This window comes from Paraburkholderia dipogonis (assembly GCF_042680985.1).
GTDB classification, from domain to species: domain Bacteria; phylum Pseudomonadota; class Gammaproteobacteria; order Burkholderiales; family Burkholderiaceae; genus Paraburkholderia; species Paraburkholderia phytofirmans.
Window position 1 is genome coordinate 1 of the sequence record NZ_JBHUFR010000008.1, and the last position, 112795, is coordinate 112795.

Sequence of the window (112795 nt, forward strand, 5' to 3'; positions counted from 1 at the left end):
CGAGATCGCCATCAGGCAAAGTCCAATCGCCATGACCCAGCGGTGGTCGACCTGCCGCAGATTGAGCAGCGCGGCGGTCGCCGGGAGCGAAATCAGCAGGGGAATGGCCACCAGCAGAAACAGCGGCGTGGTTTGCAGCGGCCTGTAGCTGTGAATCTGCGCGAGATACTGGCCGGGTATGGCGGCGACACCGACCAGCAGCGTCACCGCGCCCACCAGGGTCAGCAGCCCATGCGCGAAGTTCCTGCGGGCAAGCAGCTGAAGTTTGAAAAACGGCAGCGGATGAAACCATTCGTTGATCAGGAACGCCACGAGCAGCAGTGTGCCGCCGCAAAACATGGTGGCGATAAACGTGGAGTTCAGCCAGTCGAGGCGATCACCCTGCAGCAGGCCGATCACGAGCATGGCGATGGCCGGATAACCGAGGAGAAATCCGGTCCAGTTGAATGAACGCAGCCGTTCGAGTCGGGTGGGATCCGCCGGCAGTCCTTTGTAGATTGCCACGCAGCTGATGAGTCCGAGCGGCACGATCTGCCAGAATGCCATTTGCCAGCCGACGTATTCCGTCCATAACGCGGCGAGCGGCGTGCCGAGCGCGGGTCCGAAGGTGGCGGTCAGTGCATAGCCCGCGAGCCCGTATAACTTGACCTTCGGGGGCAGGTAACGCAGCGCCACGATGATCAGCATCGGCGGCAGACATCCGCCGGCGACGCCCTGCAGCGCGCGCAATACATAGAGCGCCGGCAGGTTCGGTGCAAACGGGCAGAGCAATCCAAACACCATCACGGCGAGCACGGCGCCGATCGTGAAGCGCTTGAGCGTGAACGTCACGCCGAACCACGGCGCGAACACCATCGTGGCCACGTTCGTCGCCTCGAAGAGGGTGGTCAGCCATGTCCCGTCGTCACGTCCGATCGAGAACGCGCCGCGGATATCGGCGAGTGCGACCGCGGTGACCTGTTCATTCAATATGGCGAGCAGTGATGCCAGCAACATGCCGAGCAGGCCGATTGCCAGACGCAGCGGCAGTGTCGCTTCGCTCGGCGTTTGCTGTACTGGGGGCGCTGAAACCGGCGCCGACGATGGCGCGAACTTCACTTCTCCTGTTCCAGTTATCGGTGCGTTGACGGTGTTCATAAAAGTCCGGCTACCCGTGTTTAATGCGGCATTTCGTGGGGAAATCTCCGTGTCGCGCCCGGCGCTTGCAAAGCATTGCTGCCGCGCATTCGGTTGATGAAATTCTAGGAGTAGGCCCGGCTTTCTGAAAGCCGACACAGGTCGCGTATCAGGCCATTTCGTGCGCAAATCCGGCCAACGTCACTATCGTTATGAAGACAAGGACAACGCGCTCACCCCAGGCAATGAATCTGCTCTTTAGGCAGAACAGCTTTTCATCCGCCTGGGGCGGCGCGATCAATCGCCTTATTACGGGGATACCGATATCGCGTTACGGCCGGCTCACGCCTTGGGCTGCACCGCTGCAAAGTATTGAGGCGCCTCGCGGCGATCGAACATTCCGTACTCCCGGACAATGCGGATGTGCCGCAGGCGCACAGACTTGGGCAGGGTCGTATTGCGCTCGAAGGCTTCAGCGGCCGCGAGGTCGTCCCACGTCGCTACCGCGATCACGTCGCCGGGTGTCATCAACGCGTCGAATGTGTCCCAGGCGACGAGGCCGGGTGCCTTCGTATCGAGTCCAAGCGCCTCTGCAACCGCTTGCGCACCCGCCTGCCTGACCCAGTCCGGCGCGTGTTGCGCGTCGAGTAGCGTGACCGCCTTGCCAAGTCCCGTTTCGGTTGCATCGAGGCGTTGCTCGACCAGCGTCTGCCCGGCCGGTACGCGCGTATCGGCGACCGTCTGGCCAATGCGCAGGCGATAGTCGGCAAACACGCGGTCGCGCGCCGCCTGCTGCACCTTGTGATGGTTCGTCGTCACTCGCCAGCGTATTAGCGACTTCTCATCACGCCAGCTCGATAGCGAGAGCAGCCATCCCTGGCGTGTCAAACTCGCGTAACGGGTGTTGTCGACGAAACCGTCGATCGCTTCGAGTTCCGGACGCAGCATCTTGGCCATGCCGAGATAGGCGTCGAATTGTTCGGATAACGGATTGACTTCGAGCATTGCAGAAAACATGGATTCCTTGGTCTGGTTGGGGACGCCTGGTCGGCTGGCAGGACACGGAATCGCAGCGATGCAGTCGATTTATCATCAGGCGACTGTCGCGCGATGGCTGAGTTGATTGTCGGAGATGGACAGGGCTTGTTGAAGCACAAGCAGGCCGCGTATTGGGCCATTCAATGCGCGAATTCTGCCAGCCTCGTCACAGACAATCAGCCACCGCGCCGATCCGGAAAAAGTCATTTTCCGTCTGCTCAACAAAGCCAATGCCACTGAGATGGAATATCGCAAAGGCCGCTCTGGTCGCTGATTTAAAGCGTTCGATATCGGCCATTTGTAGTCTTCTTCGAGTCAAGCGCGCAAAGAGAGCGTCACCATGCAAGGCATGGCGTTTAAGATCGCGGCATCTTCCTGGCGTCCGATGATGCGACGTCCCCGTGACAAGCGCGCAGGTCTATCGGCAAGCTGCAAACACATTGAAGTTGGAATCGAAATGGACAGATTGCGCGAGATGGAGGTGTTCGTTGCCATCGTCGACGGAGGCAGTTTCACTAGCGCGTCGGACAAACTGGGCATGTCCGCTCCCGCGGTGTCGCGGGCGCTCACCTCGCTCGAAGCCCGTTTGGGCGCGCAACTGCTTGCGCGAACAACCCGTTCAGTCCGGCCAACGGAGGCGGGTATGTCGTACCTCGATGCCTGCCGGAAGGTGCTGGATGCCGTCACGGACGCCGAAGCCGATGTCGCGGCGTGTCAGGACAATCCGGTAGGCACACTAACCATTTCCGCGCCGGTGCTGTTTGGCCAGCGCTTCATCGCTCCGTTAATCGATGCGTATGCCCAGCGCTATCCGGACGTCAGCATCAACGCGGTGTATGTCGATCGCACCACGCGACTTCTCGAGGAGGGCGTGGATGTCGCCATACGCATCGGCCACCTGGGCGATTCGTCGATCTATGCCATTCCGTTGGGTTTTGTACGGCGTCGAACCTACGCGGCTCCCGCGTATCTCGCGGCGCATGGCGAACCCGTTCATCCACGGGAGCTTGCCGATCACCATTGCGTGTCACTCACCGGCGTGACGAATCCTCTCGAATGGACGTTTCATGAAAACGGTTCGCGGCTATCGGTCCGGGTTCAACCGCGAATGATCGTCAACCTGGCGCCCGCAGCCGTGATGGCCACCGTCGATCGCGTGGGAATCACGCAACTGTTTTCCTACCAGGCGGCCCCTGAGGTGCTCAATGGAACGCTGCTGCCGGTCTTGACGGCATTCGAGCCCGAGTCGACGCCAGTCAACCTGCTGCATGTGGAGCGGCGCGGCGCAAGCGGTAAGATTCGGGCCTTCGTGGAGTTTGTGACGGACACCTTGCGCAGAAACGTGCATCTTCAACAACACATGGAGACCGCGCTGGCTGTGAATGAGACTTCTGGAATCTTGCGTTCGGTGAAATAGGGTGTGCCGAGGGCGCGAGCCGTTCAAGCAGACCCCGTCGACCCGGCCGGCGCGACGGCAAGACGAAGTTCACGGTAGGCAGCCACCAGCGCATCGAGGCTGAACGAGCGGTTCAGGCCGCTCGGATTGGGCAGCACCCATGCGCGCGCGCCGCCGAATGTGGTGGGCTGCGGCCCCCACCCGATGTCGCGGCTGCCCGACATTGCACTGAGCGCCATCTTGCCGAGGAAGGCCACGCATTGCGGCGCATAGCCTTCGATCTTCCGCTCGAACCCGGCAGCGGCCGCTTTGAATTCCCATGAGGACAGTTGGTCCGCCCGCGCGGTGGGACGCGAGACTACCGTGGTGAGACCACAGCCGTACTGAAGAAGTGTGTAGTCGTCGTTGGGTCCGATCTGTTCGGGAGTAAAACCCGCCAGATGAATGGCCCGCCAGAACCGATTACCTCGACCGGCAAAATGGCGGCCCGTCGACGCCGCTTGCACGCCCGGATTGATACCGCAAAATACGACGGATAAACCCGGCTCAAGGAGATCAGGAAGAGATCGAAACAGATCGGCGCGAGTCACAGATGGTGTCAGTGTGTTCATTAGATGAAGTACATTCGAGGCGCCGCGTGGCAACCAGCCTGCGCAGATTCTCGACCTAGTCGACCATTTCCAGTTCCGCTGTTTCGACTTGCTCTTCCACGTCGGCCGATGTCCACTGCTTACCCACCGCGCCACGGAATCGCTGGCGATACTGTCTGGGCGTGACGTTGAGCCGCCGGAAGAACGTGGCTCGCATATGCGTGGCGCTGTGAAAACCGCAATTGAACGCCACGGTCTTCAGAGGCGCATCGGTTTCCTCGAGCAATTTCCTCGCGGTGTCGACGCGAACCTGTTCGACAAACGCCGAAGGCGTCACCTTCGCATACTTCGCGAATAACCGCGAGAAAGTACGGCGGCTGACCGACACGGCGCTGGCGAGCTGTTCGATCGACAACGCTTCGGTTATGTGCTCGGTCACGTAGCGGAGCACCTTGCCGACGATCGGATCCTGGTCCTTGCGCACTCCAACGTAAGGACTGTATTGAGATTGTCCGCCTTCGCGCTGGATGTAGACCACCAGACGTTTCGCAACCCGCACCGCCAGTTCGTGCCCCCAGTCTTCGGCGACGAGCGAAAGACACAGGTCGATGCCCGCCGTCACGCCGGCGGAGGTAAAGAGGCGTCCATCGCGGATAAAGATGCGGTCGGGCTGCACGGACGCCTGCGGAAACTCGTCGGCGAGGCGGCTTGCATCCGCCCAGTGCGTGGTCACTTCCTTGCCGTCGAGCAGGCCAGCGCGCGCGAGCACGAATGCGCCGTTGCAAACGGAACCGAACCGGCTTGCGCCACCCGCCTGATCTTGCAGCCACTTCAGAAACCTGGGCTGCGGCTGGACATTGGGCAAGCGCGGTCCGCCTGCCACTAGCAGCAAGTCGAATGGCGTGTCGAAGTCCGTATAGCCATGGGGAACCGTGAGTTGCATCCCGTTGGAGCAGGTTACGGTACCGGCTTCGTTTCCTACGAGCAAGACCTCGTATTTCTGATGCTCGGGCAAAAATGTGTTTGCTTCGGCGAATACGTCCAAAGGGCCAGCGACATCCAGCGCCTGCACATCATCGAGTACAACAATGGCGACTTTCATGGCGTGACCCTCGTTGCTAATTGCTGGCGTTCATGCCAGCGTCCCTCGCGCGGGCCGGTTGGCCCACCGTTCGCGATTCCGCGCGCATCCGGTGAGCGGCTTGCGCGCCGGCTCGCGACACAGGTGCCTCTTCGCTGCAGTGACTATAAGGGCGAAGCGCCACGGGATAAATGCGCTAGCCCGAAAATCACTTGTTACACCAGGTGGGGGTATTCAAACCGGGAAATACTGCTAGGGAGGCGCGTGGACACGCTCGTTGGCTATCGCGCATGGCGCCATCGGCTGCGTGGCCCAAATTTCACCTCCATTGGCCAGCGAAAGCGCCAACGATGCACACAGTCGCTGCGCCGACTACCTATTCTTGTTCTCATCAATGCGGCTGGGAACGTAAAGCCCGGGCGCACCAGAGAATCTGTCGCCGGCGCAATGCACGTCCGTCCCTAGCCCCTGGTTGCGCGCCGGACTCGCCACGATGAGGCTACAGCCGTCTCACACATGTCACGGTCGAGATTCAGACCATGACGCGAATGGAGGACAGATTCATCATGTTGATGGAAAAAATTCAAAGCTCTTTTCTGTTCGGGGGCAACGCGCCCTACGTCGAGGAGCAATACGAACTCTACCTGGCCGACCCGGCATCGGTCGCGGATGAGTGGCGCGCGTATTTCGATGCGTTGCGCGAAACTCCCGCTATCGACGGCAGCGACCGCGATGACGAGCCGCACGCGCCGGTCGTTTCCACCTTCGTCGATCTGGCCAGGCGCTCGCGCGCCACGCAGATCACGCTCGATGACGGCCTTGCGATCGCCAGAAAACAGGTGGCCGTGCAGTCGCTGATTGCCGCGTACCGAATGATCGGCACGCGCAAGGCGAACCTGGACCCACTGCTGTGGACGCCGCCGAAGGCTTCGATCGAACTCACGCCAGCGTTCTACGGCCTATCGGCAGCCGACATGTCCACGCGCTTCAGCACCGCCGACACGTTTCTTTTCGACGAAGACGCCACGCTGCAGGACATCGTCGCGGCGCTCGATCAGACTTACACGGGCACACTCGGCGCCGAGTTCATGCATCTGGCCGATGCCGGCGAGCGCCGCTGGTGGCAGATGCAACTCGAGTCGACCCGCGCGAAACCTTCGTTCCAGGTAGCGGAGAAACAACGCTTCCTCGAACGTCTGACGGCTGCTGAAGGACTGGAGAAGTACCTGCACACGCGCTATGTCGGGCAAAAGCGTTTCTCGCTGGAAGGCGGCGAATCGTTGATCGTATTGCTGGATGAACTCGTTCGCTACGGCGCATCGAAGAAGGTCGCCACGGTGGTGATGGGCATGGCGCACCGTGGGCGTTTGAATGTACTCGTGAACATTGTCGGCAAGCCTTTGCGCGCGCTCTTCGACGAGTTCGAGGGCAAGAGCGGCGACCCTCTGCCGGCCGGCGACGTCAAGTATCACAAGGGCTACAGCAGCGTCACGCAGACGGACGACGGGCCCGTCGAGGTCGTGCTTGCGTTCAATCCTTCGCACCTGGAAATCGTCAATCCGGTCGTACAGGGCATGGCTCGCGCCAAAGGAGACGCCTCGGACAAGGGCGACGGCAGCGACGTGCTGCCTGTCGAAATTCACGGCGATGCGGCAATGTCCGGGCAAGGCGTCGTAATGGAGACGTTGAGCCTGTCATACACGCGCGGACACGGCACGGGCGGAACCGTCCACGTGGTCGTGAACAATCAGATCGGCTTTACGACTTCTGATCCGCGCGATACGCGCTCGTCGTTCTACACCACCGATATCGCGAAGATGATCGAGGCGCCGGTTCTGCACGTCAACGCCGACGACCCGGAAGCAGTGGCCATGGCGGTGCGCCTCGCGCTCGACTATCGCACGACGTTCAGGCGCAGCGTGGTGATCGATCTCGTCTGTTTCCGCAGGCACGGGCATCAGGAACAGGACACGCCCGCTATCACGCAGCCTCTCATGTACCGCGCGATTGCCAGCCACCCGGGCGTGAGGACCGTGTATGCCCAACAGTTGATCAAGGAAGGCGTGGTGACGCCGGACCAGGTCAAGGATTACTTCGAAGCGCAGCGCGAAAGCCTAGAGCACGCGAGAGAGAGCAACGCGGTCGAGGCAGCCGTCCAGCCGGACGATATACCCGCATGGCCGAAGTTTCTCGAGGACTATGCCGGCCCGGTCCAGTATGGGCCTCCGTTGCCCGCTCAGGTGCGTGCGCTGGCGCAGCAGGTCTCGACCGTTCCGGAGGGTTATGAGCTGCATCCGCTGGTCGGCAAGATGATCGCCGCACGCCGCGAGATGGCCGCGGGAAACAAGCCGCTCGATTGGGGCATGGGCGAGCACATGGCATTCGCCTCGTTGCTGGGCGCCGGGATCGATGTCCGCCTGAGCGGTCAGGATAGCGCGCGGGGCACCTTCAATCACCGTCACGCCGTTCTGCATAACCAGACGCGCGCGAGCCGGTCGGAGGGCGTCTACATTCCGCTGGAGCATATCGGCGAGGGGCAAGGCCGGTTTACCGTGACGAACTCCATTCTGTCGGAGGCGGCCGTGCTGGCGTTCGAGTATGGCTACTCGACCGTGAATCGCGATGCGCTCGTCGTGTGGGAAGCGCAGTTCGGGGACTTCGCGAATGGTGCGCAGGTCGTGATCGATCAGTTCATCGCGGCGGGCGCCGCGAAGTGGGGGCAACGCAGCGGGTTGACGCTGTTCCTGCCGCATGGCCAGGACGGGCAGGGACCGGAACATGCGTCGGCGAGGCTCGAACGCTATCTGCAACTCTGCGCGCAGGACAACATGCGGGTAGTCCAACCGACCACGCCCGCGCAACTGTTCCACTTGCTGAGGATGCAAGCGGCTGTCTTCGATCGCCGGCCGCTCGTCGTGATGACGCCCAAGTCGCTGTTACGTCATCCGGAAGCCGTCAGCACGCTCGACGATCTGGCCACGGGTGCGTTCCGCGAGATTCTGGTGGATACGCAGGCCGAGGCGTCGCGGGCATCGAGTGTGGAGCGCGTGATCGTGTCTTCCGGCAAGGTCTATTTCGATCTGCTGGAACATCGCCGCACGTCGGGTGTTGCCGACACGCCGCTCATTCGCGTCGAACAGTTGTATCCGTTTCCGTCCCGGCAGCTCGCCGCGGAGTTCGCGCGCTATCCGAACCTGAAGACGGTGGTCTGGTGTCAGGAGGAGTCGCGCAACCAGGGCGCGTGGAGCTTCGTCGAACCGCAGTTGCGCGAGATCGTGCCTTCGGCCGCGCAACTGCGGTATGCGGGGCCGGCGGCTTCCGCGTCGACCGCGCCCGGTTACCACGCGGTCCACGCGGCGAGGCAGGCTGCGCTGATTTCGAGTGCATTCGGGGACTGACGGCGCGAGCGTAGTGCGGTGATGCCGGTGCATCACCGCCATGGCTCAAATCCGGCCTATCCTGGCCTGGATACACGCTCTTTTATGCGTGTGCGCAGCCTCGATCATTGTCAGAATGAACAAAGCCGTTTCTCACGATACTTCCAGACGCACATCAAAAAAGTGCTGAATGGGCTGCGCTTTGCACGGAGAACCCGTCGGAGCAATCGCCCATAAGCTGGTCAGGAACATACGCTGTTCTCGAGTTGGAAGGGAAATCGACCGTAGATTTTTGGCCGCTGATGTTCTCGGCGCCCGTTTCCATGCGAGCCAGCCATGACCCAAAACCCCAATGTTGCTTTAGACGCTCTCCTGAAACCGGCGGCTGCCGGCGAATCGATGTCGGGCGCCGACATCATCCTGCGCGTGCTCAGCGAACAGGGCGTCGATACCGTATTCGGCTATAGCGGCGGCGCCATTTTGCCGACGTACGACGCCGTGTTTCGTTTCAACGAAATGCACGCGCAAACGCCCGAGCGTCAGATCAAACTCGTCGTGCCCGCCAATGAACAGGCCGCCGGCTTCATGGCCGCCGGTTACGCGCGCGCGAGCGGAAAGGTCGGTGTCTTCATGGTGACGTCGGGCCCCGGCGCGACGAACGCGGTGACGCCGATCGCCGACTGCAACGGCGATTCGATCCCCGTCGTCCTCATATGCGGGCAGGTGCCTCGTGCCATGATCGGCACGGATGCTTTCCAGGAAGCGCCCGTCTTCAACATCATGTCGGCGTGCGCGAAGCAGGTGTTTCTTGTGACCGACCCGGTGAAGCTCGAACAGACGCTGCGGACCGCGTTCGAAGTCGCGCGCACCGGCCGTCCAGGTCCGGTCGTCGTGGATGTGCCCAAGGACATCCAGAACTGGACCGGCACTTACCAGGGGCAAGGTACGCTGGAGTTTAGAGGCTATTCCGACCGTCTTCGAATGGTGGCAAAAGGTGCTCGTCTCGACGAGGGCAAGCGCAGCGACTTTTTCGATCTGCTGGCGCAAAGCAAACGGCCGCTGCTGTATGCCGGCGGCGGCATTATCGCGGCCGGCGCGACCGCTGAGCTGCGCCGGTTTGCCGAGCGCTTTGGAATCCCCGTGGTGACCACCTTGATGGGTCTCGGCGCCATATCCGTGAAACACGAACTGGGCCTCGGCATGCTCGGTATGCACGGCGCTGCGTGTGCGAACTACGCGGTGGAGGACTGTGACTTCCTGATCGCGGTCGGCGCCCGCTTCGACGACCGGGTCGCCGGTGGCCGCCCTGACGCATTCGCGCCGAGAGCGCGGCATGTCGCGCATATCGACATCGACGAGGCGGAAATCAACAAGGTGAAACGGGCGCACTGGACGCACGTGGGCGACGCCAAAGAAACCTTGCTGTCGCTGATGAAACACGGCCCCGCCGTGCAACCACGTTTGGACTGGCTCGATCGTATCGAGGAACTGAAGCGAGTCTACGGTATGAACTACGACCGGAATAGTCCGGCAATTCAGCCGCAATTCGTCGTCGAAAAGCTCAGTGACCTGACCGGCGGGCGAGCTATCGTCACCACGGGCGTCGGCCAGCATCAGATGTGGGCTGCGCAATTTTTCGACTTCGTCGAGCCGCGCAGCTTCCTGACTTCGGGCAGCATGGGGACCATGGGTTTCGGGCTGCCCGCGGCTATCGGTGCTCAACTGGCGCGGCCGGATGCCCTTGTGATCGACATCGATGGCGACGGCAGCATCCGCATGAATATTGGCGACCTGGAAACGGCCACCACTTATGGCGTGCCGGTCAAGGTCCTGTTGCTGAACAATCTCGGTGACGGGATGATCCGGCAATGGCAGCGTCTCTTTTACGAGGGCCGCTTGTGCGTGAGCGACAAGTCGCTGCATCGCAAGGATTTTGTCATGGCGGCGCAGGCCGACGGGTTCGAGTTTGCGCGTCGCGTTGCAACCCTGAGCGAACTCGAGGGCCAGCTTAAGGCCTTCATCGAATTCGACGGACCGGCTTTCCTCGAAGTGATGGTCGACGAAAACGCCGATGTGTTTCCGATGGTGGGACCGGGGCAAAGCTACGCGAATATGGTCACCGGGCCGTTCATTCCGTCGCGGGCCGAGCCGGAAGCCAAAGGGAAGGACTCACCGCGTCAGGCGGCTGCGGATATGTTCTAGCCATACGTCGTGTGTGATTCTTGCGATCTTCCGCGCCCGCTCAGAACGACGTGCCAATCTGAAACTGGAACTTCTGATACTTGTCAGTCGCATGTTTGACGACTGGAAAGCCGAGTGACAACTTGAGCGGGCCGATCGGAGAAATCCATTCGAGACCCGCGCCATAGCTGTATCGCAAGCCGTTGGCGCCGGTGCTGTTGCCTTCGTCGCCCCAGACGTTGCCGGCGTCGAGGAAGGTGAATACACGCAGCGTCCGGTCCCAGCCGCTGCCCGGCAGCGGGAATGTCATCTCGACGTTGGCCACCACCATCCGCGAGCCGCCGATCGGGTCGCCGGTGGTCTTGTCGGTCGGCCCGAGCGAGCCGGCCTCGTAACCGCGCACCGAGCCAATGCCGCCCGCGTAGTAGTTCTTGAAGATCGGATAGGCCTTGCCGGCAAAACCATTGCCGTAACCGCCTTGCAGGTTCAGGCCAAGAATGAAGCCGCGCGCGAACGAGTAGTAGTACTGCGCCTGCACGTCTGCTTTGTAGTACTCGGTGCCGCCGGCCGGCGTGCCGACTTCGCCGTTGGTCTGGAGGAAGTAGCCGCGACTCGGCACGAGCGCGCTGTCGCGATTGTCGCGAGCCCAGCCAGTCGTCAGCGGCACGTTGTTCACCACGCGGCCGAATTCGGAGACGTAATCCAGATAGCTTTGCGGTGTGGAGGAATCCGTGTTGAGGCGGTTCTGTTCAAGCCCGACACCGAAATAAACCGTATCCGCTTCGGAAAACGGAATGCCGAATTTCAGATCCGCACCCATCGTGATGATGCGGAAGCTCGTGTCCGTGTAGTTGTAGAGCGGATAGCTGGTGCGGTAGTACACGTCGGTGATGCGCTTGATGCCGTCCACCGTGAAATACGGATCGGTTTGCGTCACCGTCAGCGTGCGGTAGGTCTTCGCGGTGTTCACGTTCACGGCCAGGCTCGTGCCCGAACCGAATACGTTGTCCTGTGAGACACCGGCTGAGAGCACCACCTTGTCCGTGGATGAGAAGCCCGCGCCCAATGTAATCGCACCAGTGGGTTTCTCGCTCACCTTGACGTCCACGTCGACCTGATCGGGCGAGCCTTCCACCGGTACGGTGGTGACGTCGACGTCGGTGAAATAGCCGAGACGGTTGACGCGGTCTTTCGAAAGCGTGAGACGGTTCGAATCGAACCACGAACTTTCGAGTTGACGCATTTCGCGGCGCACCACTTCATCACGCGTACGCGTGTTGCCGATTACGTTGATATGGCGCACATAGACGCGGCGGCTCGGGTCCACCTGCAGTGTCAGATCGACTGTATGGCGTTGCTGGTCGATCTTCGGCACCGCATTGACGGTGGCGAAAGCATAGCCATATTCGCCGAGCTTATCGACGATCGCCTTGGTGGTGGCCTGCAGTTTCTCGGCGGAAAAACGCTCACCGGCTTTGATATTCACGAGCTTTTTCAATTCGGCCTCGCGATCGAGCAGGTTGCCGGCAAGTCCGATCGACGCAATCGCATACGGCTCGCCTTCATGCAGCGTGACCGTGAGGTACATCTCCTTCTTGTCCGGCGTCAGCGACACCTGGGTCGACTCGATACTGAACTCCAGATAGCCGCGATTCAGGTAATACGAGCGCACGTGTTCCAGATCGCCAGTTAGTTTGTCTTTCGCGTACAGATCGTTCTTGGTGTACCAAGAGAACCAGTTCGGCGTGGATAATTGCATCTCGTCGCGCAATGTATCGCTGCTGAACGCCTGGTTGCCGATGAAGTTGATCTGGCGAATCTTCGCGCTCGGACCTTCGGCGACCGAGAACAGCACGGCCACCCGGTTGCGGTCGATCGGCGTGATCGTGGTGGTGACTTCGGCGGCGTAGTAACCGCGCGTCAGGTATTGGCGCTTGAGTTCCTGTTCGGCTTTATCGACCAGCGCCTTGTCGTAATAGCGGCCTTGCGACAACCCGACCGAACTGAGCGCCTTGGTCAGATTTTCCTTGTCGAACTCGTGAATGCCCGCGAAATCGATCGTGCCGACCGCGGGACGTTCCTGCACAGACACGACGACAGTATCGCCCTGCGTCGAGATCCGTACTTCGTTGAAGAAGCCCGTGGCATAGAGCGCGCGAATCGCCTCCGATGCCTTCTCGTCGCTGAACCTGTCACCTTGCTTGATGGGCAGATAGGCGAACAGCGTGCCGGGCTCGACGCGTTTCAATCCCTCGATGCGAATGTCCTGCACCACGAAAGCTTGCGCGGCGTGGACGGATCCGCTTGTCAGCGCGATACCGGCGAGCGAGAGCGCACCGGCTAGACGGCTCGTTAATACTTGAAGGTTCATCTTGGGTTTCAGTCCCGATGTATCGCACACCAACGCGCAAGAGAGCGATGCATTCGAAACGGCGTGCCTTGGCTCTGGAAAGCGCGAAGTATAGGGACGCGCGCGCCGCCGATCGTTACTGAAAACTTTCCGTCCATTAGGGTTGCTAACGTGCGCGCCGTGCTCGTTGGCCAGGCGTGTGCGGTTTGCGGGCGGTGCGTCGAAATAAAGCGTTACAGAACCCAAGGAAGCGTAGGGGGCGTGTAACCCAGCAGCCGGCGTGCGCTGCTATCGTCCATTGGTCGATTCCGCTACCTGCGAAACGCGTTTCTGGAGAAGCGATCATGATTGAATACTTTTCACCCGCGGTTCTCGCGGCGGTCCTGCGTGTCAGCTCGACGCCGGTCTTTTCGATCCATCTGGCTCTGGCCTCGCTGCTCGCTCCGCGTGAGGCATCCGGCAGCGCGCCGGCTACGGCGGACGGCACGGCCGTGAGCCGTGCAACGCCACGGCAGGAGGGCGCGGGCCGTGTCTGATGCGTCGACCTTCATGCTGGATTCGATTACCGACATGCAATTGACCGCGGACGGCCAATATCTGCTGATTCACGGTAATCAGCCTACGGCCGCGTTGCACCGGTCGGTGCTCAACGACTTGCTGGTCGCGTTGCCGAACGCCATCGAACACGCCGACCGTATGCTTCATAACGATCAGGAGATGGGTTTCGCGCTGCACTGCCAAGGCTGGGAAGTCGGCCGGCTCGACGGTATGGAGATGGTGGTGATCCGCTTCCGGCTATCCGGCAGCGCGGGCTTGTCGTTTTCGTTGCCGGCCGGGCAGATTCCGTACCTGCTGCAAGCGCTCGGCGGTGCGGCGGGCGTGAATGCGGCGGGCGCGAGCGAGTCCCGCTCGAACGACATGACGCTTCAGTAACGCCCGCTCGATGCACTCGGTCGCCTCGATCCACTCGCGCGTGACGCGGCTCGAACGGGCGCTTGCCCGGCTTTCTCTTCACCGCGCCGCATTGCTGCGTCCTTTATCCTTTCCGGGCATTACCTGATTTGATACTACGCCGTGTTTTTCAGCGTCTGCGTTTGCGGCCGCTCGTTCCTTTCGTGCTGTGCGCGGCGGGATGCGCGCCCCTTGCCGGTCACGCGCAACTGGCCGGCACCGCGGCAGCGCCCGAATCGCTCGACGGCATCTGGGGGCTGCGCCTCGCGCCGCAATTAAGCGAGCAACCCTTGCGGCCGGGCAACCAGCCCGTCACCTCGGCGATCGCCGATTCGATGACCACCACGCCCAGCACGGACGTTGCGTTGCGAGGACATGCGCAGTTGCGGCGCCCGGCGTCGGTCGTGGCGGGCGACGCGCTCTATTACGACGTCGATCGCGACAAGGCCGATGCTTATGGCCACGTGCACCTCGTCGACAACGGCAACGTGTTCGACGGCCCGGACGCGCATTTCTACGTGGAAGCGAACGAAGGCTATATCAGCGTGCTGAAGTACAGGTTTTATCTCAGCGGCGGATGGGGCAGCGCCGAGCGCGCGGATGTGCTCGACAACGAACGCACCGTTGTTCATCACGGCACGTACAGCACGTGTCAATGCGAGTCGGCGCCCGCGTGGTATCTGAAGGCATCCGAATTCGATATCGACAGCGGCAATGATGAAGGTATCGCCCACAACGGCGTGCTGTTTTTTCAGGGCGTGCCGCTGCTGGCTAGCCCGTGGCTGTCGTTTCCATTGTCGGGTGCCCGTCGCAGCGGTTTCCTGCCGCCGACGTTCTCGGTCAGTTCCACCAACGGCGTCGACGTCGCATTACCGTACTACTTCAATCTCGCGCCGAACTACGACCTCACGCTCACGCCACGCATCATGTCGCGCCGAGGCGAGATGCTGACGGCGGATTACCGCTATATCCAGCCGAACGATTCGGGAACGATGTCGCTCGCGTGGCTGCCGCACGATGCGATAACCGGCACACAACGCTATTCGATTGCGTTGAATCAGAACTGGAATCTCGGTTCGGGCCTGAGCGCCTATGTGAACTACAACCGCGTGTCGGACTCGACGGTATCGACCGATCTGGCGTCGGGCGTGGCTTTTCCGACCGGCTCCACTACGCTGTATCAGCAGGAGGCGGGCCTCAACTATACGAATGGGCCGTGGAGCGTGCTGGCTCGCGAGCAGCGCTGGCAGGCTTTCTCGAGCGACTCCACGTATAACCGCGAACCCCAGGTCAACGTGCGATATGCGCGCTATGACGTGGGTGGCTTCGACTTCGGCGCGGAAAGCGACGCGACGCGCTTCACGATCTCGTCTTCGGATATGACGCAAGGCAACCGCGTCGTGTTCAACCCTTACGTGAGCTATCCGATCGAACGGCCCGGCTGGTTCATCACGCCGAAGCTCGCGTGGCATTTCGCCGCCTACGATCTGACTTCGATCGGTACGGACGTGCCCGCCGGCGAGCCGAAATCGTTCAGCGTGAACGTGCCCACCTTCAGCCTCGACTCGGGCATGCGGTTCGAGCGCAGTGTGCGGCTCTTCGGACAATCGTACCTGCAGACGCTCGAACCGCGCCTCTTCTATGTGTACACGCCGTATCGCAACCAGGCGTTCGCGCCGCTGTTCGATACGGCGGCGGCCGATTTCGGGCTCACGGAACTGTTCATGCCGAACAGCTTCGTCGGCAACGACCGGGTGTCGGACGCCAATCGCGTCACCGCCGCACTGACCACGCGTTTTATCGATCCCGCGAGTGGCGACGAGCGCGCCCGCTTCATTCTCGCGGAGCAGTACGACTTCCGCACGCCGCGCGTGACCCTGGAAACCGGCGATGCGCTCAGCACGGTCGCTCGCACCGGTGTGATCGCGGGGGCGTCGTACAAGGTGGGTCCGGATTTCACGACCGAACAGGCGGTGGAGTACAGCCAGGCCAACCATTACCTCACGCACGCTGAAGCCGGCTTCGGCTGGGCGCCGGGCGCACGCCAGGTGTTGAACGTCGCGTACCGCTATACGCGTGCCAACAGTACGCTCGATTACCAGCCGGTCAATCAGTTCATCGTGTCGGAGCAGTGGCCGCTCGCGCACAACATGGTGAGCGTGGCGCGCGTGAATTACGACATGAGCACGCACCGCCTGATCGCGGGTTTGCTGGGACTTCAGTACGATGCGGATTGCTGGTCGTTGGGCGTGGCGTTCGAAAAGTACACCAACGCCACGAGTTCGACCACCTCGCCGAGCACGGGCACGCGTGTGCTGATGCAGCTTCAGCTGAAGGGTTTTTCACAGGTGGATAACGGCCTGCTCAACCAGTTTCGCGCGAACGTGCCGGGCTATACGCCGGCTTCGACGCTCAACGAGCCGACCTCGCGATTCAGCGACTATCCGTAAGCGAGCTATGGCTTGTCTCACGGTTTGCCGCGCACCAGCGACTCCGGATGGCGCTCCAGATAATCGGCCAGCGCGTTCAGCGATTGCAGCGTGCGGGTCAACTGTTGCAGCGCCTGATGCACATCCGACTGCATTGGCGAGTCGTGCTGCAACGCCGCCTCGGCCGAGCCGAAGGTTTGCCGCGCCGCGGCGAGTGTGTCGCGCGCCTGCGGCACGACTTCGTTGTTGAGCCGGTTGAACAGCGCGTCGGCGTTTTTAAGCGACGTGTTCAGATTCGAGCCAATCTGATCGAACGGAATCCGGTCGAGCTTCTTCGCGATGTCGGCCACCTGCGTCTGCAACGCGTCGAGCGTGTTTGGAATGGTCGGCAGCTGGATCGGCTCGTTAGTGGTGTCGAACTTGACGGGCGCGGCGTTGGGGAAGATGTCGAGCGCGATGTACAACTGGCCCGTCAGCAGGTTGCCGGTGCGCAATTGCCCACGCAAGCCGCGCTCGACGAGACGCCGCAGCAGTTCGTGGCTAGCCTCGGTACCCGCCTCGGGCATGGCAGCGCCGCGGGAGCGTCGGCGCAGGCGGTCGGGGTACAGATCCAGCGTCACCGGCATGACGAAGCGGCGCGCGTGCGGATCGTATTCGACGCCGATGTCCGTCACCTGGCCCAGCACGATGCCCCGGAAGTCGACCGTCGCGCCCACCGACAGTCCGCGCAGCGACTGACTGAAGATCATCACCGTGCGTACCCGTATGCCGTCCGGCGCGCGCATGGCGTCCACTTCGTCGGCGGCGAGCCAGAAGTGGGTTTTCTCCGCGGCCGGCGTGCCCATCGGCTGGCCGGGCGGCGTCTGGAAGGCGAGGCCGCCGACCAGAATCGCCGCGAGCGACTGCGTGTTGACGACGAAGCCGGTCGAATCGAGCCGCACGTCGACGCCGCTCGCATGCCACCAGCGCGAATTCGAGCCGACGTACTGGTCGTACGGCGCGGCGACGAACACCTGCATGGTCACGCCCGTGCCGTCCTTGTCGAGCGAAATGCCGTAGACCTGGCCCACCTGCACGCGCCGGTAGAAAATCGGCGAGCCGATGTCGATCGAGCCGAGCGAATCGCCGTGCAACGTGAAGCGGTGGCCTTTCTGATCCGCGGTGATGGGCGGCGGCGTCTCCAGCCCGACAAACTCGGTTCGAGTCTCCGTAGAGCGGCCGACATCCACGCCGATATACGCGCCCGAGAGCAGCGTGCCGATGCCCGACACGCCGGCGGCGCCCACGCGAGGGCGCACCACCCAGAAGCGGGTGTCCTTGACAGCGAACTTCTCTGCCTGCCTGGTGAGTTGCACGGCGATCTGCACGTGCGTGCGATCCTTCGACAGCGTGATCGACTTCACCGAACCGATTTCGACGTCCTTGTACTTGACCTGGGTCTTGCCGGGTTCGAGGCCTTCGGCGTTGTCGAAGACGAGCGTGATCGCCGGGCCGCGCTCCGTGGCCGCTCTGACGACCAGCGCGAGACCGATCAACGCCGCGATCAGCGGCACGACCCAGACGAGCGAGGGCAGCCAGCCGCGCCGCGGCACGATATCGGGATCGGGCAGATCGGGCGGCAAGGCGGGTCCTTGTGGGCTACTCATTGCTAGGTTCCGAAGCGTGGCTGGGCGCGGCCTGCCTGTCGCTCGCCGCGCGAGCCCGCAGGCGGGCGCGAATCGAATGGCAACGCCATGCTCACCGCTAGTTCCGGGGCGCCATACGGCGGGCGCCCGCGCGCGATTGCGCCCTGCGGCGCCGACGCCGCGCTCAGGGCTTCACGGCCTCCCACGACGAGTCCGGATCGAACGATTTGAGCGCTGCGGCGGCGGCCGCCGAATTCGGGCCGAGGTTCTTCTGGTAGATCTGCCTGTCCTGATTGACGATGAAGCTCATCACGCCCGTCTTGCCGTATTCAGCGGGCCATGCAACGACGGCGTAACCGTTGGTCATCGCGCCGTTCTCGACGTAGTTCTGACTGCCGCCTTTCGCATGCGGCCCTTGCGCGGTCAGAATGCGGAAGTGATAGCCGTAATAACCCTCTTTCGAGATGTTGCCGGTAGGCGGCATCGCCGCGGCAAGCGGGCCGAGCGGACTCTCTTTTTCACCCGACGCGTTCGGCCAGTACAAGCCGTCGTGCTGGCCCGGTGTGCTGACGATGCGTTGCGCGTAATGCTGGGTTAGCGCCTGATAGTCGCCTTGCGCATCGAGAATGGCGAGCGATATCAGCATGGCCGCGTTCTCATTGCGACCGATGCGGCGTGTCGCGATCTCCTCGCGGGCGACAGTGGGATCGAAGCGCCAGCCTCTCGACGTCTGCACGAGCGGTATCGGCAACGTCCAGCCGCTGGTGCCGACCGACAGATGCTTGCTCGCGTGGCCGTTCAGCGGCGCTGGATCGTCGACGATCTGGTGCCCCTTCGACCATGCGCCAAGAAAGTCGTAGATATCCTGTTCACCGATGTTTTGGGTCGGAATAAAGCGAGTGAAGTCCTTGCCGAGCACATGCTGCATGGCGGGATGGTCGCTGCTGGCGAGCGCTTCGACGAACGCGTCGACAGCGGCCTCGGGCGTCGGATACACGGCTTGTGCATGCGCCCCGGAAGCGCCGCTCAACAGCACGGCGAACCCGAGGGCGGTAGCGGCGCGGCGCGGACTGGGCGCGCGAGCAAAGGCTTCGGCCAGACGTGCGCCGGGGATGTGGAACATGCGGAACATGTGGAACATGCGGATGCGGATCATGAGCGGCTCCTGTGAGATCGGTTCAATGCCGGCCGAAGTGACGCTGGCCACCGCCACCCGCGCCGAAGCCGCCGCCGCGTTGCTGCCCGCCGCCGCCCGCGCCAAAGCCGCCGCCGCGTTGCTGGCCGCCGCCTCCCGCTCCCAGATTGCCGGCACGTTGCTGACCGCCGCCGTTCGCGCCAAGTCCGCCGCCGCGGTTGCTCGTCTGCGCCTGCCGGCTGGCTTGTCCGCGCTGCACGTCGCGCTGCGCATCGCCGCCATTGCCCGCGCCACGCAACGCGTTGTCGCGGTTCACGTTCTGCGCGCTGTCGCGAATGCCGCCGGCCGTGTTGCCGCCCTGGTGGATGCCCTGCACGCGCTGGCTGGCCGTTCCGCCCAGGTTCTGGCCGGTGCGGTTCTGCAAGGTCTGCTGAGCCTGCGCACGCGAGGCCGCCGCTGCCGACGTATCGCGCCCGCGATACGCATCGCGTTGCGCGCTGCCCACGTTGGCCGAGGTATTGCGGTTGAAGGTCGAATTCCGGTTCCAGTTGGTCGTGCTGCTATTCACGTCGAGCCGCCGGTTCACATTGATGTTGTTGAACTGATTCACGTTGATGTTGACGCTGTGATTGTTCCAGTTGACGTTGCTCCACAGCGAACTGGTGATCGCCACGCCGATGCCGAACGCGATACCCGCGGCGAGACCGCTGGCCACGGCATAGCCCGGCGGGGGCGGCACATACACGGGCGGGTAGGCCGGATAGGGCCACACGCCATAGACGACCGTGGGGTTGTACGTGGGCACATAGACGACCTGCGGGTTGACCGGCACGATCTGGATCGTGCTCTGCTCGACTATCACTTTCTGCTGCGGGTTGGTCTGCAGGTTGCCGGCTTTCTGCGCCTGTCTGCGCAGTCGCTGCACGGAGTCCATCACGTCGTTCGGCTGCGCGAGAAAAGCGTTGCCGAGTTGCGCGACCCAGTCGGGTTTTGACGCCATGGTGGCCAGCACCTGGGGAAACGCCACCAGCGATTGCACGCTCGGGTCCCACGGTTCCGACGCGACCGCCTTCACGGCGTCGTCGCCCTGGAGTTTCGGATTGGCCTTCGACCATGCCGCCGCTGCCGGTACGTCTTGTGGAAAGGTGGAGGCCATCAGCACCTGCGCGAGGAGCGCGTCGGGGTAGAGCGCGAGCGGCGCGGTCAGCGAGTCCAGTTGCTGGTTCGAGATTTTCGCCGAGGTCGGCGCGGCGGTTTGCGCATGAGCGGCCGGCGCCGCGACATCGAGCAATAGCGGCGGGCCGGCCAGTGCGGTCAATGCGGCGAGAAGAATTCGCGATCCTCTCTGGTATGCCCTGGAGCGTTTCACGATCAGCTCTCCCTTTTTGGAAGTTGTTTGTGGCGCAGTGGTGCGGTGCGTGAGACATCGACGCCGTGACCGTGCCCCGAAGTAGCCGGTCGCTTAAGACGGGGTGGATCACCGGTGCAGCGCTCGGTGATGCGGAAGCCGCGAGAATCGAACTTCAAACGGACTCCGAATTGTGTTGCGAGCAAGGTGCTTCTGAGTTATCCGGTCGATGTATTCGTGGCGCATTCATGACGACACGCGGAATACGCCGCATGTGCAGCGTGAGTGATGCATGCATGCGAGACACCGTGAATCGCAATGGCACGATCACTAATAAACCTTTCCGCCGACGCGTGCAAACTTTTGGTCAAAAAAATTCTGGTTGAATTTCCTTTGTCGATGGATTAACGGCGTGATGCTTGCCGGATTTTTTCGACGGGTAGCGCTTCTGACAAGCCGAAGCGCACGCCGGAAAAAGAGCACACGCTGACGGCCGTCACGTTGACGCCTTAACGAACCTCGAAGATCGCTTCAACCTCGACGGACGCCGCGGCGGGCAGCGTGGCGACGCCGACCGCCGTGCGCGCATGCCGGCCGCGTTCGCCGAACACCTCGAAGAAAAGATCGGACGCACCGTTGATGACTTTGGGCACGTCCGGATAACCAGGCGTTGCGTACACGAAGCCGCCGACGCGATGGCAACAGACCACGCGGTCCAGGTCGCCGTCCAGTGCGAGCTGCAATGCTGCCAGCAGGTTCAGCGCGCAGATCTGCGCGGCTTGTTGTCCGGCCTGAAGGTCGTGAACCTCTCCGACCGGGCCGCTGAATTTCACTTCACCTTCCCACTCGCAGATTTGCCCAGAGAGAAAGATCAGTTGGCCTGAGCGTGAAAACGGTTTGAACGCGCCGCGCGGAGCGGGCACGTTCGGCAGGGCGAGGCCGAGCGCGTGCAGGCGGGCGAGAGCGGTGCCGGGGGCGTCGTTCGAAGTGGATGTGGATTTGGTCATGGCGGTGTCGAAGGTTCCGGTTGAGGTTAATACCGGCGAAGGTTCGGGCATCCATAGCGTGGATCGACGCACGCCGGTCGGATAGCCCAATCATGACACGGCCGGGCGCAGGTTAAAAACGTGTTAATGAGGCTCAACGCTTCTACATGAGGTAAAGGCAACGATATATCCATGCACGTGAGCGTATGATTTCGCAACCTCTGCGAAACAGGAGTCGCCCATGCAACCGCGTGTCCACCTTCTCTTCATTGCCGTCCTGGCCGCTGCGCTGAGTGCCTGCGCACAGACCGGTCCCGTCGAGTTCTCCGCGTCGGGCGCAAACGCGCCGACGCTCAACCGCGCGGACGACATGGACTTCGGTCCGATGGACAGGACGATCGAGCAATGCAAAGCGGTGTCGCGCAGCGCGGGCCCAGGGCAATGCACGAAAGTCCGTGCGTACGAATCGTGCATGAAGACCAAAGGCTATATCACCGTGCTCGGACCGGAAAATCCGCAGGGCTGCGGCGATCCGGAATGGGAAAAGGATGTGCGCAAGTGGCTGCGCTGAAGCAGTTCTTTGGACCTTCAATGCGAGAGCCCAAATAGCGCGAATCCGGGCGCGCGGGAAAGCGCGGCAGTCGACATGGCGCGCCCCATGTCAAAACGAGCCCGCCCGCCGCGCGCCCTGAAGCACATGCCGAAACGCACACGCGCCAGAGCTATCGCGCGCAAAGCGTCACGATCTGCGCCGCCGACGCATCGCGACGCGCAAGAGTGCGCCGGTCCATCCACTCGAAACGGCCCGATGCGAGCGCTTTACCGCTGACCACCACGCGTTGCCGGCACGCGACCAACTCGGCATCGGCGAGCTTCTTTCCGGCTTGCGCGAGGCGATCGTCCATTAACACGCTCAACCCTGCGGCCTGTAGTTCGCGCCGCAGCGTTTCCGCAGCCTCCTGGCGTTCCTGACGCTCCCAGTCGATGACCGTGAGCACGACGTCGAAGGTGTTGAACGACTCGCTGCCCCAAAAGCCGCGCTCGTCACGCTGCCGGCTGAGCAGGAGCATGGCGAGGCGTGAGACGCCCACGCCGAAACAGCCCATTCTGACGAATTCGCCTTTGGCGTTCACCAACCCCATGGCCTTGGAGTAACGGTCACCCAGATCGAAAATGTGCGCGCATTCAAGCGATGTCTGCCCATCGGTCTCGTCTTCGCCGAGATCGCTCACGACATGAAACTCCTCCGAACTTTGCCCGCCGATTTCCCCGTTGTCGCTCGACTTCACGATGGCGTCCAGCCCCAGTCGCCGAAAGATGCGCAGATAGGCTTCGCGCACGGCTCTGTACGCTGCGCGCGCACCGTCTTCCGTGGCATTGAAGGAATAGCCGTCTTTCATGATGAACTCCTTGGCGCGCGCGAGGCCGCCGCGCGTCCTCAGTTCGTCGCGATACTTGTTGCCGAACTGATAGAGGCCCAGACTCATGTCCGTCCGGTTGTAGTGCGTCCTAACCATCTGCGTGGCCAGTTCTTCGCACGTGGCGCCGAGGCAGAATAGCCGGCCGGAACGGTTCGTGAGCCGCATCAGCTCGTCGCCGTATGCATCGAGCCGCCCGGTTTGCCGCCACAGATCGGCGTCCTGCAGCAGGCTCATCTGGATTTCGCAAAAGCCGGCGCGCTCCATCTCCTCGCGCACGACGCTCTCGACGCGCCGCTGGGCTCTCAGACCGAGCGACATCCAGGAGTAAAGTCCCGCGGCGTCCTGATGGACGAGGCATGCCTTGCGGGCGAGATCGGTCAGTTCCAGACGGGTGTTGTCCTGCTCGAAGAAACTGTTGGCGAAAAATTGCTGCGAGAATTTCATGATGTGCTCCGGAGTCAGAATTCAGCGTAAAAACAGGCCTGAAATGAAAAACGCCCGCAAGGGGCGTCCGGATCATCGATTCTCATGCAAGGCGCGGGTGCTTAGCCTTTTTCGCGCGCATTTTGAGTTCTCGAGCAGACTCCGGCCGCCATAGCGGGCACCGGAGGTCGTTGCGGGAGAATGCTCAAAAAGTGCATGATGTAGTGGTGCTCGTGCTGTGCTCGTTTCTATCGATAGCGGAACATGCCGCGACGGAATGATCGAGGCGGATAGCCGGTTGGGTTCGCTGCCTCGTCGTTCGCTAGTTGCTACTCTGCATGAAACGCGGCGCGGCCGCAACCCTGGTTCAAGTGCGGTGACTGTCCTACGCGGGTCGGCATGTGCCGCTATACCGGTTCGCCCAGCGTGCGCCTTAACGCCGCGAAGAACAGTTCCGACTGCGTTCGCTCGCTTTGCACCTGACGTGCCACGCGAGCCGCAAGGGCAGGGTTCACCGGCTTCAGCGCGCGCCCCGTGGAAAGCGCCAGCACCTGACTCTGGCAAGCGCGCTCCAGATAGTAAAGATCATCGAACGCATAGTCGATGCGCTCGCCGCACACCACCACGCCGTGGTTGCCGAGGAACGCGATGTCGCTGCCGTTCATCGCGCGCGCGATGCGTTCGCCTTCTGCGGCGTCCAGCGCGAGGCCGTTGTATTCGCGGTCGAGGGCGATCCGGCCGTGAAAGCGCATGGCGTTTTGCGATAACGTGGTGTCGAGTCCACAGTCCTCTGTCAACGTCAACGCCGTGGCATAGGGCATATGCGTATGCAGCACGCAGTGCTTGCCCGCGATGTCATGGACCGCCGCGTGGATGAACATGGCGGTAGGCTCGACCTCATGCCGGCCGGCGACGCGATTGCCGAGACCATCCACGATGACGATGTCGTCCGCCTGGATTTCATGCCACATCAAGCCGCGCGGATTCAGCAGAAAGAGGCCCTGGTCGCCGGGCAGTGCGATGCTGAAGTGGTTGCATACGCCTTCGCCGAGGCCGTGATGCGCGGCCGCGCGCAGTGCCAGCGCAAGGTCTTGCCGCAAGGCGGCGACTCGCGGGGCGTGGAAGATGGCGTCTTCAACAACCGGGGTAGCTTTCATGATGGTGTCTGCGTTTGTCATGGTGAGAAGAAGGCTTCGTGGCGCCGGCCTCCCGGCAGAACGTCTGCGAGCGGACAGCGGATTCACGCGCGTGGCAACGCAAAAAATATCGTCGTTGAAATCATACGTTGCCGGAGGTCTCGCTCGTAAAATTGCAGATCGAAAACAGCCTGCGGATCGATAATATTTCTCAACGGCGCGTCTGTCGACGTGACACTGACCGGTCGCCGCTTCAATAGGTGTAAGAGGCGATCACGCTTTTAACCGTTTCCAGCGACTCCCGAAGTACCGGCAGATCAACGGACCCCAGCGCCACGCGAATCGCGTGGGGTACATGCTCCGAAGTCGAGAAAGGTTCGGCCGTCGAGACAGAGATTCCCTCGCGCACGAGCGCCATCGCTACCACGTCGGCGCGAACCTCTTCCGCGAGAGGAAGCCAGACGAAGTAGGACGCGGGATGGCAAACGCGCCGCAGTCCGGCGAGCACCTCGGCGGCCATCGATTGCCGGAGCGCCGCATCGCGACGCTTTTCCCTCTCCAGGCGCGTGACGGTGCCGTCGTCGAGCCAGCCGCAAGCAATGGCGGTCATCACCGCGGCCGTGTTCCAGGTGGTGGCCCGGATCGCACGCTCGAGCGGTGCGACCCGGCGATCGGGCGCGGCGACGAAGCCGACTCGCAGGCCGGTGGCGATGCTTTTCGACAGACCCGAGACGTACACCGTCGTTTCAGGCGCGAGCGCGGCCAACGGGGGGCGGCGGGTTTTCCGCGAGGAAGGCATACGCGGCGTCCTCGATGATGAGCAGCCCGTGCTTGCGGGCAATCGACACCAACTCGTGCCGAGCCTGCGCGTTCATGACCCAGCCTAGCGGGTTATGGAGTGTCGGCATCGTGTAGATGGCGCGCACTTTTCTGCTTCGGCACAAGCGTTCGAGCGCCTTGAGGTCGGGGCCCTGGTCGGAAACCGGAATCGGCGCCAGTTCGAGCCGGATCGTTTCGGCTAGCACCTTGAATCCCGGGTAGGTCAATGCGTCGACCGCGACGACATCGCCGGGCTTCAGGAGCGCCAGAACGGTTGCGGTCAAACCATGCTGCGCGCCGTTCACGATCACGACCTGAGCGCTTTCGACAGCTAGTCCTCGAGACGACAGATGACGCGCGACGATTTCGCGTTCATGCGTCCGGCCTCCATGGGGCTGATAGCGCAGTAACGCATCCAGATCGCCGGAGGACGCGAGCTGGCGCAAGGCGCTTCTGAGCAGTTCGGCCTGGCCGGGCAGCGACGGATTGTTGAAATTGAGGTCCGCCAAGCCCGCGTCGCCGGCGTGCTGGTCGATGCCCAGGCGCGCCGGCAAGGCAATTTCCCGCACGAAAGTGCCGCGGCCGGTTTCGCCGCTGACCAATCCCATTGCGTCCAGCTCGGCGTAGACCCGCGACGCGGTGACGAGCGCGAGTCCCTCCTGCGAGGCGAGCTGACGGTGAGTCGGCAGACGCGTGCCGGGCGCGAGGCGTCCGCTGCGAATCTCCATCGCCATTCTGTCGACCAGCAATTTGTAGCGGGGCGTGGGCATGCGCGAATGTATCCATGACAATTATTTGATTGTATTGATTCTCGGCCATACGATTGCACATCGCAACTCTGTTCGCGCAGTCGCGGGACGGGCCGGGAGTCGTTGGCGCGGCCTCCTGAAGCGACGGCAAACAGTCAGCGCCCCCTGGCTCACGGACGACATCATGCACATCGCTATCCTCACCTTCGAAGGCTTCAACGAACTCGACTCGCTCATCGCGCTCGGCGTGCTCAATCGCGTCAAGAAACCGGGTTGGCGAGTGTCGATCGCCTGTCCCACCGCGCGCGCGAAGTCGATGAATGGCGTGGTCATCGAAGCGCAGGCTTCCTTGCAGGAGGCTTGCGATGCCGATGCGGTGATCGTGGGCAGCGGCGTGCGCACACGTGATGTCGTCGCCGATAGTGAGTTGATGGCGCAATTGCGACTCGACCCGTCGAAGCAGCTGCTGGGCGCGCAATGTTCCGGCACGCTGGTTCTTGCCAGGCTGGGGCTGCTCGATGGCGTGTCGGCATGTACCGATCTCACGACCAAACCGTGGGTTCAGGAAGCCGGGATCGATGTGCTGAATCAGCCGATTTTCGTCAGCGGAAATATTGCGACGGCCGGAGGATGTCTCGCGTCGGCGTATCTTGCCGCCTGGATCATCGCCCGGATGGAAGGAATCGATGCAGCGGCGAGCGCACTGCATTACGTCGCACCCGTGGGAGAGAAAGAAGACTACGTATCGCGCGCGATGGGGCATATCACGCCGTTCCTCGAAGCGGACCAGAAACCTGCATAGGTCATGAGGGAAGCAAACCGCCTGCGCGGTTTCCTACTAATCCTCGTATGAAATCTGCCATTTATTCCATGTTGCACATTGCGGCGGCTTGATCCGCCGCAATCCCGTCCGCCTCGATCACTCCAAACCGCACCCGCCGCTGCGGTAAAAAATAAGGCTTCTGCAGCGCCTTCAACGCAGCCTGAACGCCACCCCCCCAGTCAAGCGCTTTCTACGTTCTCCGCTTTTTTTCAGCGTTTCAACTGCGCAAAAACCAACACTCGTTCCGCGACAACGTTTGCGCCGGTTCAATCCGTCCCAATCGGTACGTTTGGCTATTTACAAAATCGGAGGCTACCGAAATACTCCTGCAACGACTTGAAAGTTCCCTGTCAACGAGAAGTCATGCCAGTCCGTTGAACACGGAGGTCACCCATCGCGGGTCGACGCAACTTCTAATTCGCTTCCCCCCATGAACACAGCGTTTGCCCTAGGGTCGCAGCAGTCCGGGGAAAATATTACCAACGATTACGAGCCGGGCCGTCGTTCGCAGGTGTGGTCTGGGAGGTCAGTTCGCGCATGAAAGCATTGAGTGTTCTCCACAGCGAGTCGTCGCGGGGGTGGGGAGGCCAGGAAGTTCGCACGCTCAAGGAGATGATCGCCTTGCGGGCGCTGGGTCATAACGTCGAACTCGTGTGTCCGGAAGACGCGCGTCTCGGTATACGAGCGCGTGCCGACGGCTTTGCCGTGCATCACGCGCGTATGCGCGCGGGCGGCGATCTGCGCTCCATGCTCACGATCCGCTCGCTGCTGGCGCGCCGCCGCTTCGATGTGCTGAATACGCACAGCGGCCATGACAGCCTCGTCGCCGGCATGGCGGGGCGGCTCGCGGGGACGCCGTTCATCGTGCGCACGCGGCATCTGGCGTTGCCGATCACGTCGCTCGCCACGTACAACTGGCTTCCTCATCGCGTGGTCGCGGTCAGCCATCATGTGCGCGACTATCTGATCTCCGCGGGCGTGCAGCAAGACCGCGTGGAGACGATCTACGACGGCATCCTGAAACCGGAAGCGGCGACCAGTTCCACCTTGCGTGATGAACTCGGGCTGGACGCCGATGCGGTGGTCGCCGGCATGGTGGCGATCGTGCGCGAGAAGAAAGGCCACGAGGATCTGATCGCAGCCGTCAGGCCGATGCTGGCCGAGCGCCCCAATCTGCATGTCGTGATGGCGGGCGACGGCGTGTGGTTCGAGAAGATCAAGGCGATTGTCGACGGCTTGGGTCTCGCGCATCGCATTCACCTGCTCGGCTTTCGCACGGACATTACCAACGTGCTGCGCGGCTGCGATCTGTTCGTTTTGCCGACGCATCAGGAGGCGCTCGGACAATCGTTTATCGAAGCGATGGCGGTGGGTTTGCCGGTGATCGGCACGCGCGTCGACGGCGTGCCCGAGTTGATCGACGACGGCGTGAACGGCCTGCTCGTGCCGGCGCATGACATCGATTCATTGCGCAGCGCGCTCGCGCGTCTGATCGACGACGCGCCCCTGCGCGCGCGCCTGGGGCTTGCCGCGCGTCTGAAGACCGACAACCGCTTCACGGTGGACGCCATGGCGAACGAGACCATCGACTGCTACACGCGCGGCATCTATGCCGGCCGCGCTTACTACGGTGAAAGGCGGGCGGCGGCATGACGAAGTTCGCGCGCGCGGTGCCCGTGCTGATGTATCACCACATCAGCACGTCGCCGGGCATGATCACCGTCTCGCCGGAACACTTTGCCGCGCAAATGGCGTATCTGGCCGGCGCGGGTTATACGACCATCGGCAGCGCGCAACTGTCGGCCTATCTGGCGGGCGAGCCCTTGCCCAAGAAGGCCGTCGTGCTGACTTTCGACGACGGCTATCTCGACAACTGGGTGCACGCGCATCCGGTTCTGCAGGCACATGGATTGACCGCGCTGTGCTTTCTGGTGACGAGCTGGATCGGCGAAGGGCCGGTGCGTGCGCACGCGCGTTCGGGCGGCGCGCTGCCTGCGTTGCTCAATCATCGCGATGGCGAGGTGGCGATCGAAAACGGTGAAGCCGATCACGCGATTCTGCGCTGGTCGGAGATCGACGCCATGCGTGAAGCCGGCACGTTCGAATTTCACAGCCACACGCATAGCCATGTGCGGTGGGATCGGGTGTCCGCCAATGCGGAGCAAAAGTGCGCCGGGCTGACACGCGATCTCGCCAGCGCACGTGCCACGCTCCAGCAGAAACTGGGCGCCGTGTCGGATCATCTGTGCTGGCCGCAGGGATACCACGACGAGGACTATCGGCGCATCGCCGCTGAGGCCGGCTTCCGGCACTTCTACACGTGCGAGACGGGTTCGAACTATTCAGGCCGCGACGACGGCGCGGCGCGCTCGATCACTCGCCTCGAAGTACGTGACAGGCCGGCTTCGTGGCTGGCCTCGCGGTTGTGGGTGCATACGCGGCCCGCGATCAGCCGCGCCTATCTGAGGATCAAACGGTAGCGCGGGCGCCCCATCCCGGGCTGCCCCGTCACAACTGCGACTCGATCGGCAACAAACCCAGAAACCAGATGCCGACGCGCTTCATGCGCGACACACCAGGTTCGTCGAGTTCCCTGACCGTGCCGTCCGGCGCGGTGTCGATCCAGACGATCCTGCTCTTGCCGTTGGCGTCCGGACGGGTTTCGAGCCGCCACGCGAGCTGATCCAGCTTCGGCTCGACGCCATCCGCGACTTGCGCGGCGAGTGGGGCGCTTTCGCAGTACACGCCGATTTCCGTGTTGAGCGTAATCGACCGAGGGTCGAGATTCATCGAGCCGATGAAGATGCTGCTTCTGTCGAACACATAGGTCTTCGCATGCAGCGAGGCTTTCGAGGAACCCAGAATCGATTTCTTCTTCTCGCCGGCGTCATCGTCCGGCGCAGGCTTCAATTCATACAGATGCACGCCGGCGTCGAGCAGATCCCTGCGATAACGCTGATATCCCGCGTGAACCGCGGCGACGTCGGTGGCGGCGAGCGAATTCGTCAGCACCGTGACGCGCACGCCGCGCCGCGTATGCGCGCGCATCCATTCCACGCCCTTTTTGCCGGGGACGAAGTACGGCGAGATGATCAGCACTTCTTTCGCCGGCTCGACACTCAACGCATTGAACTGCGATAGCAGATGCCCCTGCGGGTCGCCAGGCGAGCGGGTGATCTTAGCGGGATCGTCGTAGAGGAGCGTCGCCTTGCCCCAAAAGAAGTCAGTGTCGCGCGCTTGCAGCGTGTCGCGAAGGCGGGCTCGCGCCTGCGTGACGTACGGCGAATCGTGCTCGGCCGCGACGAACGCCGTGAGCTTCGCGCGATAGGCCGGCAGCGCGTCCGGCTCGGCGGCATGTCCGGTCAGACTGGCAATCGGGTACGCGGCGTCCGAGTTCCAGAATTCGTCGAAGGCATTTGAGACCTTGTGCACCACAGGCCCGAAAGTCAGCACGTCGAGGTCGCCGAAATCGACCTCGCTGGATGCGCCGAAGTACTCGTCGCCGATATTGCGGCCGCCGAGAATCGCGGCCTGGTTGTCCGCGATCAGCGACTTGTTGTGCATGCGCCGGTTGACCCGGCTGAACTCGAGCGCGGTCCCCAGTTTCTTGAAGGTCCGGTTGGCGATCGGATTGAAGAGCCGTATTTCGATGTTGGGGTGTGAGCTGATGGCGAGCAGAACTTTATCGTCGGCGCCCGTGCCCAGATCGTCCAGCAGAATTCGAACCCTGACGCCGCGATCGGCGGCCTTGAGCACCGCGTCGGCCAGATGGCGGCCGGTCAGATCGTCGTGCCAGATGTAGTACTGCAGGTCGAGCGTGCGCTCGGCCGTCTCGGCCAGCACGATGCGGGCGAGCAGGGCATCGACGCCTTTGGGCAGCAGATGGAACGCGCTGTTCTCGGGATGCTTGCGCTCCTGCGGGATGAAGGCGGTGGCGAGACGCGTGCTGTCCGTGTCGGTCAGCGCGTGCGTCGTGGTGCGGCCGGTCTGCGGCGGCAAGCTCGCGCAGGCGGACAGCAACGTGATCAGCAAGACTGCAACGAGACCGCGGAACGTCGCCATGGTGGTGCCCCTCGAGCGTGCGTGTCCGTAAGATAGCCGCAAGCGCGGGGCGCGTCGAGTGGAGCGAAGCTGCCGCGTATCGGTGTGGATAGCGGCGATGGGTCGGTTCAGGTTGAAGCGTTGCCAATGCCACAACGGCGGCTGCACTCATGAAAGGCTCCTGATTTCCTGATGTCTTTGTGGAGAGAAGGTGTCTTGCGGCGTGCATGCGCTCGCCAGATCAGCTTGCTATCGCGGCCACCTGCTGCGTCGCCGACGCATAACGATTCGCAGGGCGCGGCAGTCCGAGATTCTCGCGCAGCGTGCTGCCCTCGTATTCCGTGCGGAACAGTCCGCGCCGTTGCAACTCCGGCACCACCAGGTCGGCGAATTCCGTCAAGCCGCCCGGCAACCATGGCGACATGATGTTGAAACCGTCGGCGCCTTCTTCTTCGAACCATTGCTGCAACTGGTCCGCAATGCTGCTGGGCGTGCCGACCACCTGCTGATGCCCACGCGCGCCCGCGATGCGCAGATACAGGTCGCGAATCGTCAGGTTCTCGCGCCGTGCGAGGTCGAACAGCAGCCGTTGACGGCTCTTGCCGCCGTTCGTTTCCGGCAATTCAGGCAACGGCCCGTCAACGGGATACTGCGAGAGATCCACGCCGCCCGACATATTCGACAGCAGCGAGAGACCGACGGTCGGATGAATCAGGTCCTGGAGCGCGGCGAATTTCTCCTCGGCTTCCTCCTGCGTGCGGCCGACAATCGGGAAAATGCCCGGCATGATCTTCAGATGATTCGGCGCGCGCCCATATTTCGCGAGACGCCCTTTGACGTCGCGATAGAACGACTGCGCTTCTTCTAGCGTTTGATGCGCGACGAAAATCACCTCCGCGGTTTGCGCGGCGAGTTCGCGCCCGGCCTCGGACGCGCCGGCTTGCACGACGACCGGCCATCCCTGCGGCGAACGCGCGACGTTCAGCGGTCCGCGCACCTTGAAGTGCTTGCCCGCGTGGCCGAGCACGTGCAGCTTGCCCGGGTCGAAGTAGACGCCGCTCTCCTTGTCGCGGAGAAACGCATCGTCTTCCCAGCTATCCCACAGACCCGCCACCACGTCGTAGAACTCGCGCGCGCGCTCGTAGCGGACCCCATGCTCCGGATGGCGTTCGAAACTGAAATTGAGCGCCTCGGATTCCGTACTCGACGTGACGAGATTCCAGCCCGAGCGGCCGCCGCTCAGATGATCGAGCGAGGCGAATTTGCGCGCGAGGTTATAGGGTTCGTTGAATGTCGTGGAGACCGTCGCGATCAGGCCGATGTGTTTCGTCACGACGGAGAGCGCCGACAGCAAGGTCAACGGTTCGAAATGATCGGCGCGCGCGGTGCGGGACAGCGAAGGCAGATTCGTGTCGCGCACGCTCACGCTGTCGGCGAAAAAAATCGCGTCGAATTTGGCGCGCTCGGCGATCTGCGCGAGTTCCGCGTAGTGCGCGAAGTCGAGCCCGCCGCTCGCATGTGCATCGGGATGCCGCCATGCGGCGATGTGATGGCCTGTCTCCATCAGGAACGCGCCCAGTCTGATCTGCCGTTTCGGCTGTTTTTCGCTGCTCATCGTCTGCTCTATGAAGATTCGTTGTGTGTGGGGGAGAGGGCGTGCTTCACCATGCGAGCCGCCATTCCGTGATCGGCGGACTCACCGAAGGAGTCACTACTGGAATGCGCATGCCGTCGTGTGGCCCATCGTCACCGCGGCCGTCGCGGTCCACGCGAGGTTCGCGTCGCGCGCCGTCGTGCCCGGCGAAGTCGGCCAGCACTTCGTCGCGCAAGCGGATGAAGCGTGGATCGTTGCGCTCACGCGGACGCGGCAACGCGACGTCGACGATCCGCTTGATGCGGCCCGGTCGCGGCGCCATCGTGACGACGCGGTCGCCGAGGTAAAGCGCTTCGTCCACGTCGTGCGTAACGATGATCATCGTGATGCGTTCGTGTTCCCAGATGCGCTGCAACTCGTTCTGCAAGCGGCCGCGCGTGAGCGCGTCGAGCGCGCCGAACGGTTCGTCGAGCAACAGCACGCGCGGACGATTCACGAGACCGCGCGCAATCGCCACGCGCTGCGCCATGCCGCCGGACAATTGATGCGGGTACGAATTTTCAAAACCCTTGAGCCCGACCAGGTCGATATGTTCGCCGACGGCTTCGCGTTTCTCGCGTGCGGAAAGCGGCGCGTTACGCAGCGCGGCGAGAATGTTTTGCGACGCCGTGAGCCACGGAAACAGCCGGTGATCCTGGAACACGATGCCGCGTTCGAGCGACGTATCGCGCACCTGGTCGCCCGCGACGACGATCTCGCCGCTATAGTCGGTGTCGAGTCCCGCAATCAATCGCAGCAGCGTGGATTTGCCGCAACCGCTCGAACCGAGCACGCTGACGAACTCGCCGGCGCGCACGCGCAGGCTGATGTCGTCGAGCACCGCGAGCGGCGTGCCGCCTTGCTGCGCGTAGTGCTTGCTGACGTGAAGAATGTCGATGCTGTCGGAGAGCGTGGAAGAAGTCATGAACGGTCCGGAGAGTGAATGGTCGTCTACAGGTTCAGCGCGTGGCCGACTGGAACCGGCGCGCAAAGATGGCCCGCTCCACGGCGCGCGCCAGCGCGTTCAACGCCCAGCCCGTCACGCCGATCACGATCACGCCGAACAGCACCAGATCCATGCGGAACTGCTCGCTGCCGTCGATCAGCGTGTTGCCGATGCCGCTGCCGGCCACCAGCAGATATTCGGCGCCGAGCGTGGCGAGCCACGAATAGATCAAGGCGAGATAGAGGCCGGTGAAAATCGACGGCAGCGCGGCCGGCAGAATCACGGCGCGGATGAGCTGCCATCGCGAGTAACGGAAGGCGCGCGCGACTTCGATATAGGCGCGCGGCACAGCGTGGATGCCGTCGCAAGTGTGCGCGGTGATGGGCAGAAGCGCGGCGAGCGAGAGGAACACGACTTTTGCCACGTCGCCCAGACCGAACCACACGGAAATCAGCGGGATCCACGCAAATAGCGAGATCTGTTTGAAGGTGTCGAAGCTCGGGCCGATCATGCGTGTGGCAAGCCGCGAGAAACCGAGCACGCTGCCGAGCAGCAGGCCCCCCAGCGTACCGATCACGAAACCGCTCGCCTCGCGCGCGAGCGACGCCGAGAGCGCTTTCAATAGCGCGCCGCTCCCGATCTGCTGCCATGCGGTGGCGAGAACCTGCGCCGGGCTGACGAGCAATCCGCTTTTGCTCACGTGCGCCGCCGAAACGGCGCACCAGATCGCAATCGCGATGACGGGCAAGACGGCGCCGCGCCAGTCGACGCGTGTCAGCAGCGGGCGGCGCGGTTGGGCCGCGCGTCGGAAGGAAGCGGGCGCGCTGCAATCGCAGGCTGCGCCGGCGGACTGTTCGGGTTGACTTGAACGCTTGAAGAGCTTCATCGTAGTGTCCTCGCGTGTGGCGCCATATGTACGTCGTTCATGCGGTCACTCGCGAAATGCCGATGGCTGTCCGCGCCGCAGACGCGCTTCGAGCGCATCGAGCGCGCGATTCACCGCGTAACCGATCGCGCCGACCACGACCACCGACGCCATCACCAGATCGAGTTGAAAGAGTTGCCGTCCGTAGACGATCAGATAGCCGAGTCCTTCGGAAGACGCGACCAGTTCGACGACCACCAGCGCGAGCCAGGCTTTGGTGAACGCGAGCCGCATGCCCGTGGCGAGCGTCGGCACAGCGGCGGGCAGCACGAAATAGACGATCCGTTGCCAGCCGCTGTACTCGAATACGCGCGCGACTTCATTCAACGCGGCGGGTGTCTGGCGAAATCCCTGCAGCGTGCTCAAGGTGACCGGCACGAGCGCCGCATGCGCGATCAGAATGTATTTGAGTGGTTCGCCCACGCCCACGAGCAACAGCAAAAACGGCAGCCACCCGAGCACAGGAATTTGCACTAGCGCATTGAAGCTCGGCAGCACATAAGCTTCGAGCGTGCGTGACAATCCCAGCGCCGCGCCGAGCGCAAAGCCGAGCAGCGTGCCCGCGCCGAAACCGAGCAGTACGCGCTGCAGACTGACCAGCGTATTGCGCGCGAGGTCGCCGCTCCTCGCCAATTCGACCAGCGTCTCGAACACGCGCTCGGGCGGCGGCAGAATCTGCGGGGCGATCCAGCCGCGTTCGCAACCCACGGCCCACAGCGCGAACAGCAGTGCGGGCAACACCCACGGAGCGATCCGCCACGCGAGCGCGCGCACGCGCGGCTCGCGCAACAGCGGAACGTGAGACGTTTGCTGCGTATCGGACGGCGCCAGCCGTTCGCGTTCGACGTGGATTGCGGTTTCGCTCATCGTGATCGCTCCGGTGGGTTAGCTGAGCGGCTTGCCGGCGGCGTCGTAACGCGTCCAGTAGTGGTCGAGCTTTTGCGTGCGCAGCGCGTTGTCGAGATATTTTGTTTCGAACCAGCCATCCACCTCGACCGGCTGGCGGATCAGCTTCAGGTTCAGTGCGTCCGTCGCGACGGCTTTGTAGCGCCCCACGATGAACGGATCGATCAACGGCGAGTTGCGGTCCTTCAACTTCTGACTGGCGAACTCGGCCTGCCACGACGAATAGGGCACGCCGCTTTTGGCCCACAGTTTGAAGAGCGCATCACGGTTCGCTTCGTCGGAGGACCATTGCGCGCCTTGCACGAACACGTTGACGACGCGCTGCACGATATCCGGATGCGCATGATCGAAGTCGTCGACCACCAGCAGATGCGACTGCCGCGTGAATTGCGGACCGTCGTTCTGCGATTCGTAGACCACCTTCGCGAGGCCTTGATCGCGCAGCTTGTACACGTGGTAATCGTTGACCGACGCGTCGATACCCTTGGAGGCCAGCGCCGCGAGCGAGCTGGCGGTATCCAGATTGATCACGCGCAGATCGCGTTCGTTCAACTGATTGGCGGCGAGCGCGTTGTCGGCGACGAGTTGCAGATTGGTGCCGCGAAAGATCGACACGCGCCGGCCTTTCAGGTCCTTGATCGAATGCACGTCCGAATCGGTGGGTACTGCTACCTTGATGCCGACGCGTGCGCCCGACACGAGCAGCAGGTGCGTCTTCAGGCCATTGGCGCGGGCGAGCACCGAGGGCAGGTCGCCCTGGAAGGCGAAGTCGAGCGACTTGTCGGCGATGGCCTCGTTGACCGCCGGGCCGGCACCCTTGAAGAACAGCCACTCGACCTTGATGCCGTCGGCGGCGAATTCCTTTTCGAGCGACTGCTGCAATTGCACGGTGGCCGCCGGCGAGCCGCCGAAGGTGGGCGGATCGCCCGTGCCTTGTTGCGCGACGCCGATACGGATCACCGCGGGCTTGTCGGCATAGGCGTGAGCCGCGGCAAGCGAGAGGGTCGCCACGGCGACGAAAGACTTCAGCAGATGGAAATAGCGCATGCGCAAATACCAATCGAGGGATGGGAGCGGGTCTAAGAGCTCAGGCCGGCGGATAACCGGTGCGCCGGCCGCAGAGTCGCCTGCCGCAGGAACTACACGTTAGATTCGCGTGCGCTCTAATCCAACCAATCATTGCAGATAAGAAAATCTGCAGAAGTGCGAACCGTGCTGCCCATAGCCCTGTTGCATGGCGCACCGCGAAGCAAGCGCCGCAATCCCGATTTGCATAGTTAAATTCGTCGTTTTGCCGGCGTCTAGCGGATGGCTACCATGCAACGCTTCAGCCATTCATGCGAAGTCAGGATCAAGTCCACTGTTCGCATCGGGTCGCGTCGACGAGTACGATAGTGCGGCAGGGCGCGTGCATACCACTGACGCTGCGCCGCACAAAAATCTGGCAAAAACTCCCGGTTGCTCTCGCTGCCGCCGTGGACTACAAATCTAAAGCTGCACCACGGTCCGCCGCCAACGGGCCGCGCATCTCACTGACACACGATGTTCCGTAACAAGGCGAGCGGCCCGTCGGTAACGGTGAATACGCGAACGCCCTGGTCCCGAACCGGTTAGACAAGGAGAGCTCGCCATGGGTATGCGCCCAGATCCCACGTTCCATGCGTCACCGAAACTCGCGATGGAGGCGCCCGCGGAAGAGTACGCCTACACGGTGCTTCTCAGCCCCGACTTCTCGCAACCCGACGCGCTCGCCGTGATCGACGTGAAGCCCGGTTCGCCCACTTACAGCCAGGTGGTTCACACCGTGCCGGTGCCATACAAGGGGGACGAGTTCCATCATTTCGGCTGGAATGCCTGCTCGTCGTCGCTTTCGCCGCTGACCGGCCACGCGTTTCTCCAGCGGCGTTATCTGATCATTCCGGGCATGCGGTCTTCGCGCATCTACATCGTCGACACCCATCCGCATCCGACCCAGGCGAAGATTCACAAGATCATCGAGCCCGAGGAAATTTTCCGCAAAACCGGCTACTCGCGGCCGCATACCATTCACTGCGGGCCGGAAGGGATTTACGTCAGCACGCTAGGCGGCGCAGGAGAAGATGGCACCGACGGGCCGCCGGGCATCTTTATCATGGATTGCGAAACGTTTGAGGTGCTCGGCCGCTGGGAGATCGATCGCGGCACGCAGGAGAAGCACTACGATTTCTGGTGGAATCTGCCGCGCGACTATATGGTGTCGAGCGAATGGGCGTTGCCGCCGCAATTCGAGAACGGCATCGTCCCCGAGGATCTGCTGTCGAACAAATACGGGCACCGCATCCACTTCTGGGATCTGCGGGGCCGGCGCAACGTGCAAACGCTCGATCTCGGCGCGAACCATCAGATGGCGCTCGAAGTGCGGCCCGCGCACGATCCGAGCCGCGAGTACGGGTTTATCGGCGTGGTAGTCGATACGACGAATCTGGAAGGCTCGATCTGGACCTGGTGGCGCGAAGGTGGTGAGTTTCACATCGAGAAGACCGCGACCATTCCACCCGAGCCCGCGGCCACCGATCAGTTGCCCCCGTTGCTGCAGGGTTTCGGCGCGGTGCCGCCGCTCGTCACGGACATCGATCTCTCCATCGACGACAAATTCCTCTACGTCGCGTGCTGGGGCACCGGCGAGATGCGCCAGTACGACGTGACGGAACCCCGCAAGCCGAAGCTCACGGGCTCGGTGCATATCGGCGGGATCGCGCGGCGCACGCCTCATACGAACGGCAAGACCTTCGCGGGCGGCCCGCAGATGGTGGAGATCAGCCGCGACGGCAAGCGCGTCTACTGGACCAACTCGCTGTATTCGACGTGGGACAACCAGTTCTATCCGGACGGCGTGCCGGCGGCGCAGGTCATGGCGCGGGCCGAAGCTGGCGGCGGCCTCGCGTTGGCCGATGACTATTGGGTGACGTTTCCGGACGGATACCGCGCTCATCAGATCCGGCTCGAAGGTGGAGACTGCTCGACCGATTCGTTCTGTTACCCGTCGGTGGGCGTTTGATTGGGGGAGGCTGGTCGCAGACCGGCCTGTGGCTGGCCATTCTGGCGAGCGGTGTCTATCACGGGATCAACCCGGCGATGGGGTGGCCGCTCGCAGTGTCGAGCGCTCTGATGGAGCGGCGCGCGCGGGCGCTGTTCAGCGCGCTCGTCTATCTCGCGTTGGGACACGTGCTGGCCGTGTTACTGGTGATGCTGCCGTTCGCCATGCTAACCATCCTGCTCGCGTGGCAGCGCACGATACAGGTCGGCGCCAGTGTGCTGGTGATCGGCTTCGGCGTGTTTCTGCTGATCCGGCGACGCCATCCGCGTGTCCTCGTGCGAATTCCGCCGTCACGGCTCACGCTGTGGTCGTTCGCCGTTGCCATCGCGCATGGCGCCGGCCTGATGCTCGTGCCGATCTATCTCGGGCTGTGTAGCGCGTATGACATGGATCGAGGGCATCGGGCCGCGCAAACCCTGATCGAAGCCAACCTCGGTATGGCGCTGCTCGTTTCGGGCGTGCATGCCTGCGCGATGATGGTTGCCGGTGGGCTTCTGGCCTGGCTGGTCTATCGTTACCTGGGGTTGAAGTTCGTGTCGCGCAGCTGGTTCAATCTGGATGCGGTGTGGGCGTTGAGTCTTGTTCTAATTGGTGCGCTCTCGCTGGCGCTCAATGCCGCGGTGGTCGGCGAGGTGTGAGCGGCGCGTGTGGGCGTTTTTGCTGGCAGACCCTTTGCCTAACTTCCGATACAACGGGCCGATGTACCGGCCCGTTGTATCGTCAGGCGCGTATGGCGACGTCGAACGACACCAGACGCACCGCGTCGTCGATCACGCCGGCTTGATGAGGCCGAGCTGCTGCAGGGCGGTCACGCCGTCGTCCAGGCCGATTTCTTCGACGATCATGCCGTCTTTGAGCCGTAACACGGTCGTGCCGGTAAAGCGCATGCTCCGGCCAGTCGCCGCAGGCAACGATCCGACGAGGAAGTCGCGGAACGCCGGACCCGTGTGCGTGCCGCCACCCTCCCAACGGCCGACGACATAGTCCCCCTCGGCGATGAGATCGGCGGCGCCCCAGAAGTTGAGGTCCGGGAATGCTTCGCGAAAGCCGCTCATGAACGCCTTGATGTCCTCGCGGCCGCGGCGCGGTTCGTGCAGCGAGTATTGAAGAAGCATGTCGGGCGCGGCGAGTTCGTCGACGATGTCGAGGTTGCAGGTCTTGCCCCAGAAGTCGGTAAACCAGCGGCCCACGACGGCCTTGTTGTCATCTTCTCTGGACATGGTGAATTCCTCATTGAATGTGGTTGAACGAGGGAAACGCCATCGCCGCCCTCTGCGATGAACAATATGGGCGCAGGCAGTCGGCCGCCTTCCGTTTCTTGCTGCAATACTCGCGTTGAACGCGGTTGCCGAGCGGATTGCGCCGATGGTTGCGGGAAGAGATTTCAAAGCAGCGTGGAATAGATCGTCATGGTGAAGCGTTGTATCGGCAGCCCGGATGAACCGGCCGCCTGCACAACGATAGCTTCGCCAACGCGCGTTTCGAGCTCAGTCGAAACCGGCGCCGCCCGAACCGCCGTCGGTTCCCATCGACGTCACGCCGCGTGTTTGAAGAGAGAGGCGAGCCGTTACAGGCTTTCACCGTTTCGCGTCAGAAGGAGCATCGCAATGATTCGCTTGTCACGCAGAACCCGTCATTCGATCAGTGCCGTATGGCTGTCGGCCGTGGTCGCCACGTCGGCCGGCGCCGCGCCGATCGACCCACCCGATGGACGCGCGCTCCTGAGCACGACCGCATCCGGCGTGCAGATTTACTCTTGCGAATACGATGCGAATCACGCGCTCGGCTGGGTGTTCCGCAGTCCGCGCGCCACCTTGTTCGACACGGGCGGGAACGCGGTGATCGAGCATTCGGCGGGACCTTCGTGGGAAGCCCGCGACGGCAGCCGGATCGTGGGCCATGTTCTCGCGCAGATGCCGAGCGAAGCGCCGAACGGTGTGCCACAGCTATTGCTGGAAACACGTTCCACGGGCGCGAAAGGCATGTTGAGCGACGTGCGTTACGTGCAACGCACGATGACCGCAGGCGGCGTTGCACCGACCGCGCCATGCACCGCCGAACATGCGATGGGCAGTTCGCCTTACATCGCCACTTATACTTTTTTCAAGTAGCCAGATCGCGACGAACCCGCACACGATGAACAACGCAAGCCGCGCGTGCACGACAAGCACCGCATCGGCCAGCCCGATCATGACCGGCTAGCGCGTCTTCAGCGCCGGTGGCGCATCACTTCCCAGCAGTCGCGATGGTCCATCCGCCTGAGTTGCCGCCGCCGGCTCATCTCGCGCCAATAATGTCCGGCGACCAGCAGCATGGCGACGCTCAACCCGCATAGACCCACGACGATTCCCGCCGCTGATTCGGCCATGCAACACTCCTTGACTGTGCAACTGATCAAGCGATACGTGTCATTCGTCGTTCAGGATGCGAGCGGCGGCCTTCAGAAATATTTGTCCGTCAGCGGTAATGAGCGGGCGTTGCTGCCCGGAAGCGAGGTCTTCCAGCGTCACGAGTTGGCGCTCCAGAAGCGCTTCCAGATCGGCACCGTCCAGACTCAGCAGATCCGGTGCATCCTTGAGCAACATGAGGGTCGCGAATTCGTGTGGACTGAGCATCGTCGTCTCCTGGCTGAGCTTGTTGCCTGGCTGGGAACCTGATCCGTTGGCCTCGACTTGCGAGCAGGATCAATTCGGTGGTGTCGGCTGCGCGATGTCGTCAGTGCATTTGCACGGCATGTCGCGCGCCGAGGTGCCCATCTTAATGCTCAGACCCGTGAAAGATCAACATGTGGGAAAAGCTTTTTTCGATCTGCTTTGCGTCACGGGTTCATCAGCGCATACTTAATGCGTGCGAGATCTGTCCTGATGAATAGTCCGGCAGCGCTTCCAGACGCCTGCCTCGCTACTCGAAGCGAGGCTCGTGTGCCGGGCGCTGCGATCGAAACCTGAAGGAGATAACAGTTGACCACCTTCGTCCTACGCAACGGCGCGCTGCTCGATCCCACCCGTCCTGATCTGCTGGAAGGCTTTGAAATTCTCATCGAGGATGGCTTCGTGCGCGAAGTGTCCGACAAGCCGATCAAAAGCAGCAAAGCGCAGGTGATCGACGTCAAAGGCAAAACGATCATGCCGGGCCTGATCGATCTGCACGTGCATGTCGTTGCCATCGAATTCAACTTGCCGCGCGTGGCGACGCTGCCCAACGTGCTCGTCACGCTGCGCGCCGTGCCGATCATGCGCGCGATGCTGCGCCGCGGTTTCACCACCGTGCGCGACGCGGGTGGAGCAGGGTATCCATTCAAGCAGGCGGTCGAGTCGGGACTCATCGAAGGTCCGCGCCTTTTTGTGTCCGGCCGCGCGTTGAGCCAGACGGGCGGTCACGCCGACCCGCGCGCCCGCTCCGATTACATGCCGCCCGATGCCCCCTGCGGATGCTGCGTGCGCGTGGGCGCGCTCGGCCGTGTGGCGGACGGCGTCGATGAAGTGCGCCGCGCCGTGCGCGAGGAACTGCAGATGGGCGCGGACCAGATCAAGATCATGGCGTCCGGCGGGGTGGCTTCGCCTACGGATCCCGTCGGCGCTTTCGGTTACTCGGAAGACGAAATCCGCGCCATCGTCGCCGAAGCAGAGGGACGCGGCACGTATGTGCTCGCGCATGCCTACACGCCCGCGGCGATCGCGCGCGCCGTGCGGTGCGGCGTGCGCACGATCGAGCACGGCAACCTGATCGACGAGGAGACCGCACGCCTCGTCGCGGAGCACGGCGCGTATGTCGTGCCGACCCTCGTCACTTACGACGCCCTTGCAAGCGAAGGCGAGAAATACGGACTGCCGCCGGCCAGCATTGCAAAGGTCGAGGACGTGCATGGCGCGGGTCTGCACTCGATCGAAATCATGAAGCGCGCCGGCGTGAAGATGGGCTTCGGCACGGATCTGCTCGGCGAGGCGCAGCGGTTGCAAAGCGATGAGTTCCGGATTCTGGCCGACGTCATGTCGCCGGCCGAAGTGATCGCGAGCGCGACGCTCGTTGGCGCGGAAGTGCTCGGCATGCAGGACAAGCTCGGCAGAATCATGCCGGGCGCTCATGCCGATGTTCTGGTGGTCGACGGTAATCCTTTGAAGTCCGTCGATTGCCTGTTAGGTCAGGGCGAGCATATTCCGCTTGTCATGAAGGATGGCCGGATCTTCGTCAACGAACTCGAAAGCGCTTGACCGCTTGACCCTATGAGCACGCGTGCGCGCCGCCCCCGTGTCCTGACCGGAGCTTGCCCATGTCGATGATTGCCGCCCGTATCGAGCGATTGCCATTTTCAGGTTTTCATCGCCGTCTGCTGCTGATGGGCGGCCTCGGCTACACCTTCGACGCGATGGACGCCGCCGTGCTCGCGTTCCTGCTGCCGGTGCTGCGCACGCAATGGGGTTTGACGAGCGTGCAGACCGGCGTGCTGGGAAGCGGTACGTTCATGGGCTACTTCGTCGGCGCGATGCTCGCGGGCATGCTCGGCGACATCATCGGCCGACGCAAGGTCATGATGTATGCGCTCGTGATTTACTGTATCGCCTCTCTTGCCAGCGCGCTCGCGAACGACTGGGGCTTTTTTCTGGCGACGCGTATTGTCGCCGGCCTGGGAACGGGAGCCGAAAGCGCCATCGTCGCGCCGTTTCTTTCGGAGTTCGTGGCGCGACGGTATCGCGGCAGTTTCACCGGCAGCCTCGCGGGATTCTTCTCGTTTGGCTTCGTGGCGGCGGCATTGCTCGGCTATCTGGTGATCCCGCTTGCACCCAATGCATGGCGCGCGGTCATGGTCATCACCGCACTGCCCATCGTGATGCTGCTCTGGTGGCGCCGCGCGTTGCCCGAGTCGCCGCGCTGGCTCGAGGCGCGCGACCGGCACGCGGAAGCCGATGCGATCGTGTCGCGGATGGAAGCGGAAGTGCTGAAAGCCGGCGTGCGGCTGGAGCCGCTGCCCGCCGCGCGCGAGGAAGCCGTTCCGCTCGCGGCCGGACGGGCCTCGATCATCGCGAACGTCAAGGCGTTATGGGCCGCGAAGCTCGCGCGCATCACGGCCATGACGTGGCTGATGTGGTTGTCCATCACGTTCAGCTATTACGCGTTTTTCACGTGGATTCCCGGCTTGCTGGTTCAGAACGGAATGACGATCACGCGAAGTTTTTCCTATTCGCTCGTGATTTACATCGCGCAGATTCCCGGCTACTTTTCGGGCGCGTGGCTCAACGAGAAGATCGGCCGGCAGGCGACGATTGCGTCGTACATGATATTGGGCGGCATCTCGGCGCTCGGGCTTGCGTTGACCGGTACGGATACAGGCATCATGGTGTCGGGCATCCTGCTTTCGTTCTTCATGAACGGCACCTATGCCGGCGTTTATGCCTATACCCCGGAGGTCTTTCCCACCGACGTACGCGCGACGGGCACCGGGCTCGCTTCGTCGATTGGCCGGTTGGGCGCGATCGCCGCGCCTATCCTCGTCGGGTACGTCTACCCGCGGCTGGGTTTTGCCGGCGTGTTCGGGGCGACGACGCTGGTGCTGCTGATCGGAGCGATGGCGGTGTTGCTCATGGGCGTGCCGACGCGCGGAAGATCGCTGGAAGATATTGCAGCAGGGCAGATCAACCCGTGAAAAAATCAGGCGCGACTATCGCGACTATCGCGACTATCGCGACTATCGCGACGACCAGTCCGCCTGCGCCCTGCAGCGCACGCTAATGCTTGATCCACCTGGGCTGAACGCGCGGCACCGCGTCCAGCCCGCGAGAATCCCTAAGCGCGGGTCGGTGCGACGGCTGCGCGTGGCCGCAGCGTCGCCATGATCAGATACGTGCCGCCGCCGATCAGCACGCCGAAGAACCAGCCATAGGTATTCCACCAGATCGGCAGCAGCGTGGTGAAGTTCGGTAGAAAGGTCGAAAACACGCTGCCGATCGCTGCCGCTATCAACGCGTTGACGTTCCAGCCGCCTTCGTAACGGTATTCGCCATACTCCTGATAGAGCGCTGCTACGTTGATGTTGCCCTTGGCCACCAGATAGTAGTCGACCAGAATGATCCCCAGCAAAGGGCCCATCGTCGCGCCGATGGCGTTGACGAAGTGCGCGGCGTTGCCTTCCCACGGCGCGAACGGGTAGAGCACCAGCGCGATGGCCGCGGCAATGTAGCCGCCCTTCTTGAAGCTGATCTGCCTCGGGAAAACGTTGGAGATGTCGAAAGCGGCCGACACGAAATTGGCGACCACGTTGATGCCCAGCGTGGCGACCGCGAAGGTCAGCGCCGCGATCAGCGCCAGTACCCAGCTATCGAATTTGGCGGAAATCTGTTCGGGGTGCAGCAGCACTTCGCCGTACACCTTGAAGGCGGCGATGGTAGTGATGCCGGCCACCAGCGAGAACGCGATCAGATTGACCGGCAGGCCCCACAGATTGCCTTTCTTCACGGCATCGCGATTCTTGGCGTAACGCGAGAAGTCACAGAAATTCAGGTACAGCGCCGCGAAGTAAGTGATCCAGGTCGCGCCCACTGCCATCAGCGCCCAGAACGAGCCCGGCTCGCCGCTGACACCCGCATCTTTGGTTTTGTCGAGCAGCACGTCCATCGGAATGCCGTGCGAAAACGAGAAGCCGCCGGCCTTCACGCACAGTCCGATCGCCAGAATCAGCATCGCGACCCACACCGCCGGGCCGGCCCAGTCCTGAAACTTGCGCACCGTCTCCATGCCTTTCTGGATGATGAGCAACTGGAGCGCCCAGATGACCACGTAACAGATCACCTCCAGTCCCGAGTGGCCGAGGAAGTGCGTGCCCTTGTAAAACGCCATCAGGCTGTCGTTGCGGATGAGCAGCGCGACCACCGCGCCCGCCGCCGCGGCCGTCTGCGCGCCGTACCAGAAGCAGGCCACCACGGCGCGCACCAGCGCTGCGAGATTGGCGCCCCACACGCCGAAGGACGCGCGCGCCAGTACCGGATAAGGCACGCCGGTCTTCTCGCCGGCGTAGCCGATCAGGTTCATCAGCGCGAAGATCACCAGCGAGCCGATCCCGATCGCCAGCACGAAGTTGGTGAACGTGCCGCACAACAGGAACAGGCTGGCGGCGAGGTAGTAGCCCCAGAGGCTGTGCACGTCGGAGGTCCACACGTTGAAGATGCTGAAGGCACCCCAGTTGCGCACCCTTGAAGGGGCGAGGTCTTCGTTGTAAAGGCCGGGCGAAGGGTCGCGGATCTCCATCTTTCATCTCCTTTGAGTTCGTGGAACTGAGGAAGCACCGCCGGAAGTCCCCGGGCGGCAATACCCCCGCGTCTGAAGCAGGCTCGTATGCAAGAACTGTATGCAGTTTGATGCGCGGTTCTGAATGGGTTAACCCTTAAGCGAGAGGCATGCCGACGCGAACCGGCCGCCAATGGAGCGTCTCTGGGCGATATGCGCGGAAGCGCACAGAGTGACCCGGAGCGCGGCGCTAGTCTGATGGATGCCGCAGAGAAGTCTCCGCCGACATCAGGGAGCCGCGCTGTCGCGCGGAATGCAGCGTTTTCGCCATCAGGTGCCACCGATGCGTCTCCAAGCCGCTCACTATGCGTTGCTCCTCGCCTGCGGATGCCTGACTCTCGCGGACGCACTGGCCGACGACGCCGCCGGTGTCGTCAAGACGGTCAAGGGCACCGTGCAGATCGAGCGCTCCGGAGCAAGTTCGGGCGCGGCCATCGGCAGCGAGGTATATGGCAAGGATCGGATCGTGACCGGCCCGCAATCCTCCGTCGGCATCACGCTGCGCGACACCACCCAGCTCTCGGCCGGCGCCGATACCATTCTCGACCTCAATCAATTCGCCTTCAATACCACGACCCATGGCGGCGTGCTCGACGCTTCCGTCAAGCGCGGTTCTCTCGCCGTGATTTCCGGCAAGCTGGCGAAGGCGAATCCGGACGCCGTCCGTTTCAGCACGCCGACTACGACGCTCGGCGTGCGCGGCACCGAGTTCATCATCGAAGTCGGCGACAAAGGGGAGGGGGCGCGTTGAAGGCCTCGATCCGACGTTACGGGCTGGCATGGGCGGCGGCATTCGTCATGCTAGCTTCTCTGGCCGCGTGTAGTACTCCGGACAAAATTATTTTATTGCCGGATCCCGACGGCAAGGTCGGCGCGGTCGTGGTCCACAGCGCCACCGGAGAGCAGACCATCGACAAGGCTTACGCCGGCGTCGACGTCACCAAAAGCGGCAGCATCGAGCCGACGGTGGATAGCCAATCCACCGTGCAGGCCCGCTATGGCGAACTGCTCGCGGCCCGGCCGCCGCGGCCCATGACATTCACGATCTTTTTCCTGTTCGACTCCGCCACCGAATTGGCGCCGGAGTCGGCCGCCACGGTGCAGAAACTGAAAGCCGTCCTCGCGACCTGGCCCGCGCCTCAACTCGTGGTGGTCGGTCACACCGACCTGGCAGGCTCGCAGGAATTCAACGACAAATTGTCCATGCAGCGGGCGCAGACGGTTGCCGCGTTCCTCATCAAGCAAGGCATTCCTGCCCAACGGATCGAGACCGCGGCCCGCGGCAAGCGCGAGCCACTGGTCCCCACGGCCGATGGGATTCCCCATCGCATGAACCGGCGCGCGGTCATCACCATCCAATGACCCGCGCGAGTCAGGGTGCTGAATGGCCTTGCCGTCGATGAAACGCTATTTCGCCCCGCAGGTCGCGTGGATCAGGCGTCTGCTGAGGACGGCCCAAGGGCGCCCGGTGGCGCTGGCGTTGCTGTTCGGCCTGAGCCTGCTCAATTTGACCAGCGAATGGCCGAGCGACATTCCGCGCCCGGCTTTCGTCGACGCACTCGACGCGGCGCTGCCCGATTCCTTCAAAACCGCGCGGCAAATTCTGTTCAACCAGTATCAGCGTCACTACCCGCGGGTGCCGACCGCGCAACCGGTGACCATCGTGGAGATCGACGAGGAGACGCTGGCGAGCGTCGGTCAATGGCCGTGGCCGCGAGACCGGCTCGCGACTCTGGTCGATGCGATCGACGCACTGAAACCGCTGGCCATCGGCCTCGACATTTACATGCCCGAGCCGGATCAGACCTCGCCCGACAAGATTGCCGCCGCTCTGCCGAAATCGGCGGCCGCGCTGGCCGCCGGCTTGCGGGCGCTGCCGAGTCACGAAGCCATTCTCGCGCGCTCGCTGCGCGCGGCGCCCACCATACTGGGTGCCGCGCCGCTCGATCATGCCGGCCTCGCCGCCCGCACCGACATGCGCAGTGCGCCGATCCTCGTGCATGGCGCCGACCCGCTCGACTCGGTGCAACGCTTCGACTATGTGCTCGCCAGCTTGCCGGAATTGCAGGCGGCGGCTCACGGACAGGCGATGCTGAGCGTGGCGCTCGAACAGGGCGTGGTTCGGCGTATTCCGCTCATCATGGGTTTGAGGGAGAAGCTCGTTCCCAGTCTGCCGATGGAAATGCTCCGCCTCGCCACCGGATCATCGGCGATCGACGTCTTTGCCGACACATCGGGCGTGCAGGCGGTGGGCGTCGCGGACGTGCAGGTGCCCACGCAGCCCGGCGGCGACATCTGGTTGCATTTCGCGTCCATTCGCTCGACGCTGAGCCGCTACGTGTCGGCACGCGACGTCCTGCAGGGGAGCGTCGACCCCGCCCGGATCCGCAACAAGCTGGTGCTGGTTGGCCTGACCGGCGCGGGTGTGACCGACATGCGCACAACCGCGCTGGGGGAACTGGTGCCGGGTATCGAAATTCAGGCGCAAGTGATCGAGACGATCGTGGAGGAGCGGTTCCTGCGCAGGCCCACCTGGCTGAAATGGGCGGAAAGCGCCTTCATCATGACGTTCGGGCTGCTGATCATCTGGTATGTGCCGCAGCGTCAGTCGCGCTTCGCGGTGTTCATGCGAACCGTCCCGAAGGGTTCGACCGTTCTGGGCTTATTGCTGCATCTGCTCAATGTGCTGTGCTGCTTTCTGATTTTTATCCGGTTCGGGCTGCTGGTCGATGCGGCCTCGATTTTCATTATCCTGTCCGCCGTCATGGGCTGCTTTCTTACGCCCGCATTGCTTCATGCCGACGAACCGGGCAGAACGGAAAACGCGCCGGCGCAAGCGCGAGAAGAAGGCGACGATCGCACCGGCAAAGCGCCGGGACCTTGAGAGAGATGCTGATAGCAGGTGAAGCGCGCCCCCCTGAATGATGTCGGGTTGCAGCACATCCGGCTGCAATTCTACGAGTCATCCAGGCGAGCACGAAACGCCATTATTCCATCGAATCGTGGCGTCCGGGTGACCGCGCGAATTATCGCGATGGGAGCTCAAATTCGCGTCGAATACGCGGGGCGAGTGCGTCTCGCTACGCTGCAACGCAACGAATCGAACTCCGTTTTTTGCTGCACTACGTCAACGCGTAGCGCACCGATCTGCCATGTCCGGAACTCACGCCACAATGTAACCGTATATACTGTTTATACCGTTATGTTTTTTGAGGAGATTTTAATGAGTGAACCGAGCGTCAAAAAAGCAACCAAGAAGACCTTTCACTTCCCGAAAGGTGCCGATGCCGCGTCCGAAACCGCAGGCGACGTTGCCGAGCCCACCGCGACCGTCGCGGTAAAGAAGAAGAGCGCAAGCGCAAAGAAAGTGTCGAAGGCTAAGAAGGTTGCAGCCGACGCGGCAGTGCCTGTCAAAGCAGCCGCTGCGGTCAAGGATAAGCGCGCGAAGAAAGAGAAAGTCGTGCGCGACAGCTTCACGATGCCGAAATCGGATTACGACAAAATTGCCGCGCTGAAACAGAAATGCCTGGCTGCCGGCGTGTCGGTGAAGAAGGGCGAAATCCTGCGCGCTGGATTGCTTCTGCTCGAATCCGCGGCGCTGAAGCGTCTTCTGGCGGCGGTGTCAGCTGTCGAACAGGTCAAGACCGGGCGCCCTGCCAAGTCGTAGGCTCCGACGAGCGCCGGGGCGGTTCGATCAGCGCGAGACGTAGGCTCCGAGATCCACAGCCTGGACGTAGTCGCCAGGCAGTCTCGATGCGCCGTTGGACGCCATGGTCAGCACTTCAACGATCCCCTTCGTTGAAGTGCTGACCGGCAGCGCGCCCACCTCCGTCACTTTCGCCCAGGTGCAACGTGTAATTTCGTTGCTGGGCATCGGCTCGTCGCCATCGGCAAGCGTCGCGACAAATACGTGGTGGCAGGTGTGGATGCCGGTGAAGCCGAACAGGTACCGCATGTCCGTCGCCTGAAGGCGCGTTTCCTCCATCAATTCGCGCAGCGCCGTTTCACGCAGATCTTCCCCTGCCTCGGGCTTGCCGCCGGGCAGCGACCAGCGGGTGCCTTCCCGGCTGACCAATAGGATTCGCCTGCCAAGCTGGCAGACAACAGTCGCTCGTTGCTTCACGGTGTCTCTCATGTTTTCTGCCGCGTTATGCGGAGCACGCCGCATGCCCGGATCGGGCGCAGCGGGCCGCACAGCGGTCACTATCGTCGGCACGGCGGCAGAATCGCCGCGCCATGCCGCCCGCCCGGGCCATGGACGGTGCAAGCATCGATCGTCGTTTTAAAGTGTGACAATAGTGTGGCGCCGGTGCGGCGGAGACCTTCACGTGCAGCCCGGCGCCGACGCGCGAGGCCGATTGAATTCACGCGACGCCGGTCGTGATCCGGTCGCGCGCGGCGTTATCCGCGAGGCTTTCCAACGCCTCGTTCCCGTCCCTGCGAGCGGCGTCTTCAACCGCGAAGGTCGTTTCGCTGTAGGCGATCAGTTTGAATCCGCTTCCCTTCGCGCGCGGAATTGTGATGCCCCAATGCCAGCCTCCGGCTTGCTCGAAAACATGCAATACGGGGACGGTTGGAGTGTGTGAAGACTGAAAAGTTGTCATGGCGCGTTCTCCCGTCATAGTGCGGCCATGGGTGCGCAATTGCAGTTGCCCCTTCTTCAGTCTACAGGTATTTTGCTGCACCGCAATATGCCGACCGTGGTAAAAATGTCGAATCGTGAAACGTCACAATTTTGAAAAGATTCGCCACACACCGAGATATGCGAATATGAATTGACGAATTAACGATCCAACATGATCCACGGGGGGCTCCATGAGTAGCCATTCGCTCATTTGGGCAGCGGTGCCGCACAATAGTGACGGCGTCGTCTTTCAGATTCGCATCGTCCACGGACTTCAACGTTTCCATGTATCGCGCCGCGCGCTCGAAGATGCGTTCGATCTCGAACCGCGCGCTTCGGACGCGAAACAACTGCAGCATTTCTATTCGCATCTGACGCGCATCCTGGCCCGAGCCGGCGAGAAGCGTTCGATCTGCGGGTCCGATACGGTGCCGCTTCAGGCAGCCGATTTCACATCGACGAGCAGAGAGTCGTTCACATCGAGTCGCCATGCCATGGCATGAAGGGCGGCTTGAGCGACGGCACTGACGAGACCGCGTCTACAGCCAGCGCCAGATGCCCGCGGCCCAGCCGCTGAGCGGGATATGCGCCCAGGTCGCCGCGAGCCAGACGACCAGGCCGCCCAACAGCGCGTGCATGCCGAAGCCGCCCAGCCGCGCGCGGCCGGCCGCGATCGCCGCGAACGGCAGGTAGCTGGTCTGCGATTCCCATGCGGGCCACAGGTCGGGTTGGAGCCGCTCCTTCTTGCGGTCCTGCAGCGCGGCGCCGACCAGCGCGAGAATCACCATGGCCGCTGCCAGGATGACGTTTTTGGCCACCGGAAACACTGCGATATGGCACAGCCCCCACAGTGCGAACGACCACATCATCGGGTGGCGCGTTACCGCGAACACGCCGCGCGCGGTGTCGGGAAACGCACCGGGCCGGCCGCCGGTAGGCAGCGCCGGGTTGCGGATCAGGGAACCCATCAACAGGACCGCCGCAATCAGCATGAGCACGGTCGCAATCGCCCAGAGCACGTCTCCTACCGGCCATAGCGGCGCGGAGAGCGGCGCCTTTATGTAAGCCACGATCAGCCAGCCGAGCGTCACGAACGCGATCAGCGAATACACGCCCAGGAAGGCCGTTTCGCCGATTGCGCCGACCAGCGGTCTGCGCAGCGGATGGGAAAGGAGAAAGTGACTGCCCACAAAGGCGACTGCCGCTGCCGCAACTGCGCTGGTGCTTCCCATTGATCGGGCTCCTCATGTCGTCGACCGCAGTGCCGTCATTGCCGCGCCGTCATTCTCGACGGCGCGGTGCGCGGGCTCTCGACCTTGAAGCAGGGTTTTGCCCGTCCGCCACTCTCGCACACTCCACCATCCTGCCGCACAAAAACAAACGGTGCGGCTCCGATACAACGGAGCTCGCACCGTAACACAGCAGTTTTATCTTCACCGATTGGGTGGGCAGCGTTGCGTCAGGGCGGCAACCCCGACGCAACCGCGGCGCCCGTTCAGGCGAGGTCGAAGCGGTCGAGGTTCATCACCTTGACCCATGCGGCGACGAAGTCGCGGACGAATTTCTCCTTGCCGTCCTCGCTTGCATAGACCTCGGAGAGCGCCCGCAACTGGGCATGCGAACCGAACACCAGATCGACGCGGCTGCCGGTCCACTTCACCGCACCGGTTTTGGCGTCGCGTCCCTCGAAGACGTCACGGGCCGGCGAGGCCGGTTTCCATTCCGTACCCATGTCGAGCAGATTGCGGAAGAAGTCGTTGGTCAGCGTTTCCGGCTTGTCGCTAAAGGTGCCTTGCGGATTCTGCCCGGTCCCGACATTCAGCGCGCGCAGGCCGCCGATCAGCACCGTCATTTCCGGCGCTGTCAGCGTCAGCAATTGCGCCTTGTCGATCAGCAATGCCTCAGGCGAGACCTTGATGTTGCCCTTCACATAGTTGCGGAAACCATCGGCGACGGGTTCGAGTGCGCCGACGGACTCCACATCGGTCTGCTCCTGCGAGGCGTCCATGCGTCCGGGTGCGAAAGGCACCGTCACCTGATGCCCGGCGCTCTTTGCCGCCTGCTCGATGCCGGCATTGCCCGCCAGCACGATCAGGTCGGCGAGCGACACCTTCTTGCCGCCGGACTGCGCGCCGTTGAACTCGCTCTGGATGCCTTCGAGCGTCTTCAGGACCTTCGACAGCTGCTCGGGCTGGTTGACGGCCCAGTCTTTCTGCGGAGCGAGGCGAATACGCGCACCGTTGGCGCCGCCGCGCTTGTCCGAACCGCGGAAGGTGGACGCCGACGCCCAGGCTGTCGACACCAGTTGCGACACCGACAGCCCCGAGGCCTGGATCTTCTGCTTGAGCGAGGCGATGTCCTGATCGTCGACCAGTGGGTGGTCGACTGCCGGAATCGGGTCTTGCCAGATCAGTTCTTCAGAGGGCACTTCCGGTCCGAGATAGCGGGCGCGCGGTCCCATGTCGCGGTGCGTCAGCTTGAACCACGCGCGGGCGAAGGCGTCGGCGAGCTGGTCGGGATTTTCCAGAAAGCGCCGCGAAATCTTCTCGTAGGCCGGGTCGAGGCGCAGCGAGAGGTCGGTGGTGAGCATGGTCGGCCGCTGCTTCTTCGAGGAATCGTGAGCGTGCGGGATCGTCTCGTCGGCACCCTTGGCGACCCATTGGTTGGCGCCGGCCGGGCTCTTGGTCAGTTCCCATTCGTACTTGAACAGGTTCTCGAAGAAGTTGTTGCTCCACTGCGTCGGCGTGGTGGTCCAGGTGACTTCGAGGCCGCTCGTGATGGTGTCGGCGCCCTTGCCGGAGCCGTAACTGTTCTTCCAGCCCAGCCCCTGGTTCTCGATATCCGCGCTCTCGGGTTCGGGACCGACGTTATCCGCCGGACCGGCGCCGTGCGTCTTGCCGAAGGTGTGGCCGCCGGCGATCAGCGCGACCGTTTCCTCGTCGTTCATGGCCATGCGGGCGAAGGTCTCGCGGATGTCATGCGCGGCGGCAAGCGGATCCGGATTGCCGTCCGGGCCTTCCGGGTTGACGTAGATCAGGCCCATCTGCACGGCGCCCAGCGGATTTTCCAGGATGCGTCCGTTGTCGTCGCGGCTGACCTCTTCGCCGTGCTTTTCCACGTCGGCGACGATGACGCCGCCATCGTCTTCATTGCCTGCGGCGCCCTTGCCATAGCGGACGTCGCCGCCCAGCCAGGTCTTTTCGTTGCCCCAGTAGACGTCCTGATCCGGCTCCCACGTGTCGGGGCGGCCGCCGGCGAAGCCGAAGGTCTTGAAGCCCATGGTTTCGAGCGCAACGTTGCCGGTCAGGATCAGCAGGTCGGCCCAGGAAATCTTCTGGCCGTACTTTTGCTTGATCGGCCAGAGCAGGCGGCGCGCCTTGTCGAGGCTGACGTTATCCGGCCAGCTGTTGAGCGGCGCGAAACGCTGCTGGCCGCGCCCGGCGCCGCCGCGGCCGTCGCCGATGCGGTACGTGCCGGCACTGTGCCAGGCCATGCGGATGAAGAGCGGACCGTAGTGGCCGAAGTCGGCCGGCCACCAGTCCTGCGAATCGGTCATCAGCGCGGCGAGGTCTTTCTTCACCGCGGCAAGATCGAGGGTTTTGAAAGCCTCGGCGTAGTTGAAGCTGCCGTCCAGCGGGTCCGACCTGCTGGAGTGCTGGCTCAGCAGATCCAGCCGCAGTTGCTTGGGCCACCAGTCGCGGTTCGTCGTGCCGCCGCCGGCGGCATGGTTGAACGGGCACTTTGCTTCGCTTGACATGCGCTATCTCCTTGTGAGGACGTACCCACTATTCGTTCTGTTGCGGCGTCTGTCTTCTATGGCGCATTGCACGATCCCGCGCCGAGGGGCAGCCGGAACATTACCTGGTGGGCTCTTGTGAGTGTACTGGGTGTACCGCTGCGATTACATGACGCACATGCTTTCCATCCGATACGCATGTCGTGGCATGCTTTTGGCGAGGATAGTTCGCGTCGTCGGGCCTGCTGCTGCAACTCAAAATATAGGTGAGACTCACCATCAATAGAATGAGATTAAGGCAATGCCGTCGATAGTACACGCCTATGAAATGCAGCGTGCTTTCGCTGCCATCGCGCGTGCTGACTGGCCCCATTGCTGGGGCGGTCCAAGCGGGTGACGTCGCGGTAGAGGAGAAAATAGAGCGGGGCGGTCGACCGGAAAGTCTACCAGGTATCAAGGGCGGCGGAAGGCGGCGCCTATCCGTCTGATGTGTCTTATCCGTTCAGTGCGGCGACAAGCCGGGTCAGGCGGGCAATGCGATAGCTGAACAGCGGCGCGTGCGGACAGTTTTTCAGATGTTCGACGCGGTCGCGCCAGTAGGTCGGCGGGAACGGTTCGCGTGACGCGCAGGCGATCACGCGTTCCAGATGAACGAGTTCGTTTTCGAAAATGTGGTGATGCATTGTTGTGAATCCCCGTGAATGGCTAGTATGGTCCGCTCGCGACGTCGCTAACAATCTGACGCCGCGTAGGGTTGCAAAAGCAGATTCCTTTCACGCAGTGGATCTGCGTGGTCATGCAATGCAAGAGGCCGCTGGTCTGACGATCCAGAAAAATCTGTCGGGATGGCCGGCCGTGCAACGCCGCCGGCCGATGATTCGAATGCCCCGCAAAGGATGGGTGAATGCGCCGCGCGTGACGCAGCCTGATAAAAAAGAGCAAGCCGCCGCTGCTTGTCCCCGCAAGGGAAGGCAACGGCGGCCGCACCCCGTGACAGCTCGCCTGGTACATAGCCAGGCGGAGTCCGCCATTTCGCGGTCACGCATCGCGACGATCTTCTCTATGGAAGTATTCGGCCGCGATGCGTCGACACACGACAGTCACCACTACAACAACAGCACAGCCCTCTCTCGGTCTGTTGCCAACGACAAGACGTCGTTGGACTCGATCGGCGCGTCAACTATCGTTCGGATCACTAACCGAACGGCCTCGGTAAATACAGGAGGGCCAGGGTTCGGCTACGTCGGCGATTCAGCTGCAACTTGCATGTCGCCGGACGTCGGTGTGTCGAACGCTTTGCAGCGCGTGATCTTGTTGGTCTCTCAGGTTCCCCCGGCTTGTCGGACGGATTTGCTGCATGTTGCGGAAGCCGCCCGTCCAGCTTGCTTCTTCAGGCGACATTTCGTCTCAATATTTAAGCAATGACCGTGCCAAGCCTGAAAACCGCGTTCAGGCGAGAGTGCAGGTGGCTTTTGAACCGGCGATTGGTCAGTCTCGTCCACGCTCGGCCTCAAGATTGGACGATTTCGTCCAATTGACCATATTGAGCATGACGAGAGGGCGCTTTCGTCCACATGGGGGACGAAAGCGATGGGAGACAGGGGGAGACCGGGAAAGCGGAGGGATCCGGCGCGGGGATAGTGCCGCGCCGGACGAGCACGAGGAGACAAGCGCCCGGCTTACGACTGCAGACTGACCTTGCTATAAGTCAACCGGCTGGGACGTACCTTCATCCGCACGAGCGAGACGAGGAAGCTGAAGCCGGCCTGATTCGGATCGATCACCGGCACATAAGCGCCGAGCGCCTCGGTGAGCAGCGTGGACACGCGGCTCGCGACGTCCACGAAACCCGTGCAGCCGAGCAGAATGGCCTGCGCGCCGTCGTCCTTGATCGCCTTCAGCGCTGCCTCGAAGGTGCGAACGACCACCACGTCGACATTGTCGAGCTGCGAGACCGGGCAATCGATCGCGCGGATCGACGCGAAGTTGTCCTGGATGCCGTAGGTCTGCGGATGACCGCGCTGCATCGCCAGCGTGCTTTGCAGGATCGTGATGATCGAGAAGCGCTGGCTGAGCGCGAGCGCGGTGAACGCCGCAGCGGGAAAGCCGCCGATGATCGGGATATCGATCACTTCGCGCGCTGCCTCGACGCCGCACATGTCGAAGTCGGTCAGCCAGATGCCGTCGAAGCCGTCGTTGGCGATCGCCTGCGCGAGTTCGACCACCGGCATGCCGTTCTGCAGCCAGTTCGTGCGGTTCTCGATATCGGGATGCCCCGTGGTGATATTGCGGATCTCCACCTGCACGTCCGCCGGCAAGACCGGCGCGATCGCCTTCATGATGCGGTCGTTGTAAGCCGACGTGGCGACGGGCACGAGCACGCAGATGCGCATAGCCGAGTTCGAAGGCGTGCTCATGCTGCGTCTCCCTTGCGTGCGGTGTGGAGCGTTTCAAGCGGCACATACGGCCCGAGGTAGCCGAGCGTGTTCAGCAGCTGCATGAAGCTGTCGAGAATCAGGCCGGGCTTGCGCAACTCGGCTTCGGCACGCCAGGCGATCAGCGTCACCGGGCGCTTGCCGATCACCGGGTTCAACGAACCGTCGTCCTGGAGCAAATCGCCGTTGCTGAAGATCGCCTGACCTTCGCCGCCGACGAAATACGCGACGCTATCCGGCGACAACACGATCGGCTGCGGATTGGCGCTGTCCCACGCGAGCAGCGACTCGTTCTGATACAGCACCGTATAGGTCCGCTGGCCGGCCTGAATATGCACCTTGCCGACGTCGAAGCCGCCGCTCGTATCGACCTCGGCCGAAACGAGTTCGCCGGGCTCCGAGATGGCGCGCGCAGCGAGTCCGCAATGCTCGGCGAGATAGCCGATCATCTGCTGCGCGCTGCCGATCCGGCCGGCTTGCAACGCGCGCCCGAGTTCCAGCGCGCGCGTCAAGGTGCCGTGAATCGGCGTGGCGCGGCGGATCTCGGCCGGCTTCATCACCCACATCGCGAGGCCGCCGAACTGGCCGAACTCGGGATCGGCGACGACCGGACGCATCATCTGCTCGACGATCGCCGACACGTCGCGTTGATGGGTCGGGCCGCCCTGATTGCTGTTGCGCGGCGTCACGTCGAGTTCGACGCACAGGCCGCCCTGGCTCACGAGAAACGCCGGGCGCGGATCGATCTCGGCGGCCGCGAAGGTGAGCATCGGCAGCGAGGGCACGGCGCGGCCGGCGCCGTCGGCGTCGATCACCGCGAGGCCGAGCTTCGCCGCCACCAGCGCCGCCACCGTGAAGCCCAGCGCGCCGCTTTCCGGCGGCATCACGTAGGCGAGCTTGGTGGATTGCGATGCGAGCCGGGCCTGAACGTTCTGCACGGCCGTCACGGGGCCGAGCGGATACGTCGCGGAGTTGATGGCTTCAGGCGCGCCGAGGTAGGCGACCATCACGGCCGCGCCTTCGGTGGCCTCGTCGACCGACACGACCTTGACCGTGTCGGTGGGGTAATAGTCGCCGGTCACGAAATGCCCGGCGAGATGCCGCGCGGATTCGATCGTGCCGCCGCCGCCGCTACCGAAGAACGCTGCTCCCAATAGCAGCGGTTCCAGATCTTCCCGGCGTAATTCATATGCCATTTGCGATTCCTTTACTGTCGAGGTTGAAAGAAGCGTCCAGCTGAAGTTCGGCAAGCAGATTCGCGGCGCTGGTGACGCGAGTCGTCGGATCCGTGGTCAGAGAGCGCAAGCCGCGTTCGAGTGTGTCGATGGCTTCGGCGCTGCGGCCGGTGGAGCGCAGCAGATCGGCGAGATAGCGCGCGGCGTCCACGCGCGCCGGCACCGAACCGAACGCGAGCGCGGTGGACAGCGCGGTGCGCAGACCGAGTTCGGCGGCGTTTACGTCACCGAGCGCCCACTGCGCGCGCGCCCGGGTGACCAGCAGTTCGCCCAGATAGACGCGCTCCTGGCGGGCGAGGGTCTCGTCGATCGCGGTGGCGAGAATCGCCTCGCAGATCTTCGCGCGGCCGGCGCGCAGCAGCAGTTCGCCGTGCTGCCACGTCTTGAACGAATAAAACAGCGCACCGCCATTGCACACGACGTGGTTGTCGTAGCCGTCGAGCATGACGGTTTCCGCTTCGTCGGATTGGCCGAGCGCGCTGAGGTGGCAGGCGCGCAGCACCTGGCCGACGCCGCGATAGAACGCGAAGCCGTTCGCGATCGACACCGATTCGAGTTCGCTCGCGAGATGGCCGAGCCGGTCCACGTCGTCGAACAGGCAGGCGAGCCACGCGGCGCCCTGCAGGTTGACGGCATGAGCGAGCGCATGTGCGCCCGGTTCGGACGCGCGCAGGATCAACATCTCCATGGCGCGCCGCGCCTGCCCGAAAGCGCCGATCTGATACGCGGCCAGCCCCTCGAAAGTCAAGGCGAGGCTGGCGAGATCGATTCCTTGCGAGCCGGTACGGATGTCGTTGCGCCCCACGCCGAGCAGGTTGCCGCGCGCGAGACAGGCCAGCGCTTCCTCGCTGTCGCCGAGCCAGAAGAGGGTGTTGGTCATCGCCACGTGGGCTTCGTCGAGCGAAACCCGGTCGCCGCCGTTCTGTGCGCGCTCCAGCATGTTCTGCGCGGTGCCGCGCGCCTGCTTGAGCTGGAGCGTTGTGAGCTGCGTGGTCCAGATGCCGAACTGGATCGCGGCGATTTCGGCGGGCTGGCAGACGCCTTCGCCGATCGTCAGCGCGGCGGCGTAGCAGGCGGTGGCCTCCGCATAAAGCCAGCCGTGCACGCTGCGCAAGCTCATGCCGAGCAGCCGGTAGGCGTCGAACTGCAAACGGCGCACGGCCTCCTGTTCGTGAGGCGTCTGCAGAACGTCGAGGCAGCGGCGCAACAGCGGAATCGCTTCCGCGAACTTCGACTCCTCGATCAGCGCGCTCGCGTGTTCGAGACACTTGCGCGCTTCCCGGTGATGTTCCTCGCGCGACTTCAGGCGCCGCTCGATGGTCTTGCGCCCCACGCCGAGCATGCTGGCGGCCGCGCTCTTGTTGCCGCTGGTGCGCTCGAGCGCACGGTCGATCAGCAGGTCTTCGGCGGCGGCGAGCTTGTCGCGGCCTTCGAGTTGCAACAGCATGTCGGCGAGACTCGCGCGCGACACCGGACCGCTGGTTTCGTTGGCGAGAAACGGCTCGAGCGAGTCGACATCGATCAGCGTGTTTTCGGCGAGCACGCTCAACTGGCTGATCAGATTGCGCAATTGCCGGATATGGCCCGGCCACGAATGCTGGCAAAGCCGCCGGATGGCGGCCGGCGAAAACTCGAGACGGCGCGCGTGCTGCGCTGCGAAGTGGGTGACGAGCGCCGGGATGTCCTCGATGCGCTGCTCAAGTCCGGGCACGGCGAGCACGAACACCGCGAGGCGATAGAACAGGTCCTCGCGAAATAGCCCTTCGCGCGCGAGTTCGCGCAGGTCGCGATGGGTCGCGGCGACGACGCGCCCTGCGAAATGCAGACTGGTGGACGAGCCGATCGGACGGAAGGTCCGCGTTTCAAGCACGCGTAACAGTTTCGGTTGCAGCGCGAGCGGCAGTTCGCCGATTTCATCGAGCAGCAGCGTGCCTTTGCCGACCTGCTGAAAAAGTCCCTGGCGGTTTTCGGCCGCGCCGGTGAACGCGCCTTTCACATGCCCGAACAGTTCGGCTTCGACGAGGTTCTCGGGAATCGCGCCGCAGTTGACGTCGACGAACGGTTGATCCTGGCGCTGGCTGTGCGCATGCACCCGGCGCGCGACCAGTTCCTTACCCGAACCCGTCGGGCCGAAGATGAGTAGAGGGTGATCAGTCGGGGCGACCCGGTCGATCATTCGGACCAGTTGGCGAAACGCCGGGGCGCCGCCCACGAAGGCGCCCGAATCAGCCTTGTCGTGGGCGAACGGAACGACAGGGGTGTAGCTCATTGCAAAGCACGCTCCACTTGAACCGCGCGTGGCGCTACGCGGAAATTGCCGTCGAAAGGACGGAGCGAACGGTCATGCATGGATCGCGTTTCCGGTGAAGCTTTCCGGATGCGTTGCCGGGACCGTCCGCCGCAAGAAGAGACAGAGTATGACGGCTTGTTGCCGATCTTGCCCTTTTCCAAATTAATCGTCGCAACGGCGCATTTGCGGATTTCATCGCAATGTGTTGCGAGCCGTGCGGCGCTGTCCGGCGGAAGGCTGACGAAAGCTTGCGGCGCTGCCGCCGGTTCGGCGGCAGGCGGGGTAGATTGCGTGTTAGGGCAAGGCACGAATGGGTATCTGGTGCGACGGCAAAAACGCGCCTGGCGGTTGATGTTGCGTTACCCGGATAACGGCGTCCCAGTCATGTTTCTTTAATAAAAGTGGGCCTGCCGCTCAGGCCGCCGCGCCTCGCAGATCCCTGATGTGTTGGTAGACGGTGGCGCGCCCCATTCCGAGTACGTTCGCCACGTAATTCGCGGCGCTTTTGCCTTTGAACGCGCCCTCGGCCCACAACGCTTCGACCAGTTCGCGGCGATGGTCGCGAGTCAGCGAGTTCAGCGCCAGCTGACGCTCCTGCAGCCAGGTGTGCAGGAACGTGTTGATGCGCTCCTGCCAGTCGTCCTTGAACAGTTCCTCGGGTTGCTTCACCACGCCGGCGCCGGAAATGACGCGGTCGATCACGTGCTTCACGTCCTCGAATACCGCGATGTTGTAGTTCACGCACATCACGCCGATGGCGGCCTCGGCGTCGTCGAACAGGACCGTGCTGACGCAGCGCATCCGCCTGCCGTCCCAGTTGATTTTTTCATAAGGGCCGACGGTGCCGGACTCGGCCGTATGATCCATTTCTTCCAGCGCCGACTCGTCGCCGAGCTCGCGCTTGGACAGGTTGTTGGCGATGTAAGCAACGGTCTGGCTTTCTAAGTCATGAATGACGATTTCGACGTACGGAAAAAACAGCAGCGCGATGCCGTCGGCGACACGGCTGTATCGATCCAGAAGCAGCCGGCGGGCGGCCGTGGTCTTGGTCTTTCGCATAGGGAGGGATGAAGTTCCGGTGTTCGGAAAGTCCGCAGCGTGTTGCGTCATGGCGCTGCGGGTCCGTGTGTTATCCGCCATTTTGCCACGGGCGGGACCTCGATCCAGCCGCGCGTACCGTCATGCATCCCGCTGCGTCAGGTGCCTGAAAAGTTCGAACGCGATGGCCACGTCTTCGAGTCCGAGTCCGATCGAGCGGAAAAACGCGTGTTGCCGATAGGACGGTTTTTGCGCGACGCCGGACACCAGTTCCGGCAAATCGGCCACCACGTTTTCCGCGGACCAGCCGTGTCGCTCGGCGGCCAATTTCATTTCCCCCGCGCTGGCCGGCGTGGTCTGCCGGTAATCGCAATAGACGTCCATGGCGGGAATCCACGAGGGCGGAATTTCGTGGGCATTCGCGGCGTTGGTGCTGATCGACGTAATGAGCGCCGGCTTGCCGAGCATGCCTTCGAGCAGCACGGGCGTGCCCGATGAAGTACACAAGGCGACTACATCGGCATCGCGCACGCAATCTTCGAGTGCGGTGCAAACGGCGACGCGCTTGTCGATCGCCATAAGCGTGGCGCGCTTCGCCGCGTTGCCCTCGAGGTCGGGCGAAAACACCTGAATCGAATGCCAAGGGCGGACTGACGCAAGGTGCCGCAGATGCGCCTGGCCTACCGCGCCAGAACCGATGATCGCGAGCCGTTGCGCATCGGGCGCGGCGAGATGCTCGACGGCTAGCGCCGTTGCGCCGGCCGTGCGTTCGACCGTGAGCAGGCCGGCATCGCACCACATCAAGGGCTGTCCCGTTTCCATCGACATCAGCGCGGTCCACGCGGTAATGACCGGCCTGCCCGGCGTGACGATATACGGCGACAGTTTCGCGCCGAATACCTTGGCGCTCGCCATCGCGCCGAGATACGTAATGAAGTCCCCCGCGCCGCCTGGAAATAGCGTGAGCGTTTGCGGCGGCTGCACGGCGGCGTCGTTGCCAAGCGCGCGAAACATCTGCGTCAACGCGTGGCGCACGTCGAGATGCGGCAGGGCTTGGCGAACGGTTTCCTCATCGACGATCAACGGAACGGCTTTGTCTGTCTTGCTCATTGGACTGCTCTCCACAACGTTGCCGGCCTGCGGCGTGGAAGCAATTCTAAAGTCAAAATGTCCAGTCTGGACTTTTATTTTGAAAATTGCTTGCTTTTGCCCGAGTCCAGAATAGACTGTTGATCCAGAGAAAGCGTGAGGCCGGGTCGCTCCGGTGCCGTCAGCGCCGTCTCGAACCTTTGCAGTCAGCTGTCGTCCGTGCCTTCAATTCGCGATGCCCTCACCACACAGGGAGCCACCATGTTTCAGAAGCTTTCACTTTCCATTTTCGTCGCTGCTGCGTTGCTCGGTTCGGTCGGCACCGTCAGCGCGGAGACTCAAAACACCTTGCGTTTCGGCATCGAGGCCGCGTATCCGCCGTTCGAAAGCAAGTCGCCGACAGGGCAGCTGGAGGGCTTCGACGTCGACGTCGGCAATGCCGTCTGCGCGAAGATGGGCGTGAAATGCGAGTGGGTTGAGAACGCATTCGACGGGCTGATTCCCGCCTTGCAGGCGCGCAAGTTCGACGCGATCAATTCGGCCATGAACATCACCGAAAAGCGCAAGCAGACGATCGCTTTCACGCGGCCCATTTATGTCGTGCCGATCGTGATGGTCGCGAAGCGTGGTTCGGGATTGCTGCCTGACGTGAAGAGTCTGCAGGGCAAACGCGTGGGCGTGCTGCAGGCGTCCTCGCAGGAAGACTTTCTGAAGCGCCATTGGGCGAATGCTGGCGTGACGATCGTCTCTTATGCCGACCAGGATCAGGTGTACGCCGACCTCGTGGCCGGCCGCCTCGATGCCGCCGTTCAGGAAGCGCAGACTGTGCAGGACGGCTTCCTGAACAAGCCCGCGGGCCACGACTATGCGATTGCCGGCCAGCCGCTCAGCGATCCGGCGACGCTCGGCGAAGGCACCGGCTTCGGCTTGCGCAAGGGCGACCGCGCACTGGCCGGGAAAATCGATGCCGCGCTCGACGCGCTGAAGAAAGACGGCACACTCAGCGCGCTTTCGCAGAAGTATTTCAAACGCGACATCATCGCCAAATAAGATGTTGTCGAACCGGTGCGAACGGATTCGCACCGGACCTGCGTGCGTGCTGTCGCATGCACGCTTCCAGTAGCGCCAGGGAAAGCAGAGCGAGTGTATGGATTTCGATGTCATCGTGCTGGGTGCGGGAATCGTCGGCGTGTCGTCCGCGCTGCACTTGCAGGATCGCGGCCGCCGGGTGGCGCTGGTCGACCGGCGTGGTCCGGGTGAAGAGACCAGTTTCGGCAACGCCGGGCTGATCGAAAGTTCGTCCGTCGTTCCGTACGCTTTTCCACGCGATCTCGGCACGCTGCTGCGTTATGCGCGCAATCGCTCGACCGACCTTTACTGGGACTATCGGGCGCTGCCGTCTTTTGCCGGCTGGCTCGCGCGCTTCTGGTGGGAGTCGTCACCCGAACGGCTGATGGCCGCGGCGCACGATATGCTGCCTCTGATGCGGCACAGCGTGGCAGAGCACGATGTGCTGATCGCGCGTGCCGGCCTCGAACAGCTAGCGAGCGACAAAGGCTGGATCGAGGCGTTTCGCACGCCGGCGGAATTCCTGCGGCAAGCGGCGGCGGCCGAAGTTACGGCAAGCACTTATGGGTTGCGTGTGACGACGCTCGACGCGGCGGCATTCGCCGCGCGCGAGCCCGGCGTCGCAGAGGGATTTTGCGGAGCGTTGCATTGGCAGGATCCGAAGAGCATCGTCAACCCCGGCGCGCTGACGAAAGGTTATGCACGGCTGTTCGAGGAGGGCGGCGGCGCGCTGTTGACCGGCGAGGCGACCACGGTGAAGGCGGAAGGCGGCGCGTGGACCGTGCAGACCTCGTCGGGCAGGATCAGCGCGAAAGAGGTCGTCGTCGCGCTGGGCCCGTGGTCGGATCGGGTATTCGCGCCGCTCGGATATCGCATTCCGCTGCGGGCAAAACGCGGCTATCACATGCATTACCAACCCACAAAACCCATGCTGTCGATGCCGCTCGTCGACTCGCAGCAGGGTTACGTGGTGGCGCCGATGCAAGGCCGCTTGCGGCTCACGACAGGCGTCGAAATAGCCCGGCGCGAGGCGGCGCCGACAGGCGTGCAACTGGAGCGGGCGGAGCGTACTGCCAGACCGACATTCGGTCTCGGCGCGCGGCTCGACGAACATCCGTGGCTCGGCTTGCGGCCGTGCACGCCCGACATGCGGCCGGTCATCGGGCCCGCGCCGCGCCATCGGGGGCTCTGGTTTGCGTTTGGCCACAATCATCATGGCTTGACGCTCGGTCCGGTGACGGGGCGTTTGCTGGCGGAGATGATGACGGGCGCCCAGCCATTTATCGATGCGCAGCCATTCCGTCCCGAGCGGTTCCGCTAGATGTTCACCGACGGATCACCTGATTGAATAACAAAGGAGAGTGAGATGAAGATCAAGGACTTCGGCGTCGAACGCTGGATGGATCTGTACGAAAACCGGTGTACGTACAACCTCGCGGAAACCTGCGTGGAATCGCTGACGGTCGATCAGTTGCTGACGCTCGCGAATAAACAGGACAGCATTCTCGACGAACTGCGCGGGCTCAAGCTGACCTACGGCGCGATCGAGGGCTCGGCCCGCTTGCGCGAAGCGATCTCGGCCATGTACGCGCGTCAGTCGCCGGAAAATCTGATCGTGACGCACGGCGCCATTGGCGGCAACGCGCTGGTGTACGAAACCCTGGTCGAGCCTGGCGACACGGTGATCTCGGTTCTGCCGACCTACCAGCAACACTATTCGATTCCCGAGAGCTACGGCGCCGACGTACGGATTCTGAAGCTGCGCGAAGAGAATGGTTTTCTGCCGGATCTCGCCGAATTGCGCAGTCTCGTCAATGACAAAACCCGGCTCATCGCGATCAACAACCCCAACAATCCCACCGGTTCGCTGATGGACGAAGCATTCCTCGTTGAGGTCGGCGAAATTGCGCGTTCGTGCGGAGCGTATGTGTTATGCGACGAGGTGTATCGCGGCACGGATCAGGAAGGCAACGGTTATACCGCTTCGATTGCGGATCTGTACGAGCGCGGCATCAGTACCGGCAGCATGTCCAAAACATACTCGCTCGCGGGTTTGCGGCTCGGCTGGATCGCCGGCCCGAAGGATCTGATCCGTGCCGTCGCGATTCATCGCGATTACAACACGATCAGCGTCGGCATGATCGACGATCATTTTGCTTCCATTGCACTGGAAAATCGTGCGGCGATTCTGGCGCGCAACCACGACATTGTACGGACCAACCTGGCGATTGTGGACGCATGGATCGCCAAAGAACCGGCCATGTCCTATATCAAGCCCAAGTCCGGAACCACGGCGCTGTTGAAGTACGATCTGCCGATGTCGTCGCTCGAATTCTGCACTGAACTGATCGAACAAACCGGCGTGATGCTGACGCCGGGCAGTGCGCTCGACATGGAAGGCTATGTGCGCCTCGGGTACGCCAACAACCGCGACGTGCTCGAAACAGGGCTTGCCAAAATTTCAGGATTTCTCGCGCGGCGTCGAGCCTGATTCATTGGCGAGCGAGGCGTGAGAGTGTTCACTCCTCGCACTTCACATCCTGTCTTCGCACGGAAATGATGACCGGATACGTTCCGTGTTCGAGTTCCACGCGCGCGACGACGGACATCGTGTCATTGTCGATATCGTCGTAGACGCTGACCTTTTCATGCCGCAGGCTCGTGAGTCCAGTACAGCCGGACGCGCGACCCTCGTCGGAAACCTTGCATTGAATCGGGTTGTCCGCGAGGAGGCGATATCGGTCTCTTTCCGGTGTCGCCAGATATTCGCGAAAGCTCTGCGCCGACCCGCCGACACCGGTGACATACCCAATCGCGCACTGCAGTTTGGGTGTATCGCTGCTCCCGGATGTCTGCGCGGTCGCGGCCGTGCTTGCGGCCGCGATGAGCGCCACGAGTGTCGATGCAACGAGATATTTCATGGCGCGAATCAAGGTTGTCCGATCGAAGTGCTGGATTGTAATGGCATCTCCGCAAGCCTGCTCCGCTAGACGTTGAACAGCTCGCTGCGCGCCGCGTCCAGAATCATCGCGACAGCCGGATGGCTGATCCGGCGCTCGATCGAAATCGCAAAGAATTCCTCGACGATGGAATTGATCTGCCCGACCGTCGCGAGTTTGTGCTCGGCCTGTAACTGGCTTTCCAGCACGGTGGGCGCGAACAGCAGGCCGCGGCCTTCGCGGGCGAACGCCAGGGTCATCGCGCCGTCGTCGAATTCGCCGACGATGCGCGGCGAAATGGCATGCGACGCCAGCCAGTGGTCCAGCTTGCGGCGCACCGCCGATTCCGTACCGGGCAGCAGCATCGGCAACTGACCGAGCGACAACGGGAAGCGTTTCTTGCCGCTCTGGATCAGCGCTTGCGCGCCGAAGCAACTGAGCGTGGAACGGCCGAGCCGGTGATTGAACGCTTTGACATTGACGTCGGCCGGGATGGGAGCATCCGCGATGATCAGGTCGAGGCGGTGCAAGGCAAGTTGCGCGAGCAGCGCATGCAGCTTGCCCTCGTGACAGATCATGCGAACCGAGACGGACGGGTTTAACGCCGGCTCCAGCAGCCGGTACGCGATCGCCTTCGGCACTGAATCGGCGATGCCGACGCGAAACCGCGTTTGCGGGCCCGCTTCGTTCTCGCGCCGCACGGCGCTTTCGAGCTCCGAGCCCAGCGAAAATATTTCGTCGGCGTAATCGAGCGCGAGGCGGCCCGCGTCGGTCAGTTCGAGCGTGCGGCCGCTTTTCCTGAACAGCTTCTTATCCAGCGCTTCTTCGAGCAGTTTGATCTGGCCGCTCAGCGTTTGCGGCGAGATATGCAACTGCTCGCCCGCCCGAACGATGCCGCCCGCGTGCGCCGCGACCCAGAAGTAATGCAGATGCTTAAAGTTCACGAGTGCTCCACAGATTACGCAATGCTACGGTTTTCTCGAAGTATCGCTATAAAAAATACGCATTTTACGTTATCTCACGTTCAGGTAGATTGAGGTCTCGCCCAAGGGTTCATGTGGGGCGGCTAACGGTAGCTGACGGAGGTGGCAGATGGCATCGGTTGCACAGTTCCTGCGTTCAAAAGCGTCCCAGACAGTATGGTCGACCCAGGCATCCACTTCGGTTTACGACGCGGTCGCGATCATGGCTCACCGGCGCGTGGGCGCGCTCATCGTGGTTCATGACGGGCGCGTGGCCGGCATCGTCACGGAGCGCGATTACGCGCGCAAGATCGCGCTAATGCACCGCTCATCAAGGAATACGCCGGTGCGCGACATCATGTCGACGACCGTGCGCTATGTCGGCCCCGAGCAGACCACAGAGGAATGCATGGCGCTCATGACGGAGTACCGGATTCGCTATTTGCCTGTCATTACGGAAGGACAGGTGATCGGCATGGTGTCGATCGGCGATCTGATCAAGAACCTGATTGCCGAGCAGGAAGACACGATCCGGCAGTTGGAACACGACATTCACGGCAACAATGTTCAGGTCGGTCATCATGGCTTTCAAACGCACTCACCGGCCGGTTTTGCCACCTGAGAGAAAATTACCGTTCGTAATGTGTTCGGCGCGATGAAGCAGAGCGCGCGAAGCGGGCGGTCCCCTGACTTACCAAAGAGGTTTTTTATGTACACGCAAATCATCAATCAACTTCGACGTGCTGCCGGTGCGGTGACGCGCGGGACGGCGGCGCTCGGTCTGGCGGGGCTCCTTGCTCTCGGCGCCGTGGCTTCGAACGATGCCGAAGCGAAGCGCGTGGGTGGGAGCCAAAGCATCGGCCGTCAGTCGCAAACGGCGTCGCCGTCCGGGCCGGCACAGCGCAGCCAGCAGGCTCAACCGGCGCAGCAGGCCGCACAGGCGCCGGGCGCCGCGGCGGGTAATCGCTGGATGGGCCCGCTCGCCGGACTTGCTGCCGGACTCGGCATTGCGGCGTTGCTGTCATCGTTTGGCCTCGGCGAGGGACTCGCGCAATTGATGTCCAACGCGTTGCTGATCGGCGCGGTGATTTTCGCGGGCGTGATGCTGTTCCGCTTTATCGCCAATCGGCGTCGTCCGGATCTCGCTTATGGGAACGGAGCGGCGAACCGGCAGCAAAACGGCGGCACGCCATTTCTGAATCAGATGGGGCAAGCGCGGCCTGAAACGACGAATTTTCGCGGCTGGCCGCGTGCGGCGATGGGGTCGGCTGCGGGAGCGGAGACTGTGAAGGCGCCCGAGCTTTCGTCCGGGCCGGATCAGGCGGCATTTCTCGTATCGGCGAAGACGATGTTCATGCGGCTTCAAGGTGCATGGGACCGCAACGAGCAGGGTGACCTGTTCGAGTTGACGACGCCGGAGATGTTCGCGCGTCTCAAGCAGGACCTGGAAACGCGAGGCCACGAACCGAGCCACACGGAAGTGCCGCAACTCGATGCCGAGGTGCTCAGTACCCAAAGCAACGCGAACGAAACGCTGGTCAGCGTGCGCTTTTACGGTCAGATCCGGGAAGACGATGCGCAGACCGCGCAGCCGTTCCAGGAAATCTGGAACCTGGTCAAGCAGGCACAGGGTGACCAGGCGTGGCGGCTGGCCGGCATCCAGCAGATCGGCTGATAGCGGCATGGTTGAAGCCGGCGCGAAGAAGCGCCGGCTTTTTGCCGCTCATGCATTTCGTTTCCTGTTTCATGTTTCAAAGAGCGGCAACGAATGACGCTGCGACCGGCATCATCCAGACACTGAGTTGCGGCTGCTATCGATTGCCGCGACGCAATCGATCTCGATGTCGAAGCGCCCTGGCCACGCTGGCACATTGACGAAAATCCTCGCGGGCGGGTTCGCTCCGAAGAAACGCGCATAGATCGCGTTGACGGCCGGAAACGCTTCAACCGACGTGCAATACACGTTGCATTTGAGCACCTGATCGAGCGATGAACCCGCCGTCTCGACGCACAGCTTCAGTTGTTCCAGCACGCGTTCCGTCTGCAGTTCGATCGACGCGTCCATCACTTCGCCGGTGGCGGGATCGAACGGCGGAAAACCGGACACGTAGATCGTGTCGCCGTGGCGGGTGACGGCGGAAGTCGGCGCTTTCCAGCGTTCGAGCCAGCTCGAAAGCGGTTCGACACGAATGATTTCACGGCTCATGATTCACTCCATGCTGAAAGGGCCGAGCGTTTTTCACCAGCAGTTGCATGCACTCGGCACATGATCGGTCTTCTCGTCCAAGCGCGTGGCGGCGCGCTGTCGTTACGCGACTTCGGTTTCGACGACCGGAAAATCGACCTCGGTATCGAACACGTTATTGACGAAGTTGGTCAGCATGAATTGCGCGGCCAGCGCGATGATTTCGACGATGTTCGCATCGCTGAAACCGGCTTCGCGCAAGGCGTGCAGATCGCTTTCGGTGACCTTGCCGCGCGTCTCTATCAGCGTCTTCGCGAACGCGACAGCCGCCGCGGTTTTGGGCGTATGCGATTGGCCGAGCCGGTTCAGACGGATCTCATCGTCGTCGATATGCGCCATGTTGCTCGCGACATAGCTATGCGCCGACAGACAGTACTGGCAGCCGTTGGCTTGGGAAACGGCCAGCGCAATGCCGTCGCGCAGCTTCGCGTCGAGCGTCTTCGAAAGCGCGCCTTGCAGGGCGGCCCAACCGTTCAGGGTATTGGGGCTGAGCGCCATGATGCGAAAGAGGTTGGGCGTCATCTTCAGTTGCTTCGTCATTGCATCGATAACCGGCTGCGAAGCGGCGGGAAGAGCGTCGTTGACGGGGAGGGCGATGCGGGTCATGGTCGTGCTCCTGTTTCTGATGATCGGGACAAGGGTGCGTCTGCATCGGAATATCGGCGTGCGTTCTCGGCTGCATTAATGAAAATTCTAGGCGTGCAGGTCGAACGAAAAATCCTGATAACAGACGTAAAAGTCCGCGGTTGCACGTGTGGGCGCGAGTAGCTTTAAAACGAAACCGGCGCCGTGCCTCGGCGTTGACGTGCCGGTGCAAGGCGTCGGTCACGACGCAAGAACATGCGAGTCTGAAGTGCAAGGTCCGGCAAACGAGGCAGGAAGTCCTTGGCGCTCAGCCCTCGGCGGATCCTTCACGATATTCAGCAGGACCCATATCGAACACCTCGCGAAACGCGCGCACGAACGCGCCGCGGCTCGCATAACCCGCATGGCGCGCCACCTGATCCAGCGACAGGTCGCCGGCACGCAACTGCGCCGCCGCGTGGCGCATGCGGATATCGCGCAGCACCTGCATCGGCGACTGGCCGAGCGCCGCGGAAAAGCGCGCCATGAAAGCCGAGCGGCTGAGGATCGCCGCGTCGGCGAGACTGGCGACAGTGTGCGGCGCGCCAGGCCGGGCCACCATGTCGGCGAAGGCCCGTGCGATTTGCGGATCGCCGAGCAGCGCGAAACGCTCCATCCAGAGCGCGTTGGATTTCAACGACCGCCTCACGAGCGCGACGATCACCTGCTTGAGCAGCGCGCCCGACATCGCGCCCGCGCCGATCTCTTGTGCGACGAGCTCATCGAACGCCGTGCGCAGATAGACGTCGAGCCGGTCGGAAGCTTCGAATTGCTCGATGATCGGCGTCGCCAGCGTTCCGAACAGATTGATCGACGCGCCGAAGGACGCCTTGAAATAGCCGCAGATCATGACGGTGATCGGTTCGGCGCTTCCCGCGCGGAAACGGTTGATCGAATCGACCACCTGTTTGTGCTTGCGCCCGGGGACGATAGTCGGCGCAACACCCGCCTGAGTGGCCGGCACCTCGAGCTTCATTGAGTGACCTGGCGGCACGATCAGCAGTGTGTGTGGTTTCAGTGGCACTGTCTTGGCGCCTGCGATGTGCAGCCGCCCTTCGCCCGACAGGATGTAGTGGATGCCGGGGGCGTCGTGACCATCGAGTTCCAGCATGAATCCCTGGCTGACCAGGCACTCGGAGAGCCCGAGCACCTGAATGTCGAGCAGGGTGATTAGCTCGTTCAGATTGCCGGGCGACAGACGTGGCGACGAAATTGCTTGTGAAACAGGCATGGTTCATCCGCGGGAAGTGAGGCAATCAACAGATGTTTGAGCGTGGACGATGATTGTCGCAGGTTTCCGGTGACGCAATCGTGTGGCGCAGGCGCAGCAGACGCGCGTGGACTCGCCGGGTGAGTCGCGTATCGAAATGGACGGACGTCAGACCGAACCAGACAGGTATCACTCAACTTGCGCGTGAGGCTTACTTAGCATCCCGAATGCACCGGTAATTTACGCACCGCTCATTGAACGAAGTGCCCATGGCCCCGACAAGCTGACAAGGAGTGGCAAATGGAAAACAATCGTCATACCACGCAGAATCGGCTGCCCGGCAATACCGACCGCGTTCGTTTGCGACGCGCTCGAGAATCCACGCTTCAAGCGCTTCTGTTTGTGGCATCTTCGTGCTTCCTCAGCACGACGTTTCCCGCGCAACCGTCGGCATCCGCCGATACCGGCTCGGCAAGCGCGACGCCGGCCCCACGCCATCTCGATCGCTCCGGCAAGTCGCGCAGGGGCAAGGCTTCGTACTACGGCCGGGAGTTTTATAAAAAAGAAATGGCCGACGGTACGCCGATGAATCCGCAATCCAATGCCGCCGCGAGCAAGACGCTACCGCTTGGCACCAAGGCCCGGGTCACGAATCTGAAAAACGGTAACAGCGAGGTGGTCGAAATCAGGGACCGCGGGCCCTATGTCAAGAATCGAATCGTCGACCTGTCACCCAAGACCGCGGACAAGCTCGGCTTGAAGAAAGACGGCGTCGTCCCCGTCGAAGTCAAACCGGTGGAAGTTCCGCAGGCCGACGGTACCGTGAAGCCGGGCGCAGGCGTACAGGAAAGCGAACGCGGCAAGTCGCCGGTCGATGTGCAGCATTCGCTGCATTGAGTGGACGGCACGCCACTGTTGCGGGATTGATTCTGCCCGCCGCTCCACTGCAGATCGAGCCAAACAGCCAGTCGCACGCAATTCCATTGCATAGAATCAGGTTACGCGCAGAACGCCCTCGGGCAACCCGATCGCAGCCGCGTTCGCGATCGGGCTTGCGCGCAGATAACGCGATCCGTACTAATCGTCAGGAGAATCGTCATGGCGACCTATGTGGTTCTTGCACAATTCACCGATCAGGGCATACGCAACATCAAAAACAGTCCGCAACGGGCCGGTCAGGCGGCGGAGTTGGCCAGGTCCTTCGGCTGTGAAATGAAAGAGATCTTCTGGACGGTGGGCAAATACGACATCGTCACGGTCATCGACGCACCAGATGATCAAAGCTTCGCGGCATTCGGCTACGCGCTGGGATCGGCGGGCAATGTCCGCACGCAAACGCTGCGCGCGTTCACGAAGGACGAGTGCAGCGCGATTATCGGCAAACTTCCGTAAAGCAGGCCCTCATCCGGCACGTGAGCCGGTCTCTTTCCGCGACTCTTTCTCAGGAGATCACAATGAACGCAAAAACAAACGACAGTGATGACGTACGCGCATTCGTTCAAACGGCCGAGCAGGCCGGCGAGTTTGTCTGGGTGATTACGCTGGTCGACTTCGGCGCAAAAAAGGTCAAACGGTCGATGGTTTCGGACGACAGGTTCGCCATGCGCGCCGCGGCTCAGGACGCCGGCGACGCTTATCTGAAAGGGCTGACGGAAGACCGATAAAGAGGCGCGGGAGCGCCTTGTTTTCGCTCACGGACAGCACTGCCTGCGAGGCCCGGGTGACTATACTCAAAGAGGCCGCCTCTGATTCAGGTTCACCGGGTTCAGGTGAGAGAGGCGCCGGGCAGGATTTCGACGCGAGCCGGGCCAGGTCGCGGGGGAGAAACGTATGTTCAAGCATCTGCTGGTGCCGACCGACGGCTCGACGCTTTCCGAGGCCGCCATTCAGATGACGGTAACGCTCGCCGCGGAAAGCGGAGCCAAAGTCACGGGCCTCCATGTCATTCCGGAGTTTCATGTCCTCGCGTATGGCACGGAGATGATTGCCGACAACGAGGATCGCATCATTCAGACGGCGCGACAGCGCGCGGAGGATTATCTCCGCGCCATCAAAAACGCGGCCGCGCAGGCTGGCGTGGAGTGCAATACGGTCTCTGAAAGTCGCGCCCATCCTTATGAAGCGATTATCAGCGTTGCAGCGCAACAGAACTGCGATCTCATCGTCATGGCGTCGCACGGTCGAAGCGGTATGCGGGCGTTCCTGCTCGGCAGCGAAACCCAGAAGGTCCTGACGCATAGTTCGATTCCGGTGCTGGTCGTGCGGCAGCCGGCGCCTGGCGGCGCGCATCCGGCGCGCTAGCCAGGTTGGCGGATGAAGCAGGGCGCTAGCTCGCAAGTTCGCGAGTCGATTGAATCGGCATCCTGATGGTTAGGATTCCGCGTTGAACCTCACCCCTTGCGGGTGGCGGTTCGTTGCTGGCGCAAAATCCTCACGAAGTTCAGTACGGTCGGCGACTTCTCGCGCTGCCGATGGATCAACGCGATACCCGTGGACAGCGGATTGCCCCTCAGTCCGTGATACGACACGCTTTCGACCTGGATCTGCCGGATCGACGCGGGCACCACCGCGACGCCGAACCCCGCCGCCACGAGATTCGCCGCCGATGAGATCTGTGGCGACTCCATGCCGATCGAGGGCGCGAAGCCGGCTTCACGGCAGGCGCCAATGATCGAGTCGTACAAATCCGGGCCGATGGGGCGCGGAAAGAGGATGAACGGATCGTTCACAAGGTCCGCCAGCTCGATGCGCCGTCGCCGGTTCAAGCGATGGTTTGCCGGCAACACCGCCAACATGTCTTCGTCGACCAATGGTTCGACGATCAGGTCCCGGCAGTTCAACGGCATGCGCACTAGCGCGGCATCGAGCTGCCGGTCGGCGACTTTATCCAGCAGCAGCGAACTGTTGCTCTCCTCGCAACTGATCGACACGCGCTCATACGCATGCCGATAGCGCTGCATCGTCATCGCGACCGCCGGATGAAACACCGTCGAACCCGCGAAGCCGAGCGAGAGCCGCCCAGTCTCGCCGCGTCCTGCGTTCTGCACTTCGACGAATGCCTGCTGTGCGTCATCCACGATACGTTGCGCGCGATCGCGAAAGAGTCGTCCCGCCTCGGTCAGCTCGACGCGGCGTGGATGGCGGAGGAACAGCTGGGTGCCAATTTCCCGCTCGAGCTTCAGGATCTGCTGGCTCAAAGGCGGCTGGGCGATACCCAGATGAGTCGCTGCGTCGGTGAAATGCAGGTGTTCGGCGACGGCGAGGAAGTAACGCAGTTGGCGAAATTCCATATGTTTTTCGTCTCCAAATAGCGTCTTCAAGATATTGGACTAATGACGGCACTGATTTTAACCTTCGTGTCAATCCGATGCGCGCAAAGGCCGCAGCCGACAACGCTGGACAAAGTCGCCGCGCGCATCGACACCTCACGAGGAGAATCCGATGTCAGCAGCGCACACACCGTTGGTCACCGCCCGCCCCAATGTGGCCCACAGCTTGATCGCGGTGCTACGCGGCATCGTCGGCGGGAACTACACGCTGACCGATGACGCCGCGACCCGCCGCTTCCGGACCGGCTTTCGCTTTGGCGCGGGCAAGGCGCTCGCGGTGGTGCGCCCCGGTACGATCGTCGAGCAATGGAAAGTGCTGCAGGCATGCGTCGCGGCGAACGTGATCGTGATCACGCAGGCATCGAACACGGGCCTCACGGGCGGCTCGACGCCCGACGGTGACGACTACGATCGCGACGTCGTGATCGTCAGCACGAGCCGCATGAAGAAGGTGTTCGTGATCGACGGCGGCAAGCAGGTCGTCTGCCTGCCCGGCGCAACGCTCGACCAATTGGAAAGGACGCTGAAGCCACTTGGCCGCGAACCGCATTCGGTGATTGGCTCGAGTTGCATCGGCGCTTCGGTATTCGGCGGTGTCTGCAACAACTCGGGTGGTGCGCTGGTGCAGCGCGGCCCGGCGTATACGGAAATGGCGGCGTTTGCGCAGGTCGATGAAACGGGCAAGCTGCAGTTCGTCAACCATCTCGGGATCCGGCTCGGCGAGACGCCTGAGGATATGCTTGGCCGGCTCGAACGCGGTGAGTTCTCGGAGTCCGATGTTCAGCACAACGCGGGCGCCGGATCGGACCACGGCTACGCGAGCCATGTGCGTGAGGTCGATGCCGATACGCCGGCGCGCTTTAACGCCGACCCGCAGCGCCTTTATGAAGCATCAGGCTCGGCTGGCAAGCTGATGGTGTTTGCAGTGAGACTCGACACGTTCCCGACCGAACAGAACGCCAAGGTGTTTTATATCGGCACGAATCAACCTGACGAGCTCACCGAGATCCGCCGCCACGCGCTGCACGACTTCAAATTCTTGCCGATCTCGGGCGAATATCTTCATCGGGATGCTTTCGATGTCGCCGAAAAGTACGGCAAGGACACCTTCCTGGCGATCAATTACCTTGGCACGTCGCGCCTGCCTGCGCTGTTCGGATTGAAGAGCCGCTGCGATGCGCTGTTCGATCGCCTCGGCTTTCTCCCTGCGCATTTCACGGATCGTGTCATGCAGGCCGCGAGCCGCCTGTTCCCGAGCCATTTGCCGGCGCGGATGAAACAGTATCGCGACAAGTACGAGCATCACCTGATGCTGAAGGTTGCAGCCGAAAGCGTCGACGAAACCCGTGCGTTTATCTCCGGATACTTTGCGAATGCCACAGGTGCATATTTCGAGTGCACCGATGAAGAGGGCAGAAAAGCGTTCCTGCATCGCTTCGCTGCCGCCGGCGCCGCGGTTCGCTATCGTGCCGTGCATGCACGCGAGGTGGAAAATATCGTCGCACTCGACATCGCATTACGCCGCAACGATCGCGACTGGATCGAGACGCTGCCGCCCGAGATCGAGGAAACGATCGCCATCAAGCTGTACTACGGCCACTTCCTGTGCCATGTTTTCCACCAGGATTACATCGTCAGGAAGGGCAACGACTGCCTCGAGGTCGAACATAAAATGTGGAAGCTGCTGGACCGCCGCGGCGCGGAATATCCGGCGGAACATAACGTCGGCCATCTTTACCACGCGAAGCCTCAGCTTGCAGCGTTCTATCGGCAACTGGATCCTTGCAACTGCTTCAATCCGGGGATTGGGCAGACGTCGAAGTTCAGAAATTATCGCGAAGCGGCGGTTAGCTGAGCACTGTTACTGCGAACTGCCGCATCACTTAGCGACCGTTAAAGCAGCCGCAAGCCTCCGTCGCACTCAATGACAGCGCCCGTCATGAAGGTGTTCTCCATCAGAAACTGCAGCGCGTGCGCCACGTCTTCCGCGTGGCCGACGCGTCCCACCGGCAGCGTTTCGGCTTGCTGGCGGAACAGCTCCGTCTTGACGCTGGCGGGGAACTTGTCCCACCACGCGGTATCGATCACGCCTGGCGATACGGCGTTCACGCGCCGTGGCGCCAGTTCGCGCGCGAGCGTACCGATCATGCTTTCCAGCGCGCCGTTGATCGCACCCAGGCCAGCCGTGCCGGGATTGGCGATGCGCGCGGAAATGGCCGTGACGAATGTCAGGCTGCCGTCGCGGCGGATGGCCGGCAGGCCGGCCTGCGCCGCTTCGAGCTGCGGCCAGAGCTTGGCCTCGAAGCCGCGACGCAGCGCAGTCAGATCGAGTTCGTCGAAGCGGCCGCCGCCCTCGCCGCCGGAGAGCGTCAGCACCAGGTGATCGATGGTGCCCACGCGAGCGAAGAAACGGTCGAGCGCGGCGCGGTCGTTGCAATCGAGCGCTTCGCTGGCGACCTGCCCACGTCCTTCGATGCCCGCGAGTGCCTTGTCAAGTTTGCCCTGATCACGACCGACCGCGACCACGTTCGCGCCGGCCGCCGCCAGACGCGAAACCGTCGCGAGGCCGATGCCCGACGAACCGCCCAGCACCACGACTTTCTGATTTTGCCATTCCATATCGCTGCTCCTGTAGATGAGGGGAGCACACCGAGTCGGCCATCACATCGCACGTTGCGGCGCTCCCATGGCGATAGAATGCGTGTCAGACGAATATCATTCAAATCGTTCATTGCGATGACCAACATCATTGAAAATGATTTCAGGCATTTCGACCTGAACCTGCTGCTGACGTTTCGCGCGCTGTTCGAGGAGCGTAGCGTCACGCGGGCGGCGCAGCGGCTCTTCCTGGGCCAACCGGCGGTAAGCGGGGCGCTAAAACGGTTGCGCGAGGCGTTCGGCGACGAACTGTTCGTGCGCACCTCGCGCGGCATCGCGCCTACCTCGCGTGCGCTCGAACTGGCGCGGCAGATCGAGCCATTTCTGCAATCGCTGCATCAGGTGCTCACGCAGCCACCGGTGTTCGACCCGGCGAGCGCGCAACGCGTGTTCCGCATCGGTTTGAGCGATTCATTGGAGGTCCTGATGACGCCGGAAATCATGGATCGCCTGAGCGCCACGGCTCCTGGCGTGAAGCTGATCGCGCGCCCCACCGATTCGACGCGTGCCGCCGCGATGCTCGACGAAGGGGAAATCGAACTCGCGGTCGGCGTGTTTCCCGAATGCGCGCAGTGGCAGCGGCGCCGGCCGCTGTTTCAATGGCGCTTCGTGAGTGTCTACAATCCGCGCCTCGTCAAAACCCGCCGCAAACGTCTGACGATGGAGGAATTCCTGCAACATCGGCATGTGCTGACTTCGTTCAGCGCCGGCCTGCAAGGTTTTATCGACGAGCGGTTGGCAGTGGAGGGGCTCAAGCGCGAGGTGGTGTTCTCCAGCGCGAATTTCGCCACGAGTCCGTTTATCGTGCGGCGCACGCCTGCGATTGCCACGGTGCCGGACTTCATTGGCTGCGTCTGGCGCGACGCGCTGGATCTGGCGATGAGTCCGCTGCCATTCGACGTGCCGGGCTACGAGGTCTCGCTGATGTGGTCCGCGGCGCGCGACCAGGATCCGGGGCTCGCATGGCTAGCCGACGTGTTCGCGCAGGCGTTCGAAGAGAAGGGGAAAAGACGCGGCAGTCGGTGACGAATCCCGCGGCAAACCATGCCCACATCTGAGGATGGCCAGCTCAGCGTGGTTTTATACAATTGAGGTTTCAGCTGGTTCCATCGCTCAATGCCGCCGCGAACGTCTATCGATTTTTTGATCAGCTCTTGCATCGCGCGTTCCATTCGTCTCGGATCAAATGAAAGCCGGCCGATTTCGATCTGTAAAGTCGGCAACCGACTCCGGCTTACGACCGGTGATCTTCCGTTTGTCTGGATCGCGTCAGCGCTCAAAAGCCGCCGGCGCGCATGAATTCAATGGCGCCGCCGATTAAAATGGGTTTCATCAACGGCGCCCTCCGAACTTACTTGCCGTGGAGCAGCATGCCGAGCGGCTTGAGAGGGCCAACCGGCAGATACTCGAAGGCGAGATAACCAGCCGACGCGAGCGGCATGGCGGCCACGATCGCCTTTGCATCGTCGAGCGATTCGACGTTCATCAGGAAGACGACGCCGGGGTTTTCGTCGATGAAGTAGAACTGCTCGATCTTGCCTTCGAGGTAGAGATTCAGCGTGTGGGGGACTTCCTTCGGCATGATCTGTTGGCGGACGTCATCCGTGATTGGCTTGACGCCTTTTCCGATCGCAAACACTTTCATTCCAATCTCCTTGTCTGTCATGAATTGACAAGGGAAAGTCTAGCGACGGGAAGCGCAAAAGCGTACAGTCGTAAATGCCAACTTTATGGTCATTTACGCCATGCACCTTGTTGTACTTGCTCTTGATGGGGTCTTCGATACAGGATTCACTGCGTTGCTAGACGCACTCCGTATCGCGAATGGCTTTTCCGCACGGGACGGCAAGCCGTTGCCTTTTGAAATAACCGTTGTGGGCGTGCGAAAAAAGGTGCGAACCAGCGGGGGGCTGATCATCCCGGTCGAACGTATCGCGCCGGTGCTAAAGCCCGATTGGGTAGTCGTGCCCGCCTTGGGAACCTCGACCCCGGAGCTTCTCGTACCTGCGCTGGCGCGGCCAGACGTGAAGCAGGCCGTTGCGCATCTTCGGAAGTGGAATGCGATGGGCGCCAGGATCGCCACGTCGTGCATTGGTGTATTCCTGCTGGCAGAGACTGGCCTTCTTGATCATCGTGAAGCGACCACGACCTGGTGGCTTGCTCCACTGTTCCGGCAACGCTATCCCGAGGTGCAGCTTGAAGAATCCCGAATGCTCGTGCCGACCGACATTGGCGTCACAGCGGGCGCGGCAATGGGACACCTGGATCTTGCGCTCTGGCTCATCCGCAAGGTCAGCCCTGAACTGGCAATGGTCGTTTCGCGTTACCTGCTGGCCGATCTAAGATCGTCACAGGCGCAATACATCATCCCTAACCATCTGGCGCACGCCGATCCGCTTGTGCTGCGGTTCGAGAGGTGGGCGAGGGAACGCCTGAAGGACGGCTTTGCATTACAGGATGCCGCTGCTGCACTGGGCACTAGTGCCCGTTCTTTACAGCGGCGCTGCCAGACCATATTGGGCAAGTCACCCCTATCGTATTTTCAGGACTTACGCGTTGAACATGCGCAATCGCTTCTGCACGGCGGTCTCGATCTCGAAGCTGCGGCCGCGGAAGTAGGCTATTCCGACGGAGCCACATTGAGCACCTTATTGCGCCGGCGAACTGGGCGCGGCGTTCGCGAGCTTCGCGCCGGCCTGCGCTGAGAGGTCAAGGCGGCGAGTCGTGCGGGTTTGGCTTCGCTGATCGCTTAACCATTACGGTTCGTTGACACGCGGGAGGGACACTGAAAATGAGGTCTCCGTCTCGTCGGACCGCGCTTCGACCGCGCCGTGATGTGCCTTGGCGATTTCGCTTGCAATGTAAAGACCCAGTCCCAGGCTATCCGACCCGTCCCCTTCGCCCCGATAGCCCGGCCCTCGCGTCAGGGGATCGAAGATGCGCGCCAGCGTTGCATGCTCAATGGCATCCCCGCGGTTTTTGACTTCGATACGGACATGCGTTGCATCACCGCTGACTATCACGCGCACAGGAGCATCCTGTGCTCCGTACTTGATGGCATTGAGCACGAGATTCCCAAGCAATTGCTGCAAGCGCCGCCCGTCCCAGACCCCCTGCAAATTACCACTGACCTGCAGCTCAATCTGCCTGTCAGGATTAACCGCACGCAACTCGTCCAGCTCGTCAGCAAGCACATCCGCAAGATCGACGCTCGTCGCTCTTACGTTGATGCCCAAGCCCAGATTGGTCCTGTTGAAATCAGTCAGGTCATCAAGCAGCGCCTGCATCCGGGCTCCGCTACGTATCAGCCGGGCGGCGGCTTCCGATACGCGCTCGCCGGCATTCAGCGCTTCCAGATACGATGCAGTCACGCGAATCGCCTGAAGAGGGCTGCGCATGTCGTGCCCCAGCATGCCGAGCAGGAGGTTCCGACTCTGCTCGACCTGCGCAGTGAAAAAAGCGAGCGATTCGGCAAGTGCCTGATCGATCGCTTCGTTAAACCGAATGACGTCGTCCAGGTCAGGCACTTCGGGCGCGCAATCGTCCATCCACAAGCGAAGCACGCTCGCGCGCAGCGCGCGATATTCGGCGGCGAGCTGGTTGATATTGAAACCGGCCCGAGCTCTCAGCAGGGCATGCGTTTGCGCCGCTGTTTCGGTCGTGTTGATCAGCACGGGAGCTCGCCCCAGTGATTTCTCGCGTTGGGCGTCCCTGGTTTGCGAAGTTTGCAAGTCCTTTGCGACGGCCTGCAGGATCTGCTGCGCGTGGTTGCGTAACCCCAACGATCCCATGTTTGCCGCCGCCGGCTGGAGGGTGGCGGCGAACGCTTCCCATTGCGCCAGAATCGGCTCGATGTCTCGCGAGATAAAGTCAGCAAGTCGCATGTTGGCGCATCCAAAGCGTAAGCGAATGTCGAAGACCATCGGCCATCAATGTTATGCCCCAATTGGGGGCAATTTTCCATCGGCAGAATACCCCATTGAGAGAGCAAATACCGCCGTTGCTCCAGGGCGAAGGAGGTTGCGATCCTGGGGCGGACTGACTCGGAAGCGGCCGTTCGCTCGCGAATCTCGCGATGCCGTGATCGACAGTGCGCGGCCCTAACCGGTCTTTACACTTTTCTTTAGCGGACCGTTCGGCGTGCAGACTCCGTCCGCTCTCGACCCGTCCTCATCGGTTCACCGAAGGCGCACCCTGAAGCGCCTCATTCAGCATGCGCTCGGTTATCTGCGATCGAAGCGCCTGCAACTCCCCGCTTGCCCGCATGCCCCGGATGACGGCCTCAACCCGGGGCACGAGTTCACGGTTACGCTCATTGAGGAAGTGGTACATGTCGATATGCTGCAGGGGCGGCAACACCGCTCGCAGCTGCCCATCCAGACCCAGCTTGCGTATGACGAGCAGACCGCTGAAGAGATCGTTGACGGCAACGTCGATGTGATTGCTGGCGAGCATCAACATCATCTGATCCATCGTGGCGGTGGGCTCAACCTGCGGCATCCCGGCCGTCCCGCGCTCGGACGAACCTACGCCGCGTACGATGCCAACGCGGTAAGGACGCAGCGATTCCCAGCCGTTCACATTGATACCCGCGTCCCTCACGAAAGCTGTCGGCTCGATATAGCTGATCGACTCCCTGACGGCGATGAGCGTCGGATATTCTCTCTGCACATCGAACACGCGCTGAACCTCGCCGTCCAGGCGGCCCGAACTCGACTCGATCAACGACCGCTTGGCAGGCACGTTGACAAATTCAACCTGAATACCCAGCCTTGCATAGATAACGGCGAGAATTTCTGCACCGACCTCCTGATCCGGGACACCGGCGATGCGCGCGATCCGCAAAACAGGCTGAGCCGGGACGCCCATGGCGGCGAGACCGATCGGGCTGCATATCAGCAGACCAAGGAGCATCGCGATCCGGCGAAGCGCTGGGCGCCTGGTCATGAACATGTCGGATCTCCGGAAAATGCCTCAAAGTCTACCCCTCCCGCATAAATCCGTGCAGGGCAGGCGCGCTTGCAGGCGGCTTTCGTTTTCTCCCATCATCGTCATGCACGGGTCCCGACAGCAGCCCGCGGGCGCGCCGCATGTCGCCTCACGCTACCCGCATGGGCGGCACGGGCTTCGGCAGTCGGCACCACGCGGTTCAAAGCGAACAGGCTGGCGAGACCCACTAAAATCTTTTCCAGAAGACTGTCGATTTTCGATCATCAGATTCGTCGTCAGGGTATCCACCACTCAACGGACCTCCCATGAAATACCTCGGCTTGGCCTACTTCACCCCTGAACAATTCGCCGCCATGGCACCGGACGACGTCAAGAAACTGGTGAGCCAATGCCCCGCATTGGACGAGAAAATGCGGGCTACCGGCAAGGTGCTGATTTCAGCGTCGCTGGGTGATTTGGACACCTGGCGGACGCTTCGCCCGCGTGGCGGCAAGACACAAGTCTCTGATGGACCTTACACCGAGTCGAAGGAAGTGGTGGGCGGCCTGTTCGTCATCGAGGCGGATAGCCGCGACGAGGCGTTGCGCCTCGCGTCCATGCATCCGGCCGCCACGCTTGGCGAAGAAGGCGGATGGGCCGTCGAGCTTATCCCTTTGGATTTCTACCTGGCCCGTTGAGGGCTTGAACGCGCGTCTAAAGAATGCGTTGTCGCGCTACAAACACCTTCACGATGTTAAGGGCGTCACGGCGATGACGACTTCTGGACGAGGGGCAAGGCTGTAATCGACTCCTGCTGCCAGACCCGATCGTATGCGCTCAGTGGTTTACCACCGCATCACGGGCAGGCCGCCTGTCGCTCGCCGGCACGGCCTGAACGCACAACAACAGTACGACCATGCCGATGGCAAGCAGCACGCCAATCGCGCCCAGCCCCGTGTACAAGCTTCCCGTCGACGTCTTCAGCGCGCCCACCATCCACGGGCTCACAGCGCCGCCGAGCGCGCCGAGCGCGGTGATCGTCGCAATTCCTCCCGCTGCAGTATCTTCCTTAAGATAGGTTGTGGGAATCGTCCAGAACAGCGACAGCGCTGCGTATATGCCAACTGACGCGATCACCAGCAACACGACGGTTAGCGCGACGCTATGCGCCGTCAAGGGCAGCAACAGAAAGCTTGCCGCTACTGCGAAGCCACAGCCCGCGACATGCCAGCGGCGCTCCATGTGCCGATCCGAATGCCGCCCGAGCAGCAGCATGCCGATGGCCGTGCACAGCGAAATTGCGCCGCTCATCCAGCCGATATCGCTGATGCGATGGACGCCGACCTGGCGCAGCAGCGACGGAATCCAGAAACCGACTGCGTTAAGCGCCATGAAGACGCTGAAGTAGATCGTCGACATCAGATAGATGCGCGGATTGGTCAGTACATCGGCCAACGGTGCATGGGAGCGCGCTTCGGCTGCATGCCGCGCGCGTCCCGCATTTAACGCTGTCGCAATCTGTGCCTTCTCATTGTCGTTGAGCCATCTGGCGTCGGCGGGACGATCGTCGAGCACGAAGTATGCGGCGAGGCCCAAAGCGATGGCCGGAATGCCCTCGATCAGAAACAGCCATTGCCAGCCGGCGAATCCAAGCTCGCCGTGCAAATGACTCATGATCCAGCCCGACAGCGGCCCGCCGACGATACCCGCAAGCGGCACAGCCATTACGAAGAGACTCATGATGCATCCGCGCCGACGGTCGGGAAACCAGTAGGTCAGGTAAAGAATCACGCCTGGAAAGAAACCCGCTTCGGCGGCGCCAAGCAGAAAGCGCACGACGTAAAGCGCATGCGCACTGCGCACGAATGCCAGTACGACTGTCAGCGCGCCCCACAACACCATGATCCGCACGAGCGTCTTGCGCACGCCAATGCGTGCCGCGAGCAGATTGCTCGGCAATTCAAAAATCACATAGCCGACGAAGAACATGCCCGCCGCAATGCCGAATACGGAGTCGTCGAGCTTCAGGTCCTGCAGGAACTGAAGCTTTGCAAAACCAATATTCACGCGGTCGATGAAGTTGACTACGTAGCAGACGAAAATGAACGGGATGATGCGGCGCGCGACCTTGCGGAAGACGCCATCATCGGCGGAACTGCTCGAAGCGTTATTCATGGTGTCTCCAATACGCCTGCGCCGAAGGTCTTTTCGATCTTTTGAATTGCTTTGGCTCGCGCGGCACGTCGCGCGTTACCACTCGCCGAAGAACACGCCCCAGTCCCTGTGCGTATTTGTGCGGCTCGCGACGCCCGCGTCGTCGATCGTCACGCGCTGCTTGAGCGATGCATGCCAGTCGACCAGCTTCGCGTGCATTTGCGTACGTATCGCTTCATGCGTGCGCTCGCCGCCGAGATCGATGAACTCGTTCGGGTCCGCTTCAAGGTCGAACAGTTGCGGCCGGTAGCCGAGCCAGTGCACGTATTTCCAGCGCGCGTCACGCACCATCCAGCCGCGGCATTCGTGCGGCGCGCGGCCGAGCGTCAGGCGCGCCCCGCGAAAACTGTAGTCGAGTTCGGAGACCACATAGTCGCGCCATCCGCTTTCCTGCGTGAGCGTGTCGCGCAGCAACGGCAACAACGATTTGCCTTCGATCCGCTCCTCATACGAAGGCAGCCCGAGCGCTTCGAGCACGGTCGGCACCACGTCGATGCAGGACGTGAAGCGCGCCTCGGCCGTACCGCGCGTGGCATTCGCTTCGGGCGATGGGTCGTACACGACCATCGGCACGCGCTGCACGGTATCGTAGAACTGCTCTTTCTCGCCGAGCCAGTGATCGCCGAGGAAATCGCCGTGATCGGCGGTGAAGACAATCAGCGTGTCGTCCCAGCGATTCAGCCGGTCGAGCACGTCCCAGAGGCGCCCGAGATGATCGTCGATCTGCTGGATCAATCCCTGGTAAATGGGCCGCACCGTGTTGGACACTTCGTCGCGCGAGAAATTGACGCTCTCTTCATGCTGGCGATAAGCGGCCGTCACCGGGTGGGCATTGTCCAGCTCTGCGGTGTGGCGCACGAGCGGCAGGCACTGATCGAGCGAGTACATCTGGTGATAGGGATGCGGCGCAACATACGGCCAATGCGGCTTCACGTACGACAGGTGTAACGCCCACGGCTCGTCGGCCTGTTGTTCGATATGGCGGATCGCCTGATCGGTCATATACGCTGTTTCGGAGTGCGGCTCCGCGACGCGCGACGGCCAGCGCACATTGCGCATGTGCCAGCCCGAGCGGACTTCGCCGCGCTCGTCTGCGACGCTGATCACATAGTCGCTCCAGGGCCGCTCGCTCGCATACCCGTGTGCGCGCAGATACGCGGGATAACCGCTTTCGCGGCCCGGTTCGTGATGCCCGTCGTAACGGTCCAGTTCGACGAACGAGCCCGCAGAAAGGCGCAGCCCAAGCGGGCTGTTCCTGCCGATTTCCAGCCGCTCCATGCCCGACGCGTCCACCTGAACATGAGTCTTTCCGGCGAGGGCGAGCGAACGTCCATGGCGGCGCAGATACTCTCCGAGCGTGATCTCGCCGATCGACATCGGCACGCGGTTCCAGTTCGCGCCGTGGCTCGTCATCGTGCGGCCGGTGTAATACGACATGCGCGACGGCCCGCAGACGCCGGAGCTGACATAGGCGTTATCGAAGCGCACACCGCGCGCGGCGAGCGCATCGATGTTGCGCGTGCGCATGTAGGGGTGGCCGTAGCAGGCGAGGTGATCCCGCCGCAGCTGGTCACACATGATGAAAAGGACGTTTCGGATGGCTGTCATGAATCGGCGCCGGGAGCGTTAGTGAACGACATGCCCCGATGCTAGGGAAGGCACCCACGTTTGACCTAATCAATCGTATGTGCGCTTGCACAATCGCGCATAATGCCCCTTCCGCTTCAGGACCGAGACCCATGTCGCACACTCCCACCGCGCCCGGTGCCGCTGACGAGCCCCGGCTGAAACATCCCAGCCATATCGACGAGTTTCTGCTGTACCGGTTGCATAACCTGACGCGCGTGGCGGTTCAGGGAGTGGGGTTGATGTTCCGGCGTGAAATCGGCATTAGCCGGCGCGACTGGCGCATCCTGGCGTTCGTTGGACGATTCCCCGACCTCAACCTCACACGGCTCGCGGAACTCACAGGGCTGGACACGGTGATCGCGAGCCGGTGCGTCACGCAGCTCGTGCAACGCGGGCTGCTGGCGAACCGGAGACAACCGGCGAACAAGCGTGTGTCCTTGCTGCGGCTCACCGAATCAGGCGAGCAGGTGTATGCGCGGGCGCACGCCGCCGGCCAGCAATACAACATCGAATTTACCGCCTGCCTGAATGATGACGAGGCGCGCCTGCTGGAGACCGTGATGTCAAAGCTCGAAGCGCGGGCTCACGAATTGAATCAACGCGAGATTGCGTTCGGCGTCGACAGCCAGGAAGGCGACACCGCCGAAGAGTGATGATCGCGCGCCACAGGCGGTGCCGCAACATCCGCCACGCAACCGTCATACAAAGGCTGTCTTTCTGACGAAGCCGGACAACTCGAGGCGGCTGGACAGCTCATGTGCCGTAACGTGACCTCATAGGCTACGTCATCGACCCGCATCAATCGCGAATCCGCTGTTCGTTCATGCCGGGCGCCTGGCATAGCTAAACGTGTACGCAGAGCAACCGTGCAACGCACTTTAGTACGGGCTGCTCCATCTTCGCGGCACGTCTCTCACCCTGAATACGGCGACGGATAAAACTAGGTGTAAACCCCTAGTTGCATTGTTAATTTGATCGACGACACTTCGCAAACAGATTTGCACAAACAACTAGAAAGCAAATTTCATTGCGAAGTGCTTTTCTTCTTATTGACAAGGAGTCTCCATGAAACTCGCCGCAAAATTCGCCGTGGCTGCCCTGGCTGCAATTTCCTTCGCCAGCAGCGCCGCTTACGCCGACACGCTACTCGTGGCGTGCGACACCGCCTTCGTGCCTTTCGAATTCAAGCAGGGCAATGAATATGTCGGCTTCGACATCGACTTGTGGAAGGAAATCGCCAAGGATTTGAAGCTCGACTACAAGCTCCAGCCAATGGACTTCAGCGGCATTCTGCCGGCTCTGCAAACCCACAACGTCGATGTCGCGCTCGCGGGCATCACGATCAAAGACGAACGCAAGAAGGTTATCGATTTCTCCGATGGCTACTACAACAGCGGTTTCACCCTGATGGTGCCCGCGGACAGCACGATCAAGGGACCCGACGACCTCAAGGGCAAAACACTTGCGGTCAAGACTGGCACTTCGTCTTTTGATTACGCGAAAGCGAACTTCAAGAACACGGATTTGCGCGCGTTCCCGAACATTGACAATGCGTATCTCGAACTGGCCACCGGCCGCGTGGACGCCGCCATGCACGACACGCCGAACGTTCTCTACTACATCCACACCGCGGGCCAGTCGCGCGTGAAGGCGGTCGGTCCGCAAATGATGGCGCAGCAGTACGGCATCGCGTTTCCCAAGGGCAGCCCGCTCGTGGCGAAGGTCAACGCCGAGCTGGTGAAGATCAAGGCCGACGGGCGCTATACGGCGATCTACAAGAAGTGGTTCGGCGTCGAGCCGGCGAAATCCTGATTACACGCGCTCTGGAGTTCAATGATGCAGTTCGATCCGTCGGTCATCGTGGACGCCGTGCCCGCGCTCCTGCAAGGCGCGCGTCTCACGGTGCTGATCACGCTCGCGGGGTTGGCGGGCGGCATGCTCGTCGGCCTGCTGTTCGGGTTGATGCGTGCGTATGGCAACGCGTTGTCCCAGAAAATCGCGTTCACGTACATCGAGTTTGTACGCGGCACGCCGATCGTGGTCCAGGTGATGTTTCTCTACTTCGCGCTGCCCTTGCTGCTGCATGTGCGCGTCGATGCGATGACGGCGGCGGTCGCGTCGATCATCATCAACTCGGGCGCGTATATCGCCGAGATCGTACGCGGCGCGTTTCTCTCCGTGCCACGCGGGCTCAAGGAAGCCGGCCTCGCACTCGGCATGCCGGCCTGGCGCGTGCTGGCATTCGTGATCGGTCCCGTCGCGCTGCGCCGCATGACACCCGCGCTCGGCAACCAGTTCATCGTGAGCCTGAAGGACACGTCGCTGTTCATCGTGATCGGCGTAGGCGAACTCACGCGGCAAGGGCAGGAAATCATGGCGTCGAACTTCCGCGCGGTGGAAATCTGGACGGCCGTGGCGCTCATTTACCTGTGCATGATCGGCACGCTGACCTTCGGGCTGCGGACCATGGAAAAGCGGATGCGCATCCTATGAATACGATGAATCACCAGCATCTCATGACCAACCACATGGTGCAGTTCAAGCGAGTGACGAAGCGCTTCGGGCAGACCGTCGTGCTCGATCAAGTCGACCTGAGCATCGGTGCGGGCGAAGTCGTCGTGCTGATCGGACCGTCGGGCTCGGGCAAGTCCACGCTTCTGCGCTGTATCAACGCGCTGGAGCAGATCGATGGCGGCGATCTCGTGGTCGATGGCATCAGCGTGCTCGGCGGCTCGAAAAAGGTGCGCGAGATTCGTCAGGAAGCGGGCATGGTGTTTCAGCAGTTCAACCTGTTCCCGCAGCTGACGGCATTGGAAAACGTCGCGTTCGGCCCGCGCCAAGTGCGCGGCATGAGCAAGCCCGACGCTGAGTCGCTGGCGCGCGAACTGTTGACGAAGGTCGGACTCGGCGCGCGCGTCGGGCACTATGCGAGCGAGCTGTCCGGCGGACAGCAGCAGCGCGTGGCCATCGCACGTGCGCTTGCAGTGAAGCCGAAGCTCATGCTTTTCGACGAGCCCACGTCCGCGCTCGATCCCGAATTGCGCCAGGAAGTGCTGCGCGTCATGCAGGCGCTTGCCGAAGAAGGCATGACGATGGTCGTTGTCACGCACGAGATGGCGTTTGCGCGCAAGGTCGGCACGCGGCTCATCTTCATGGAACACGGCCACATTACCGTCGACGGGCCGCCTGCCGATTTGCTCGATAATCCGCCTAATCAGCGCCTGCGCGATTTTCTGCAACACGTCGAATAACTTTTGCAAAACACTTTGAATATGGCAGCACTCGGATTTATTGAAATCTCCGGTTCACCGCGCGAGGCGGGCGAAGCACTCGGCCGGTTCGGCGCGCACGCCGTGCGGGCGAAACTATTGACGACGCACGCCTGGCAAACGGTCATGCAATGGCGTGGCAGCGACACCTCGAAGATCATGGCCGCGCTCGTGCGCGAACGCTTTCCGCGCGTATGGGACGAGCTCGAAGGTCTGGCGATCGGTCTTGGCCTGCCTTTCGAGGATGTCTTTCTCTGGAACTGCCGCGGCGATCTCTGGGCGATGTCGCCGGATGGCTGCACGACCGTGCAGATTCCCGGCGTCGATACGCGTCGGATCAGTCACAACGAAGACGGTCTTCCGTGCTTCTCCAGGCATTGCGCGATTGCCGAATGCAAGCTCGAAGGCAGCGCGGGCTTCGCAGCCTTCGTTTATCCGGCTTCGCTGCCGGGGCATACGTTCGCGGTCACGAACGGCGGTCTTGCCGTGACCGTCAACAATCTGCGTCAGCGTGAGGTCGTCGCGGGCGTGCCGCGCATGGTGCTTACCCGCGCGATGCTCGACACGGGTGATCTCGACGAAGCCCTGTCCATCGTGAGGGATAATCCGCGCGCGGGCGGTTTTCATCTGACGCTCGGCGCCTGTAGCAGTCCCGCGCTGCTGAGCGTCGAATTCAGCGCGCACGATTGTTCGGTAACCGAAGTGGCAGTGCCCTCGCTGCATGCAAACCACGCCATTCATCCGTCGATGCACGGCTTCTCGCAGATCATCACGGATTCGTCGCGTCATCGGCAGGCGCGCGGCGATACGCTGCTCGCATCCGGCGAACCAGTCGATCCGCTCGCGATCCTTGCCGATCGGCAAGATGCCGCGCTGCCGATACATCGTCTCGACCCGAACGACCCCGACGATGAGAACACGCTTGCCACTGCCGATATGACGATTCGTGCGTCTCACATAGAATGGAAGGTTCACGAACATCCCGGGCAGCCCGCCCGGTATCGGATGATCAATGGACACAGGCAAACAGAAGGGGCATCGCTCCAGCGAGACTGACGCGGACGCGCGGATGCCGCCGCGCAGCGTGGACGGACTGCGCGAGTTGGTAAAACGCATTGGCCGCGACGAGGCCGAGCTTTCGCTCGGCGGCAAGGCGCGTACCGTTCTCGCCAAGCTGCTCGAACGCCCCGAAGAAACGGCGGTGCGCACCATCACTGATCTCGCGGCATCGCTCGATGTCAACGCGTCCACGCTCACGCGCCTGTCCACCCGGCTCGGCTATGCGGGCTTCGCGGATTTTCAGGGCGTGTTTCGCGACAGCCTCGCCGAGCGTCATCGGAGTTTCTATAGCCAGCAGGCGGAGCGGCTCGTCGCGAGCAGCAAAACGCACGCGCGCGACGCAACACCCGAAGTCGACATGGTCGTGAAGCTCGCGCGCGAATCGATCGGCAATGTGGAAGGCTTCATCGCGCAACTTTCGCCTTCCGATCTGCGCGACGCCGCTCGCCTCATCGCCAATGCGAAGCGCGTGCGCGTTCATGGCCTGCGCCAGTTCAGCGCCCTGGCGAGCTTCTTCTGCTACGGGCTCGGCATGATCCGCGCGGACGTCGCTCTGCTCGACGTGCAGGGGCTCGGCGTCGCGGAAGGGCTCGCGCAGTTGCAGCCGGGCGATGTCGTGCTCGTCACGAGCGTCGCGCCCTATACGCGCAGTGTCGCCGATGCCGCCATAGCCGCAAAGGAAGCCGGACTAGAAGTCATCGCGATCACTGATACGCTCGCCTCGCCGCTCGTACCGCCCGCACGCCATGCGTTTCTGGTGCCGCACGAGAGCAGCTTCTTCAGCAACAGCATGGGCGCCTATCTCGTCTTTTGCGAGGGCCTGCTGAATCTTGTTGCGGCGCATCTCGGGACGCGCTCGCTCCAGGCGCTCGAGCGGCGCGAGCGTCTGATCAGGACGCTCGGTATTGAGGCGCCCTGACGCGCGTCGCATTATGCGCGCGCGTACTCATCCCGTTTAAAAGCAACGCTCCTTGCATGTTCAAGGTGATCGCGGGAATACCACCTCCGTTGACCTGCATGCATAGCGCAATGCACACCCGCGCCGATCGCGCGCAGCCGCTTCGCGCTACTACAGCATTGCAGTTGTACCTGCCCATAAAAAACACCCCAAATCGTTGGACAGGTGTCCACCTTTTTGGGGTGCGGTTCAAACATCTATGGCGCGCTTTGACGCCGTCTACAACGCGCATCGCGCGTCATAGCTCGTCATCACATTTACATCGTGACGGTATCCGCCAGGTCCTTGAAGTCTTCGATCTTATCGAAGTTCATGTACTGATAGATCTTGTCACCGCTGGCGGTCAGCACGCCCATGTCGGCCATGTATTCCTCCTTGGTCGGAATCTTGCCCAGACGCGAGCAGATTGCCGCCAGTTCGGCCGAGCCGAGGTACACGTTCGTGTTCTTGCCCAGACGGTTCGGGAAGTTACGGGTCGATGTGGACATGACCGTCGCGCCTTCGCGCACCTGTGCCTGATTGCCCATGCACAGCGAGCAGCCCGGCATTTCCGTACGCGCGCCGGCCGTTCCGAACACGCCGTAATGGCCTTCTTCGGTCAGTTGCTTCTGATCCATCTTGGTAGGCGGCGCGACCCACAGCTTGACCGGAATGTCGCGCTTGCCTTCCAGCAGCTTCGACGCCGCGCGGAAGTGACCGATGTTCGTCATGCACGAGCCGATGAACACTTCGTCGATCTTCGCACCGGCGACGTCGGACAGCGTCTTCACGTCGTCCGGGTCGTTCGGGCAGGCGACGATCGGTTCATGGATGTCGGCGAGGTCGATCTCGATCACGGCCGCGTACTCGGCGTCCGCATCCGGCGACAGCAGTTGCGGGTCAGCGAGCCATGCTTCCATGGCCTTGATGCGGCGCTGCAGGCTGCGCGGGTCCTGGTAGCCCTGCGCGATCATCCACTTGAGCAGCGTGACGTTGCTGTTCAGGTACTCGATGATCGGTTCCTTGTTCAGATGCACCGTGCAACCGGCCGCCGAACGCTCGGCGGATGCATCCGACAGTTCGAACGCCTGCTCGACCTTCAGATCGGGCAGACCTTCGATTTCGAGCACACGGCCCGAGAAAATGTTTTTCTTGCCTTGCTTGGCGACCGTTAGCGTGCCTTGCTTGATCGCGTACAGCGGGATCGCGTTGACGAGGTCGCGCAGCGTGACGCCGGGCTGCATCTTGCCCTTGAAGCGAACCAGCACCGATTCCGGCATATCCAGCGGCATCGTGCCGGTGGCCGCGGCGAATGCGACCAGCCCTGAACCCGCCGGGAAGCTGATGCCGATCGGGAAGCGCGTGTGCGAGTCGCCGCCGGTGCCGACGGTGTCGGGCAGCAGCATGCGGTTCAGCCACGAGTGGATCACGCCGTCGCCGGGACGCAGCGCGATGCCGCCACGATTGCTGATGAAGTCCGGCAGCGTGCGGTGCGTCTTCACGTCCACCGACTTCGGATACGCGGCGGTGTGGCAGAACGACTGCATGACGAGGTCGGCGGAGAAGCCGAGGCACGCGAGGTCTTTCAGTTCGTCGCGCGTCATCGGGCCGGTGGTGTCCTGCGAGCCGACCGAGGTCATCTTCGGTTCGCAGTAGGTGCCCGGGCGCACGCCCTGGCCTTCCGGCAGGCCGCACGCACGGCCGACCATCTTCTGCGCGAGCGAGAAACCCTTGCCGCTGTCGGCCGGTTGCTGCGGCAGGCGGAACAGGGTGGAGGGCGCGAGGCCCAGCGCTTCACGCGCCTTGGCGGTCAAGCCACGGCCGATGATGAGAGGAATACGGCCACCGGCGCGCACCTCGTCGAACAGCACGTCGGACTTGACCTGGAATTCGGCGATCACCGCGCCGTTCTTCAGAGCCTTGCCTTCGTAGGGACGCAGTTCGACCACGTCGCCCATTTCCATTTGCGATACGTCGAGTTCGATCGGCAGCGCGCCCGCGTCTTCCATGGTGTTGTAGAAGATCGGCGCGATCTTGCCGCCAAGGCACACGCCGCCGAAGCGCTTGTTCGGGATGAAGGGGATGTCTTCGCCCGTGAACCACAGCACCGAGTTGGTGGCCGACTTGCGCGAGGAGCCGGTGCCGACCACGTCGCCGACGTAGGCGACCAGATGGCCTTTTTCTTTCAGCGTCTGGATGAACTGGATCGGGCCGCGCTTGCCGTCTTCCTCCGGCGTGATGCCGGGGCGCGCGTTTTTCAGCATCGCCAGCGCGTGCATCGGGATGTCCGGGCGGGTGGTGGCGTCCGGCGCCGGCGAGAGGTCGTCCGTGTTGGTTTCGCCCGTCACCTTGAACACGGTGATGGTCAGGCTTTGCGGCACTTCCGGGCGGCTCGTGAACCATTCGGCGTCGGCCCAGCTTTGCAACACGGCCTTCGCGTTGGCGTTGCCCTTGTCGGCCAATTCCTTGACGTCGTGGAACGCGTCGAACATGAGCAGGGTTTTCTTCAGCGCCTCGGCGGCAACCGTGCCGAGTTCCGCGTCCGACAGCAGTTCGATCAGCGGCTGGATGTTGTAGCCGCCCAGCATGGTGCCGAGCAGTTCCGTGGCGCGAGCGCGCGGGATCAGCGTGCAGGCGGTTTCACCCTTGGCGACGGCGGCGAGGAAACCGGCCTTCACGCGGGCGGCTTCGTCGACGCCGGCGGGCACGCGGTTGGTGATCAGGTCGAGCAGGGTTTGCTCTTCGCCCGCGGGAGGGTTGGTAAGCAGCTCCACCAGCTCGGCGGTCTGCTGGGCGGTCAGCGGCAGGGGAGGAATGCCGAGCGTGGCGCGTGCGGCTGCGTGAGCGCGAAAGTTTTCAAGCATGAAAGAACCTGCTGATGTTGGCGTTTCAGGGGATGGCATCCGGCCCGCCGTGGCTGTGCCGGGTAGCGTTTACGTGTAATTTTAAAGGCGACATGCGCCTGCAGTCAATTATCTTATATCTTATATAAGAGTCGCCGGCTCAAGATTGGGCTGTCATCGCCGCGCGGCTTTTGCTGAAAAAGGACGTTGGTCGCTTCCTGTGATCGCGGACGAAGCCGGCTTGACGGATTGCGAGCGAGTGAGGAGGGCGTTTCTACGGACCATTGGGTAGCAGCCTCACACGGTCCCCCGTTTCAAAAGCAGGGAAACCTGCGGGCCGCCTGGGCACGGCCGCCAATCAGCGCGCGGGGCCTGCGCTCGGAGAACGGCGGCCCCGCGCGCGATGAACTACAGCGACCGCTCGATCGCCTGCCCGAGCAGATCCAAACCCAGGTCGATCTCATCCTCGTGAACGGTCAACGGAGGGGCGATCCGGAACACGCCGCCCATGCCGGGCAATTGCACGATGTTCATGCTGAGCCCCAGGTTCATGCACTCGCGGGTGATCTTCGCGCCCAGCCCGTCCGCCGGCTCCTTCGTGCGGCGGTCCTTGACGATCTCCATGCCCAGCAGCAGTCCTCGGCCGCGAATGTCGCCGATGCAGTCGAAGCGCTCCATCAGATCCAGCAGGCCGCGTTTGAGTCGCGCGCCCATCAGGTTCGCACGCGCCACCAGTCCCTCGCGCTCGACCACCTCCAGCACCCGCAAACCGACAGCGGCCGGCAGAGGATCGGACACGTGGGTCGTATAGAACAGGTAACCCAATTCATGGGCGCGCTCCTCGATCTGCGCGGATGTCACGACAGCCGCGAGCGGCAGACCGGCGCCCAGTGTCTTCGATAGCGTGAGAATGTCGGGCGTGACGCCGTCGCGCTGGCAGGCGAACATCGTGCCCGTGCGGCCGACGCCGGTTTGCGCTTCGTCGAGGATCAGCAGCATGCCGCGCTCCTCGCATTTGCGCTTCAGCGCGGCCATGTAGCCTTCCGGCAGTTCGATGATCCCGCCGGAACTCAGAATCGGCTCAGCAATGAAAGCCGCCAGATTGCCGCTGGACTGACGATCGATCAGATCGAACGCATAGTCCAGCTCCGCCAGGTAATCGTATTCACCATGGCGCTCGAAACGCGGCCGGTACAGAAACGGAGCGGGGATCGCGAAGGAGCCGACCGCGGCCGGACCGACGCCTTTGCGACCGGCGCTATAGGTGGCGGATGCCGCTGCCCCCGTCATGCCGTGCCATGACTGCGCAAACCCGACGATTTCATATTTGCCCGTGACCAGCTTCGCCATGCGAATGGCGGCCTCGTTCGACTCCGCGCCCGTACTGAGCAACAGCGCGCGGTCGAGTCCGTCGGGCGTGATCTCGGCGAGGCGGGTCGCCAGGTCCACCACCGGTCGCGATAGCATGCCGCTAAAGAGATGGTCGAGCTTGCCGGCGTACTCGTTGATGACCGAGACGATTTCCGGATGGCTGTGTCCCAACACCGCGCTCATCTGGCCGGAGGTGAAATCCAGAATCGCGCGGCCGTCCGCGTCGTAGACGAAACTGCCCTGAGCGCGCTCGATGATCATCGGCTCGAAGGTGCCGCCGTAGCGGATGAGGTGCTGCCTGGCGTTGCGCCAGAAAACTGCATCATTGTTTCGCGACACTTGCTTCTCCTTGACGGCCAGCGGGAATAACTTGCAGTCTAGATGGCGCTCTGGTTTCATAGAATCGAATAGTTCTTATCGAAGATAGAAGCGGGCCTAATACCTTGAGTCTTTCACTCGAAATCGATCTGCTGCGCTCGTTTATCGTCGTCGCCGAAGTTCGGGCGCTCAGTCGCGCGGCGAACCGCATCGGCCGGACCCAATCGGCGCTGAGCCAGCAGATGAAGCGCTTGGAAGAGATCGTCGATCAGCCGTTGTTTCAGCGCACGGGTCGCGGGGTGGTGCTGACGAATCCGGGCGAACGCCTGTTGATTCACGCGCAACGCATTCTGCGGCTGCACGACGAGGCGATGGCCGATCTATCCGGCAAAGGGCTGTCGGGCACGATCCGCTTCGGCTGCCCGGACGATTACGCCGCTGTTTTCCTGCCGCATTTGCTGCGTCAGTTTTCGAGCCAGCATCCGCATGCACTGGTCGAGGTGATTTGCGCGCCCACGCCGCGCCTGCTCGAACAACTGGACATGCATGCGCTGGACCTCGCCATGATCTCCTTGCCGGATGACGCCGCGAACGACGACATCATTCGCCGTGAGCCGCTGGTCTGGGTCGGCTATGCGGGACTGGATTGCGCGCATTTCGATCCGTTGCCGCTGGCGCTTTCCGATCCGGACACGCTCGACCATGTGGCGGCCTGCGAAGCGCTGCAACGCGCGGGCAGGGCGTACCGCATCGCTTATGCGAGCAGCAGTCTTGCCGGCCTCACGGCCCTGGTGCGCTCGGGGCAGGCCGTCGCCGTCATCACGCAGACTGCCGTCGCGCCGGATCTCTCCGTACTCGACGGCGACCCTGCGCTCCCGCCTTTGCCCACCATAGGCATTACGCTGAAGTTCGAGCGCAAGCGTCCGTCCCATCTGATCACGGTATTCGCGGAGCACATCCGGCTGACGCTGCCGTTGCTGTGATCGAACAGGCTCGCGCGCGGAGCGTTGCGCGGCTTCAGTCGTGAAACTCTTCGTAGACTGCGCGATTCACGCCAAACACACGATGAATTATTTGTCGCGCTATGCGCTTTCGTTTGCGCAGCGGAACTGCAAAGCAAGGAGCACGTAAATACCGCTTCCATACCTGCGAACGCACCCGACAATCGAACTCGCGAAGAGGCCGCTTCGCTTCTCCGGCTTCTCCGGCTTCTCCGCAGAACCATGATGCTGGCGCCGCACGGCCAGTCAAGCGATCGTATTCGCGCGATGGGCACAGCGCATGCTGAACAATCAGCGGCAATGCGTTGCCATGCACGGCATTTCCGCCGAGCATCCGCCAGAGCGTCCGCTCTGAGAGCCGGACGCCCACCGTTGGGTGCGGGCAGCCATTCGGTTGCACCGCTGTCCGGATTGATCCATGGTCGCACGCGATTCTCGACGGGTACAGGGACGTAGCAGGTCGATGTCCGCACCCGTACGGAGTTGCTTCGGCCAATCACCGGAGAAGTCACATGTTCATCCATAACAAACGCCTCCAGTACACCGTGCGCGTCGCCGCGCCGAATCCGGGTCTCGCGAATCTGCTGCTCGAGCAATTCGGCGGGCCTCAGGGCGAACTCGGCGCCGCCTGCCGATACTTCACGCAGGCGATCGGCGAAGACGATCCTGGCCGAAAGGATCTGTTGTTCGATATCGCAACGGAAGAAATGAGTCACCTGGAAATCGTCGGATCGATCGTGGCGATGCTGAACAAGAGCGCCAAGGGCCAACTTGCCGAAGCCGTGGAGGCGGAGGCAGAGCTCTATCGTTCGATGACGGGCGGAGGAAACGACTCCCACACCACCGCGTTGTTATACGGCGGCGGCCCGGCCCTGACCAATTCGGCCGGCGTGCCCTGGTGCGCGTCGTATGTCGACACGATCGGCGATCCGACGGCCGACTTGCGCTCGAACATTGCCGCCGAGGCTCGCGCGAAGATCGTCTACGAACGCCTGATCAATGTCACCGACGATCCGGGCATCAAGGAAACACTCGGCTTTCTGATGACACGGGAAATCGCGCACCAGAAATCGTTCGAGAAGGCCCTGCATTCGATCCAGCCGAACTTTCCGCAGGGCAAGCTTCCTGGCGTGCCGGAATACACGAGCGTGTACTACAACATGTCGCAAGGCGATGATGCGCCGCGCGGGCCATGGAACGAAGGTCCGGACTGGGAGTTCGTCGAGTCGCCGGAGCCGGCCGTTGACGGCGGTGATGGCCTCGCCACCGTCAACGTGTCACAACGTGATGTGAAGGTGTTGCAGGCAATGGCTGCGCGAACCGCGTCGGATGCGGACTCGGATCCGACGACAGGCGCGGACCTTGGTTCGGGTCAGACTGTTTGACGTGGTCCCATGCGTGGTGCCATGCGCCATACGCATGAGTTGATTTTTTTTATGAATTGGTAAGACCGGACGAATTACGGTCGAATGGCGGGCGCCGCGCGCCGGATACGGTTCCGGCAGCGGAGCCCGCCGCTCATTCGTTTAAAAGGTCATGAAAGGAAAAACATGAAATCCCTGCTTGCAAGCCTGAGCATTGCGATGCTGGCTATCTCGTCCGGCAACGCGATCGCGAAGGAATGGTCGACCGTGCGGTTCGGAGTCGACGCGAGCTATCCGCCGTTCGAATCGAAATCCGCCGACGGCAAGCTGGTCGGCTTCGACATCGACCTGGGCAATGAAATCTGCCGCCGCCTGAATGCGAAATGCGTGTGGGTCGAAAACGCGTTCGACGGAATGATTCCCGCGCTGAAGGGGCGCAAGTTCGACGGTGTGCTGTCGACCATGTCCATGACGCCGGCGCGTCAGGCGCAGATCGCGTTTTCTTCGAAGGTATTCCGTATCCCGACCCGTCTCGTCGCGAAGAAGGGCTCGACGATCACGCCCACGCCGGAAGCGGTGAAGGGCAAGCGAATCGGCGTAGAGCAGGGCACGATCCAGGAAACCTACGCGAAAACTTACTGGGAGCCGGCCGGCGCGGTGATCGTGGCTTACCAGGATCAGGATCTCGTTTACTCGGACCTGCTTGCTGGACGCATCGATGCATCGCTGCAGAACGCCGTGCAAGCTGACGTCGGTTTCCTGCGCACGGCGCGAGGCAAGGACTTTGGGTTTGTCGGCAACGCGCTCTACGACGCGAAGACGCTCGGAAGCGGCACCGCGATCGGTTTGCGCAAGGAAGACACCGACCTGAAGGCGCAGATCGACAAGGCGATCGCCGACACACGCGCGGACGGCACATACGACAGGATCGCGAAAAAGTATTTCGACTTCGACGTGTACGGCCAGTGAACGCGGTGGCCTTCGCCAAGGCCTGAATGTCTTGCCCGACTCATGCATGAAGTGTTCGCAACGGGTGCTGTACGGTGGCGACTTCTCATGTGGATTCGGGCATATTGAAGGTCTCGCACGTCGAGCAATATGATTGATCGGCAGTGAGACATTCATATCGTTTCACGCTTTGAAAGCGCCATAGAAACGAAACGGCGGAACGGAGAGCGAATTGAACGACCCTTTCAACCTGCAGCGCTTTGTCGACGCACAGGATCCACTCTACGCACAGGTCTGCGACGAACTGCGCGACGGCCGTAAGCGAAGCCATTGGATGTGGTTCGTGTTTCCACAGATACAGGGGCTTGGGGCGAGTGCAATGGCGCAGCGGTTCGCGATTTCGTCGTTGGCCGAGGCCGATGCTTATCTGCGCCATCCGGTACTGGGTGAACGGCTGAGGCAATCGACCCAATACGTCAACGTTGTCGAAGGTTCTTCAATCGAGGACATTTTCGGGTATCCGGATTATCTGAAGTTTCATTCGTCGATGACGCTCTTCGAGCGCGCGGCGATCGACAAAGCGCCCTTTGCTGAAGCGCTCAGGAAGTATTTCCACGGCCAGGGTGATCCGCTAACGTTGGAGCGCTTGTAGCGATGAGGCACGCAGGCTCGACATGCCCCATGCAGTTCGAGTCAGCTACGCGTATGCCTTTTCTTTTTGGGCTTCGGCGGTGCGAGCGCAGCGGTCCAGAAAGCGGTGGTCCCGCGCTTTGCCGCCGCCGTCGCGTGACCGCGCGCTGAGCCCGCCACTGCGTTGGCTCCGCTCAGCCACATGCTGAGAAACGGGTTCTTTTTCATCCACGGATTTTTCATGTCGGGCCCGATCGAATAACGGTTGTCCAGTTCATCCCTCACAGAGATCGCAACGGGCATACCTGTCGGGCTGCGATTTTGTAAGTTCGTGCAATCGCGCATCGCGCGGATACCCTGGACGTTCAGCTAATTGCTTCAGCAGCTCTCGTGATAAGTGGGCATACCGTTTGCTCAGTCGAAGAACGTCGATACGAGTCGAACGCGAAGATTCCGAGGACGAGAGATAAGTAACGGTTTGACTCGCAGTCCCCGCGCTCCGCGAAGGAGGGTGCAGTGATGGCGAACAGTGAATCAGTCGGACAAACCGGCGGATGTGCGTGCGGCGCGGTGCGGTTTCGCGTCACCGCGAGCCCCCGGCGAGTGTCGATATGTCACTGTATGACATGTCGGCGAATACACGGCAACGTGTTTGGCGGTTATGCCATGTTCGAGCGTGCCGCCGTGGAATGGTCCGGTCCTACCCAGGCGTGGCAAAGTTCGCCCGAGGCGCGAAGGCATTTTTGTCCGACATGCGGGTCGGTCGCGTTCATGGAACACGACGACAGTGACGAACTGGATCTTCCGCTTGGCGCCTTTGACCGCGTGGACCTGTATGAGCCGAGCTACGAGCTTTGGTGTTGCCATAAAGAGCCATGGCTGCCCGCCGGGGTGCGCGCCGAATATAACGAAGACAGACTATGACGCTTGTCGAACCTTCTGGAGCCGGTCATGACGACACAACCCGCCGCGTCTTCATCAACTGACGAACTCGATACCGTTCCTGACACATCGAGCCCTGCGTACGCCAGCCGTCATCCGTTGACGCGCCTGTTCGACCGCTTTGCAAGCCTCGTTACGCGGTGGGCCGGCTCACCGGCCGCCTTCTGCCTTGCTGTACTGACGGTCGCTGCCTGGGTAGTCACAGGGCCCATCTTCCACTACTCGGACGGATGGCAACTGGTCATCAACACCGGCACCACCATCGTCACCTTTCTCATGGTCTTTCTGATCCAGCAGAGTCAGAACAAAGATAGCGTGGCGTTGCACCTGAAGTTGAATGAATTGCTTTCCTCGCATCGAGCCGCGAATAACGATTTGATCGGTATTGAGGACGCGTCCGAGGAAGAACTCCGAAGGCTTGCGGCAGCCTACCTGCGTTTGTCCACTCAGTCTGCCGCTGATGCTCCGGGTTCGCCCGCAAAGGGCGGCACGGTGGAGGAACCGGTCCGGCAGACCGTCGAAAGTTGACGACAGCGGAGTCGGTGTTGCGCACTCCGCAAGCGTACCAAGCCGACCCTGCGGACTAGAACAGCGGGTGCTCGTGCGGATACAACGCCGTCCTGAGGGCAAAGCCACCGAGGACAACGAAGATCACTGCGGCCAGAATGTGGACCGCCTTGGTCGGCAGACGGTCGGCAAACTTGTGTCCCAGGTAGATGACGGGCACGTTGGCCAGCATCATGCCGAGCGTGGTGCCGGCGACCACGCCGAAGAATTCGTGAAACCGCGCGGCCAGCGCGATCGTGACAACCTGCGTCTTGTCGCCCATTTCAGCGAGGAAGAACGTCAGCGCCGTGGTGCCGAACACACCCATCGGATGCTTGGTCGACAGCGCCTCGGCGCCGTCGAGCTTGTCGGGAATCAGAATCCACACAGCCATGACGGCAAATGACGAGACGACCGCCCAGTTCAAAATCGAGGGACTCAGAACGCTGGCAAGCCATGCGCCCAAAGCACCGGACGCTGCATGATTGATGAGCGTTGCGACAAACACGCCGAGAATGATTGGAATGGGCTTGCGATATCGGGCGGCCAGCACCAGGGACAACAGTTGGGTCTTGTCGCCGATTTCGGCTAGACCGACCACGCTGGTCGAAACGAGGAACGATTGCATAGGTTGTGAGCCGGGCCGCGCAGTACGTACGCGATGACGCGCATTCCGGCGACCCGGTCAGGTCGGAATGCGAGTCATCGGTCTTGCCAGGCATAGTGCTGTGCACGCCATGGCGGTCTGTCGACCACCAAGTATGTTGACGGGCACCCTCGAGCATTGCAGTCGAGGCGGCTACTCCCCAATGAGAGCGGCGATTCTACATTGTCTCGGTCGAGTAACGCAAATCGTCAGATTTCCGGAAGCGGGTGCGTCGAGATAAGAGAAGGCGGCCTCTCACATCATGCCGCCCGAGCTTCCAATGCCGCCGACTCCGGTGCCGCCCGTGCTGTTATTCGGCGATGTAGCAATCGGATGTGCCGCCCCGGTCCTGGCCATCAGCGCGACGGCCGCGGCATCCGGTTCGCCGTTGGCGTCGATCGCGCCGCGAGCCAAGAGCGCTTCGAGATCGCTGTCCTCGCCAGGTTGGCCCGCAGAGAATGCGGTAGTCAGGAAATTGGGCGCGGACAGCGTGACACCATACATCTGCTGCAAATTCTGGACGACCGCGGCCTGCGCGGTCAGAACGTCGGCCTGATTCGCCAGCACTTGCTGGAACTGCGAGTTCACCGCGAAGCCGGCGATGAGTCCGGTCTCATTCGTACCGAGTTGCGCCGCCAGATACGACACCAGCAGATCCGTCTCCGGCGTGACGTTGTACGTACCGCCGGCGAACGCAACGGAGTGCAGCATCGTTACGCCCGAGGTCGCGGCGATCAGGCATGGCATCAAGGCGTTGAGCGCTGCGTGAAAGTTTCCGTTCATATCCGCTGCAACCGACATCGAACCCCGCGCGCAGTCGATGTTGATCGTCGCATTCGCCAAGGCCTTGCCCGTTGCCGCCGTGCCGGCGATCGAAACCATCGACGTCCCGCCGCTGCCGCCGCCACCACCTCCGCAGCCCGCGAGCCACACGAGGCCCGCCACCAGCAGCGTTGCGCCGACAGGTCGAATGGAGTGCTGCTGTCGAATGTTCATCGAAGTCTGCCGTCGATTCGGACACGACATCTAAACGATCCGGCGTCACCGCCTATTCCATCTTTCGCGCAAACCTTCACATCACACGATTGGAATAGAGCGACCCTGCCGGGCGTTTATTCAGGGTATTGATGCTGGGTCTTGCGAGTCCCGCATCAGGGCAGGGTAGATGCAAACGGCAACTCACCCATGAAGGACGACACCAACCGCGGGAGGCGAGGCGTGGGCAGCATGGACTGGCGATCGCTATCGGCGTTCGCTGACAATGAGCTGTGCGCGTCGGAGCGCGCGGCCACGCTCGTCTGGCTGACGACCGACCCCGAGGCGGCCGCACGCGTGGCCGATTACCGTGCGCAAAAAGCCGCGCTGACGGCATTGTTCCGGGAGCCGCGAGACGACGCGCGTTATATCGTCGTGTGCCGCCTCGCGCCGAGATGGCGGCGGGCTGGCCTTGCCGCCTCCTGCATGGCGATGGGCGTGGCGCTCGGCTCGTCATCTGCCTGGGTGTCGGCGAAATTCGCGGCGGAGACACCCGTGTTCGCGGAGCGCGCCGATCTCGCTTTCGCGCTGTACGCGCCCGAGCAACGCCACCCCGTGGAGGTCGCGGCGCTGCCACGCGATCATCTGGTCAACTGGTTGTCGCGGCGCCTCGATCGACGCTTGTCGGTGGCTTCGCTGCGGGGATATGGGTACGCGCTGATCGGCGGTCGCCTGCTGCCCGGCGAATCCGGACCTGCCGCGCAATTCATGTATCAGAACACGGCCGGCGCCCGGCTCACGATGTACGTCGAAGCGGTTCCGGAAGATGCGTCGGCATTCCGTCTGTTTCGCGACGGTGACCGCAGCACGTTCTACTGGGGCAGTCAGGGAACGGGGTGCGCGCTGACCGGTCAACTTTCCGAGGTCCAATTGCGGCCCATGGCGATCGACGCATGCAGCACGCTCGGGCAATCCTTCAAACGCCGCTTATCGAGCACGGATCAAAACCCATGACGTTTTGCGGGTCTGGCATTCCCGATCATCCGATGCGGCGGCGCACGCTGCCTGCCGCGCGACGCCCCGCAATCGCGCAGATGTTGCGGTACGTGCTCGCCTTGACATGCCTGGCTGTCTCGGCGGCCGCGTTTGCGCAACCGGACAGCCCGATGGCGCCGGCTCCGTCCGCTGCATCGGCGGGATGTACGGATGCCGGCGCGTCGGATACCGTGAACGCGGACATCGACGAATTCCGCTGTCTCACGGCTCGCGAACAGGCAATGTCGTTGCGCGCGCGGATCGAAAACCACTCGATTCTGACGCTGACCGACGATCAGCTCCTTGCCTTGATGGACGCGATGAAGCCAGATGCCTTCGTCGAATACGCGAAGTCCGGGATGATTACCGACGACGCCTACCAATACAGCATGTTCCGGCAGGAGCGCATCTCCGGAAGATGGCCGGCGCGGCCCGATCACATGGTGATCCGATATCAGGACAGCCCGCGAAGGGTCTACGTAAAATGGCTGCCCGACGGCGCCCATGCGGGACAGGAGATTGTCTACGACGAAACCACGGACCCCGGCAGCATCGTCGGCCATCTCGGCGGCCGCTTGCATGTCGTGTCGGGCAAGGTCGCCGTCGACGGTCCGTTCGCGCACGCGCAGTCCCGCCATAGCGTCCGGGACCTGGGCCTGCAGTTCATCGCGCGCACCGTCGAGCACGACGCGCGCAGTTTTCGTGAAGAGGGCCTCAGCGAAAAGCCGAGCCGTATCGAACTCATGAACGCGCACGGCACGCGGTTGCTGGCGTGGACATGGACGGCTCCGTCGGGACCGCCCGCGCATTACGCACCGCGTGTGCGGCTGCTGTTCGATCTTCAGCACACATGGCCCAGCGGCGAGGCCGCCTGGGACGAGCAGGGCGGCCTGCTGGAACTGATCCGTTTCGAAGACGTCGAACCGCGCCACTGGAGCGAATTGGTTTTCGATCGCAGCAACCCCGAATATGGTTTCCGCTGACAGCGCGCTGCGGGGAAACTTTTCACACGAGCGCCGCTTCCTCACCTAGGACCCATCGTCCATTAATATCTTTTCCGACCTAATCACGCCGGAAAAATATATTGGACGTCTTACGCGTCCTCTCGCACTATTCGTACCTTCCCAGCCGCGCGCGCGTGTCATTGCCGGACGCAAGCCGCCAGCCGCACGCAATCGCTGCGCCGTCGCTGTCCGCAAACAGCACTGCGGCCAGTCTGGGCACAATTCCAATTTGACGACCCCAATACCTGAGGACACAGATGCCTGACTATCGATCGAAAACTTCGACCCATGGCCGCAACATGGCCGGCGCGCGCGCCTTGTGGCGCGCCACCGGAATGAAGGACGGAGATTTCGGCAAGCCCATTATCGCGGTGGTGAATTCGTTCACGCAGTTCGTGCCGGGCCATGTGCATCTGCGCGACCTCGGCGCGCTCGTCGCGAAGGAAATCGAAGCGGCCGGTGGCGTCGCCAAGGAATTCAACACCATCGCCGTCGACGACGGCATCGCCATGGGTCACGGCGGCATGCTGTATTCGCTGCCCTCGCGCGAACTGATCGCCGACTCGGTGGAGTACATGGTCAACGCGCACTGCGCCGACGCCATGGTCTGCATCTCCAATTGCGACAAGATCACCCCCGGCATGCTGATGGCCGCCATGCGCCTGAACATCCCCGTCGTGTTCGTCTCCGGCGGTCCGATGGAAGCGGGCAAGGTCAAATCACCGACGGACGGCCAGGTGATCGCCAAGATCGACCTGATCGACGCGATGATCAAGGCAGGCGACTCCCGCGTGAGCGACGCCGAAGTGGCGGAAATCGAGCGCAGCGCGTGCCCGACGTGCGGTTCGTGCTCGGGCATGTTCACCGCGAACTCGATGAACTGCCTGACCGAAGCGATCGGTCTGGCGCTGCCGGGCAACGGTACGATCGTCGCCACGCACGCCTGGCGCAAGGGTCTGTTCGAACAGGCCGGCCGGCTCGTGGTGGATCTGTGCCGCCGCTACTATCAGGAAGACGACGCCTCGGTCCTGCCGCGCAGCATTGCCAGCAAGCAGGCTTTCGAGAACGCCATGGCGCTCGACGTCGCCATGGGCGGTTCGACCAATACCGTGTTGCATCTGCTGGCCGCCGCGCAGGAAGGCGGCGTCGATTTCACGATGTCCGACATCGATCGCATCTCGCGTAAAGTGCCGTGCCTGTGCAAAGTGGCGCCCGCCACCGACAAGTTCCATATCGAAGACGTGCATCGCGCCGGCGGCATTCCCGGCATTCTCGGCGAACTGGCCCGCGCGGAACTGCTCGATCTGTCGTGCGGCAACGTGCATAGCGGCACGCTGGGCAACGCCATCGCCAAATGGGACGTCGCCGGTGGCGCGGGCGAGGAAGCGCAGAAGTTTTTCCGCGCGGCGCCGGGCGGCATTCCCACCACGGTTGCGTTCAGCCAGGAAGCCACTTTTGCCGCGCTGGATACCGACCGCAACACCGGCTGCATCCGCAGCAAGCAGAGCGCCTATTCGAAAGACGGCGGCCTCGCTGTGCTCTACGGCAACCTCGCGGAAAAGGGCTGTATCGTCAAGACCGCCGGTGTCGATGAATCGCAGTGGATTTTCTCCGGGCGCGCGCGCGTCTTCGAGAGCCAGGACGACGCCGTCGAAGCCATTCTGGGCGACAAGGTCGTGGCGGGCGACGTGGTCGTGATCCGCTACGAAGGCCCGAAGGGCGGTCCCGGCATGCAGGAAATGCTTTACCCCACGTCGTATCTGAAGTCCAAGGGACTGGGCAAGAGCTGCGCGCTCTTCACCGACGGCCGCTTCTCGGGTGGTTCGTCGGGGCTGGTGATCGGGCACGCGTCGCCGGAAGCGGCTGAAGGCGGCACGATTGGCCTGGTGGAAGAGGGCGATGTGATCGAGATCGACATTCCCAACCGCAAGATGCACCTGGTCGTGTCGGATGCGGAATTGGCGCGCCGTCGCGAAGCCATGGAGGCACGCGGCGACAAGGCCTGGCAGCCGGCGAATCGTGAACGCGTGGTGTCGCAAGCGTTGCAGGCCTACGCCGCGCTGGCGACCTCGGCGGACCGCGGCGCGGTGCGGGATCTGTCGCAACTCAAGCGCAAGTGATGTGGGATGGGCTCTGGCGCTCGCTGTCGGGCGGCCGGGGCCGGAAGGGATCGATAGGCAGACAGGTGTCTATCGATCCCCGTGCTGCTCGTCGATATCAGCCTCACTTTCCCTCAGGCTTGGAATCGTCCCAGTTCATGCGGTGGCGATCCACCGTTTCTCGATGGCGCGCATCGTCTTCGGTATGCAAATAGAGGCTGGTCGTGTTGAGCGACACGTGGCCCAGGTTGTCACGGATCGTGCGCAGGTCCACACCGCCATCCGCTTGATGCGAACCCGCGGTATGCCGAAGCCAGTGCGCCGAGGCTCGCTCCAGTTCATCCGCCCGATCTGAAAACTCCACGCCTTTCGAGCGCAACCAGCTGGCCGCATTGCCAAAAATGCTCTTGATCGCGTCGTGAATGGCGGAACGGGACAAACATCGGTGGCGGCCTCTGAATGGAATCACCAAGGGCGTTTCTTCGCTGCGAGTGGGCAGCGGCCCCAAACCATTTTCAGTTCGGTAAAGCCGCATTTCCTGAATCAGTTCGGGCGAGGCGGGGACAACGCGTTCCTTGTTGCCCTTGCCGAGCGTTTCGAGCCACCACTGATCCTTGCCATCGGCGCCTAGCCGACGGGAAAAATCCCCCATTTTTCCGCTTGCTACTTCAGATATGCGCATGCCTTGCAGATAGAAAAGCGTCGTCAGCCAGCGGCTGCGGGCGTAATAGGCACGCTCGTCGGCGGTCTCACGCGGCAGTTGCTCGACAAATACCTTCACTTCATCCCATAGCGACGTCGACAGGTAACGCGTTACGCGCGGCGCCGAGCGTTTGGCCCGCTGTCGAAGCAGCGCCATGGGATTGCCCCGCAGATAACCGGCGTTGACGAGCCACGTGAACATCGCATTCAGGATGATCAACGCCTGGCGCTGGCTGGCCGGCGACAGCGGCCCATTGAACGGACGCCAGCGCTCGTCGCCGCGGGGAAACTTGCCGCCCGTGCTCGACACCCAGCGAGCGGCCGGCTGCGGATCGACGAGAAATCCCTTGAACAGCAGCAGATCCTCGTGCGTCAGCGACGACAGCGGTTTGCCGAGTTGCACGACGGCCCACAGCAGCAGCCGCTCAGCTTCCTTGCGGTAGTTGTCGAACGTGGTCCTGGTGTCGGCGTAGTTCGAAAGCCAGGCGCGGACGGCGTCGAGATCATTGGTGGCGGACAGTTGCGAGCCACCGGCCGCGCCACGATTGGTGCCGTCGCGACCGTCGAGAATTGCGGGAACGACGAGCGATTCGACGGGCTGAACAGTGACAGCTTGAGCATTAGGCACGGTTTTAGAGGTCCCGAAGGCAAGGTTCGACGTGAAAAACGTCTAATACGATTTACACGACATTATAGTACTAATGTCGTGTAAAGGATAGCGGATAATTAATTATTCAACGTAATACGTTGTATTATCAACATATCAGGATAAATCAGCCGCCAAAGGATTCCCATGCCTCTCGAAGCCGACATTGAAGCGCTGCGTGAACGCGTCCCGGACACGCAGGAGCTCTACCGTGAGGTTTGCGCGCTGATGTTCTTCCGTTACGGAGAAACGCCGACCGCGAACAAGCTCTATCAACTGGTTCGCAAAGGCAGCATGAGCGCGCCGGCGAAAGCCTTGCGGGATTTCTGGACCGAAGTCAGGGACAAGACGCGGGTCGACGTCGGGCAACCGGATTTACCGGCCGAAGTCGCAACGGCCGCCGGCGAATTGGCGGCGACGCTTTGGCGGCTATCCGGCGACACGGCCAATGCGGCGCTGGAAGCCTTCAGGCAGGACGCCCGGCGCGAAATTACCGAGGCACGCGAAAACGCACAAGGGTTAGCCGCGGAACGCGACACGGCGCTCGCCGCCGCCGAGCAGACATCGCGCGACGCGGCGGACGTCCGGATTGAAAACACGAAGCTGCTCGCTCGCCTGGTCGAACTGGAAACCGCCAGAACCATGCTGACCGAGCAACTCGCGCAGTCCAGAAAGGAAAGCGCGGCCGCGGCGACGGCACTGTCGGACGCCAGACGGGAATTCGCCGACGAATTGGGCAAGCTGCGTGTCATGCACAATCAGAGCGAACAGCGCCTGGCCGCGACTGAAAAGCGGGCGCTTCTCGAAATAGACAGCGAACGAACGGCTGCGCGCCAGACGCGCCAGGAACTGCAAGCGGCCATAGATCGGATGGCCGAGGCTCAAGCCACGCATCAGGTGGAGCGAGACCAACTGCGTGATGCCCTTGCTGCGGCGAAAACCCAGTTGGCGACGTCGCTGACGCGCTGTGCGGACGTCGAAGGAGAATTGGCGTCGCGGGAAATGGCGCTCGGCGAACAGATAGCGGCGACCGAACTGCTTCGCAAAAAGCTCGAAGCGCTGTCTCATCAACTGGTGGAAAGCGGGCGCTCCGCTGCTACGCCCTCGCCCTCTCCTCGTCGCCCCTCATCAACCAGAAGGCGGAGCGTGCGCCGCGATCTGAAGTTCACGGAAACGGCAGCGGCTCGCAGGTCGACCGCCGAAGACCGGTGAAATAGCAGGCGCCGCGTGTTGCGCGCACGGCGCGCTCATCGCGATCGCGCAATTGCCGGCGCTCGATGCATGCCTTCCACGGCCGTTATTTGTGCAACGCATGCCGCACTGCGGACACGTCATGAGTCGTGACCGGTTCGGCCGCATTGCCCCACGTGTTGCGGATAAAAGTCAGAACGTGCGCGAGTTCGCTGTCAGTCAGTTTGTTCGCAAAGGCCGGCATCTTGCGCGACTCGGGGCCGCCATCCGTGCTCGGACTGCCCCCGCCCTCCACGAGCAAACGTACGAGCGAGGTGGTTTGCGGCGCGAGCACGGCCGGATTGCCCACAAGGCGCGGATATTTTTGCGGTACGCCCGCGCCATCCGACTGATGGCAGCGTGCGCAATACGTTGCATAGATGCCCGCGCCTGGCCGCTCGAGTTCGCCTGTCTTCAGCGCCTGCATGCTCTGCAGCGCGCCCCGCGAACCTGCATTGAAGTGCCCGCTCTGAGCGCGCGGCGGCAAGCTCTTCAGATAAGTGGCGATGGCCGCGAGGTCGGCATCGTCGAGATACTGCGTGCTGTCTTCCACCACTTGAACCATGCTGCCGAAGGTGACCAGGCCGCCGCCGTGGCCGTGCTTCAGGAAAGCGGCGATATCCTCCGCGGAGCTTCGGCCGAGGCCCGAACCGGCGTCGGCCGTGAGGTTCGGTGCGAACCAGTGGTCGTTGGTGCCGCCGGTCAGATAAAGCGGACTTGCCTCGGTGTAGCCGCGTTCCTCGTAAGCCGGCCCGCGTGGCGTGTGGCACGCGCCGCAGTGACCCAACGATTGCACGAGATACGCGCCGCGATTCCATTGCGCGTCGCGCCCTGCTTCCGGCTTGAAGCGCTCGCCCGGCGCGAACGCCCAGTCCCAGAACATGAGCGCCCAGCGCTGGTTGAATGGGAACGGCAATCGGGTTGGCGGAGCCGGCGTGGCGACCGGCCGCACGCCATACATGAAATACGCGTAGAGCGCGTGCATGTCGTCATCGTCGATCTTCGCGAACGATGGGTACGGCATCGCCGGATAAAGCCGCTTGCCGCCTCGCGCAACACCGTCGCGCAAGGCACGCGCGAAGTCGTCATAGCTGTAGAGACCGATGCCTGCCTGCGGGTCCGGCGTGATGTTCGACGAATTGATCGTGCCGAACGGCGAGGCCATGCCGAGGCCGCCGGCGAACGGCGTCGCCGGAATCGGCGCCGTGCCGGGTCGCACGACGCGTGGCGCGGCCGTATGGCAGCCTGCGCAGTCGGCGGCCTTGGCAAGATAGGCGCCGCGCGCGATCTGCGCGGCATCGGCCGACGTTGTGCTGCCGGGTGCGGAGCCTGCTGCCGCGTAGCTGGAAGCAAGCGCGCCGAGGGTCATGGCGAGCATCACGGCGGCAACGCGTGCGCCATGCCGAAGCCATCGCCCATGCGGGCCTTCGCGGTCTGATGAGAGAAACGGATTACGCGCGCGCATCGTCACCACCACTTGCACGGCGACACGAGCGCCAGTGCGATATCGGTTGCAATCAACGCGAACAGAAACAACGCACTGCACATCATCGCGATGCGTGTCAGGAAAGCGTCGAGTCCGCTTCGCCTCTGGCCTATGCCGCCCAAGGCGCCCTCTTTCGCCGCGTCGAGGCGACGAACATTTCGCCAGGCCGTCAGCGCGCCGAACGCGCCGGCCGCGAGACATAGCGCGCTGACGACGACGAGCGCCGGCCTCATCCACGGCAGCGCCGGCGACGCCAGCGGCCGATCGAGTGGATAACAACTCTGCGCGGCCAGCGTCTCGGCGATGATCATCTGCGTGAGCCATGCACACGGCGCGACCAGCAGGCCGATCAGCACGTGTCGCATGGACACGGCGGACGCGGCGGACGATTCGACGCTCAGTGGCGGCTTCATGTTGCCGGCCATGACAGATTCCGAAACAGATAAGGCGTCAGATACAGCGTGCTGAAGATGAACAGCCACACGACATCGACGAAATGCCAGTACAGGCCGCCGATGGTCAGCGCCGCGCAACGTTTCTCGTCGAAATAGCCGAGCGCGGTCCACAACAGCAAAAACAGCAACACGACGATCCCGACCACGACGTGCGCCATATGGAACCCCGTGATGGTGAAATACAGCGAGCCATACAGATGCGTCGTCAGCCCGTACGGATGATCGTGCCATTCGAGCAACTGAATACCCACGAATACGATGCCGAGCAGGACGCCCAGCGCCATCGAGGCCACGGCCCACTTCAAGCGCCTGCGCCTCACACAACGCTCGCACAACCAGACGAACACGCTGCTCGACAGCAGAATCACCGTGTTCGTGATGCCGAGGCCGAGCTTCGGCAGGCCTTCAGGCGGCCAGCGCTGCGTACTCTGCGAGGCCAGATAGAGATATGAAAAGATCAGGTATCCGAACAACGCGCCTTCGGTTGCGATCAGCGTGAGGCAGCCCCACCAGCCGCCCGAACGTTCGCCTGCGCTGCCGATCGGCAAGGGCTCGGCCGGTTGGGCGGACGTCTGGCTCAAATCGGCGGCGTCGCTCATGTCACTCTCCCCCCGCGTCATGAACGGTGGCCGGTTCGCGCTGGATCAACGCACGTTCGGGCCACAGCCAGACGATGATCGACACCGCGCATCCCGCCAGCATCGCGCCGGCAAATGTCCATGCGCTCATCGCGAGTCCCGCGAACACCAGCGTCGCGAACACCGCAAGCCAGAACGGCGCGTACGAATCGCCCGGCATCTTCAGGATCACGTCGGGATTCGCTTCGAGAGCGGTCGTACCCAGCGCCTCGCGGCCTTGCGCGAGCAGATAGCCTTCATGCAGTTGCGAGCGCGCGTGAAGCGTGACGCCCGGCTCCTCGATGCGGCCTTCCCATAGAGGATGACGGCTCGCCAGCGTCGGCACCACCGCGAAGTTGTACGGCGGAGGCGGCGAACTCACCGACCATTCGAGCGTGGGCGCGTCCCAGGGATTGTCGCCGGCCGGTTTGCCGCGCTTCAGGCTGACCAGCAGATCGATCATGAAGATCAACACGCCCGCCGCGAACAGAAACGACCCCAGCGACGTAACGAGATTCACCGTATTCCAGCCCATGTCGGCGGGATACGTATAGATGCGTCGCGGCATGCCGAGCAGACCTGCGATATGCATTGGAAAAAAGGCGATATTGAAACCGGCGAACAGCACCCAGAAACCGA

The 112795-nt window shown here is 62.4% G+C and carries 104 protein-coding genes, 1 pseudogene and 1 riboswitch (1 of these 106 cut by a window edge); of the genes and pseudogenes, 51 read left to right on the forward strand and 54 right to left on the reverse strand.

From position 1 onward, the window contains the following. The 3 genes from ACFSNN_RS10030 to ACFSNN_RS10040 form a co-directional block, all read right to left on the reverse strand. Positions 1-1137, reverse strand: a 1137-nt coding sequence (locus ACFSNN_RS10030) for an MFS transporter (protein ID WP_377779166.1), incomplete at its 3' end; no start/stop codon positions are given. Between the two features lie 321 nt (positions 1138-1458). Next, positions 1459-2133, reverse strand: a complete 675-nt coding sequence (locus ACFSNN_RS10035) for an antibiotic biosynthesis monooxygenase family protein (protein WP_134455963.1) — start codon at positions 2131-2133, stop codon at positions 1459-1461. Positions 2134-2320: 187 nt separating this feature from the next. Next, positions 2321-2452 (reverse strand): hypothetical protein, encoded by a 132-nt coding sequence (locus ACFSNN_RS10040; RefSeq protein WP_279631100.1) that lies wholly within the window; start codon positions 2450-2452, stop codon positions 2321-2323. Positions 2453-2611: 159 nt separating this feature from the next. On the opposite strand from ACFSNN_RS10040, the gene ACFSNN_RS10045 reads away from it, so the two are divergent. Continuing rightward, positions 2612-3571 (forward strand): LysR family transcriptional regulator, encoded by a 960-nt coding sequence (locus ACFSNN_RS10045; RefSeq protein ID WP_134455964.1) that lies wholly within the window; start codon positions 2612-2614, stop codon positions 3569-3571. A 23-nt stretch (positions 3572-3594) separates the two neighbouring features. Here ACFSNN_RS10045 and mug read toward each other — a convergent pair whose 3' ends face one another. Both mug and ACFSNN_RS10055 read right to left on the reverse strand, forming a co-directional pair. Continuing rightward, complete coding sequence (mug, locus tag ACFSNN_RS10050; RefSeq protein ID WP_134455965.1) at positions 3595-4161, reverse strand: G/U mismatch-specific DNA glycosylase; 567 nt, start codon at positions 4159-4161, stop codon at positions 3595-3597. Between the two features lie 55 nt (positions 4162-4216). Beyond that, the gene (locus tag ACFSNN_RS10055) at positions 4217-5242 is read right to left on the reverse strand and encodes a GlxA family transcriptional regulator (protein WP_134455966.1); all 1026 of its coding nucleotides are present in this window, start codon (positions 5240-5242) and stop codon (positions 4217-4219) included. A gap of 545 nt (positions 5243-5787) precedes the next feature. On the opposite strand from ACFSNN_RS10055, the gene ACFSNN_RS10060 reads away from it, so the two are divergent. Beyond that, positions 5788-8619 carry a 2-oxoglutarate dehydrogenase E1 component gene (locus tag ACFSNN_RS10060; RefSeq protein ID WP_166799219.1) on the forward strand — a complete coding sequence of 944 codons (2832 nt, stop codon included), beginning with the start codon at positions 5788-5790 and terminating at the stop codon, positions 8617-8619. Between the two features lie 315 nt (positions 8620-8934). Continuing rightward, positions 8935-10800 carry a biosynthetic-type acetolactate synthase large subunit gene (gene ilvB / locus ACFSNN_RS10065; RefSeq protein ID WP_134455967.1) on the forward strand — a complete coding sequence of 622 codons (1866 nt, stop codon included), beginning with the start codon at positions 8935-8937 and terminating at the stop codon, positions 10798-10800. A 40-nt stretch (positions 10801-10840) separates the two neighbouring features. Here the strand turns inward: ilvB and bamA are convergent, their stop codons facing one another. Then, positions 10841-13150 carry an outer membrane protein assembly factor BamA gene (gene bamA / locus ACFSNN_RS10070; protein ID WP_208949460.1) on the reverse strand — a complete coding sequence of 770 codons (2310 nt, stop codon included), beginning with the start codon at positions 13148-13150 and terminating at the stop codon, positions 10841-10843. 323 nt (positions 13151-13473) lie between these two features. On the opposite strand from bamA, the gene ACFSNN_RS10075 reads away from it, so the two are divergent. The 3 genes from ACFSNN_RS10075 to ACFSNN_RS10085 all read left to right on the forward strand — a co-directional run bounded on the left by ACFSNN_RS10075 (position 13474) and on the right by ACFSNN_RS10085 (position 16530). Beyond that, complete coding sequence (locus ACFSNN_RS10075; protein ID WP_134455968.1) at positions 13474-13665, forward strand: hypothetical protein; 192 nt, start codon at positions 13474-13476, stop codon at positions 13663-13665. Then, a complete protein-coding gene (locus tag ACFSNN_RS10080; RefSeq protein WP_134455969.1) occupies positions 13658-14062 on the forward strand; it encodes a hypothetical protein in 405 nt (134 codons plus the stop codon). Before ACFSNN_RS10075 ends, ACFSNN_RS10080 begins: the two co-directional genes overlap by 8 nt. Positions 14063-14244: 182 nt before the next feature. Further along, on the forward strand, positions 14245-16530 hold the full coding sequence (locus tag ACFSNN_RS10085) for an LPS-assembly protein LptD (RefSeq protein WP_134458824.1): 2286 nt from the start codon (positions 14245-14247) through the stop codon (positions 16528-16530). Between the two features lie 17 nt (positions 16531-16547). On the opposite strand, the gene ACFSNN_RS10090 is transcribed toward ACFSNN_RS10085, so the two are convergent. The 4 genes from ACFSNN_RS10090 to ACFSNN_RS10105 all read right to left on the reverse strand — a co-directional run bounded on the left by ACFSNN_RS10090 (position 16548) and on the right by ACFSNN_RS10105 (position 21624). After that, positions 16548-18155, reverse strand: a complete 1608-nt coding sequence (locus tag ACFSNN_RS10090; RefSeq protein WP_134455970.1) for a PqiB family protein — start codon at positions 18153-18155, stop codon at positions 16548-16550. 163 nt (positions 18156-18318) lie between these two features. Further along, entirely contained in the window at positions 18319-19290 is a 972-nt protein-coding gene (locus ACFSNN_RS10095) for a DUF2950 domain-containing protein (RefSeq protein ID WP_134455971.1), read from the reverse strand. Positions 19291-19312: 22 nt separating this feature from the next. Continuing rightward, a complete protein-coding gene (locus ACFSNN_RS10100; protein ID WP_134455972.1) occupies positions 19313-20638 on the reverse strand; it encodes a DUF3300 domain-containing protein in 1326 nt (441 codons plus the stop codon). A gap of 488 nt (positions 20639-21126) precedes the next feature. Beyond that, a complete protein-coding gene (locus tag ACFSNN_RS10105) occupies positions 21127-21624 on the reverse strand; it encodes a RidA family protein (RefSeq protein WP_134455973.1) in 498 nt (165 codons plus the stop codon). Between the two features lie 220 nt (positions 21625-21844). On the opposite strand from ACFSNN_RS10105, the gene ACFSNN_RS10110 reads away from it, so the two are divergent. Beyond that, positions 21845-22174, forward strand: coding sequence for a hypothetical protein (locus tag ACFSNN_RS10110; protein WP_134455974.1), 330 nt, complete (start codon positions 21845-21847; stop codon positions 22172-22174). A gap of 151 nt (positions 22175-22325) precedes the next feature. On the opposite strand, the gene ACFSNN_RS10115 is transcribed toward ACFSNN_RS10110, so the two are convergent. The 3 genes and pseudogenes from ACFSNN_RS10115 to ACFSNN_RS10125 form a co-directional block, all read right to left on the reverse strand. Further along, positions 22326-23468, reverse strand: a complete 1143-nt coding sequence (locus tag ACFSNN_RS10115; RefSeq protein ID WP_134455975.1) for an aminoacyl--tRNA ligase-related protein — start codon at positions 23466-23468, stop codon at positions 22326-22328. Positions 23469-23854: 386 nt separating this feature from the next. Then, positions 23855-24625, reverse strand: coding sequence for an aldolase (locus ACFSNN_RS10120; RefSeq protein WP_134455976.1), 771 nt, complete (start codon positions 24623-24625; stop codon positions 23855-23857). A gap of 211 nt (positions 24626-24836) precedes the next feature. Then, a pseudogene (locus ACFSNN_RS10125) lies at positions 24837-26172 on the reverse strand (aminotransferase-like domain-containing protein). A gap of 163 nt (positions 26173-26335) precedes the next feature. Here ACFSNN_RS10125 and ACFSNN_RS10130 point away from each other — a divergent pair. The 3 genes from ACFSNN_RS10130 (at position 26336) to ACFSNN_RS10140 (ending at position 29454) form a co-directional block, all read left to right on the forward strand. Then, positions 26336-26953, forward strand: coding sequence for a DJ-1/PfpI family protein (locus ACFSNN_RS10130; protein WP_134455977.1), 618 nt, complete (start codon positions 26336-26338; stop codon positions 26951-26953). A gap of 558 nt (positions 26954-27511) precedes the next feature. Then, on the forward strand, positions 27512-28627 hold the full coding sequence (locus ACFSNN_RS10135; protein WP_134455978.1) for a glycosyltransferase family 4 protein: 1116 nt from the start codon (positions 27512-27514) through the stop codon (positions 28625-28627). Then, positions 28624-29454, forward strand: coding sequence for a polysaccharide deacetylase family protein (locus ACFSNN_RS10140; protein ID WP_134455979.1), 831 nt, complete (start codon positions 28624-28626; stop codon positions 29452-29454). The genes ACFSNN_RS10135 and ACFSNN_RS10140 overlap by 4 nt, the downstream gene beginning before the upstream one ends. A 28-nt stretch (positions 29455-29482) precedes the next feature. On the opposite strand, the gene ACFSNN_RS10145 is transcribed toward ACFSNN_RS10140, so the two are convergent. The 6 genes from ACFSNN_RS10145 to ACFSNN_RS10170 form a co-directional block, all read right to left on the reverse strand. Continuing rightward, entirely contained in the window at positions 29483-31036 is a 1554-nt protein-coding gene (locus ACFSNN_RS10145; protein WP_134455980.1) for a phospholipase D family protein, read from the reverse strand. A gap of 220 nt (positions 31037-31256) precedes the next feature. Then, positions 31257-32630 carry an LLM class flavin-dependent oxidoreductase gene (locus tag ACFSNN_RS10150; protein WP_134455981.1) on the reverse strand — a complete coding sequence of 458 codons (1374 nt, stop codon included), beginning with the start codon at positions 32628-32630 and terminating at the stop codon, positions 31257-31259. A gap of 46 nt (positions 32631-32676) precedes the next feature. Continuing rightward, positions 32677-33573 (reverse strand): ABC transporter ATP-binding protein, encoded by an 897-nt coding sequence (locus ACFSNN_RS10155; protein ID WP_134455982.1) that lies wholly within the window; start codon positions 33571-33573, stop codon positions 32677-32679. 34 nt (positions 33574-33607) lie between these two features. Continuing rightward, complete coding sequence (locus ACFSNN_RS10160; protein ID WP_134455983.1) at positions 33608-34480, reverse strand: ABC transporter permease; 873 nt, start codon at positions 34478-34480, stop codon at positions 33608-33610. Positions 34481-34525: 45 nt separating this feature from the next. Next, positions 34526-35386, reverse strand: a complete 861-nt coding sequence (locus ACFSNN_RS10165; RefSeq protein WP_134455984.1) for an ABC transporter permease — start codon at positions 35384-35386, stop codon at positions 34526-34528. Between the two features lie 18 nt (positions 35387-35404). Next, the gene (locus ACFSNN_RS10170; protein ID WP_134455985.1) at positions 35405-36472 is read right to left on the reverse strand and encodes an ABC transporter substrate-binding protein; all 1068 of its coding nucleotides are present in this window, start codon (positions 36470-36472) and stop codon (positions 35405-35407) included. 583 nt (positions 36473-37055) lie between these two features. Here ACFSNN_RS10170 and ACFSNN_RS10175 point away from each other — a divergent pair. Beyond that, positions 37056-38462: a selenium-binding protein SBP56-related protein gene (locus ACFSNN_RS10175; protein WP_134455986.1), complete on the forward strand. Its 1407-nt coding sequence runs from the start codon at positions 37056-37058 to the stop codon at positions 38460-38462. Beyond that, on the forward strand, positions 38459-39139 hold the full coding sequence (locus ACFSNN_RS10180) for a hypothetical protein (RefSeq protein WP_134455987.1): 681 nt from the start codon (positions 38459-38461) through the stop codon (positions 39137-39139). Before ACFSNN_RS10175 ends, ACFSNN_RS10180 begins: the two co-directional genes overlap by 4 nt. Before the next feature lie 132 nt (positions 39140-39271). On the opposite strand, the gene ACFSNN_RS10185 is transcribed toward ACFSNN_RS10180, so the two are convergent. Further along, positions 39272-39721, reverse strand: coding sequence for an ester cyclase (locus tag ACFSNN_RS10185; RefSeq protein WP_134455988.1), 450 nt, complete (start codon positions 39719-39721; stop codon positions 39272-39274). A 387-nt stretch (positions 39722-40108) separates the two neighbouring features. Here ACFSNN_RS10185 and ACFSNN_RS10190 point away from each other — a divergent pair, with 387 nt between their 5' ends. Then, on the forward strand, positions 40109-40612 hold the full coding sequence (locus tag ACFSNN_RS10190; RefSeq protein WP_134455989.1) for a DUF3455 domain-containing protein: 504 nt from the start codon (positions 40109-40111) through the stop codon (positions 40610-40612). 98 nt (positions 40613-40710) lie between these two features. Here the strand turns inward: ACFSNN_RS10190 and ACFSNN_RS10195 are convergent, their stop codons facing one another. Together ACFSNN_RS10195 and ACFSNN_RS10200 are read right to left on the reverse strand one after the other, a co-directional pair. Next, positions 40711-40869: a hypothetical protein gene (locus ACFSNN_RS10195; protein ID WP_166799220.1), complete on the reverse strand. Its 159-nt coding sequence runs from the start codon at positions 40867-40869 to the stop codon at positions 40711-40713. A 40-nt stretch (positions 40870-40909) separates the two neighbouring features. After that, a complete protein-coding gene (locus ACFSNN_RS10200; protein ID WP_134455990.1) occupies positions 40910-41116 on the reverse strand; it encodes a hypothetical protein in 207 nt (68 codons plus the stop codon). A gap of 345 nt (positions 41117-41461) precedes the next feature. On the opposite strand from ACFSNN_RS10200, the gene ACFSNN_RS10205 reads away from it, so the two are divergent. Then, complete coding sequence (locus ACFSNN_RS10205) at positions 41462-42712, forward strand: metal-dependent hydrolase family protein (protein WP_134455991.1); 1251 nt, start codon at positions 41462-41464, stop codon at positions 42710-42712. A gap of 59 nt (positions 42713-42771) precedes the next feature. Beyond that, positions 42772-44142, forward strand: a complete 1371-nt coding sequence (locus tag ACFSNN_RS10210; RefSeq protein WP_134455992.1) for an MFS transporter — start codon at positions 42772-42774, stop codon at positions 44140-44142. A gap of 140 nt (positions 44143-44282) precedes the next feature. On the opposite strand, the gene ACFSNN_RS10215 is transcribed toward ACFSNN_RS10210, so the two are convergent. Further along, complete coding sequence (locus ACFSNN_RS10215) at positions 44283-45740, reverse strand: NCS1 family nucleobase:cation symporter-1 (protein WP_134455993.1); 1458 nt, start codon at positions 45738-45740, stop codon at positions 44283-44285. Between the two features lie 322 nt (positions 45741-46062). Between ACFSNN_RS10215 and ACFSNN_RS10220 the strand changes: the two genes are divergently transcribed. The 4 genes from ACFSNN_RS10220 (at position 46063) to ACFSNN_RS10235 (ending at position 49446) form a co-directional block, all read left to right on the forward strand. Continuing rightward, entirely contained in the window at positions 46063-46530 is a 468-nt protein-coding gene (locus ACFSNN_RS10220; protein ID WP_012433088.1) for a FecR family protein, read from the forward strand. Further along, positions 46527-47141, forward strand: a complete 615-nt coding sequence (locus ACFSNN_RS10225; protein WP_244322733.1) for an OmpA family protein — start codon at positions 46527-46529, stop codon at positions 47139-47141. Before ACFSNN_RS10220 ends, ACFSNN_RS10225 begins: the two co-directional genes overlap by 4 nt. A gap of 37 nt (positions 47142-47178) precedes the next feature. Further along, on the forward strand, positions 47179-48663 hold the full coding sequence (locus tag ACFSNN_RS10230) for a CHASE2 domain-containing protein (protein WP_244322734.1): 1485 nt from the start codon (positions 47179-47181) through the stop codon (positions 48661-48663). Between the two features lie 339 nt (positions 48664-49002). Continuing rightward, positions 49003-49446: a hypothetical protein gene (locus ACFSNN_RS10235; protein WP_134458828.1), complete on the forward strand. Its 444-nt coding sequence runs from the start codon at positions 49003-49005 to the stop codon at positions 49444-49446. A gap of 27 nt (positions 49447-49473) precedes the next feature. On the opposite strand, the gene ACFSNN_RS10240 is transcribed toward ACFSNN_RS10235, so the two are convergent. Together ACFSNN_RS10240 and ACFSNN_RS10245 are read right to left on the reverse strand one after the other, a co-directional pair. After that, positions 49474-49914, reverse strand: a complete 441-nt coding sequence (locus ACFSNN_RS10240) for an NUDIX hydrolase (RefSeq protein ID WP_134455995.1) — start codon at positions 49912-49914, stop codon at positions 49474-49476. A 229-nt stretch (positions 49915-50143) separates the two neighbouring features. Further along, positions 50144-50464 (reverse strand): hypothetical protein, encoded by a 321-nt coding sequence (locus ACFSNN_RS10245; protein ID WP_244322735.1) that lies wholly within the window; start codon positions 50462-50464, stop codon positions 50144-50146. 130 nt (positions 50465-50594) lie between these two features. Between ACFSNN_RS10245 and ACFSNN_RS10250 the strand changes: the two genes are divergently transcribed. Continuing rightward, complete coding sequence (locus ACFSNN_RS10250; protein ID WP_134455996.1) at positions 50595-50906, forward strand: hypothetical protein; 312 nt, start codon at positions 50595-50597, stop codon at positions 50904-50906. 36 nt (positions 50907-50942) lie between these two features. Here ACFSNN_RS10250 and ACFSNN_RS10255 read toward each other — a convergent pair whose 3' ends face one another. The 3 genes from ACFSNN_RS10255 to ACFSNN_RS10265 form a co-directional block, all read right to left on the reverse strand. Further along, positions 50943-51635 carry an NnrU family protein gene (locus tag ACFSNN_RS10255; RefSeq protein ID WP_134455997.1) on the reverse strand — a complete coding sequence of 231 codons (693 nt, stop codon included), beginning with the start codon at positions 51633-51635 and terminating at the stop codon, positions 50943-50945. A 263-nt stretch (positions 51636-51898) separates the two neighbouring features. After that, entirely contained in the window at positions 51899-54160 is a 2262-nt protein-coding gene (gene katG / locus ACFSNN_RS10260) for a catalase/peroxidase HPI (RefSeq protein WP_134455998.1), read from the reverse strand. Between the two features lie 473 nt (positions 54161-54633). Next, positions 54634-54822: a hypothetical protein gene (locus ACFSNN_RS10265; RefSeq protein ID WP_134455999.1), complete on the reverse strand. Its 189-nt coding sequence runs from the start codon at positions 54820-54822 to the stop codon at positions 54634-54636. Positions 54823-54940: 118 nt separating this feature from the next. On the opposite strand from ACFSNN_RS10265, the gene ACFSNN_RS10270 reads away from it, so the two are divergent. After that, entirely contained in the window at positions 54941-55564 is a 624-nt protein-coding gene (locus tag ACFSNN_RS10270; protein ID WP_134456000.1) for a hypothetical protein, read from the forward strand. Between the two features lie 254 nt (positions 55565-55818). On the opposite strand, the gene ACFSNN_RS10275 is transcribed toward ACFSNN_RS10270, so the two are convergent. The 3 genes from ACFSNN_RS10275 to ACFSNN_RS10285 are packed head-to-tail and all read right to left on the reverse strand — an operon-like array spanning position 55819 to position 60078. Further along, positions 55819-56556 (reverse strand): aspartate/glutamate racemase family protein, encoded by a 738-nt coding sequence (locus tag ACFSNN_RS10275; RefSeq protein ID WP_134456001.1) that lies wholly within the window; start codon positions 56554-56556, stop codon positions 55819-55821. Then, positions 56553-57770, reverse strand: coding sequence for a DUF917 domain-containing protein (locus ACFSNN_RS10280; RefSeq protein WP_134456002.1), 1218 nt, complete (start codon positions 57768-57770; stop codon positions 56553-56555). Before ACFSNN_RS10280 ends, ACFSNN_RS10275 begins: the two co-directional genes overlap by 4 nt. After that, entirely contained in the window at positions 57760-60078 is a 2319-nt protein-coding gene (locus ACFSNN_RS10285; RefSeq protein ID WP_134456003.1) for a sigma-54-dependent transcriptional regulator, read from the reverse strand. Before ACFSNN_RS10285 ends, ACFSNN_RS10280 begins: the two co-directional genes overlap by 11 nt. Positions 60079-60156: 78 nt before the next feature. Between ACFSNN_RS10285 and ACFSNN_RS10290 the strand changes: the two genes are divergently transcribed. After that, positions 60157-60495 (forward strand): hypothetical protein, encoded by a 339-nt coding sequence (locus ACFSNN_RS10290; protein ID WP_134456004.1) that lies wholly within the window; start codon positions 60157-60159, stop codon positions 60493-60495. 18 nt (positions 60496-60513) lie between these two features. Here ACFSNN_RS10290 and ACFSNN_RS10295 read toward each other — a convergent pair whose 3' ends face one another. Further along, positions 60514-61158 (reverse strand): helix-turn-helix transcriptional regulator, encoded by a 645-nt coding sequence (locus tag ACFSNN_RS10295; RefSeq protein ID WP_134456005.1) that lies wholly within the window; start codon positions 61156-61158, stop codon positions 60514-60516. Between the two features lie 120 nt (positions 61159-61278). Further along, positions 61279-62247, reverse strand: a complete 969-nt coding sequence (locus tag ACFSNN_RS10300; RefSeq protein ID WP_134456006.1) for an ornithine cyclodeaminase family protein — start codon at positions 62245-62247, stop codon at positions 61279-61281. A 240-nt stretch (positions 62248-62487) separates the two neighbouring features. Here ACFSNN_RS10300 and ACFSNN_RS10305 point away from each other — a divergent pair, with 240 nt between their 5' ends. The 3 genes from ACFSNN_RS10305 (at position 62488) to ACFSNN_RS10315 (ending at position 65785) form a co-directional block, all read left to right on the forward strand. Then, positions 62488-63276: an ABC transporter substrate-binding protein gene (locus ACFSNN_RS10305; protein WP_134456007.1), complete on the forward strand. Its 789-nt coding sequence runs from the start codon at positions 62488-62490 to the stop codon at positions 63274-63276. A 97-nt stretch (positions 63277-63373) separates the two neighbouring features. Continuing rightward, positions 63374-64615 carry an NAD(P)/FAD-dependent oxidoreductase gene (locus ACFSNN_RS10310; protein WP_134456008.1) on the forward strand — a complete coding sequence of 414 codons (1242 nt, stop codon included), beginning with the start codon at positions 63374-63376 and terminating at the stop codon, positions 64613-64615. A gap of 45 nt (positions 64616-64660) precedes the next feature. Next, on the forward strand, positions 64661-65785 hold the full coding sequence (locus ACFSNN_RS10315) for an aminotransferase (protein WP_134456009.1): 1125 nt from the start codon (positions 64661-64663) through the stop codon (positions 65783-65785). A 28-nt stretch (positions 65786-65813) separates the two neighbouring features. Here the strand turns inward: ACFSNN_RS10315 and ACFSNN_RS10320 are convergent, their stop codons facing one another. Both ACFSNN_RS10320 and nhaR read right to left on the reverse strand, forming a co-directional pair. After that, a complete protein-coding gene (locus ACFSNN_RS10320; protein WP_134456010.1) occupies positions 65814-66215 on the reverse strand; it encodes a hypothetical protein in 402 nt (133 codons plus the stop codon). 65 nt (positions 66216-66280) lie between these two features. Next, positions 66281-67177 carry a transcriptional activator NhaR gene (gene nhaR / locus ACFSNN_RS10325; protein ID WP_134456011.1) on the reverse strand — a complete coding sequence of 299 codons (897 nt, stop codon included), beginning with the start codon at positions 67175-67177 and terminating at the stop codon, positions 66281-66283. A 148-nt stretch (positions 67178-67325) separates the two neighbouring features. Here nhaR and ACFSNN_RS10330 point away from each other — a divergent pair, with 148 nt between their 5' ends. Next, on the forward strand, positions 67326-67817 hold the full coding sequence (locus ACFSNN_RS10330) for a CBS domain-containing protein (RefSeq protein ID WP_134456012.1): 492 nt from the start codon (positions 67326-67328) through the stop codon (positions 67815-67817). An 87-nt stretch (positions 67818-67904) separates the two neighbouring features. Then, the gene (locus tag ACFSNN_RS10335) at positions 67905-68870 is read left to right on the forward strand and encodes a Tim44 domain-containing protein (protein ID WP_134456013.1); all 966 of its coding nucleotides are present in this window, start codon (positions 67905-67907) and stop codon (positions 68868-68870) included. Positions 68871-68981: 111 nt separating this feature from the next. Here ACFSNN_RS10335 and ACFSNN_RS10340 read toward each other — a convergent pair whose 3' ends face one another. From ACFSNN_RS10340 to ACFSNN_RS10350, 3 genes are all read right to left on the reverse strand, one after another. Next, positions 68982-69401 (reverse strand): RidA family protein, encoded by a 420-nt coding sequence (locus tag ACFSNN_RS10340; RefSeq protein WP_134456014.1) that lies wholly within the window; start codon positions 69399-69401, stop codon positions 68982-68984. A 102-nt stretch (positions 69402-69503) separates the two neighbouring features. Further along, on the reverse strand, positions 69504-70046 hold the full coding sequence (locus tag ACFSNN_RS10345; protein ID WP_134456015.1) for a carboxymuconolactone decarboxylase family protein: 543 nt from the start codon (positions 70044-70046) through the stop codon (positions 69504-69506). Between the two features lie 286 nt (positions 70047-70332). Then, positions 70333-71295 carry an AraC family transcriptional regulator gene (locus tag ACFSNN_RS10350; RefSeq protein WP_134456016.1) on the reverse strand — a complete coding sequence of 321 codons (963 nt, stop codon included), beginning with the start codon at positions 71293-71295 and terminating at the stop codon, positions 70333-70335. 279 nt (positions 71296-71574) lie between these two features. Here ACFSNN_RS10350 and ACFSNN_RS10355 point away from each other — a divergent pair, with 279 nt between their 5' ends. From ACFSNN_RS10355 to ACFSNN_RS10370, 4 genes are all read left to right on the forward strand, one after another. Continuing rightward, positions 71575-72171: a septal ring lytic transglycosylase RlpA family protein gene (locus ACFSNN_RS10355; RefSeq protein ID WP_244322736.1), complete on the forward strand. Its 597-nt coding sequence runs from the start codon at positions 71575-71577 to the stop codon at positions 72169-72171. Positions 72172-72372: 201 nt separating this feature from the next. After that, the gene (locus tag ACFSNN_RS10360; protein WP_012433065.1) at positions 72373-72666 is read left to right on the forward strand and encodes a GYD domain-containing protein; all 294 of its coding nucleotides are present in this window, start codon (positions 72373-72375) and stop codon (positions 72664-72666) included. Positions 72667-72728: 62 nt separating this feature from the next. Then, entirely contained in the window at positions 72729-72938 is a 210-nt protein-coding gene (locus tag ACFSNN_RS10365; protein WP_134456017.1) for a hypothetical protein, read from the forward strand. A 166-nt stretch (positions 72939-73104) separates the two neighbouring features. After that, positions 73105-73575 (forward strand): universal stress protein, encoded by a 471-nt coding sequence (locus ACFSNN_RS10370; RefSeq protein ID WP_134456018.1) that lies wholly within the window; start codon positions 73105-73107, stop codon positions 73573-73575. An 89-nt stretch (positions 73576-73664) separates the two neighbouring features. Here the strand turns inward: ACFSNN_RS10370 and ACFSNN_RS10375 are convergent, their stop codons facing one another. Next, a complete protein-coding gene (locus tag ACFSNN_RS10375; RefSeq protein ID WP_134456019.1) occupies positions 73665-74564 on the reverse strand; it encodes a LysR family transcriptional regulator in 900 nt (299 codons plus the stop codon). A gap of 151 nt (positions 74565-74715) precedes the next feature. Here ACFSNN_RS10375 and dld point away from each other — a divergent pair, with 151 nt between their 5' ends. Continuing rightward, entirely contained in the window at positions 74716-76458 is a 1743-nt protein-coding gene (dld, locus tag ACFSNN_RS10380) for a D-lactate dehydrogenase (protein ID WP_134456020.1), read from the forward strand. 38 nt (positions 76459-76496) lie between these two features. Here the strand turns inward: dld and ACFSNN_RS10385 are convergent, their stop codons facing one another. Next, positions 76497-77222, reverse strand: a complete 726-nt coding sequence (locus tag ACFSNN_RS10385; RefSeq protein WP_134456021.1) for an SDR family oxidoreductase — start codon at positions 77220-77222, stop codon at positions 76497-76499. Between the two features lie 117 nt (positions 77223-77339). Here ACFSNN_RS10385 and ACFSNN_RS10390 point away from each other — a divergent pair, with 117 nt between their 5' ends. After that, a complete protein-coding gene (locus tag ACFSNN_RS10390; protein ID WP_134456022.1) occupies positions 77340-78287 on the forward strand; it encodes a LysR family transcriptional regulator in 948 nt (315 codons plus the stop codon). 325 nt (positions 78288-78612) lie between these two features. Here the strand turns inward: ACFSNN_RS10390 and ACFSNN_RS10395 are convergent, their stop codons facing one another. Then, positions 78613-78906, reverse strand: coding sequence for a hypothetical protein (locus tag ACFSNN_RS10395; protein WP_134456023.1), 294 nt, complete (start codon positions 78904-78906; stop codon positions 78613-78615). A 100-nt stretch (positions 78907-79006) separates the two neighbouring features. Here ACFSNN_RS10395 and ACFSNN_RS10400 point away from each other — a divergent pair, with 100 nt between their 5' ends. Beyond that, on the forward strand, positions 79007-79966 hold the full coding sequence (locus ACFSNN_RS10400; protein WP_134458834.1) for a GlxA family transcriptional regulator: 960 nt from the start codon (positions 79007-79009) through the stop codon (positions 79964-79966). 51 nt (positions 79967-80017) lie between these two features. Here the strand turns inward: ACFSNN_RS10400 and ACFSNN_RS10405 are convergent, their stop codons facing one another. Beyond that, positions 80018-81145 (reverse strand): sensor histidine kinase, encoded by a 1128-nt coding sequence (locus ACFSNN_RS10405; RefSeq protein ID WP_134456024.1) that lies wholly within the window; start codon positions 81143-81145, stop codon positions 80018-80020. Positions 81146-81431: 286 nt separating this feature from the next. After that, positions 81432-82214 (reverse strand): substrate-binding periplasmic protein, encoded by a 783-nt coding sequence (locus ACFSNN_RS10410; protein WP_208949461.1) that lies wholly within the window; start codon positions 82212-82214, stop codon positions 81432-81434. A gap of 302 nt (positions 82215-82516) precedes the next feature. On the opposite strand from ACFSNN_RS10410, the gene ACFSNN_RS10415 reads away from it, so the two are divergent. Continuing rightward, positions 82517-82888, forward strand: a complete 372-nt coding sequence (locus ACFSNN_RS10415) for a YciI family protein (protein WP_134456025.1) — start codon at positions 82517-82519, stop codon at positions 82886-82888. Positions 82889-83027: 139 nt separating this feature from the next. Here the strand turns inward: ACFSNN_RS10415 and ACFSNN_RS10420 are convergent, their stop codons facing one another. Next, complete coding sequence (locus ACFSNN_RS10420; RefSeq protein ID WP_134456026.1) at positions 83028-84365, reverse strand: MFS transporter; 1338 nt, start codon at positions 84363-84365, stop codon at positions 83028-83030. A gap of 75 nt (positions 84366-84440) precedes the next feature. Beyond that, the gene (locus ACFSNN_RS10425; RefSeq protein WP_134456027.1) at positions 84441-86012 is read right to left on the reverse strand and encodes a sulfatase-like hydrolase/transferase; all 1572 of its coding nucleotides are present in this window, start codon (positions 86010-86012) and stop codon (positions 84441-84443) included. Between the two features lie 131 nt (positions 86013-86143). On the opposite strand from ACFSNN_RS10425, the gene ACFSNN_RS10430 reads away from it, so the two are divergent. The 6 genes from ACFSNN_RS10430 (at position 86144) to ACFSNN_RS10455 (ending at position 91280) form a co-directional block, all read left to right on the forward strand. Then, positions 86144-86686: a MarR family winged helix-turn-helix transcriptional regulator gene (locus tag ACFSNN_RS10430; RefSeq protein WP_134456028.1), complete on the forward strand. Its 543-nt coding sequence runs from the start codon at positions 86144-86146 to the stop codon at positions 86684-86686. A 412-nt stretch (positions 86687-87098) separates the two neighbouring features. Continuing rightward, positions 87099-87845 (forward strand): glutamine ABC transporter substrate-binding protein GlnH, encoded by a 747-nt coding sequence (glnH, locus tag ACFSNN_RS10435; RefSeq protein WP_134456029.1) that lies wholly within the window; start codon positions 87099-87101, stop codon positions 87843-87845. Between the two features lie 24 nt (positions 87846-87869). Next, positions 87870-88526: a glutamine ABC transporter permease GlnP gene (glnP, locus tag ACFSNN_RS10440; RefSeq protein ID WP_134458838.1), complete on the forward strand. Its 657-nt coding sequence runs from the start codon at positions 87870-87872 to the stop codon at positions 88524-88526. Further along, positions 88523-89284 carry a glutamine ABC transporter ATP-binding protein GlnQ gene (glnQ, locus tag ACFSNN_RS10445; protein WP_134456030.1) on the forward strand — a complete coding sequence of 254 codons (762 nt, stop codon included), beginning with the start codon at positions 88523-88525 and terminating at the stop codon, positions 89282-89284. The genes glnP and glnQ overlap by 4 nt, the downstream gene beginning before the upstream one ends. Before the next feature lie 21 nt (positions 89285-89305). Continuing rightward, positions 89306-90358, forward strand: a complete 1053-nt coding sequence (locus ACFSNN_RS10450; protein WP_134458840.1) for a C45 family autoproteolytic acyltransferase/hydolase — start codon at positions 89306-89308, stop codon at positions 90356-90358. Further along, positions 90315-91280, forward strand: coding sequence for a MurR/RpiR family transcriptional regulator (locus tag ACFSNN_RS10455; RefSeq protein WP_134456031.1), 966 nt, complete (start codon positions 90315-90317; stop codon positions 91278-91280). The genes ACFSNN_RS10450 and ACFSNN_RS10455 overlap by 44 nt, the downstream gene beginning before the upstream one ends. Before the next feature lie 296 nt (positions 91281-91576). Here the strand turns inward: ACFSNN_RS10455 and acnB are convergent, their stop codons facing one another. Then, positions 91577-94162, reverse strand: a complete 2586-nt coding sequence (gene acnB, locus ACFSNN_RS10460; protein WP_134456032.1) for a bifunctional aconitate hydratase 2/2-methylisocitrate dehydratase — start codon at positions 94160-94162, stop codon at positions 91577-91579. Between the two features lie 387 nt (positions 94163-94549). Beyond that, a complete protein-coding gene (locus ACFSNN_RS10465) occupies positions 94550-95851 on the reverse strand; it encodes an aspartate aminotransferase family protein (protein WP_134456033.1) in 1302 nt (433 codons plus the stop codon). Between the two features lie 104 nt (positions 95852-95955). Here ACFSNN_RS10465 and ACFSNN_RS10470 point away from each other — a divergent pair, with 104 nt between their 5' ends. The 6 genes from ACFSNN_RS10470 (at position 95956) to ACFSNN_RS10495 (ending at position 101243) form a co-directional block, all read left to right on the forward strand. After that, the gene (locus ACFSNN_RS10470; protein WP_134456034.1) at positions 95956-96813 is read left to right on the forward strand and encodes a LysR family transcriptional regulator; all 858 of its coding nucleotides are present in this window, start codon (positions 95956-95958) and stop codon (positions 96811-96813) included. 530 nt (positions 96814-97343) lie between these two features. Next, on the forward strand, positions 97344-98216 hold the full coding sequence (locus tag ACFSNN_RS10475) for a manganese catalase family protein (RefSeq protein ID WP_134456035.1): 873 nt from the start codon (positions 97344-97346) through the stop codon (positions 98214-98216). Positions 98217-98381: 165 nt separating this feature from the next. Beyond that, positions 98382-99164: an ABC transporter substrate-binding protein gene (locus tag ACFSNN_RS10480; protein WP_134456036.1), complete on the forward strand. Its 783-nt coding sequence runs from the start codon at positions 98382-98384 to the stop codon at positions 99162-99164. Positions 99165-99375: 211 nt separating this feature from the next. Further along, the gene (locus ACFSNN_RS10485) at positions 99376-99795 is read left to right on the forward strand and encodes a DUF1810 domain-containing protein (protein ID WP_134456037.1); all 420 of its coding nucleotides are present in this window, start codon (positions 99376-99378) and stop codon (positions 99793-99795) included. A gap of 497 nt (positions 99796-100292) precedes the next feature. Beyond that, positions 100293-100697, forward strand: a complete 405-nt coding sequence (locus tag ACFSNN_RS10490) for a GFA family protein (RefSeq protein WP_134456038.1) — start codon at positions 100293-100295, stop codon at positions 100695-100697. A gap of 27 nt (positions 100698-100724) precedes the next feature. Beyond that, positions 100725-101243, forward strand: coding sequence for a low affinity iron permease family protein (locus ACFSNN_RS10495; protein ID WP_134456039.1), 519 nt, complete (start codon positions 100725-100727; stop codon positions 101241-101243). A gap of 55 nt (positions 101244-101298) precedes the next feature. Here ACFSNN_RS10495 and ACFSNN_RS10500 read toward each other — a convergent pair whose 3' ends face one another. Further along, positions 101299-101889 carry a TMEM165/GDT1 family protein gene (locus ACFSNN_RS10500; protein ID WP_134456040.1) on the reverse strand — a complete coding sequence of 197 codons (591 nt, stop codon included), beginning with the start codon at positions 101887-101889 and terminating at the stop codon, positions 101299-101301. 9 nt (positions 101890-101898) lie between these two features. Further along, a riboswitch (yybP-ykoY riboswitch) is annotated at positions 101899-102081 on the reverse strand. 81 nt (positions 102082-102162) lie between these two features. Next, positions 102163-102903 (reverse strand): hypothetical protein, encoded by a 741-nt coding sequence (locus ACFSNN_RS10505; RefSeq protein WP_134456041.1) that lies wholly within the window; start codon positions 102901-102903, stop codon positions 102163-102165. A gap of 189 nt (positions 102904-103092) precedes the next feature. Between ACFSNN_RS10505 and ACFSNN_RS10510 the strand changes: the two genes are divergently transcribed. The 3 genes from ACFSNN_RS10510 (at position 103093) to ilvD (ending at position 107041) form a co-directional block, all read left to right on the forward strand. Next, a complete protein-coding gene (locus tag ACFSNN_RS10510) occupies positions 103093-103896 on the forward strand; it encodes an anti-sigma factor family protein (RefSeq protein WP_244322737.1) in 804 nt (267 codons plus the stop codon). Beyond that, the gene (locus tag ACFSNN_RS10515) at positions 103893-104900 is read left to right on the forward strand and encodes a DUF1571 domain-containing protein (protein WP_166799221.1); all 1008 of its coding nucleotides are present in this window, start codon (positions 103893-103895) and stop codon (positions 104898-104900) included. Before ACFSNN_RS10510 ends, ACFSNN_RS10515 begins: the two co-directional genes overlap by 4 nt. Positions 104901-105178: 278 nt before the next feature. Beyond that, positions 105179-107041, forward strand: coding sequence for a dihydroxy-acid dehydratase (gene ilvD, locus ACFSNN_RS10520; protein ID WP_012433041.1), 1863 nt, complete (start codon positions 105179-105181; stop codon positions 107039-107041). A gap of 103 nt (positions 107042-107144) precedes the next feature. On the opposite strand, the gene ACFSNN_RS10525 is transcribed toward ilvD, so the two are convergent. Continuing rightward, positions 107145-108350 (reverse strand): tyrosine-type recombinase/integrase, encoded by a 1206-nt coding sequence (locus ACFSNN_RS10525; protein ID WP_134456043.1) that lies wholly within the window; start codon positions 108348-108350, stop codon positions 107145-107147. A gap of 165 nt (positions 108351-108515) precedes the next feature. Between ACFSNN_RS10525 and ACFSNN_RS10530 the strand changes: the two genes are divergently transcribed. After that, positions 108516-109580, forward strand: a complete 1065-nt coding sequence (locus tag ACFSNN_RS10530; protein ID WP_134456044.1) for a DNA-binding protein — start codon at positions 108516-108518, stop codon at positions 109578-109580. Between the two features lie 85 nt (positions 109581-109665). Here ACFSNN_RS10530 and ACFSNN_RS10535 read toward each other — a convergent pair whose 3' ends face one another. The 4 genes from ACFSNN_RS10535 to ctaD all read right to left on the reverse strand — a co-directional run. Further along, positions 109666-110967, reverse strand: a complete 1302-nt coding sequence (locus tag ACFSNN_RS10535; RefSeq protein WP_134458846.1) for a c-type cytochrome — start codon at positions 110965-110967, stop codon at positions 109666-109668. Between the two features lie 98 nt (positions 110968-111065). Further along, a complete protein-coding gene (locus ACFSNN_RS10540) occupies positions 111066-111497 on the reverse strand; it encodes a hypothetical protein (protein ID WP_377779167.1) in 432 nt (143 codons plus the stop codon). Then, complete coding sequence (locus ACFSNN_RS10545; RefSeq protein WP_012433034.1) at positions 111494-112138, reverse strand: cytochrome c oxidase subunit 3; 645 nt, start codon at positions 112136-112138, stop codon at positions 111494-111496. The genes ACFSNN_RS10540 and ACFSNN_RS10545 overlap by 4 nt, the downstream gene beginning before the upstream one ends. A 1-nt stretch (position 112139) precedes the next feature. Then, positions 112140-112795 carry the 3' end of a cytochrome c oxidase subunit I gene (gene ctaD, locus ACFSNN_RS10550; protein ID WP_134456046.1) on the reverse strand. It continues 1381 nt past the right edge of the window, so the window shows 656 of its 2037 coding nt (coding positions 1382-2037); the start codon falls outside the window, past its right edge; its stop codon occupies positions 112140-112142.

Coding starts and splice junctions, on each gene's coding strand:
- ACFSNN_RS10035 (WP_134455963.1), bottom strand. CDS start 2,133: ATGTTTTCTGCAATGCTCGAAGTCAATCCGTTATCCGAACAATTCGAC.
- ACFSNN_RS10040 (WP_279631100.1), bottom strand. CDS start 2,452: ATGGCCGATATCGAACGCTTTAAATCAGCGACCAGAGCGGCCTTTGCG.
- ACFSNN_RS10045 (WP_134455964.1), top strand. CDS start 2,612: ATGGACAGATTGCGCGAGATGGAGGTGTTCGTTGCCATCGTCGACGGA.
- mug (WP_134455965.1), bottom strand. CDS start 4,161: ATGAACACACTGACACCATCTGTGACTCGCGCCGATCTGTTTCGATCT.
- ACFSNN_RS10055 (WP_134455966.1), bottom strand. CDS start 5,242: ATGAAAGTCGCCATTGTTGTACTCGATGATGTGCAGGCGCTGGATGTC.
- ACFSNN_RS10060 (WP_166799219.1), top strand. CDS start 5,788: ATGTTGATGGAAAAAATTCAAAGCTCTTTTCTGTTCGGGGGCAACGCG.
- ilvB (WP_134455967.1), top strand. CDS start 8,935: ATGACCCAAAACCCCAATGTTGCTTTAGACGCTCTCCTGAAACCGGCG.
- bamA (WP_208949460.1), bottom strand. CDS start 13,150: ATGAACCTTCAAGTATTAACGAGCCGTCTAGCCGGTGCGCTCTCGCTC.
- ACFSNN_RS10075 (WP_134455968.1), top strand. CDS start 13,474: ATGATTGAATACTTTTCACCCGCGGTTCTCGCGGCGGTCCTGCGTGTC.
- ACFSNN_RS10090 (WP_134455970.1), bottom strand. CDS start 18,155: ATGAGTAGCCCACAAGGACCCGCCTTGCCGCCCGATCTGCCCGATCCC.
- ACFSNN_RS10095 (WP_134455971.1), bottom strand. CDS start 19,290: ATGATCCGCATCCGCATGTTCCACATGTTCCGCATGTTCCACATCCCC.
- ACFSNN_RS10105 (WP_134455973.1), bottom strand. CDS start 21,624: ATGACCAAATCCACATCCACTTCGAACGACGCCCCCGGCACCGCTCTC.
- ACFSNN_RS10110 (WP_134455974.1), top strand. CDS start 21,845: ATGCAACCGCGTGTCCACCTTCTCTTCATTGCCGTCCTGGCCGCTGCG.
- ACFSNN_RS10115 (WP_134455975.1), bottom strand. CDS start 23,468: ATGAAATTCTCGCAGCAATTTTTCGCCAACAGTTTCTTCGAGCAGGAC.
- ACFSNN_RS10120 (WP_134455976.1), bottom strand. CDS start 24,625: ATGACAAACGCAGACACCATCATGAAAGCTACCCCGGTTGTTGAAGAC.
- ACFSNN_RS10130 (WP_134455977.1), top strand. CDS start 26,336: ATGCACATCGCTATCCTCACCTTCGAAGGCTTCAACGAACTCGACTCG.
- ACFSNN_RS10135 (WP_134455978.1), top strand. CDS start 27,512: ATGAAAGCATTGAGTGTTCTCCACAGCGAGTCGTCGCGGGGGTGGGGA.
- ACFSNN_RS10140 (WP_134455979.1), top strand. CDS start 28,624: ATGACGAAGTTCGCGCGCGCGGTGCCCGTGCTGATGTATCACCACATC.
- ACFSNN_RS10145 (WP_134455980.1), bottom strand. CDS start 31,036: ATGGCGACGTTCCGCGGTCTCGTTGCAGTCTTGCTGATCACGTTGCTG.
- ACFSNN_RS10150 (WP_134455981.1), bottom strand. CDS start 32,630: ATGAGCAGCGAAAAACAGCCGAAACGGCAGATCAGACTGGGCGCGTTC.
- ACFSNN_RS10155 (WP_134455982.1), bottom strand. CDS start 33,573: ATGACTTCTTCCACGCTCTCCGACAGCATCGACATTCTTCACGTCAGC.
- ACFSNN_RS10160 (WP_134455983.1), bottom strand. CDS start 34,480: ATGAAGCTCTTCAAGCGTTCAAGTCAACCCGAACAGTCCGCCGGCGCA.
- ACFSNN_RS10165 (WP_134455984.1), bottom strand. CDS start 35,386: ATGAGCGAAACCGCAATCCACGTCGAACGCGAACGGCTGGCGCCGTCC.
- ACFSNN_RS10170 (WP_134455985.1), bottom strand. CDS start 36,472: ATGCGCTATTTCCATCTGCTGAAGTCTTTCGTCGCCGTGGCGACCCTC.
- ACFSNN_RS10175 (WP_134455986.1), top strand. CDS start 37,056: ATGGGTATGCGCCCAGATCCCACGTTCCATGCGTCACCGAAACTCGCG.
- ACFSNN_RS10185 (WP_134455988.1), bottom strand. CDS start 39,721: ATGTCCAGAGAAGATGACAACAAGGCCGTCGTGGGCCGCTGGTTTACC.
- ACFSNN_RS10190 (WP_134455989.1), top strand. CDS start 40,109: ATGATTCGCTTGTCACGCAGAACCCGTCATTCGATCAGTGCCGTATGG.
- ACFSNN_RS10195 (WP_166799220.1), bottom strand. CDS start 40,869: ATGGCCGAATCAGCGGCGGGAATCGTCGTGGGTCTATGCGGGTTGAGC.
- ACFSNN_RS10200 (WP_134455990.1), bottom strand. CDS start 41,116: ATGCTCAGTCCACACGAATTCGCGACCCTCATGTTGCTCAAGGATGCA.
- ACFSNN_RS10210 (WP_134455992.1), top strand. CDS start 42,772: ATGTCGATGATTGCCGCCCGTATCGAGCGATTGCCATTTTCAGGTTTT.
- ACFSNN_RS10215 (WP_134455993.1), bottom strand. CDS start 45,740: ATGGAGATCCGCGACCCTTCGCCCGGCCTTTACAACGAAGACCTCGCC.
- ACFSNN_RS10220 (WP_012433088.1), top strand. CDS start 46,063: ATGCGTCTCCAAGCCGCTCACTATGCGTTGCTCCTCGCCTGCGGATGC.
- ACFSNN_RS10230 (WP_244322734.1), top strand. CDS start 47,179: ATGAAACGCTATTTCGCCCCGCAGGTCGCGTGGATCAGGCGTCTGCTG.
- ACFSNN_RS10235 (WP_134458828.1), top strand. CDS start 49,003: ATGAGTGAACCGAGCGTCAAAAAAGCAACCAAGAAGACCTTTCACTTC.
- ACFSNN_RS10240 (WP_134455995.1), bottom strand. CDS start 49,914: ATGAGAGACACCGTGAAGCAACGAGCGACTGTTGTCTGCCAGCTTGGC.
- ACFSNN_RS10250 (WP_134455996.1), top strand. CDS start 50,595: ATGAGTAGCCATTCGCTCATTTGGGCAGCGGTGCCGCACAATAGTGAC.
- ACFSNN_RS10255 (WP_134455997.1), bottom strand. CDS start 51,635: ATGGGAAGCACCAGCGCAGTTGCGGCAGCGGCAGTCGCCTTTGTGGGC.
- katG (WP_134455998.1), bottom strand. CDS start 54,160: ATGTCAAGCGAAGCAAAGTGCCCGTTCAACCATGCCGCCGGCGGCGGC.
- ACFSNN_RS10265 (WP_134455999.1), bottom strand. CDS start 54,822: ATGCATCACCACATTTTCGAAAACGAACTCGTTCATCTGGAACGCGTG.
- ACFSNN_RS10270 (WP_134456000.1), top strand. CDS start 54,941: ATGCAAGAGGCCGCTGGTCTGACGATCCAGAAAAATCTGTCGGGATGG.
- ACFSNN_RS10275 (WP_134456001.1), bottom strand. CDS start 56,556: ATGAGCACGCCTTCGAACTCGGCTATGCGCATCTGCGTGCTCGTGCCC.
- ACFSNN_RS10280 (WP_134456002.1), bottom strand. CDS start 57,770: ATGGCATATGAATTACGCCGGGAAGATCTGGAACCGCTGCTATTGGGA.
- ACFSNN_RS10285 (WP_134456003.1), bottom strand. CDS start 60,078: ATGAGCTACACCCCTGTCGTTCCGTTCGCCCACGACAAGGCTGATTCG.
- ACFSNN_RS10290 (WP_134456004.1), top strand. CDS start 60,157: ATGGATCGCGTTTCCGGTGAAGCTTTCCGGATGCGTTGCCGGGACCGT.
- ACFSNN_RS10295 (WP_134456005.1), bottom strand. CDS start 61,158: ATGCGAAAGACCAAGACCACGGCCGCCCGCCGGCTGCTTCTGGATCGA.
- ACFSNN_RS10300 (WP_134456006.1), bottom strand. CDS start 62,247: ATGAGCAAGACAGACAAAGCCGTTCCGTTGATCGTCGATGAGGAAACC.
- ACFSNN_RS10305 (WP_134456007.1), top strand. CDS start 62,488: ATGTTTCAGAAGCTTTCACTTTCCATTTTCGTCGCTGCTGCGTTGCTC.
- ACFSNN_RS10310 (WP_134456008.1), top strand. CDS start 63,374: ATGGATTTCGATGTCATCGTGCTGGGTGCGGGAATCGTCGGCGTGTCG.
- ACFSNN_RS10315 (WP_134456009.1), top strand. CDS start 64,661: ATGAAGATCAAGGACTTCGGCGTCGAACGCTGGATGGATCTGTACGAA.
- ACFSNN_RS10320 (WP_134456010.1), bottom strand. CDS start 66,215: ATGAAATATCTCGTTGCATCGACACTCGTGGCGCTCATCGCGGCCGCA.
- ACFSNN_RS10330 (WP_134456012.1), top strand. CDS start 67,326: ATGGCATCGGTTGCACAGTTCCTGCGTTCAAAAGCGTCCCAGACAGTA.
- ACFSNN_RS10335 (WP_134456013.1), top strand. CDS start 67,905: ATGTACACGCAAATCATCAATCAACTTCGACGTGCTGCCGGTGCGGTG.
- ACFSNN_RS10340 (WP_134456014.1), bottom strand. CDS start 69,401: ATGAGCCGTGAAATCATTCGTGTCGAACCGCTTTCGAGCTGGCTCGAA.
- ACFSNN_RS10345 (WP_134456015.1), bottom strand. CDS start 70,046: ATGACCCGCATCGCCCTCCCCGTCAACGACGCTCTTCCCGCCGCTTCG.
- ACFSNN_RS10350 (WP_134456016.1), bottom strand. CDS start 71,295: ATGCCTGTTTCACAAGCAATTTCGTCGCCACGTCTGTCGCCCGGCAAT.
- ACFSNN_RS10355 (WP_244322736.1), top strand. CDS start 71,575: ATGGAAAACAATCGTCATACCACGCAGAATCGGCTGCCCGGCAATACC.
- ACFSNN_RS10360 (WP_012433065.1), top strand. CDS start 72,373: ATGGCGACCTATGTGGTTCTTGCACAATTCACCGATCAGGGCATACGC.
- ACFSNN_RS10365 (WP_134456017.1), top strand. CDS start 72,729: ATGAACGCAAAAACAAACGACAGTGATGACGTACGCGCATTCGTTCAA.
- ACFSNN_RS10370 (WP_134456018.1), top strand. CDS start 73,105: ATGTTCAAGCATCTGCTGGTGCCGACCGACGGCTCGACGCTTTCCGAG.
- ACFSNN_RS10375 (WP_134456019.1), bottom strand. CDS start 74,564: ATGGAATTTCGCCAACTGCGTTACTTCCTCGCCGTCGCCGAACACCTG.
- dld (WP_134456020.1), top strand. CDS start 74,716: ATGTCAGCAGCGCACACACCGTTGGTCACCGCCCGCCCCAATGTGGCC.
- ACFSNN_RS10385 (WP_134456021.1), bottom strand. CDS start 77,222: ATGGAATGGCAAAATCAGAAAGTCGTGGTGCTGGGCGGTTCGTCGGGC.
- ACFSNN_RS10390 (WP_134456022.1), top strand. CDS start 77,340: ATGACCAACATCATTGAAAATGATTTCAGGCATTTCGACCTGAACCTG.
- ACFSNN_RS10395 (WP_134456023.1), bottom strand. CDS start 78,906: ATGAAAGTGTTTGCGATCGGAAAAGGCGTCAAGCCAATCACGGATGAC.
- ACFSNN_RS10400 (WP_134458834.1), top strand. CDS start 79,007: ATGCACCTTGTTGTACTTGCTCTTGATGGGGTCTTCGATACAGGATTC.
- ACFSNN_RS10405 (WP_134456024.1), bottom strand. CDS start 81,145: ATGCGACTTGCTGACTTTATCTCGCGAGACATCGAGCCGATTCTGGCG.
- ACFSNN_RS10410 (WP_208949461.1), bottom strand. CDS start 82,214: ATGTTCATGACCAGGCGCCCAGCGCTTCGCCGGATCGCGATGCTCCTT.
- ACFSNN_RS10415 (WP_134456025.1), top strand. CDS start 82,517: ATGAAATACCTCGGCTTGGCCTACTTCACCCCTGAACAATTCGCCGCC.
- ACFSNN_RS10420 (WP_134456026.1), bottom strand. CDS start 84,365: ATGAATAACGCTTCGAGCAGTTCCGCCGATGATGGCGTCTTCCGCAAG.
- ACFSNN_RS10425 (WP_134456027.1), bottom strand. CDS start 86,012: ATGACAGCCATCCGAAACGTCCTTTTCATCATGTGTGACCAGCTGCGG.
- ACFSNN_RS10430 (WP_134456028.1), top strand. CDS start 86,144: ATGTCGCACACTCCCACCGCGCCCGGTGCCGCTGACGAGCCCCGGCTG.
- glnH (WP_134456029.1), top strand. CDS start 87,099: ATGAAACTCGCCGCAAAATTCGCCGTGGCTGCCCTGGCTGCAATTTCC.
- glnP (WP_134458838.1), top strand. CDS start 87,870: ATGCAGTTCGATCCGTCGGTCATCGTGGACGCCGTGCCCGCGCTCCTG.
- glnQ (WP_134456030.1), top strand. CDS start 88,523: ATGAATACGATGAATCACCAGCATCTCATGACCAACCACATGGTGCAG.
- ACFSNN_RS10450 (WP_134458840.1), top strand. CDS start 89,306: ATGGCAGCACTCGGATTTATTGAAATCTCCGGTTCACCGCGCGAGGCG.
- ACFSNN_RS10455 (WP_134456031.1), top strand. CDS start 90,315: ATGGACACAGGCAAACAGAAGGGGCATCGCTCCAGCGAGACTGACGCG.
- acnB (WP_134456032.1), bottom strand. CDS start 94,162: ATGCTTGAAAACTTTCGCGCTCACGCAGCCGCACGCGCCACGCTCGGC.
- ACFSNN_RS10475 (WP_134456035.1), top strand. CDS start 97,344: ATGTTCATCCATAACAAACGCCTCCAGTACACCGTGCGCGTCGCCGCG.
- ACFSNN_RS10480 (WP_134456036.1), top strand. CDS start 98,382: ATGAAATCCCTGCTTGCAAGCCTGAGCATTGCGATGCTGGCTATCTCG.
- ACFSNN_RS10490 (WP_134456038.1), top strand. CDS start 100,293: ATGGCGAACAGTGAATCAGTCGGACAAACCGGCGGATGTGCGTGCGGC.
- ACFSNN_RS10495 (WP_134456039.1), top strand. CDS start 100,725: ATGACGACACAACCCGCCGCGTCTTCATCAACTGACGAACTCGATACC.
- ACFSNN_RS10500 (WP_134456040.1), bottom strand. CDS start 101,889: ATGCAATCGTTCCTCGTTTCGACCAGCGTGGTCGGTCTAGCCGAAATC.
- ACFSNN_RS10505 (WP_134456041.1), bottom strand. CDS start 102,903: ATGAACATTCGACAGCAGCACTCCATTCGACCTGTCGGCGCAACGCTG.
- ACFSNN_RS10510 (WP_244322737.1), top strand. CDS start 103,093: ATGAAGGACGACACCAACCGCGGGAGGCGAGGCGTGGGCAGCATGGAC.
- ACFSNN_RS10515 (WP_166799221.1), top strand. CDS start 103,893: ATGACGTTTTGCGGGTCTGGCATTCCCGATCATCCGATGCGGCGGCGC.
- ilvD (WP_012433041.1), top strand. CDS start 105,179: ATGCCTGACTATCGATCGAAAACTTCGACCCATGGCCGCAACATGGCC.
- ACFSNN_RS10530 (WP_134456044.1), top strand. CDS start 108,516: ATGCCTCTCGAAGCCGACATTGAAGCGCTGCGTGAACGCGTCCCGGAC.
- ACFSNN_RS10535 (WP_134458846.1), bottom strand. CDS start 110,967: ATGACCCTCGGCGCGCTTGCTTCCAGCTACGCGGCAGCAGGCTCCGCA.
- ACFSNN_RS10540 (WP_377779167.1), bottom strand. CDS start 111,497: ATGAAGCCGCCACTGAGCGTCGAATCGTCCGCCGCGTCCGCCGTGTCC.
- ACFSNN_RS10545 (WP_012433034.1), bottom strand. CDS start 112,138: ATGAGCGACGCCGCCGATTTGAGCCAGACGTCCGCCCAACCGGCCGAG.